At 72.0% G+C, this 110,454-nt stretch carries 109 protein-coding genes and 4 pseudogenes (1 of these 113 running past the window's edge); 61 read left to right on the top strand and 52 right to left on the bottom strand.

The features are described from left to right. The 4 genes from dacB to ACZ4O3_RS25725 all read right to left on the bottom strand — a co-directional run. Positions 1 to 379, bottom strand: the beginning of a protein-coding gene (gene dacB, locus ACZ4O3_RS25740; RefSeq protein ID WP_467724448.1) for a D-alanyl-D-alanine carboxypeptidase/D-alanyl-D-alanine endopeptidase. It extends 929 nt beyond the left edge of the window; only the first 379 of its 1,308 coding nucleotides appear in the window; it begins with the start codon at positions 377 to 379; its stop codon lies off the left edge, out of view. Positions 380 to 521: 142 nt separating this feature from the next. Then, positions 522 to 1,382 carry a TIGR03621 family F420-dependent LLM class oxidoreductase gene (locus ACZ4O3_RS25735; protein WP_467724446.1) on the bottom strand — a complete coding sequence of 287 codons (861 nt, stop codon included), beginning with the start codon at positions 1,380 to 1,382 and terminating at the stop codon, positions 522 to 524. Between the two features lie 29 nt (positions 1,383 to 1,411). Further along, a complete protein-coding gene (locus tag ACZ4O3_RS25730) occupies positions 1,412 to 3,979 on the bottom strand; it encodes an ABC transporter permease (protein WP_467724444.1) in 2,568 nt (855 codons plus the stop codon). Positions 3,980 to 3,983: 4 nt separating this feature from the next. Next, positions 3,984 to 4,826, bottom strand: coding sequence for an ABC transporter ATP-binding protein (locus tag ACZ4O3_RS25725; RefSeq protein WP_467724442.1), 843 nt, complete (start codon positions 4,824 to 4,826; stop codon positions 3,984 to 3,986). Between the two features lie 127 nt (positions 4,827 to 4,953). On the opposite strand from ACZ4O3_RS25725, the gene ACZ4O3_RS25720 reads away from it, so the two are divergent. Together ACZ4O3_RS25720 and ACZ4O3_RS25715 are read left to right on the top strand one after the other, a co-directional pair. Continuing rightward, positions 4,954 to 5,205, top strand: a complete 252-nt coding sequence (locus ACZ4O3_RS25720) for a toxin-antitoxin system HicB family antitoxin (protein ID WP_362729170.1) — start codon at positions 4,954 to 4,956, stop codon at positions 5,203 to 5,205. A 4-nt stretch (positions 5,206 to 5,209) separates the two neighbouring features. Beyond that, complete coding sequence (locus tag ACZ4O3_RS25715; RefSeq protein ID WP_362729168.1) at positions 5,210 to 5,584, top strand: fic family toxin-antitoxin system, toxin component; 375 nt, start codon at positions 5,210 to 5,212, stop codon at positions 5,582 to 5,584. Positions 5,585 to 5,596: 12 nt separating this feature from the next. On the opposite strand, the gene ACZ4O3_RS25710 is transcribed toward ACZ4O3_RS25715, so the two are convergent. Continuing rightward, complete coding sequence (locus tag ACZ4O3_RS25710) at positions 5,597 to 6,280, bottom strand: class I SAM-dependent methyltransferase (protein WP_362729166.1); 684 nt, start codon at positions 6,278 to 6,280, stop codon at positions 5,597 to 5,599. Positions 6,281 to 6,356: 76 nt separating this feature from the next. Beyond that, positions 6,357 to 7,043, bottom strand: coding sequence for an esterase/lipase family protein (locus tag ACZ4O3_RS25705; protein ID WP_467724439.1), 687 nt, complete (start codon positions 7,041 to 7,043; stop codon positions 6,357 to 6,359). 116 nt (positions 7,044 to 7,159) lie between these two features. Here ACZ4O3_RS25705 and ACZ4O3_RS25700 point away from each other — a divergent pair, with 116 nt between their 5' ends. After that, the gene (locus ACZ4O3_RS25700; RefSeq protein WP_467724437.1) at positions 7,160 to 9,349 is read left to right on the top strand and encodes a helix-turn-helix transcriptional regulator; all 2,190 of its coding nucleotides are present in this window, start codon (positions 7,160 to 7,162) and stop codon (positions 9,347 to 9,349) included. A 40-nt stretch (positions 9,350 to 9,389) separates the two neighbouring features. Here ACZ4O3_RS25700 and bioD read toward each other — a convergent pair whose 3' ends face one another. From bioD to bioB, 3 genes are read right to left on the bottom strand one after another with little or no spacing between them, the layout of a single operon-like run. Next, positions 9,390 to 10,106, bottom strand: coding sequence for a dethiobiotin synthase (bioD, locus tag ACZ4O3_RS25695; protein WP_467724436.1), 717 nt, complete (start codon positions 10,104 to 10,106; stop codon positions 9,390 to 9,392). 2 nt (positions 10,107 to 10,108) lie between these two features. After that, positions 10,109 to 11,389 carry an adenosylmethionine--8-amino-7-oxononanoate transaminase gene (locus ACZ4O3_RS25690; RefSeq protein WP_467724434.1) on the bottom strand — a complete coding sequence of 427 codons (1,281 nt, stop codon included), beginning with the start codon at positions 11,387 to 11,389 and terminating at the stop codon, positions 10,109 to 10,111. Beyond that, positions 11,382 to 12,569, bottom strand: coding sequence for a biotin synthase BioB (bioB, locus tag ACZ4O3_RS25685; protein ID WP_467724432.1), 1,188 nt, complete (start codon positions 12,567 to 12,569; stop codon positions 11,382 to 11,384). Before bioB ends, ACZ4O3_RS25690 begins: the two co-directional genes overlap by 8 nt. 147 nt (positions 12,570 to 12,716) lie before the next feature. Here bioB and ACZ4O3_RS25680 point away from each other — a divergent pair, with 147 nt between their 5' ends. Next, a complete protein-coding gene (locus ACZ4O3_RS25680; RefSeq protein ID WP_467724430.1) occupies positions 12,717 to 13,844 on the top strand; it encodes an 8-amino-7-oxononanoate synthase in 1,128 nt (375 codons plus the stop codon). A gap of 59 nt (positions 13,845 to 13,903) precedes the next feature. On the opposite strand, the gene ACZ4O3_RS25675 is transcribed toward ACZ4O3_RS25680, so the two are convergent. Both ACZ4O3_RS25675 and ACZ4O3_RS25670 read right to left on the bottom strand, forming a co-directional pair. Continuing rightward, the gene (locus tag ACZ4O3_RS25675) at positions 13,904 to 14,131 is read right to left on the bottom strand and encodes a DUF397 domain-containing protein (protein WP_362723070.1); all 228 of its coding nucleotides are present in this window, start codon (positions 14,129 to 14,131) and stop codon (positions 13,904 to 13,906) included. A 9-nt stretch (positions 14,132 to 14,140) separates the two neighbouring features. Continuing rightward, complete coding sequence (locus tag ACZ4O3_RS25670; RefSeq protein ID WP_362723068.1) at positions 14,141 to 15,001, bottom strand: helix-turn-helix domain-containing protein; 861 nt, start codon at positions 14,999 to 15,001, stop codon at positions 14,141 to 14,143. Between the two features lie 214 nt (positions 15,002 to 15,215). Here ACZ4O3_RS25670 and ACZ4O3_RS25665 point away from each other — a divergent pair, with 214 nt between their 5' ends. Beyond that, positions 15,216 to 15,674: an ATP-binding protein gene (locus tag ACZ4O3_RS25665; RefSeq protein ID WP_362723066.1), complete on the top strand. Its 459-nt coding sequence runs from the start codon at positions 15,216 to 15,218 to the stop codon at positions 15,672 to 15,674. A gap of 43 nt (positions 15,675 to 15,717) precedes the next feature. Here ACZ4O3_RS25665 and ACZ4O3_RS25660 read toward each other — a convergent pair whose 3' ends face one another. From ACZ4O3_RS25660 to ACZ4O3_RS25650, 3 genes are all read right to left on the bottom strand, one after another. Beyond that, complete coding sequence (locus ACZ4O3_RS25660) at positions 15,718 to 16,191, bottom strand: C40 family peptidase (protein WP_362723063.1); 474 nt, start codon at positions 16,189 to 16,191, stop codon at positions 15,718 to 15,720. Between the two features lie 548 nt (positions 16,192 to 16,739). Then, positions 16,740 to 17,048 carry a hypothetical protein gene (locus tag ACZ4O3_RS25655; RefSeq protein WP_384997628.1) on the bottom strand — a complete coding sequence of 103 codons (309 nt, stop codon included), beginning with the start codon at positions 17,046 to 17,048 and terminating at the stop codon, positions 16,740 to 16,742. Positions 17,049 to 17,055: 7 nt separating this feature from the next. Further along, on the bottom strand, positions 17,056 to 17,691 hold the full coding sequence (locus ACZ4O3_RS25650; protein ID WP_362723058.1) for an ATP-dependent Clp protease proteolytic subunit: 636 nt from the start codon (positions 17,689 to 17,691) through the stop codon (positions 17,056 to 17,058). A 151-nt stretch (positions 17,692 to 17,842) separates the two neighbouring features. Here ACZ4O3_RS25650 and ACZ4O3_RS25645 point away from each other — a divergent pair, with 151 nt between their 5' ends. The 8 genes from ACZ4O3_RS25645 to ACZ4O3_RS25610 all read left to right on the top strand — a co-directional run bounded on the left by ACZ4O3_RS25645 (position 17,843) and on the right by ACZ4O3_RS25610 (position 24,754). Continuing rightward, on the top strand, positions 17,843 to 18,121 hold the full coding sequence (locus tag ACZ4O3_RS25645) for a type II toxin-antitoxin system Phd/YefM family antitoxin (protein ID WP_362723055.1): 279 nt from the start codon (positions 17,843 to 17,845) through the stop codon (positions 18,119 to 18,121). Between the two features lie 374 nt (positions 18,122 to 18,495). Next, complete coding sequence (locus tag ACZ4O3_RS25640) at positions 18,496 to 18,798, top strand: urease subunit gamma (RefSeq protein ID WP_362723052.1); 303 nt, start codon at positions 18,496 to 18,498, stop codon at positions 18,796 to 18,798. A gap of 10 nt (positions 18,799 to 18,808) precedes the next feature. Next, on the top strand, positions 18,809 to 19,120 hold the full coding sequence (locus tag ACZ4O3_RS25635) for an urease subunit beta (protein WP_362723049.1): 312 nt from the start codon (positions 18,809 to 18,811) through the stop codon (positions 19,118 to 19,120). Further along, a complete protein-coding gene (locus tag ACZ4O3_RS25630; RefSeq protein WP_362723046.1) occupies positions 19,113 to 20,834 on the top strand; it encodes an urease subunit alpha in 1,722 nt (573 codons plus the stop codon). The genes ACZ4O3_RS25635 and ACZ4O3_RS25630 overlap by 8 nt, the downstream gene beginning before the upstream one ends. Positions 20,835 to 20,849: 15 nt before the next feature. After that, a complete protein-coding gene (locus ACZ4O3_RS25625; RefSeq protein WP_467724427.1) occupies positions 20,850 to 21,527 on the top strand; it encodes an urease accessory protein UreF in 678 nt (225 codons plus the stop codon). A gap of 56 nt (positions 21,528 to 21,583) precedes the next feature. Continuing rightward, a complete protein-coding gene (gene ureG / locus ACZ4O3_RS25620) occupies positions 21,584 to 22,264 on the top strand; it encodes an urease accessory protein UreG (protein ID WP_362733223.1) in 681 nt (226 codons plus the stop codon). Beyond that, positions 22,261 to 23,022: an urease accessory protein UreD gene (locus ACZ4O3_RS25615; RefSeq protein WP_467724545.1), complete on the top strand. Its 762-nt coding sequence runs from the start codon at positions 22,261 to 22,263 to the stop codon at positions 23,020 to 23,022. The genes ureG and ACZ4O3_RS25615 overlap by 4 nt, the downstream gene beginning before the upstream one ends. A 130-nt stretch (positions 23,023 to 23,152) precedes the next feature. Next, positions 23,153 to 24,754 carry an alpha/beta hydrolase gene (locus ACZ4O3_RS25610; RefSeq protein ID WP_467724425.1) on the top strand — a complete coding sequence of 534 codons (1,602 nt, stop codon included), beginning with the start codon at positions 23,153 to 23,155 and terminating at the stop codon, positions 24,752 to 24,754. Positions 24,755 to 24,816: 62 nt separating this feature from the next. Here ACZ4O3_RS25610 and ACZ4O3_RS25605 read toward each other — a convergent pair whose 3' ends face one another. Continuing rightward, entirely contained in the window at positions 24,817 to 25,542 is a 726-nt protein-coding gene (locus ACZ4O3_RS25605; RefSeq protein ID WP_362730677.1) for a lysophospholipid acyltransferase family protein, read from the bottom strand. Between the two features lie 151 nt (positions 25,543 to 25,693). On the opposite strand from ACZ4O3_RS25605, the gene ACZ4O3_RS25600 reads away from it, so the two are divergent. After that, positions 25,694 to 26,095: a DUF6153 family protein gene (locus tag ACZ4O3_RS25600; protein WP_467724423.1), complete on the top strand. Its 402-nt coding sequence runs from the start codon at positions 25,694 to 25,696 to the stop codon at positions 26,093 to 26,095. Between the two features lie 82 nt (positions 26,096 to 26,177). Continuing rightward, a complete protein-coding gene (locus ACZ4O3_RS25595) occupies positions 26,178 to 26,777 on the top strand; it encodes a DUF305 domain-containing protein (protein ID WP_467724422.1) in 600 nt (199 codons plus the stop codon). A gap of 43 nt (positions 26,778 to 26,820) precedes the next feature. Here ACZ4O3_RS25595 and rocD read toward each other — a convergent pair whose 3' ends face one another. The 3 genes from rocD to ACZ4O3_RS25580 are packed head-to-tail and all read right to left on the bottom strand — an operon-like array spanning position 26,821 to position 29,521. After that, positions 26,821 to 28,041: an ornithine--oxo-acid transaminase gene (gene rocD / locus ACZ4O3_RS25590; RefSeq protein WP_467724421.1), complete on the bottom strand. Its 1,221-nt coding sequence runs from the start codon at positions 28,039 to 28,041 to the stop codon at positions 26,821 to 26,823. A 19-nt stretch (positions 28,042 to 28,060) separates the two neighbouring features. Continuing rightward, a complete protein-coding gene (ddaH, locus tag ACZ4O3_RS25585; RefSeq protein ID WP_467724543.1) occupies positions 28,061 to 28,972 on the bottom strand; it encodes a dimethylargininase in 912 nt (303 codons plus the stop codon). Positions 28,973 to 29,014: 42 nt separating this feature from the next. Further along, positions 29,015 to 29,521 (bottom strand): Lrp/AsnC family transcriptional regulator, encoded by a 507-nt coding sequence (locus tag ACZ4O3_RS25580; protein WP_351933319.1) that lies wholly within the window; start codon positions 29,519 to 29,521, stop codon positions 29,015 to 29,017. Between the two features lie 120 nt (positions 29,522 to 29,641). Here ACZ4O3_RS25580 and ACZ4O3_RS25575 point away from each other — a divergent pair, with 120 nt between their 5' ends. The 4 genes from ACZ4O3_RS25575 to ACZ4O3_RS25560 are packed head-to-tail and all read left to right on the top strand — an operon-like array spanning position 29,642 to position 33,699. Beyond that, a complete protein-coding gene (locus ACZ4O3_RS25575; RefSeq protein ID WP_362726099.1) occupies positions 29,642 to 30,391 on the top strand; it encodes a LytR/AlgR family response regulator transcription factor in 750 nt (249 codons plus the stop codon). Positions 30,392 to 30,393: 2 nt separating this feature from the next. Continuing rightward, on the top strand, positions 30,394 to 30,762 hold the full coding sequence (locus tag ACZ4O3_RS25570; protein ID WP_362726096.1) for a hypothetical protein: 369 nt from the start codon (positions 30,394 to 30,396) through the stop codon (positions 30,760 to 30,762). A gap of 22 nt (positions 30,763 to 30,784) precedes the next feature. Then, positions 30,785 to 32,497, top strand: a complete 1,713-nt coding sequence (locus ACZ4O3_RS25565; protein WP_362726094.1) for a sodium/solute symporter — start codon at positions 30,785 to 30,787, stop codon at positions 32,495 to 32,497. Next, complete coding sequence (locus tag ACZ4O3_RS25560; RefSeq protein ID WP_384992156.1) at positions 32,494 to 33,699, top strand: sensor histidine kinase; 1,206 nt, start codon at positions 32,494 to 32,496, stop codon at positions 33,697 to 33,699. Before ACZ4O3_RS25565 ends, ACZ4O3_RS25560 begins: the two co-directional genes overlap by 4 nt. Before the next feature lie 12 nt (positions 33,700 to 33,711). On the opposite strand, the gene ACZ4O3_RS25555 is transcribed toward ACZ4O3_RS25560, so the two are convergent. The 5 genes from ACZ4O3_RS25555 to ACZ4O3_RS25535 form a co-directional block, all read right to left on the bottom strand. Next, on the bottom strand, positions 33,712 to 33,891 hold the full coding sequence (locus ACZ4O3_RS25555) for a hypothetical protein (RefSeq protein WP_362715958.1): 180 nt from the start codon (positions 33,889 to 33,891) through the stop codon (positions 33,712 to 33,714). A gap of 92 nt (positions 33,892 to 33,983) precedes the next feature. Further along, positions 33,984 to 34,934, bottom strand: a complete 951-nt coding sequence (locus ACZ4O3_RS25550; protein ID WP_362715961.1) for a cytochrome c oxidase assembly protein — start codon at positions 34,932 to 34,934, stop codon at positions 33,984 to 33,986. Between the two features lie 164 nt (positions 34,935 to 35,098). Beyond that, complete coding sequence (locus ACZ4O3_RS25545; protein WP_362715963.1) at positions 35,099 to 36,124, bottom strand: 6-phosphofructokinase; 1,026 nt, start codon at positions 36,122 to 36,124, stop codon at positions 35,099 to 35,101. Between the two features lie 180 nt (positions 36,125 to 36,304). Further along, positions 36,305 to 37,033, bottom strand: coding sequence for a type 1 glutamine amidotransferase (locus ACZ4O3_RS25540; RefSeq protein ID WP_362715965.1), 729 nt, complete (start codon positions 37,031 to 37,033; stop codon positions 36,305 to 36,307). A 23-nt stretch (positions 37,034 to 37,056) separates the two neighbouring features. Further along, positions 37,057 to 38,295 (bottom strand): MurT ligase domain-containing protein, encoded by a 1,239-nt coding sequence (locus tag ACZ4O3_RS25535; protein WP_351499380.1) that lies wholly within the window; start codon positions 38,293 to 38,295, stop codon positions 37,057 to 37,059. A 150-nt stretch (positions 38,296 to 38,445) separates the two neighbouring features. Between ACZ4O3_RS25535 and def the strand changes: the two genes are divergently transcribed. Continuing rightward, positions 38,446 to 38,985 carry a peptide deformylase gene (def, locus tag ACZ4O3_RS25530; protein WP_362715969.1) on the top strand — a complete coding sequence of 180 codons (540 nt, stop codon included), beginning with the start codon at positions 38,446 to 38,448 and terminating at the stop codon, positions 38,983 to 38,985. A gap of 53 nt (positions 38,986 to 39,038) precedes the next feature. On the opposite strand, the gene ACZ4O3_RS25525 is transcribed toward def, so the two are convergent. Continuing rightward, on the bottom strand, positions 39,039 to 39,683 hold the full coding sequence (locus ACZ4O3_RS25525; protein ID WP_362715972.1) for a TetR/AcrR family transcriptional regulator: 645 nt from the start codon (positions 39,681 to 39,683) through the stop codon (positions 39,039 to 39,041). Between the two features lie 172 nt (positions 39,684 to 39,855). On the opposite strand from ACZ4O3_RS25525, the gene ACZ4O3_RS25520 reads away from it, so the two are divergent. After that, positions 39,856 to 41,082: an acyl-CoA dehydrogenase family protein gene (locus tag ACZ4O3_RS25520; RefSeq protein WP_362715975.1), complete on the top strand. Its 1,227-nt coding sequence runs from the start codon at positions 39,856 to 39,858 to the stop codon at positions 41,080 to 41,082. Positions 41,083 to 41,109: 27 nt separating this feature from the next. Here ACZ4O3_RS25520 and ACZ4O3_RS25515 read toward each other — a convergent pair whose 3' ends face one another. The 8 genes from ACZ4O3_RS25515 to ACZ4O3_RS25480 form a co-directional block, all read right to left on the bottom strand. Beyond that, positions 41,110 to 41,631 carry a cupin domain-containing protein gene (locus tag ACZ4O3_RS25515; RefSeq protein WP_362715977.1) on the bottom strand — a complete coding sequence of 174 codons (522 nt, stop codon included), beginning with the start codon at positions 41,629 to 41,631 and terminating at the stop codon, positions 41,110 to 41,112. Between the two features lie 7 nt (positions 41,632 to 41,638). Continuing rightward, on the bottom strand, positions 41,639 to 42,889 hold the full coding sequence (locus ACZ4O3_RS25510; protein WP_467724541.1) for a cytochrome P450: 1,251 nt from the start codon (positions 42,887 to 42,889) through the stop codon (positions 41,639 to 41,641). A 5-nt stretch (positions 42,890 to 42,894) separates the two neighbouring features. Then, positions 42,895 to 43,959 (bottom strand): type III polyketide synthase, encoded by a 1,065-nt coding sequence (locus ACZ4O3_RS25505; RefSeq protein ID WP_362715980.1) that lies wholly within the window; start codon positions 43,957 to 43,959, stop codon positions 42,895 to 42,897. 505 nt (positions 43,960 to 44,464) lie between these two features. Further along, a complete protein-coding gene (locus tag ACZ4O3_RS25500) occupies positions 44,465 to 44,701 on the bottom strand; it encodes a DUF6213 family protein (RefSeq protein ID WP_362715983.1) in 237 nt (78 codons plus the stop codon). 24 nt (positions 44,702 to 44,725) lie between these two features. After that, on the bottom strand, positions 44,726 to 46,111 hold the full coding sequence (locus ACZ4O3_RS25495; protein ID WP_362715985.1) for an NADP-dependent succinic semialdehyde dehydrogenase: 1,386 nt from the start codon (positions 46,109 to 46,111) through the stop codon (positions 44,726 to 44,728). Positions 46,112 to 46,186: 75 nt separating this feature from the next. Further along, positions 46,187 to 46,654: an NUDIX hydrolase gene (locus ACZ4O3_RS25490; RefSeq protein ID WP_467724418.1), complete on the bottom strand. Its 468-nt coding sequence runs from the start codon at positions 46,652 to 46,654 to the stop codon at positions 46,187 to 46,189. Continuing rightward, positions 46,651 to 48,189: an ATP-dependent DNA ligase gene (locus ACZ4O3_RS25485; RefSeq protein WP_467724417.1), complete on the bottom strand. Its 1,539-nt coding sequence runs from the start codon at positions 48,187 to 48,189 to the stop codon at positions 46,651 to 46,653. Before ACZ4O3_RS25485 ends, ACZ4O3_RS25490 begins: the two co-directional genes overlap by 4 nt. Before the next feature lie 29 nt (positions 48,190 to 48,218). Continuing rightward, on the bottom strand, positions 48,219 to 49,148 hold the full coding sequence (locus ACZ4O3_RS25480; protein WP_467724415.1) for an NAD(P)/FAD-dependent oxidoreductase: 930 nt from the start codon (positions 49,146 to 49,148) through the stop codon (positions 48,219 to 48,221). Between the two features lie 77 nt (positions 49,149 to 49,225). Between ACZ4O3_RS25480 and ACZ4O3_RS25475 the strand changes: the two genes are divergently transcribed. The 6 genes from ACZ4O3_RS25475 (at position 49,226) to ACZ4O3_RS25450 (ending at position 54,472) form a co-directional block, all read left to right on the top strand. Continuing rightward, on the top strand, positions 49,226 to 49,801 hold the full coding sequence (locus ACZ4O3_RS25475; protein WP_384992130.1) for a helix-turn-helix domain-containing protein: 576 nt from the start codon (positions 49,226 to 49,228) through the stop codon (positions 49,799 to 49,801). 91 nt (positions 49,802 to 49,892) lie between these two features. After that, positions 49,893 to 50,861 (top strand): NADPH:quinone oxidoreductase family protein, encoded by a 969-nt coding sequence (locus ACZ4O3_RS25470; RefSeq protein WP_384992127.1) that lies wholly within the window; start codon positions 49,893 to 49,895, stop codon positions 50,859 to 50,861. Next, the gene (locus ACZ4O3_RS25465) at positions 50,858 to 52,039 is read left to right on the top strand and encodes an acyl-CoA dehydrogenase family protein (protein ID WP_467724413.1); all 1,182 of its coding nucleotides are present in this window, start codon (positions 50,858 to 50,860) and stop codon (positions 52,037 to 52,039) included. Before ACZ4O3_RS25470 ends, ACZ4O3_RS25465 begins: the two co-directional genes overlap by 4 nt. Further along, complete coding sequence (locus ACZ4O3_RS25460) at positions 52,036 to 53,127, top strand: acyl-CoA dehydrogenase family protein (protein ID WP_467724412.1); 1,092 nt, start codon at positions 52,036 to 52,038, stop codon at positions 53,125 to 53,127. Before ACZ4O3_RS25465 ends, ACZ4O3_RS25460 begins: the two co-directional genes overlap by 4 nt. 184 nt (positions 53,128 to 53,311) lie before the next feature. Then, on the top strand, positions 53,312 to 54,175 hold the full coding sequence (locus tag ACZ4O3_RS25455) for a phosphatidylinositol-specific phospholipase C/glycerophosphodiester phosphodiesterase family protein (protein WP_467724410.1): 864 nt from the start codon (positions 53,312 to 53,314) through the stop codon (positions 54,173 to 54,175). A gap of 102 nt (positions 54,176 to 54,277) precedes the next feature. Then, positions 54,278 to 54,472, top strand: coding sequence for a hypothetical protein (locus ACZ4O3_RS25450; protein ID WP_362733110.1), 195 nt, complete (start codon positions 54,278 to 54,280; stop codon positions 54,470 to 54,472). 85 nt (positions 54,473 to 54,557) lie between these two features. Here ACZ4O3_RS25450 and ACZ4O3_RS25445 read toward each other — a convergent pair whose 3' ends face one another. From ACZ4O3_RS25445 to ACZ4O3_RS25435, 3 genes are all read right to left on the bottom strand, one after another. Next, positions 54,558 to 55,730: a phosphodiester glycosidase family protein gene (locus ACZ4O3_RS25445; RefSeq protein WP_467724408.1), complete on the bottom strand. Its 1,173-nt coding sequence runs from the start codon at positions 55,728 to 55,730 to the stop codon at positions 54,558 to 54,560. 143 nt (positions 55,731 to 55,873) lie between these two features. Next, positions 55,874 to 56,239, bottom strand: a complete 366-nt coding sequence (locus ACZ4O3_RS25440; protein ID WP_362732696.1) for a DUF779 domain-containing protein — start codon at positions 56,237 to 56,239, stop codon at positions 55,874 to 55,876. A gap of 186 nt (positions 56,240 to 56,425) precedes the next feature. After that, positions 56,426 to 56,791, bottom strand: a complete 366-nt coding sequence (locus ACZ4O3_RS25435; RefSeq protein WP_467724552.1) for a hypothetical protein — start codon at positions 56,789 to 56,791, stop codon at positions 56,426 to 56,428. Positions 56,792 to 57,121: 330 nt separating this feature from the next. Between ACZ4O3_RS25435 and ACZ4O3_RS25430 the strand changes: the two genes are divergently transcribed. After that, a complete protein-coding gene (locus ACZ4O3_RS25430; RefSeq protein WP_467724407.1) occupies positions 57,122 to 58,453 on the top strand; it encodes an enolase C-terminal domain-like protein in 1,332 nt (443 codons plus the stop codon). Positions 58,454 to 58,535: 82 nt separating this feature from the next. Here ACZ4O3_RS25430 and ACZ4O3_RS25425 read toward each other — a convergent pair whose 3' ends face one another. Beyond that, positions 58,536 to 60,125, bottom strand: coding sequence for an MFS transporter (locus tag ACZ4O3_RS25425; RefSeq protein WP_467724405.1), 1,590 nt, complete (start codon positions 60,123 to 60,125; stop codon positions 58,536 to 58,538). A gap of 190 nt (positions 60,126 to 60,315) precedes the next feature. Here ACZ4O3_RS25425 and ACZ4O3_RS25420 point away from each other — a divergent pair, with 190 nt between their 5' ends. The 3 genes from ACZ4O3_RS25420 (at position 60,316) to ACZ4O3_RS25410 (ending at position 62,032) form a co-directional block, all read left to right on the top strand. Beyond that, positions 60,316 to 61,305, top strand: a complete 990-nt coding sequence (locus tag ACZ4O3_RS25420; protein ID WP_467724404.1) for an Lrp/AsnC family transcriptional regulator — start codon at positions 60,316 to 60,318, stop codon at positions 61,303 to 61,305. Positions 61,306 to 61,355: 50 nt separating this feature from the next. Beyond that, positions 61,356 to 61,808, top strand: coding sequence for a MarR family winged helix-turn-helix transcriptional regulator (locus tag ACZ4O3_RS25415; RefSeq protein ID WP_362732199.1), 453 nt, complete (start codon positions 61,356 to 61,358; stop codon positions 61,806 to 61,808). A gap of 101 nt (positions 61,809 to 61,909) precedes the next feature. Next, a complete protein-coding gene (locus ACZ4O3_RS25410; RefSeq protein WP_467724403.1) occupies positions 61,910 to 62,032 on the top strand; it encodes a hypothetical protein in 123 nt (40 codons plus the stop codon). Between the two features lie 6 nt (positions 62,033 to 62,038). On the opposite strand, the gene ACZ4O3_RS25405 is transcribed toward ACZ4O3_RS25410, so the two are convergent. The 3 genes from ACZ4O3_RS25405 to ACZ4O3_RS25395 all read right to left on the bottom strand — a co-directional run bounded on the left by ACZ4O3_RS25405 (position 62,039) and on the right by ACZ4O3_RS25395 (position 65,510). Continuing rightward, positions 62,039 to 62,662 carry a DedA family protein gene (locus tag ACZ4O3_RS25405; RefSeq protein ID WP_467724540.1) on the bottom strand — a complete coding sequence of 208 codons (624 nt, stop codon included), beginning with the start codon at positions 62,660 to 62,662 and terminating at the stop codon, positions 62,039 to 62,041. 91 nt (positions 62,663 to 62,753) lie between these two features. Then, complete coding sequence (locus ACZ4O3_RS25400; RefSeq protein ID WP_467724401.1) at positions 62,754 to 63,860, bottom strand: NAD(P)/FAD-dependent oxidoreductase; 1,107 nt, start codon at positions 63,858 to 63,860, stop codon at positions 62,754 to 62,756. 153 nt (positions 63,861 to 64,013) lie between these two features. Continuing rightward, the gene (locus tag ACZ4O3_RS25395) at positions 64,014 to 65,510 is read right to left on the bottom strand and encodes a glutamate decarboxylase (RefSeq protein WP_467724400.1); all 1,497 of its coding nucleotides are present in this window, start codon (positions 65,508 to 65,510) and stop codon (positions 64,014 to 64,016) included. Positions 65,511 to 65,709: 199 nt separating this feature from the next. Between ACZ4O3_RS25395 and ACZ4O3_RS25390 the strand changes: the two genes are divergently transcribed. The 25 genes and pseudogenes from ACZ4O3_RS25390 to ACZ4O3_RS25270 all read left to right on the top strand — a co-directional run bounded on the left by ACZ4O3_RS25390 (position 65,710) and on the right by ACZ4O3_RS25270 (position 98,853). Then, a complete protein-coding gene (locus tag ACZ4O3_RS25390) occupies positions 65,710 to 66,621 on the top strand; it encodes an MMPL family transporter (protein ID WP_467724398.1) in 912 nt (303 codons plus the stop codon). 328 nt (positions 66,622 to 66,949) lie between these two features. Further along, positions 66,950 to 67,921, top strand: coding sequence for a D-2-hydroxyacid dehydrogenase family protein (locus ACZ4O3_RS25385; protein ID WP_467724538.1), 972 nt, complete (start codon positions 66,950 to 66,952; stop codon positions 67,919 to 67,921). Further along, positions 67,918 to 68,736, top strand: a pseudogene (locus ACZ4O3_RS25380) (phosphotransferase). Before ACZ4O3_RS25385 ends, ACZ4O3_RS25380 begins: the two are co-directional and overlap by 4 nt. A gap of 249 nt (positions 68,737 to 68,985) precedes the next feature. Continuing rightward, the gene (locus tag ACZ4O3_RS25375; protein WP_467724397.1) at positions 68,986 to 70,503 is read left to right on the top strand and encodes an FG-GAP and VCBS repeat-containing protein; all 1,518 of its coding nucleotides are present in this window, start codon (positions 68,986 to 68,988) and stop codon (positions 70,501 to 70,503) included. An 815-nt stretch (positions 70,504 to 71,318) separates the two neighbouring features. Next, positions 71,319 to 72,797: a sugar transferase gene (locus ACZ4O3_RS25370; RefSeq protein ID WP_467724396.1), complete on the top strand. Its 1,479-nt coding sequence runs from the start codon at positions 71,319 to 71,321 to the stop codon at positions 72,795 to 72,797. A gap of 73 nt (positions 72,798 to 72,870) precedes the next feature. After that, positions 72,871 to 74,196 (top strand): nucleotide sugar dehydrogenase, encoded by a 1,326-nt coding sequence (locus ACZ4O3_RS25365; RefSeq protein ID WP_467724394.1) that lies wholly within the window; start codon positions 72,871 to 72,873, stop codon positions 74,194 to 74,196. Then, entirely contained in the window at positions 74,186 to 75,451 is a 1,266-nt protein-coding gene (locus ACZ4O3_RS25360) for a glycosyltransferase family 4 protein (RefSeq protein WP_467724392.1), read from the top strand. Before ACZ4O3_RS25365 ends, ACZ4O3_RS25360 begins: the two co-directional genes overlap by 11 nt. Further along, the gene (locus ACZ4O3_RS25355) at positions 75,448 to 76,818 is read left to right on the top strand and encodes a Wzz/FepE/Etk N-terminal domain-containing protein (protein ID WP_467724390.1); all 1,371 of its coding nucleotides are present in this window, start codon (positions 75,448 to 75,450) and stop codon (positions 76,816 to 76,818) included. The genes ACZ4O3_RS25360 and ACZ4O3_RS25355 overlap by 4 nt, the downstream gene beginning before the upstream one ends. Beyond that, positions 76,815 to 78,368, top strand: a complete 1,554-nt coding sequence (locus ACZ4O3_RS25350) for a Wzz/FepE/Etk N-terminal domain-containing protein (protein ID WP_467724388.1) — start codon at positions 76,815 to 76,817, stop codon at positions 78,366 to 78,368. Before ACZ4O3_RS25355 ends, ACZ4O3_RS25350 begins: the two co-directional genes overlap by 4 nt. A gap of 3 nt (positions 78,369 to 78,371) precedes the next feature. Beyond that, positions 78,372 to 80,306, top strand: a complete 1,935-nt coding sequence (asnB, locus tag ACZ4O3_RS25345) for an asparagine synthase (glutamine-hydrolyzing) (RefSeq protein WP_467724386.1) — start codon at positions 78,372 to 78,374, stop codon at positions 80,304 to 80,306. 16 nt (positions 80,307 to 80,322) lie between these two features. After that, positions 80,323 to 82,518 (top strand): bi-domain-containing oxidoreductase, encoded by a 2,196-nt coding sequence (locus ACZ4O3_RS25340; RefSeq protein WP_467724385.1) that lies wholly within the window; start codon positions 80,323 to 80,325, stop codon positions 82,516 to 82,518. After that, a complete protein-coding gene (locus tag ACZ4O3_RS25335; RefSeq protein ID WP_467724383.1) occupies positions 82,515 to 84,485 on the top strand; it encodes an alginate lyase family protein in 1,971 nt (656 codons plus the stop codon). Before ACZ4O3_RS25340 ends, ACZ4O3_RS25335 begins: the two co-directional genes overlap by 4 nt. 8 nt (positions 84,486 to 84,493) lie before the next feature. Further along, positions 84,494 to 86,029 (top strand): right-handed parallel beta-helix repeat-containing protein, encoded by a 1,536-nt coding sequence (locus tag ACZ4O3_RS25330; RefSeq protein WP_467724381.1) that lies wholly within the window; start codon positions 84,494 to 84,496, stop codon positions 86,027 to 86,029. Position 86,030: 1 nt separating this feature from the next. Beyond that, positions 86,031 to 87,275 carry an O-antigen ligase domain-containing protein gene (locus ACZ4O3_RS25325; protein ID WP_362730490.1) on the top strand — a complete coding sequence of 415 codons (1,245 nt, stop codon included), beginning with the start codon at positions 86,031 to 86,033 and terminating at the stop codon, positions 87,273 to 87,275. A gap of 2 nt (positions 87,276 to 87,277) precedes the next feature. After that, a complete protein-coding gene (locus ACZ4O3_RS25320) occupies positions 87,278 to 88,519 on the top strand; it encodes a glycosyltransferase (RefSeq protein ID WP_467724379.1) in 1,242 nt (413 codons plus the stop codon). After that, positions 88,516 to 89,751: a methyltransferase domain-containing protein gene (locus tag ACZ4O3_RS25315; RefSeq protein WP_467724378.1), complete on the top strand. Its 1,236-nt coding sequence runs from the start codon at positions 88,516 to 88,518 to the stop codon at positions 89,749 to 89,751. Before ACZ4O3_RS25320 ends, ACZ4O3_RS25315 begins: the two co-directional genes overlap by 4 nt. Further along, the gene (locus ACZ4O3_RS25310; protein ID WP_362726456.1) at positions 89,748 to 90,542 is read left to right on the top strand and encodes a sugar phosphate nucleotidyltransferase; all 795 of its coding nucleotides are present in this window, start codon (positions 89,748 to 89,750) and stop codon (positions 90,540 to 90,542) included. Before ACZ4O3_RS25315 ends, ACZ4O3_RS25310 begins: the two co-directional genes overlap by 4 nt. Further along, positions 90,539 to 91,186, top strand: a complete 648-nt coding sequence (locus tag ACZ4O3_RS25305) for a PIG-L deacetylase family protein (protein ID WP_467724376.1) — start codon at positions 90,539 to 90,541, stop codon at positions 91,184 to 91,186. Before ACZ4O3_RS25310 ends, ACZ4O3_RS25305 begins: the two co-directional genes overlap by 4 nt. Positions 91,187 to 91,189: 3 nt before the next feature. Beyond that, a complete protein-coding gene (locus tag ACZ4O3_RS25300) occupies positions 91,190 to 92,215 on the top strand; it encodes an NAD-dependent epimerase/dehydratase family protein (protein ID WP_362726459.1) in 1,026 nt (341 codons plus the stop codon). 17 nt (positions 92,216 to 92,232) lie between these two features. Further along, positions 92,233 to 93,486, top strand: coding sequence for a DUF4910 domain-containing protein (locus ACZ4O3_RS25295; protein WP_467724537.1), 1,254 nt, complete (start codon positions 92,233 to 92,235; stop codon positions 93,484 to 93,486). Next, positions 93,483 to 94,790 (top strand): hypothetical protein, encoded by a 1,308-nt coding sequence (locus ACZ4O3_RS25290; protein WP_467724374.1) that lies wholly within the window; start codon positions 93,483 to 93,485, stop codon positions 94,788 to 94,790. The genes ACZ4O3_RS25295 and ACZ4O3_RS25290 overlap by 4 nt, the downstream gene beginning before the upstream one ends. Beyond that, the gene (locus tag ACZ4O3_RS25285; RefSeq protein ID WP_467724372.1) at positions 94,787 to 95,734 is read left to right on the top strand and encodes a glycosyltransferase family 2 protein; all 948 of its coding nucleotides are present in this window, start codon (positions 94,787 to 94,789) and stop codon (positions 95,732 to 95,734) included. The genes ACZ4O3_RS25290 and ACZ4O3_RS25285 overlap by 4 nt, the downstream gene beginning before the upstream one ends. Further along, on the top strand, positions 95,731 to 96,963 hold the full coding sequence (locus ACZ4O3_RS25280) for a polysaccharide pyruvyl transferase family protein (protein WP_467724370.1): 1,233 nt from the start codon (positions 95,731 to 95,733) through the stop codon (positions 96,961 to 96,963). Before ACZ4O3_RS25285 ends, ACZ4O3_RS25280 begins: the two co-directional genes overlap by 4 nt. Further along, positions 96,960 to 97,511, top strand: coding sequence for a dTDP-4-dehydrorhamnose 3,5-epimerase (rfbC, locus tag ACZ4O3_RS25275; protein WP_362724295.1), 552 nt, complete (start codon positions 96,960 to 96,962; stop codon positions 97,509 to 97,511). The genes ACZ4O3_RS25280 and rfbC overlap by 4 nt, the downstream gene beginning before the upstream one ends. Positions 97,512 to 97,518: 7 nt before the next feature. Then, on the top strand, positions 97,519 to 98,853 hold the full coding sequence (locus ACZ4O3_RS25270) for a glutamate-1-semialdehyde 2,1-aminomutase (protein WP_362724292.1): 1,335 nt from the start codon (positions 97,519 to 97,521) through the stop codon (positions 98,851 to 98,853). A gap of 7 nt (positions 98,854 to 98,860) precedes the next feature. Here ACZ4O3_RS25270 and ACZ4O3_RS25265 read toward each other — a convergent pair whose 3' ends face one another. Together ACZ4O3_RS25265 and ACZ4O3_RS25260 are read right to left on the bottom strand one after the other, a co-directional pair. Then, positions 98,861 to 99,580, bottom strand: coding sequence for a phosphatase PAP2 family protein (locus tag ACZ4O3_RS25265; RefSeq protein WP_467724368.1), 720 nt, complete (start codon positions 99,578 to 99,580; stop codon positions 98,861 to 98,863). 344 nt (positions 99,581 to 99,924) lie between these two features. Further along, complete coding sequence (locus tag ACZ4O3_RS25260) at positions 99,925 to 100,119, bottom strand: hypothetical protein (RefSeq protein ID WP_467724367.1); 195 nt, start codon at positions 100,117 to 100,119, stop codon at positions 99,925 to 99,927. A 44-nt stretch (positions 100,120 to 100,163) separates the two neighbouring features. On the opposite strand from ACZ4O3_RS25260, the gene ACZ4O3_RS25255 reads away from it, so the two are divergent. From ACZ4O3_RS25255 to ACZ4O3_RS25245, 3 genes are all read left to right on the top strand, one after another. Next, the gene (locus ACZ4O3_RS25255; RefSeq protein ID WP_362724283.1) at positions 100,164 to 100,502 is read left to right on the top strand and encodes an ArsR/SmtB family transcription factor; all 339 of its coding nucleotides are present in this window, start codon (positions 100,164 to 100,166) and stop codon (positions 100,500 to 100,502) included. 101 nt (positions 100,503 to 100,603) lie between these two features. Further along, complete coding sequence (locus tag ACZ4O3_RS25250) at positions 100,604 to 100,753, top strand: hypothetical protein (protein ID WP_467724365.1); 150 nt, start codon at positions 100,604 to 100,606, stop codon at positions 100,751 to 100,753. Positions 100,754 to 100,785: 32 nt separating this feature from the next. Further along, positions 100,786 to 100,971: a DUF6126 family protein gene (locus ACZ4O3_RS25245; RefSeq protein ID WP_362724277.1), complete on the top strand. Its 186-nt coding sequence runs from the start codon at positions 100,786 to 100,788 to the stop codon at positions 100,969 to 100,971. A 68-nt stretch (positions 100,972 to 101,039) separates the two neighbouring features. On the opposite strand, the gene ACZ4O3_RS25240 is transcribed toward ACZ4O3_RS25245, so the two are convergent. Both ACZ4O3_RS25240 and ACZ4O3_RS25235 read right to left on the bottom strand, forming a co-directional pair. Beyond that, complete coding sequence (locus ACZ4O3_RS25240; protein ID WP_467724363.1) at positions 101,040 to 101,465, bottom strand: NADH-quinone oxidoreductase subunit B family protein; 426 nt, start codon at positions 101,463 to 101,465, stop codon at positions 101,040 to 101,042. Between the two features lie 277 nt (positions 101,466 to 101,742). Next, positions 101,743 to 102,093 carry an ArsR/SmtB family transcription factor gene (locus tag ACZ4O3_RS25235; RefSeq protein ID WP_384992034.1) on the bottom strand — a complete coding sequence of 117 codons (351 nt, stop codon included), beginning with the start codon at positions 102,091 to 102,093 and terminating at the stop codon, positions 101,743 to 101,745. Positions 102,094 to 102,744: 651 nt separating this feature from the next. On the opposite strand from ACZ4O3_RS25235, the gene ACZ4O3_RS25230 reads away from it, so the two are divergent. Next, entirely contained in the window at positions 102,745 to 102,927 is a 183-nt protein-coding gene (locus ACZ4O3_RS25230; protein ID WP_467724361.1) for a hypothetical protein, read from the top strand. A 354-nt stretch (positions 102,928 to 103,281) separates the two neighbouring features. Here the strand turns inward: ACZ4O3_RS25230 and ACZ4O3_RS25225 are convergent. The 6 genes and pseudogenes from ACZ4O3_RS25225 to ACZ4O3_RS25200 form a co-directional block, all read right to left on the bottom strand. Beyond that, positions 103,282 to 103,654: pseudogene (locus ACZ4O3_RS25225) on the bottom strand (STAS domain-containing protein); the annotation flags it as partial. Between the two features lie 50 nt (positions 103,655 to 103,704). Further along, the gene (locus ACZ4O3_RS25220) at positions 103,705 to 104,136 is read right to left on the bottom strand and encodes an ATP-binding protein (RefSeq protein WP_362714856.1); all 432 of its coding nucleotides are present in this window, start codon (positions 104,134 to 104,136) and stop codon (positions 103,705 to 103,707) included. Further along, positions 104,136 to 104,543 (bottom strand): pyridoxamine 5'-phosphate oxidase family protein, encoded by a 408-nt coding sequence (locus ACZ4O3_RS25215; RefSeq protein ID WP_362714853.1) that lies wholly within the window; start codon positions 104,541 to 104,543, stop codon positions 104,136 to 104,138. The genes ACZ4O3_RS25220 and ACZ4O3_RS25215 overlap by 1 nt, the downstream gene beginning before the upstream one ends. After that, positions 104,540 to 106,273, bottom strand: coding sequence for a SulP family inorganic anion transporter (locus tag ACZ4O3_RS25210; RefSeq protein WP_467724360.1), 1,734 nt, complete (start codon positions 106,271 to 106,273; stop codon positions 104,540 to 104,542). The genes ACZ4O3_RS25215 and ACZ4O3_RS25210 overlap by 4 nt, the downstream gene beginning before the upstream one ends. Further along, positions 106,270 to 106,611, bottom strand: a complete 342-nt coding sequence (locus tag ACZ4O3_RS25205; protein WP_362714847.1) for an ArsR/SmtB family transcription factor — start codon at positions 106,609 to 106,611, stop codon at positions 106,270 to 106,272. Before ACZ4O3_RS25205 ends, ACZ4O3_RS25210 begins: the two co-directional genes overlap by 4 nt. 154 nt (positions 106,612 to 106,765) lie before the next feature. Beyond that, positions 106,766 to 106,855 (bottom strand): annotated as a pseudogene (locus ACZ4O3_RS25200) (PhnA domain-containing protein); the annotation flags it as partial. A 548-nt stretch (positions 106,856 to 107,403) separates the two neighbouring features. Here ACZ4O3_RS25200 and ACZ4O3_RS25195 point away from each other — a divergent pair. After that, positions 107,404 to 107,616 (top strand): annotated as a pseudogene (locus ACZ4O3_RS25195) (IS5 family transposase); the annotation flags it as partial. Here the strand turns inward: ACZ4O3_RS25195 and ACZ4O3_RS25190 are convergent. The 3 genes from ACZ4O3_RS25190 to ACZ4O3_RS25180 form a co-directional block, all read right to left on the bottom strand. Further along, positions 107,573 to 108,028 (bottom strand): hypothetical protein, encoded by a 456-nt coding sequence (locus tag ACZ4O3_RS25190; protein ID WP_362714841.1) that lies wholly within the window; start codon positions 108,026 to 108,028, stop codon positions 107,573 to 107,575. The pseudogene ACZ4O3_RS25195 and the gene ACZ4O3_RS25190 overlap by 44 nt on opposite strands. Before the next feature lie 356 nt (positions 108,029 to 108,384). Then, entirely contained in the window at positions 108,385 to 109,365 is a 981-nt protein-coding gene (locus ACZ4O3_RS25185) for an NADP-dependent oxidoreductase (RefSeq protein WP_362714838.1), read from the bottom strand. Between the two features lie 48 nt (positions 109,366 to 109,413). Further along, positions 109,414 to 110,016, bottom strand: coding sequence for a nuclear transport factor 2 family protein (locus ACZ4O3_RS25180; protein WP_362714835.1), 603 nt, complete (start codon positions 110,014 to 110,016; stop codon positions 109,414 to 109,416). Positions 110,017 to 110,454: the final 438 nt, after the last annotated feature.

Here is a 110,454-nt window from a genome sequence, read left to right as displayed (position 1 = left end):
CGACCTTGGTGGTGAAACGGTGGTCTGGGCCGAGAACCGTCAGCGCGGCGGTCGAGGTGGCCAGTTTGGTGTTGGACGCGGGCATCAGCGCGGTGGTCGCGTCATGACCCCACACGAGGCCGCCGGAGTCCGCGTCGATCACGACACCGCTCAGCGTGCTGCCCAGGCGGGTGTCCTGGACACGGGTGCTGAGACGGTCCGCGATCGACTGCTCGGCGGGGTCGAGGGGGGCGGGCGCCGCGAAGGCGGACGTGCCGAACAGGATCGTCCCGGCGACGGGAGCGGTCACCGCGATGACGGCGGCACGGCGGAGCGCCGGACCGAGCGTTCTGCCCCTGTGGAGGCGGACGCCCGCGCGGCCGGCGGAGGAGTTCGACATGGAGGACTCGGTCCAGGTGTGTGAGTGGGGGACGTGCCGGAGATCCAGTGAATCTTGAAAGGGAAAGCAACAGCCGCAACGGAGATTACCCATGGGCACGTTGTGCAGTGGGGAAGCCTGGCCGGATGGCGACGCCGGACCGTCAGCGGTCGCCCGCGAGCCCGGCCAGCACCGGCGCGAAGGCCTCCATGTACGGCTCCAGGACGGTCAGATAGGAGAACCCGTACCGCTCGCGCAGCCCCCGCACCCGCCCGGTGACCTCCTCCAGTGTGCCGACGAGGACCGTGGGCAGGGCGAGGGCCCGGGCCAGGCTCAGTTCGGGCCGCCGCTCCAGGAGCGGGCCGAGCGCGGACCGGGGGTCGTCGGTGACCGCGACGATCTGGATGAGCAGGTTCCGTTCGGCTGGTTCACCGCGTCCCGACGCCAACTCCGCGTAGCGGGAGACCCGTTCGTCGAGGTCCCGTGCCGTGACCGGCTCCAGACGGCCCTCCGTGCTGCCCGGCGTCAGACGGGCCCCGGCGAAGGCCGCGATGTCCGCGTGCTCGGCGGCCAGCCGCAGCATCCGGTCGCCGTTGCCGCCGATCAGCAGCGGCACCCGGGGACCGTCCGCCTTGAGCAGCTCCTCGACCGTGCTCCGCAGCTGGTCCACCCGCTCGCGCGGCGAGCCGAACGGCAGCCCGGCCCTCTCGTGCTCCGCCTGCACGTAGCCGGTGCCGAGCCCGACTTCGAGACGGCCGCCGGTCAGCGCGGCGGTCGTCGCGACCTCGCGGGCGAGCAGCACGGGGTTCCAGAAGCCCGCGTTGAGGACGAAGGTGCCGAGACCGAGCCGTTCGGTCGCCCCGGCCGCCGCGACCAGCGCCGGGAAGGGCGCGGGCATGCCCAGATGGTCGGGGACGAGGAGCACGTCGTAGCCGAGCTCCTCGGCGCGCCGGCACTTCGTACGCCACTCGGCGGCCGACGCGGGCGTGAGCAGGCTGACCCCGAAGCGGAACGGGCGCGGCACGAACTCTCCTCAACGGTCGATGACTTGAGTCACTCGTGCGCGATGGCCGCCAGCACGTTCATGCGCGAGGCACGCAGCGCCGGCAACAGCGCCGCCACGATGCCCACGACCGCCGAGCCGACCACCACGGCGACGATCGTGCCCCACGGGACCGCCAGCGCCTTCATGCCCTGGAGCGCCAGCACCTGCTGGGTGCACACGCCCCACACCAGGCCGAGCGCGAGCCCCAGCACCGCGCCGAACACCGCGATGACCACCGACTCCAGCCGGATCATCCGGCGCAGCTGCCGCCGGCCCAGCCCGATCGCGCGCAGCAGGCCGATCTCCCGGGTGCGCTCCACGACCGACAGGGCGAGGGTGTTGACCACGCCGAGCACGGCGATCACGATCGCGAGGCCCAGCAGCGCGTAGACGAGGTACAGCAGCACCGAGATCTGGTCGTGCACCAGCTTCTTGTAGTCGGCCTGGTCGCGGACCTGGACCTGCGGGAACGGCGCGAGGGTCTTCTCCAGGTTCGCGCGGAGCCGGTCCACGCTCGTACCGGAGGCGTGGTTGACGTACAACGACGAGTCCTGCCCGCCGGGGAGGTACTTCTCCACGGTGGCGATGCCGAAGAACAGCCCGCCCTGGGTGCCGAAGGCGCTGCCGCTGTCCTGGTCGGTGAGGGCGCCCACCGTCATCTCGGCGCGCTTGCCGCCCTGGAACTCGACCGGGAGAACGCTGCCGAGGCGCACCTTGTGGTCCGCGGCGAAGGCGGCGTCCATGCCGATGCTGCCGTCGGCCAGTGCGGCGGCGGTGTCGCCGCCCTTGTAGGCGACATGCGCGACCTCGTCGACCCGCGGGTCGTACCCGGCGGCGGTCGTGGTGACCCGCTTGCCGTCCGGCAGCCGCACCGCCACCGGCGCGAAGCGCTGCCGTACCACCAGTCCGACGCCCTCGGTGCCGCGCACCTTGTCGGTGACTTCCTCGGTGAACGGCAGGAAGTTGCCGTTCTGGACGATGAAGTCGGCGCCCAGCGTCCTGTCGATCTGCTGGTCGAAGGACTTGGACATGGAGGCGCTGGCCACGGACATCCCGCCGACCAGGGCCAGTCCCACCATGAGCGCGGCGGCGGTGGCGCCGGTACGGCGCGGGTTGCGCAGGGCGTTGCGCTGGCTCATCCGGCCGACCGAGCCGAAGAGGGCGGGGAAGGCCGCGCCCAGGACGCGGATCACCGGGCGTACCAGGAGCGGGCCCGAGACGACCGTGGCGAGCAGGGTCAGCACCACCCCGAGGCCGAGCAGCGAGGCGGCCGGGGCGGTCTTCGTGGCCGTCGCGCAGCCGACGAGGGCCGCCGCCCCGAGCGCCCCGACGACCGCGCCCACGAGCGCCCGCGTCCGCAACGGCTTGCCCACCCCGGCGATCTCGGCGTCCGCGAGCGCCGCCATCGGCGACACGGTGGCCGCGCGCCGGGCGGGCAGATAGGCGGCGACGAAGGTGACACCGACGCCCACGACGTACGCGGCGACGGGGGTGCCCCAGCCGATGACCATCTCGGTGGTCCTGAGGTTCATCCCGAACGCGCCCATCAGCTTGATCAGCCCGAGCGCCAGGCCGATACCGGCGGCCAGTCCCAGTGTCGAACCGACCAGCCCGAGCAGCACCGCCTCGGTGAGCACGGACCGCCGTACCTGACGGCGGTCGGCGCCCAGCGCGCGCAGCAGGCCCAGCTCGCGGGTGCGCTGGGCGATCAGCATGGAGAAGGTGTTCACGATCAGGAAGACGCCCACGAGGGTGGCGATACCGGCGAAGCCGAGCATCACGTACTTGATGACGTCGAGGAAGCCGCCCAGGTCAGCGGCGGAGGACTTCGCCTGTTCGTCGGCGGTCTTCAGGTCGTAGGTGCCGGTACCGATCGCCTCGCCGATCCGGTGCTTCAGCACGGCGTCGGTGACGCCCGGCGCCGCGTCCACCGAGATGCTGGTGGCCCGGTCGGCGGTGCCGAGCAGTTCCTTCGCGGCCACCGACGGGTCGAGGAAGACCAGGGCCGCGCCGGGGTTGGTGGTGGTGAAGGTGGCGATGCCGACGATCTCGACCTCGAAGGTGCCGGGCTGGGCCTGCACGGTGAGGGTGTCGCCGATGCGCACGTGTTTCTTGTCGGCGGTGTCCGCGTCGAGCAGTGCCTGGCCCGCGCCCCGCGGCGCGTGCCCCGAGGTGAGTTTCACGGGGCTGCGGTGGGTGAGGTACCAGTCGGTGGCGATCGTCGGGGCGCCGGTGGTCGGGCCGACCGACTCGTTGTGGCTGTCGACCACCACGACGTTCTGCACGGACACGTCCGCATGGCTGTCCGCGACCCCGTCGACCTCGGCGACCCGCTCCCTCAGCGCGGCCGGCACGGTCTGTACGGCACCGGTCGGCACCGACGACCTGAGGTCCTCCCTGGGCTCCACCGTCACGTCGGCGGAGGTGGAGGCGAACAGCCGGTCGAAGGTGCGGGTGACGGTGTCGGAGAAGATCAGGCTGCCCGCGACGAACGCCACGGACAGGACGATGGCCAGCGCGGACAGCAGCAGCCGTCCCTTGTGGGCCAGAAAACTCCGCAGGGTTGCCTTGAGCACGGGGTCAGCCCTCCTCGGGCCCCGCGGACCCGCTCTCCACGTCGGAACCGGGGGGCCCGGCGGCTCCGGCGGGCTCGGCGGGGCCGCCGGCTCCGGGGAAGAGGCGCATCCGTTCCAGTACGGCGTCGGCCGTCGGCCCTTCCATCCGGTCCACCAGCCGCCCGTCCGCGAGGAAGAGCACCAGGTCGGAGTGGGCGGCGGCACCGGGGTCATGGGTCACCATGACCACCGTCTGCCCCAACTGGTCGACCGCGTCCCGCAGGAAGCCCAGCACCTCCAGACCGGCCCGCGAGTCCAGGTTGCCGGTGGGCTCGTCGGCGAATATCAGCTCCGGCCGGGAGGCCAGCGCCCGCGCGCAGGCCACCCGCTGCTGCTGTCCGCCGGACAGCTGCGCCGGCCGGTGCTTCAGCCGGTCCCGCAGCCCGAGCGTGTCGATGACCTGGTCCAGCCACTTCCCGTCGGGCTTCTTGCCCGCGATGTCCATGGGCAGGGTGATGTTCTCGGCCGCGTTCAGTGTCGGGATCAGGTTGAACGACTGGAACATGAACCCGATCCGGTCCCGGCGCAGGCGCGTCAGCTCGCGCTCCCGCAGCCCCGTTATCTCGGTGGTGCCGAGCCAGACCTGACCGGCCGACACGGTGTCAAGTCCGGCCAGACAGTGCATCAACGTGGACTTGCCCGAACCCGACGGGCCCATGACGGCGGTGAAGCGGCCGCGATCGATGTCCACGTCCACCGAGTCGAGTGCCAGCACGGCCGTCTCACCCGCGCCGTACGCCTTGGTCAGCCCCCGTGCCCGGGCTGCTGTCCCCTCGGCGGCGGGTGCCTTCGCAGCAGGTGTGGCCAAGACTGCCTCCTCGCTCGCGCGGGTTCGTCGGCGCCGAGCGTAGTGTGAGCCGTCGCACAGGTGGTATCCCTTTTCGATTCCGATGCGCGCTTGCCGCTGCTAGCACAACCGCGCTAGCGTCGTACGTATGGCGAAGACCCAGCTGAACGTGCGCGTGGACGAGGGCACCGCCAGAGCGGCCCGCGAACGCGCCCTCGCGCGCGGCATGAGCGTCAACCGCTACATAGAGGAACTGGTCATGCAGGACACGGGTGAAGCGGGCCGTACGTTCGTCGAGGCCGCCGCCGACTTCATGAAGCAGTACGAGTCCGTCTTCGCGGAGGAATTCGGCGAAGCGCAGGGTCCCGACACGTCTGACAAGAGCGAAGGCCGTCACTGATCCCTTGAGCGACCTGACCATCGACCTCGCCTGGCTCCTCATGCTCGCCGAACAGAAGACCCCGGGTGACCCGCAGGTCACCGACTGGGGCGCGCTGATCGCGGCCGTCGCCAGGCATCAGGCCGAGATATTCGACGTCCCCGTCTACGACACCCCGCAGGCCCGTGCCGCCGCCCTGCTGCAACTCCTCATCCACGTCCCGGCCCTCGAGCGTTCGAACGCCCTCTTCGCGTCCTCGGTCGCCTACGCCTACCTGGTGGCCAGCGGCCTGAAGGTCGTCACCTCGCCGGAACAGGTCCGTGATCTGGCCCGTTTGGTGAAGGCCGGCGAGGCGAGCGTGTCCGACATCGCGGAGGAACTGCGCCGCTGGAGTCTGTGAACCGGGTTCCGCTCAGGACTGAGGGGGCTTGCGAGCGACGCCCAGCACGCAGGAGGAGGACGGCAACCGCAGGCCGTTCTCCGGCACCGACATCCGCCGGTACGGGCCCAGTTCGAACCCGGCCGCGCGCAGCTCCGCGACCGGCTCCCGGGACAGATGGCAGCCGCCGCTCAGCAGCGGCCACACCGTCCGGTCCAGCGCCCGCTGGGTGAACAGCATCGCCGGACCACCGCCCCGGCCGTGCTCGAAGAACCGGAGCTCACCGCCCGGCCGCAGCACCCGCCGGACCTCCGCGAGCGCCCGCCGCACGTCCCGCACACTGCACAGCACCAGGGAGAGCACCGCCGCGTCGTACGCCTCGCTCTTCACCGGCAGCGCCTCCGCCGCGCCCGGCACCACGTCCACCGGGACCTCCGCACGGACCGCGGCCTCAGCCGCCAACTGCCGCAGCGTGCGCTCCGGTTCGATCGCGACGACCTCCGCGACGGAGGCCGGATAGCGGTCGAAGTTCAGGCCGTTGCCCGCACCGATCTCGATCACGCGCCCGGACAGCCCGGACAGCAGCCGCTCCCTGATGGCGGCCATCCCGAGCCTGGTCTCGGCGCTCACGCTGACGCGGGCGTAGCAGCGGGCGAACAACGGGTGGTGGACGGGGTCCCGCACCGGATTCCCGGTGGCGGTGGACATCAGCCGCATGACGATACCTCCCGACGGGAGCAGTTCTACGGTGATTGTCCCCCGCGAGGGCCCGTCGCACCCCCCCGCCGCCGGGTCAGGCGATGAAGTCCCGCACCTGCTGGTAGACGCCGTGGTCGTCGTTCATGTCGGTGTGCGAGACGCAGCCGACCCCGACGGTGGTCGCCCCGCTCAGCAGCGCCGAGGAGTCCGGGTCGATCGCCGAGTCGCAGTTCGACCAGTACGCCGCGTAGGAGACGCTGCCGGGCGTCTCGTCACCGGAGTTGAGGGAGGTGAGGAAGGAACTGCCGGTCGTCATCTCCTTGCAGGAGGTGTACAGCCACCCGCACAGCGAGGCGACGCTCGTCCCGTGGTTCACCCCGGCGACCGACACGAAGTCGTCCACAAACGAGGTCCCGCCGAGGTTCTTGAGGTAGTAGCGGCTGTTCAGCGCGCCCATGGAGTGGACCACCAGGTCCACCTTCGAGGCGCCGGTCCGCGACAGCACGGTCTGGATGTAGCTCGACAGCTGCGAAGCGGTGGTGACGTTCGACTTCGTCCAGTCGTAGGACCACGCGTACAGCTGGGAGGACGCGTAGCCGTCCGCCTCGAAGTCCGCGATCCAGTCGTCCCAGCTGCTGGAGTCGCTGCTGAGGCCGTGTACGAAGACGACCGGGTCGTGGCTCGCCGCCTGCGCGGGAGTGGTGGCCAGGGGGAGTGACAGAAGGAGCGAACCGGCTGTCGCCGTCAGAGCGGTTGCGATGCGACGCGTGGCGCGTTGCATGATGCCTCCTGAAACGGGTGGGGTTGTTCAGGAGTGTCGGGACGGGTCTACGCGCGCCGCATCGGCGAAGTCGCCAGTCTTTACGAGTCAACTAACTCGCCAGTAACGTCTTTCGTGTGGTGATACCGGTGAATCCCCCACCTCTTGACCGCACTTCGCCACCGCAGACCACCGACGCGGTGCCGTGCCCGGCATCGGCGCTCCCCGAGGGCGTACGCGCCCGGGTGCGACGGGTCGTATACGAGGACCAGCGCGCCGTGGCCGAACTCGTGCCGCGCCTCACCCAACGGCAGACGGCGGGACTCGACCCGTTGCCGGCCGAACCGGCCGAACTCGCCCCGCGGTTGCTCCATGGGCTGCGCCGGGAGATCCGCGCGCTGCCCGACGACACCCGTCGGCTACTGCTCCTGGCCGCGGCCGACCAGTACCCGGTCGCCACCCACGCCTTCCTGCGCGCGGTCACGGCCGGCCGGCTCGACACCCGTCCGCTGGAGGCCGCCGAGACCGCCGGAGTCGCCCACGCCGGTGCCGGCGGGGTGTTCTTCCGGGACGCCTGGACCCGGATCGCCGCCTACGGGACCGCCTCGCCCGCCGACCCGCGCGCGGCCCACCAGCTCCTCGCCCGGGTGCTGGGCGGCAAGGGCGAGACGACCCGCCGCTCCTGGCACCGGGGCGCCGCCGCGCTCGGCCCCAGCGCCCGGCTCGCGGCGGAGCTCCGGGTCGCCGCCGACCGGGCGCGCGCCGAGGGCAGACCCGCGCTCGCCCGGGCCCTCGCCGAACGCGCCGCCGACCTCTGCCCGGACCCGGTGGCGGAGGCCCGGCTGCTCGCCCGGGCCGCCGCCGACGCCTGGCGCTGCGGAGAGCCCGACCGGGCGAGACGGCTCGCCGCCCGTACCGCCGACTCCGCCCTCGACGGGGTCCTCGCCCTCCGGGCCGGCAACGCGGCGGAGGCCTTCGACGCCCTGCTCACCGCCGCCGGCGGGCAGGAACGTTCCGCCGACTCCGCCGACTCCGCCGTACTCCTCGCCCTCGCCACCGAGGCCGCCGTCTACACCGGCGACCTCAGACGCTGCCGGGAGGCCCATGACCTCGCCAGGTGGCTGGGCGTCTCCCCGCCGGGCATCCTCGCCGCACTCGCCGCCGCCGTGGAGGGCCGCTACGACGACGCCCGGATCCTCCTCACGGGCACCGCGGGCCGCTGCGGGCCGGGCGGTGACCCCAGCCTGCTGATCCACTCCGGCATGGCCGCGCTGATGCTCGGCGACCACACCCGCGCCGCCACCGCCACCCTCCGGGCGGCCGCCTCGGCCCGTGCCCTCGGTACCCCGGCGACGGCCGCACAGGCCATGGAGTTCCGGGCCTACGCCGACTTCTGGAGCGGCCGCAACCGGGCCGCCGAGGCCGCCGTCCAGGAGGCCCTGGGCCAGGCCCACGCCACCGGGCGGGACAACGGTGCCTGTCACCTCCGGGCCGCCCTCGCCATGTTCGCCGCCGTCCGCGGCGACGAGGAGGCCTGCCGCGAGCGCTCCGCCGCCGTGCGCGCGCACGCCCTGGCACACGGGCTCGGTCTGCCCGCCGCCCTCGCGCAGTGGGCGCTCGCCTTCCTCGACCTGGCGGCCGGCCGCTTCCCCGCTGCCGCCGCCCGGCTGCGCGCCCTCGCCGGATTCGGCCCCGGACACGGCCACCGGGCCATCCGGCACCTGGCCACCCCGCACTACGTCGAGGCCGCGGTCCGTACCGGAGACACCAGGGTCGCCCGTGCCGCACACGCCGACTACCACCGTTGGGCGACCGCCGTCCGCAGCGCCGACGACCTCGCGCTGAGCGCCCGCTGCCGGGCGCTGCTCGCCCCTGGCGCCGAGACCGTCCAGCACTACCGTGCCGCACTCGACCTGCACGCCCGGGGCATCCGTGACTTCGAACGTGCCCGTACCGAGCTGCTGTTCGCCGGGGCGCTGCGCCGGCTGCGGCAGCGCCCCGAGGCCCGGGACCGGCTGCACAGCGCGCTGGCCGCCTTCGAGTCCTTCGGCGCCACCCATTGCGCGGCCCAGGCCCGTGCGGAGCTCCGGGCGCTGGGAACGGCGTCGACACCGTCCGGCGCCGGTTCTCCGGACCCGGCCGCCGTCCTGACCGCCCAGCAGCTGACGGTCGCCCGGATGGCCGCCGAGGGGGCCACCAACCGGGAGATAGCCGACCGGCTCAACCTGAGTCCGCGCACCATCGACCACCACCTGCGCGGAGTCTTCGCCCGGCTGGACATCCGCTCGCGCATCGAACTGGTACGGCTGCTCGGCGAGCCGGCCTAGGGCCGTCGGCCGGGTGCGGCTGCGCGGCCCGTCACGCGTACTAGCGCGCTTCCCGTTGCCGGAACGCCTCCGCGTCCCAGTTGCCGTCCAGCCGCGCCGACAGCCAGCCCGGCGCCGCCGCACGGAAGTCGGCGGGCGTCAGCGCCCCGGCCCCGGCGGGCAGCGCACCGAGCAGCGGTGCCCCGGCCACCTCCGGAAGATCGGCGACGTTGCAACGCGACGCCAGATCCGGGGACCCGGGCCAGCTGCCGATCACCACACCCAGCAACTCCAGCTCACGTGCCCGCAGTTCACGTGCCGTCAGCTCAGTGGTGTTGAGGGTGCCGAGCCCGGCCGACGCCACCACCAGCACCGGCGCGTTCAGCAGCCGTGCCGCGTCCGCCAGCGTGCCGCCCGCCGCGTCGAACCGTACGAGCAGCCCGCCCGCCCCCTCGACCAGCACCAGTTCGTGCTCGGTGGCCAGCTTGGCGGCGGCCTCCGCCACCTCGTGCGGACGCACCGGAGCCGTCCCGGCCCGCCGGGCCGCCGTCCCGGGCGCCAACGGCTCCGGAAAACGGGCGAGTTCGGCCGTCGTCACCGGGCCGGCGAGCCGCCCGACCTCGTCGGCGTCCCCGCGCTCGTCCGGTCGTACCCCGGTCTGCGCGGCCTTCAGGACTGCGACCGTGCGGCCCGCCGTGAGCGCCGCGGCGGCGACGGCGGCCGTGGTGACCGTCTTGCCGACCTCGGTGCCCGTCCCGGTGATGATCAGGATCGGCATGTTCATCCCTCCCGCGCGGCGGCGCACACCGCGCGCGCGATCCGTGCCACGTCCGCGTCGCCGGTGACGTACGGGGGCATCGTGTAGACCAGATCGCGGAACGGCCGCAGCCAGACGCCCTCGCGTACGGCGGCCGCCGTGGCGGCCTTCATGTCCACCTCGTGGTCCAGCTGGACCACCCCGATGGCGCCGAGGACCCGGACGTCCCGCACGCCGGGGATCTCCCGGGCCGGCGCCAGCCCGTCCCGCAGGCCCGCCTCGATCCGCTTGACCTCCGCCCGCCAGTCCTGGGCCAGCAGCAGCCCGAGCGAGGCGCAGGCCACGGCGGCGGCCAGCGGATTGCCCATGAACGTCGGGCCGTGGGCCAGCACCGGCACCTCGCCCCGCGAGATGCCCTGGGCCACCCGGGGCGTGCACAGGGTCGCCGCCATCGTCAGGTAGCCGCCGGTCAGTGCCTTGCCCACGCACATCACATCGGGCGTGACGGCCGCGTGGTCCGCCGCGAACAGCGCGCCCGTACGGCCGAAACCGGTCGCGATCTCGTCGAACACCAGCAGCACGTCGTGCGCGTCGCAGGCTTCGCGCAGCACCCGCAGATAACCGGGGGAGTGGAACCGCATCCCGCCCGCGCCCTGCACCACCGGCTCCACGATCACCGCGGCCAGTTCGTGCGCGTGCCGCTCGATCAGCGACCGCAGACGGTCGGCGTACGACTCGTCGTACTCGGCCGGAGGCGCGTCCGCGAAGACCTGGAGGGGCAGCATCCCGGACCACAGCTCGTGCATCCCGCCCTCGGGGTCGCACACCGACATCGGCTGCCAGGTGTCGCCGTGGTAGCCGCCCCGCCAGGTCAGCAGGCGCTGTTTCGCGGGGCGGCCGAGAGAGCGCCAGTACTGCAGGCACATCTTGACCGCGACCTCGACCGACACGGAGCCGGAGTCGGCGAGGAAGACATGCTCCAGTCCGTTCGGCGACATGTCGACAAGGAGCTTCGCCAGGCGTACCGCGGGCTCGTGGGTGAGCCCGCCGAACATCACGTGGCTCATCCGGCCGAGCTGGCCGCGCGCGGCCTCGTTGAGCACCGGGTGGTTGTAGCCGTGGATCGCCGACCACCAGGACGACATGCCGTCGACCAACTCGCCCGAGCCGTCCGCGAGCCGCAGCCGGACCCCGCTCGCCGACTCCACGACGAGCGGTTCGGCCCGGCCCGGCATCGGTCCGTACGGATGCCAGACGTGCCGCCGGTCCAGCTCCAGCAGCTCGGGGACGCTCAGGTCAGGCATTGGGCGCGAGATCCGTTCCGGCGCCCCGGCGGCGGACGGCGACGAGGTCGGTGCGCGGCTCGTTGGCCTGCGCGGTGTCCTCGTGGGAGCCGCAGACGCCCGATCCGCACCCGGCCTCGGCATGCGACCCGCACCCGGCCTCCGCGTGCGACCCGCAGCCGCCGGCCGCGACCTGCGAGCGGTGCTGCGGCAGCGTCACCTCGTCGGCGCCCTCGACCACGAACCCGGCGTCCGCGATCATCTCCAGATCGGCCTGGCCGGCCTGGCCCTCGGTGGTGAGGTAGTCGCCGAGGAAGATCGAGTTCGCGAGGTGCAGCGCGAGCGGCTGCATGGTGCGCAGGTGGACCTCGCGGCCGCCCGCGATACGGACCTCGACGTCCGGGCAGACGAACCGCACCATCGCCAGGATCCGCAGACAGCGCTGCGGGGTCAGGTTCCACTCCTTGGCCAGCGGGGTGCCCTCGACCGGGATCAGGAAGTTGACCGGCACCGAGTCGGGGTCCAGCTCGCGGAGCGAGAAGACCACGTCGACCAGGTCCTCGTCGCTCTCGCCCATACCGGCGATGAGACCGGAGCAGGCCGACAGACCTGCCGCGTGCGCCTTGTTGACGGTGTCCACCCGATCGGCGTACGTGTGCGTGGTCGTGATGTCCCCGTACGTCCCCTCGGACGTGTTGAGGTTGTGGTTGTAGGCGTCCGCGCCCGCCTCGCGCAGCCGCTCGGCCTGGCCGTCGGAGAGCAGACCGAGACAGGCGCACACCTCGACGCCCTCGTTCTGCTCCTTGATCGCCTTGATGGTGCCGGCCACCCGGTCGACGTCCCGGTCGGTCGGGCCGCGCCCGCTCGCCACCAGGCAGACCCGCTTGGCGCCCCCGGCCAGACCGGCGGCGGCCGCCTTGGAGGCCTCGTCGGGTTTCAGCCAGCTGTACTTGAGGATCCCGGTCGAGGAGCCGAGGCGCTGCGAGCAGTAGGAGCAGTCCTCCGGGCACAGGCCCGACTTGAGGTTGACCAGGTAGTTGAGTTTCACGCGCCGGCCGAACCACTGCCGGCGCACCTTGCCGGCCGCGGCCACCACGTCGAGCACGTCGTCGTCGGAGGTCGCCAGCACGGCGAGCGCTTCCTCGCGGGTCGGCAGCTCGCGCCGAAGCCCCTTGTCCACCAGCGTGTTCAGCAGGTCCATGAAAGCCGATCCTGTACTACGGGGCCGCTCCTGGCCAAGGAGAGTTTGCACAACCCTGTCAGTTCGACGTGTGGGTATTGCCACACAGTGGGTGGCTGGTCGTCCCGCTAGGGTCTGTCCACTGCCTACAAATTCACCGGAGGAGCCATGGCGTTCGGCTGGATCGAGGAACAGGCGGAACTCCGCCGCCGCGCCGGACTGGTACGGACCCTGCGCCCCCGCCCCGCCGACTCGCCGCTGCTGGATCTGGCGAGCAACGACTACCTGGGCCTCGCCCACCACCCCGAGGTGACCGAGGGCGCGGCCGGGGCGGCCCGGACCTGGGGCGGCGGCTCCACCGGCTCCCGGCTGGTGACCGGCACCACCGAGCTGCACACCGAGCTGGAGCGCGAGCTGGCCGAATTCTGCGGGTTCGAGGCGGCCCTGGTCTTCTCCTCCGGCTACGCCGCCAACCTCGCCGCCGTCACCACCCTCGGTCCGCACGGCTCCCTGATCGTCTCCGACGCCCTCAACCATGCCTCGCTGATCGACGGCTGCCGGCTGGCCCGGGGCACCACCCAGGTCGTCGGGCACGCCGCCCCGGACGCCGTGCGCAAGGCGCTCGGGACGCACGAGGGGCCCGCGGTCGTCGTCTGCGACACGGTGTTCTCGGTGGACGGCGACGCGGCACCGCTGGCCGGCCTGGCCGAAGCGTGCCGGGAGCACGGCGCCGGTCTGCTCGTGGACGACGCGCACGGGCTCGGGGTGCTCGGGGACGGCGGCCGGGGCGCGCCGCACGCGGCCGGGCTCTCCGGCGCCGACGACGTGGTGGTCACCGTGACCCTGTCCAAGTCACTGGGCAGCCAGGGCGGGGCCGTGCTCGGCCCGGCCCGGGTGATCGACCATCTGGTGAACGCGGCCCGGACCTTCATCTTCGACACCGGCCTGGCCCCCGCGGCGGCGGGAGCGGCCCTGGCGGCGCTGCGGCTGCTGCGCCGCGAGCCCGAACGCGCGGAGCGGGCCCGTGCGGTGGCCGCCGAACTGCACGCACGGCTGATCGCCGCGGGTCTGGAAGCGGTGCGTCCGGACGCCGCGGTGGTCTCCGTGCGGGCCCCGTCCCCGGAGGGGGCCGTGCGGTGGGCGGCCGACTGCCGTACGGCAGGCCTGGCCGTGGGCTGCTTCCGTCCGCCGTCCGTGCCGGACGGCATCTCACGGCTCAGGCTGACCGCCCGGGCAGACCTCTCCGGGGCCGAGATCGAACGCGCTGTACAGGTGATCGGTCAGACACGGCCATGAGTCGGCGTGACACGGTCGGATCCTGACCGAATACGGATATGGACTCGGTTACGGACTGATCAGCAGGTGAGCGTCGACACGAAACCCGCCCAGCTCTCGGGGGAGAAGAGCAGCGCGGGTCCGGCCGGATCCTTGGAGTCGCGCACGGCGAGCAGTCCGGCCAGCCGGCCGGAGCGCGGCCGTGCCGTCTCCACGCAGTTGTTCGCTCCGGTGCTGTAGCTGCTGCGCAGCCACCGCAATCCGTGCAGATCAGCACTTGAAGGTACGTTCCGAGGCAGTGCAGTCATGGTGCCTCCTTACGCGCCGTCACCTATCCCGGCGATGTAATCCAGCGAATCCTCGGGCGAAAGGGCGTGGATCTGAAGGGTGTTGAAGGCCTCCGCGTAGGTCTGGAGGTCTTCTTTCCGTTCGAGGTAGAGGCTACTCGTCAACTGGTCGAGAACAACTACGTCCAGATCAGAAGTGCTCGGAAATGAGAAGATTACGAAAGGCCCGGTGATGCCGATATGGGCTCCGGCCGAGAACGGCAGCACCTGGAGCCGTACCTGGGGCAACCGGGCCGCCTCCAGCAGCCGCTCCAGCTGCCGCGCCATCACGCCCGGGCCGCCGACCTCCCGGCGCAGCACCGCCTCGTCAAGGACCGCGCTCAGCTCCAGCGGCGGATGGTTGCGCAGCACGTCCTGCCTGGCCAGCCGCACTTTCACCAGGGCGTCCAGCGCCTCGTCGTCGAGCCCGTCGACGGCCGCCCGGGTCACGGCACGCGCGTACTCGGGGGTCTGCAGCAGCCCCGGTACGACCGAGGTCTCCAGCGTGCGCATCGCACGCGCCTGCGACTCCAGGCTGATGAAATCGCGGTAGGTGGGCGGCAGTACGCCACGATAGGCGTGCCACCAGTGGTGTCGCCCAGCGGTGTCCTCCGCCCCCGCCAACACCAGCAGCAACTCGCGCAGTTGCCCCTCGACCACGCCGTACGCGTCGAGGAGTGACCGCACATCGGCCGGTTTCACACCGCTGGCGCCGGTCTCGATCCGGCTCACTTTCGACTGATGCCAGCCCACCAGACGGGCGGCCTCACCGCTCGTGAGCCCGGCGCCGGTGCGCAGAGTGCGCAGTTCGGAGCCCAGTTTCCGACGGCGCACCGCGGGACCGTTCTGCATGGGCTACTCCTTACTCCTTCCGGGCCGCCCAAATACACTCTGGGGTCGCAGAGTTCACCGCATCGAGCGACAGATATATGCATATCTTGGTGGATCGCTCCCCCGGCCACCCTGGTAATGGCAGTCTGGCGAAGAAGCACCAGTCCGGGACCGTACTCGAACCATCCGCACCGTGTGTCGGACTCCGGTCCCGTGGGAAAGGGACGACGTCGCCATGGCAGACCACCTGGAAGCATCCATCACTCTGCCGAGCGATCCCGCCTCGGTCTCCACGGCCCGCTCCTACGCGCTGGGCACCCTCGCCGAATGGGGGCTGCCACCGGAGACGGAGACCGCGGACACCATCCGCCTCATCGTCTCCGAACTCGCCACCAACGCGGTGCAGCACACCTTCGGCCAGTCGCCCACCTTCACGGTGGACCTCGTCCTCGACCGTGACGAACAGCTGCGCATCGGCGTCACGGACAGCCATCCGCGCTTCCCCAAGAGACTCCCGGCCGCGGTGCAGCAGGACAATGGGCGCGGCATGGTCATCATCCGCTGGCTCACCGCGGAGTGCGGCGGCAAGCTCCGGGTGCGCCCCACCCGGGAGGGCGGCAAGACCGTCTTCATCGAACTGCCCTGGGCGGTCCGGGCCGGCACGGTCACCGCAGCCGGCCGGCAGGAACCGTAGCCCCGAGTTCCCGCCGGCCTGCTGAGGGGTGCCGCTGTGCGGGTCAGCTGACCCGGCCGTACCAGACGCTCCGCGTCCAGATCTTCTGGAGCTTCACCACGTCCCCGGTCTTCGGGGCGTGCCAGATCCGTCCCTTCCCGGCATAGATGCCGACGTGGTAGACGCTGGAACCCGAGTGGAAGAAGACCAGGTCACCGGCCTTGCGTTTGCCGGCCGAGATGTGACGGGTCCTGTTGTACTGCTGGGCCGCCGTTCGCGGGAGCTTCTTGCCCGCCTTCTTGAACGAGTACAGCGTGAGCCCTGAGCAGTCGAACCGGTTCGGTCCGGTGGCACCCCACCTGTAGGGCGCGCCCTTCTTCGAGGCCGCGACCTGAAGTGCCTTCGTCCCCATCGTGGCGGCCGAGGCGTCGGAGGCGACACCGGGGATCACGATGGAGCCGCCCACGGCGGCGATGGTGAGCGCCGAGGCCGTGCCGGCCCGCGCCATCAGCGACGGGACACGATTGAGCGCAGTCATGCGCAACCCTTCGTCAGCCGCCTGTGAAGGATGACCTGTCGGATTCGGGCTGGCGAAGTTGCCCGGCCGCGTTGCCACGGCTTCACCCCAAGGGCTGCGCGGTCCGGTCGTGGTGCGACCGTGCCGGCGACCCGTCGTGCTCGGGTCCTCCACTCCTGCCGATCCACTTCCGTCGACCGGTCATCCGGGCGGCGGCAGGACTCGGCGTCCGCACGGATCGCCCCGCCGCGGTGGCGGGGGCTTGTCGTCAGACAGGGATCCTCACTCACGCGTGTCCGAAAATCCCAACGGAATCGGGGATTTGTGGGGTTACTCACCACCCACCCGTTCGGGTGGACAGGGTTGTGTTCGATTAGTCGTCAACTGCCCTGCGTAGCCCCGGACCTGCACCGGAACCCCTCGCGGGCCCCTTCGTGCGCGCATCTTGAGCGGCCCCCGCCGTCAGGTAAAACCACGCCACACTCCGCCGAACGGCCGTAACCCCACTGGGTCGTTTCAACTCCGGTCCCATCGACCGGTGGACGCCTCGCCCCGGACGTCGGCGGGCGTCACCGTACGCAGTCGGGCGGGAGTGCGACGCGCGCGGTCCGGCGCTCGCCGTCGAGCACCCGCAACGCCCGTGCCAGCGTGTCGCCGTGCAGTTCCGTCTCGCCCCGCCGGTGCATCAGCGCGAGGGCGTCGCGCAGCTCGGCCGCCGCGCGCACCAGCGCCTGCGCGGCGCGCAGCCCACGATAGGTGTCCTCGTTCTGCGCCGGGTTGATCCGGCCCAGCAGGTCGACCACGTCCAGGTAACGGTCGACCAACTCGCCCTCGGCGCGGGTCAGCGCGGGCAGCGGCGGCAGCTCCGGTGGCAGCATCGGGCACTCACCCCGCGTCCGGCAGGTCGAGGGTGCTCCTGCGGCTTTGCACGATCCGGTCCACCAGCCCGTACGCCAGCGCCGCCCGCGCGTCCAGCACCAGGTCCCGCTCCAGGTCCTGGTGGACCTGGGCCGCCGTCCGCCCGGTGTGCCGGACGAGCATCTCCTCGAGCAGCCCGCGGGTCCTGTCCAACTCCGCCGCCCGGATGACCAGATCACTCGGCTGGCCCTGTACCGGCTCCGGCAGCGACGGCTGCTGGAGCACGACCCGCGCACCCGGCAGCACGGAGCGCTTGCCCGGGGTGCCCGCCGCGAGCAGCACCGCGGCCGACGCCCCGGCCTGCCCGAGGCAGATCGTCTCCACGTCGCAGGTGACGTACCGGACCGTGTCGTAGATCGCGGCCATCGCGCTGAACGAGCCGCCCGGAGAGTTGATGTACAGCGAGATGTCCCGCTCCGGCGCCGCGTGCTCCAGGTACATGAACTGGGCCGCCACATCGTTGGCCGAGGTCTCGTCGACGGGCGTGCCGAGGAAGACGATCCGTTCCTCCAGCAGCTTCGAGTACGGATCCAGGGTGCGCTGCCCGGCGCCGGTGCGTTCGGTGAACTCGGGCAGGACGTAGCGGGCGGACGGTCGGGTCATGACGTACCCCTCCTCGCGGCTGAGCTGACTCAGTGGCCGAACTCTCAGTAAGAAACGTACAGGACGTACAGAACCCTGGAGGGGTGTCGTGCGGCGATTCCGCTGTCGCCGAACAAGATGTGATGTCCGGGGTGCCCCGTAAGCTGGGGGCATGGCCTACGAGATTCCGGTGACGCAAGCCAGGGCTGAGCTCGCCGACCTGATCAACCGAGTGGTGTACGGCGGTGAGCGCGTCGTCGTGACCCGGCACGGCAAGCCGCTGGTCGCCCTCGTCTCCGCAGCCGACCTCGAACGCCTCGAAGAGCTGTCGGAAGCCGCCGAGGACCAGGTGGTGAGCGCGGTCTCCACGGTCCGCGAGAGCGCCGCCGTACGCCCGGAGCGCGGCCGCTTCGGCATCACGGCCGAACACCGGGGCGTCGCGGGCTCCTGAGCGCCTGTCACGACATCGGCCCTTCTCCGGAGCCCGCGGAGGAGGGCCGACGCACGTGCCCGGGGCGGTGACCGGGGCGGTGCCGGCCGTGCCCGTCGGCGCGGTGTTCACCCGGACGGCCCCCAGGGCGGCGACGAGAGGTGACAGGACTCGTTCGGCGGCGCCGGTGGCGTGCGCCGTGGGCCGGGCCGCACCTCCATGCGCCGGTCATCAGACGATCAAGGTCCGGTTAACGTCGTCGAAACTCCGGCAAACTAGCCTGCCGATCCACGCCACCAGGGGTTTTCGTATCCGGATCGGGTCCGCCCGATCTGTCGCGGTGGCTGCGGCAACCGGACCCCGCACGGTCCGGAGCGAGGACTGTGAGGTGGGACGTGCAACTGACCCCGCACGAGCAAGAGAGGCTGCTGATCCACGTGGCGGCCGACGTGGCCGAGAAGCGCCGGGCCCGCGGACTGCGGCTGAACCACCCGGAGGCGACCGCCCTCATCACGTCGCACATCCTCGAAGGCGCCCGTGACGGCCGCACCGTCGCGGAACTCATGGCATCCGGGCGCAAGCTCCTCACCAGGGACGACGTCATGGAAGGCATCCCCGAGATGATCCACGACGTGCAGGTCGAGGCGACCTTCCCGGACGGCACGAAGCTCGTCACCGTCCACGACCCGATCGTCTGAGGGGCCACCGATGATCCCCGGAGAGTTCCTCTTCGCCGACGGGCCCATCGTGTACAACGAGGGCCGCGACGTCACCCGGATGACCGTCCTCAACGCCGCCGACCGGCCCGTCCAGGTCGGCTCCCACTACCACTTCGCCGAGGCCAACCCCGGACTGGAGTTCGACCGGGACGCCGCGCGCGGACGGCGGCTGAACGTCGCCGCCGGCACCGCCGTCCGCTTCGAGCCGGGCATTCCCGTCGACGTCGAACTCGTCCCGCTCACCGGGGCCCGGGTCGTCCCCGGGCTGCGCGGGGAGACCGGAGGTGCCCTCGATGCCTGAGATCTCCCGCGCTGCCTACGCCGACCTGTTCGGACCGACGGCCGGCGACCGGATCCGGCTCGCCGACACCGACCTGATCGTGGAGATCGAGGAGGACCGCTCGGGCGGCCCCGGGCGCGCCGGGGACGAGGCCGTCTTCGGCGGCGGCAAGGTCATCCGCGAATCCATGGGCCAGTCGCGCGCCACGCGCGCGGAGGGCACCCCCGACACGATCGTCACCGGCGCGGTGATCATCGACCACTGGGGCGTCGTGAAGGCCGACGTCGGGATCCGCGACGGCCGGATCACCGGCATCGGCAAGGCGGGCAACCCCGACACCATGGACGGGGTCCACCCGGAGCTGGTGATCGGGCCCGAGACCGAGGTCATCGCCGGCAACGGGCGGATCCTGACCGCCGGCGGCGTCGACGCGCACGTCCACTTCATCTGCCCGCAGATCGCCGACGAGGCACTGGCGGCGGGGATCACCACACTGGTCGGCGGCGGTACGGGACCGGCCGAGGGCTCCAAGGCCACCACCGTGACCCCGGGCCCGTGGCACCTCGCCCGGATGCTGGAGGCGATGGAGCAGTACCCGCTCAACATCGGCCTGCTCGGCAAGGGCAACACCGTCTCGCACGAGGCGATGGTCTCCCAGATCCGGGGCGGTGCACTGGGACTGAAACTGCACGAGGACTGGGGCTCCACCCCCGCGGTCATCGACGCGGCCCTCACCGTCGCCGACCGCACCGGCATCCAGGTGGCCATCCACACGGACACGCTGAACGAGGCGGGGTTCGTCGGTGACACCCTCGCGGCGATCGGCGGGCGCGGGATCCACGCGTACCACACCGAGGGCGCCGGGGGCGGGCACGCGCCGGACATCATGACGGTCGTCTCCGAGCCGCACGTGCTGCCGAGTTCGACGAACCCGACCCGGCCCTACACCGTGAACACCGCCGAGGAACACCTCGACATGCTGATGGTGTGCCACCACCTGAACCCGGCGGTCCCGGAGGACCTGGCCTTCGCCGAGTCCCGGATCAGGCCGTCGACCATCGGGGCCGAGGACGTCCTGCACGACCTGGGCGCGATCTCCATCATCTCCTCCGACGCACAGGCCATGGGGCGGGTGGGCGAGGTGATACTGCGGACCTGGCAGACCGCCCACGTGATGAAGCGGCGGCGCGGCGCGCTGCCGGGCGACGGACGCGCCGACAACCACCGGGTACGGCGCTATGTCGCCAAGTACACGATCAACCCGGCCCTCGCCCAGGGGCTCGCCCGCGAGATCGGGTCCGTCGAGAGCGGCAAGCTCGCCGACCTCGTGCTGTGGGAGCCCGCGTTCTTCGGGGTCAAGCCGCATCTCGTGCTCAAGGGCGGCCAGATCGCCTATGCGCAGATGGGCGACGCCAACGCGTCGATCCCCACTCCCCAGCCGATCCTGCCGCGCCCCATGTTCGGGGCGATCGGGCGGGCACCGGCGGCCAACTCCTTCAACTTCGTCGCTCCGCTCGCCGTCGAGGACGGGCTGCCGGAGCGGTTGCAGCTCGGGAAGCGGTTCGTCGCCATCGAGTCCACCCGTGGGGTGACCAAGGCGGACATGCGGGAGAACGACGCGCGTCCCAGGGTGCGGGTCGACCCCGACAGCTTCGCCGTGTACATCGACGGGGAGCTGGTCGAGGCGGCACCGGCCGCCGAACTGCCCATGGCCCAGCGCTACTTCCTGTTCTGAGAGCCGGTGTCTGTGATGTCTCGGGCAGCGTTGCTGGTCCTGGCCGACGGCCGCTTTCCCGCCGGAGGGCATGCGCACTCCGGCGGGGCGGAGGCGGCCGTCAAGGCCGGCCGGATCACCGGGGCGGCGAGTCTGGAGGAGTTCTGCCGGGGGCGCCTGCACACGGCGGGACTGGTGGCGGGCGCGCTCGCCGGGGCCGCCGTACTCGGCTTCGACGTAAGGGAGTTGGACGCGGCGGCGGACGCACGGACGCCGTCGCCCGCGCTCAGGAACACGGCTCGAAGGCTCGGGCGGCAGCTGTTGCGGACCGCTCGAGCCGCCTGGCCGGCCGTCGAACTGGATTCCCTGGCACGGGAGTTCCCCAAGGGAGCCCATCAGCCGGTGGTGCTGGGGGTGGTGGCCAGGGCCGCGGGGCTCGCGGCCGAGGACGCGGCCTACTGCTCCGCGTACGAGTGCGTGAGCGGGCCGGCCACGGCGGTGGTGCGGTTGCTGAGTCTGGACCCCTTCGAGGCGACGGGGGTGCTGGCCCGGCTGGCCCCCGAGGTGGACCGGGTGGTGGACCGGGCGGCGGAGGCGGCGCGCAGCGCGGCCGCGGGCGGCGGGGTGGACGAGCTGCCCGCGGGCTCCGCCCCGTTGCTGGAGATCGGCGCGCAGTGGCATGCGGGGTGGGCGGTGCGGTTGTTCGCGTCGTAGAGCCGCAGGTCGAAGGACAGGCCGTCGCAGGGCCACGTATTCACAGGGAGTCGCACATGCATCTCGACCACGATCACCACCACGGCCCCGCCGCCGTCAGCGCCGACGCCCGCCGTCCGGACGGATCACGGCGTGCCCTGCGCATCGGCCTCGGCGGCCCCGTCGGGTCCGGCAAGACCGCCACCGTCGCCGCCCTCTGCAGGGCCCTGCGCGACGAGCTGTCCCTCGCCGTCGTCACCAACGACATCTACACGCGTGAGGACGCCGAGTTCCTGCTGCGGGAGGCCGTGCTGCCGCCCGAACGGATCACCGCCGTCGAGACGGGAGCCTGTCCGCACACCGCGATCCGGGACGACATCTCGGCCAACCTCGAAGCCGTGGAGGACCTGGAGGACGAGGTCGGACCACTGGACCTGATCCTCGTCGAGTCGGGCGGCGACAACCTCACGGCCACCTTCTCCAAGGGGCTCGTGGACGCGCAGATCTTCGTGATCGACGTGGCCGGGGGCGACGACATCCCGCGCAAGGGCGGCCCCGGTGTCACCACGGCCGACCTGCTCATCGTCAACAAGACCGACCTGGCGCCCTACGTGGGGTCGGACCTCGCGCGGATGGCCGCCGACGCGAAGGCACAGCGCGCCGAACTGCCTGTCGTCCTGCAGTCGTTGCGCGGCGAGACCGGGGTCGCGGACGTGGCCGCGTGGGTGCGGGAGCGGCTGCGCGCGTGGACGGCATGACCGTCACGGGGGTGCGCGCCGGCGCGCGTGTCGTCGCCCGGGGCGACGGCAGGGGCGGCACCTCGCTTCCCGTCCTGGAGGGAAGGGGGCCGCTCGCCCTGCGACGGACCCGGGGAAGCGGAGCCGAGGCCCACGTGATGGTCGTCGGGGCGATGAGCGGGCCGCTCGGCGGGGACCGGTTCGCGATCGAGGCCCGGGTGGAGGACGGGGCCCGGCTCCGGGTGGGCTCGGCCGCGGCGACCATCGCGCTGCCGGGGCAGCGCAAGGGCGAGGCCCGCTACGACGTTCGTCTCGATGTCGCCGACGGCGGCGAACTGCACTGGCTGCCCGAGCAGTTGATCTCCGCCAACGGAAGTGACCTGCACGTCTCCACCCGCGTCGAGGTCGGACCTGCCGGGCGCCTGGTGCTGCGGGAGGAGCAGGTGCTCGGGCGGGTGAGGGAGGATCCGGGGCGCCTCACCAGCCGGCTCACGGTCCGCGTCGCCGGCCGGGCGCTCCTCGACCAGGAGCTGGCCTGCGGGCCCGGGGCGCCCGGTGGCTGGGACGGCCCCGCCGTGCTGGCGGGGCATCGCGCGGTGGGCCAACTTGTCGTCGTAAGGCCAGAGTTCGCGCGGGAGCCGGTGGCGGCGCGGATGCTGGGGGAGTGCGCGGCGCTCACTCCGCTGGCCGGCCCCGCCGTGCTCGTGAGCGCGGTGGCGGGCGATGCGCTGCTGCTCAGGCGGGTCCTGGACGAGGCGTTGGGCCACCTCGGTGGCTGATCCGCTCAGCGGGACGTGATCGTCCGGTTATCGGATTGGTAAAGACGGCTCTCACACCCTGTTCTCAGGAGGTTCACAGCCGGAAGGATCCCCCCTGACCATTCGTAACCACGTACGGGGAGGGGCCCACTTGAGGGACAACTTCAGATCGAGGAGCCGGGTACTCGCGTTCGGCACGGCTGGAGCGCTCGTCACCGCGAGCCTGATCACCGGTGCGCTCGCGGCCCCCGCGTCCGGCGCCGAGGCCCGGCACGGCCAGGACCGCGAACAGCGGGGCGCGGCCGTCGCCGCCGCCCATGCCGCCAAGGCCGGGATCGACTGGGCCGACTGCCCCGCCGACTGGGCCCTGACCAAGCCCGTCCAGTGCGGCTGGGTCAGTGTGCCGCTCGACTACGCGAAGCCCTACGGCAAGCAGCTCAAGCTCGCCGTCGACCGAATAGGCAGCACGGGGACGAAGGCGGAGCGCCAGGGCGCGCTCGTCTACAACCCCGGGGGCCCTGGCGGTTCGGGAATGCGCTTCCCGCTGCGGGTCACCACCAAGAACCCGCTGTGGGTCAACACCTCGAAGGCGTACGACTTCGTGGGCTTCGACCCGCGCGGCGTCGGTCACTCGGCACCCATCTCCTGCGAGGACCCGCAGGAGTTCGTGAAGGCGCCCAAGGCCGACCCGGTACCGGACACCGAGGCGGACAAGACCGCGCAGCGCAAGCTGGCCGAGGAGTACGCGAAGGGCTGTGCCGAGCGCACCGGCCGGGCGATGCTCCAGCAGATGACCACCGCCAACACCGCCCGTGACCTGGACGTCATCCGGGCCGCGCTCGGCGAGAAGAAGCTCAACTACCTCGGTGTCTCCTACGGCACCTACCTCGGCGCCGTGTACGGGACGCTGTTCCCGGGGCACGTGCGCCGGATGATCGTCGACAGCGTCGTCGGCCCGTCGCGGGAGAACATCTGGTACCAGGCCAACCTGGGCCAGGACGTCGCCTTCGAGGGCCGCTGGAAGGACTGGGAGGACTGGGTCGCCGCCCACGACTCCGCCTTTCACCTGGGGACCACTCGCGCGGCCGTCCAGGCCAAGTGGCTCCAGCTGCGCGCCACCGCCAAGAAGAACCCGATCGGCGGGGTCGTCGGACCCAACGAGCTGATCGGCTTCTTCCAGAGCGCGCCGTACTACGACTCCTCCTGGGTGCCGGTCGCCACGGTGTTCTCCAAGTACGTCGCCGGTGACACCCAGGCACTGGTCGACGCGGCCGCCCCGGACCTCTCCGACACCGCGGGCAACATCTCGGCGGAGAACGGCAACGCCGTCTACACCGCCGTCGAGTGCACCGACGCGCAGTGGCCCACCAGTTGGCGGAAGTGGGACCGCGACAACACCGAGCTCAACAAGCAGTACCCCTTCATGACCTGGGCCAACGCCTGGCTCAACCTCCCCTGCGCCACCTGGCCGGTCAAGCAGCGGACCCCGGTGCACGTCACCACCCACAAGGGCCTGCCGCCGGTGCTGATCGTGCAGTCCACCCGGGACGCCGCCACTCCCTACCCGGGCGCCGTCGACCTGCACAAGCGCTTCAGGGGCTCCCGCCTCATCACCGAGCAGGGGGCCGGCTCGCACGGTGTGACCGGCCTGGTCAACCCGTGCATCAACAGCCGTGTCGACAGCTACCTGCTCACCGGCAGGCTGGACCGCGCGGACGTCACCTGCGCGCCGCACGCCACACCGCAGCCGTAACCCGTCCGCGGCGGTGCCGAGGGGCGGCGGGAACACTCCCGCCGCCCCTTCGCCGTACGAGGTCAACTCAACGGCGCCCGTGGGAACTTGCGCTCCTTGGCGCCCTTCGCCGCGGCCCCTCCGGCCTTGACCACCGCCGCGTACTCGTCGACGTACTCCTGCTCGGAGAGGGTCAGGACGGCGTACATGATCTCGTCGGTGATCGCGCGCAGGACGGCCTTCTCGTTCTCCATCCCGGCGTAGCGGGAGAATTCGAGGGGCTTGCCGAAACGGATCACCACGGGGTGGATGTTCGGGATGACCTTGCCGGGCGGCTGCGCCTCGAAGGTGCCGATCATCGCGCAGGGGATCACCGGGACACCGGCCCGCAGCGCCATCACGGCCACGCCGACCTTGCCCTTGTAGAGCCGGCCGTCGTGCGAGCGGGTGCCCTCCGGGTAGATGCCGAGCAGTTCGCCCCGGCCCAGCACCCCGAGTCCCTCCCGGATCGCGGCCTGGCCGGCCTCCTTGCCGGAGCGGTCCACCGGGATCTGCCCGGCGCTGCGGAAGAAGAACGCGGTCAGCCGGCCCCGCACGCCCGGCCCCGTGAAGTACTCGGCCTTGGCGAGGAAGGTGATCCGCCGCTTGAGGACCGCCGGCATCAGGAAGTGGTCGGCGAAGGAGAGATGGTTGCCCGCGACGATGGCCGGCCCCGACGCGGGGACATGTTCCAGACCTTCGATCCGGGGCCGGAACACCAGCCGCAGCAGGGGCCCGAGTAGCACGTACTTGAGCAGGTAGTAGAACATGGTTCGCCCTTCGCTCCAACAGGTCGTACCCAAGCCGAAGTCTGCCGGGCCCGGTATGAATAGCACAGTCGTCGGGTGGTGCCGGTCCCGTGACCGGTCGGGTGACGTGTCCGTCCCGGCCCCGGTTCGGGCCGCGCGTAGGATGATCCCGATGCGTCCCACCGAGCAGCCCGCCCCGCTCCCGCCGCACCGGCGGTGGCGAGCGCTGCTCGTGCTGGGCCTCCTGGCCGGGCTGCTCGCCATGCACGCGCTGGCACCCGGCGGCGGCATGGGGCCCGGTCGCGACCACCGCGGTCATGAGCGGGTCATGGAGACAGCCGCGACGGCCACCGCCTGTGACGGCTGCTCCGGGGACGACGGCGGTCACACACACCACGCGGACGCGACCTGCGCCTCGGGCGCGGTGAACGGCGGACCGACGCTGCCGGCGCCGGTCCCGGACCCGGCGCCCTGCCCCACGGTCACCCGTTCGGCCGACTCCCGCCCGGTCACGCCGCCGGACGGCGCCCGCGCACCCCCTGATCTGGCCGAACTCCAGCTGCTGCGGATCTAGAGGCACCCGAGCCGGCCGTGCGCGCACCGCGCCGCGGTCGTGTTCCCGCGTGCCCTTTCCCACCCACCGCAGGAGTTCGAGCATGACCACCACCCGTACCCGTTCCCGCGCCGTGTTCAGCGTGCTGACCGCGCTCGCCGCCCTCGCCCTCACCGCGTGCGGCGGCGACGGCCCCGCTCACCGCGACGCGGCGGCGCACGGCGGAGCCGCCGACGGCGCGCACAACGCGCAGGACGTGACCTTCGCGCAGCGCATGATCCCCCATCACCGGCAGGCCCTGGAGATGGCGGAACTCGCTGCCGGCCGGGCCTCCTCGGCGCGGGTCAAGGACCTCGCCGTCCGGATCGAGAAGGCCCAGGATCCGGAGATCAGGATCATGTCCGGCTGGCTGAAGGCCTGGGGCGAGGACGTGCCCATGGCCGGCATGGACCACAGCGGTCACGCCGGCACGACCGGAATGATGGACGACGCGGACATGACCGCGCTGAAGAGGGCCGAAGGGAGGGACTTCGACACGAAGTTCCTGACCATGATGGCCGAACACCACCGGGGCGCCGTCCGGATGGCCGCCACCGAGCGGTCCGCCGGCGCGTACGGACCGGCCACCGCTCTGGCCGGTGCCGTCGTCACCGGCCAGAACGCCGAGATCAAGGAGATGAACCACCTCCTCGGCAAGGGCTGACCAGGAGGGGTGCGGCCGCGCCCGACGGCGCGGCCGCACCGGCTCAGGCCGCCAGTACCTTCTCCAACGCCCCCAGCGCCGAGCGCAGTTCCTCCGCGGTGACGGTGAGCGGCGGGGCCAGCCGGATCGTCGAGCCGTGCGTGTCCTTGACGAGGACGCCCTCGCGCATCAGGCGTTCGCTGATCTCGCGCCCGGTGCCGATCGCCGGGTCCACGTCGACGCCCGCCCACAGTCCGCGGGAGCGGAACCCGACCACGCCCCGGCCGGTCAGCTCCGTCAGACCCTCCCGCAGCACCACGCCCAGCTCGGCCGCGCGGCGCTGGAACTCGCCGCCCTCCAGCAGCTCGACCACGGCCGTGCCGACCGCGGCGGCGAGCGGGTTGCCGCCGAACGTCGAGCCGTGCTCGCCCGGCCGCAGCACACTCATCACCTCGCGCCGGGCCACCACCGCCGACACCGGCACGATCCCGCCGCCCAGCGCCTTGCCGAGCAGTACGACGTCCGGGACGACGCCCTCGTGGTCGACGGCGAGGGTACGGCCGGTGCGGCCGAGGCCGGACTGGATCTCGTCGGCCACGAACAGGCAGCCCGCCCGCCGGGTCAGTTCGCGGACCCCGGCCAGATAGCCGTCGTCGGGGATCACGACCCCCGCCTCGCCCTGGATCGGCTCGATCAGCACGGCGGCCGTCGTCTCGTCGACCGCCGCCTCCAGCGCGGCCAGGTCGTTGTACGGCACGATCCGGAAGCCCGGCGTGAACGGGCCGAAGCCCGCGCGGGCGGTCTCGTCGGTGGAGAAGCTGACGATCGTCGTCGTACGGCCGTGGAAGTTGTCCGCCGCCACGACGATCGTGGCCCGGTCGGCCGGGACGCCCTTCACGTCGTAGGCCCACTTGCGGGCCACCTTGATGCCGCTCTCCACCGCCTCGGCGCCGGTGTTCATCGGCAGCACCATGTCCATGCCGGTCAGCGCGGCCAGCCGCTCCGCGAACCCGGCGAGCCGGTCGTTGTGGAAGGCCCGGGAGGTGAGGGTCAGGCGGTCCAGCTGGCGGTGGGCGGCCTCGATCAGAGCCGGGTGGCGGTGGCCGAAGTTGAGCGCCGAGTAGCCGGCCAGCATGTCGAGGTAGCGGCGCCCCTCGACGTCCTCCACCCAGGCGCCCTCGGCGCGGGCGACGACCACGGGCAGCGGGTGGTAGTTGTGCGCGAGGACCGGCTCCTCGGCCTCGATCAGCTCGGCGGAGGTACGGGTGTGCGCGGGTGCGGTCATCGATGACTCTCCTCGGACCTCAGCGGATTTCCTGGGTGCAGCACTTGATGCCGCCGCCTGCCTTGTGGAACTCGGACAGGTCGACGGGGACCGGTTCGTAGCCGTGGTCGGCGAGCCGGGAGGCCAGCACCTCGGCCTGCGGCGCGATGAAGACCCGGTGGCCGTCGGAGACGGAGTTCAGCCCCCAGGCCATGGCGTCGTCGCGGGTGGCGAGGACCGCGTCCGGGTAGAGCCGGCCGAGCACCTCGCGGCTGCCGCTGGAGAAGGCCTCGGGGTAGTAGCAGACGTTCTCGTCGTCCAGGACGAACAGCGCGGTGTCCAGGTGGTAGAAGTACGGGTCCACCAGGGTCAGGCTGATCACCGGGTGGCCGAAGAACTCCTGCGCCTCGCGGTGCGCCTCCCGGGTGGTGCGAAAGCCCGTGCCGGCGAGCAGGTAGCGGCCCGTCCAGACCAGGTCGCCCTCACCCTCCACCACCGAGCCGGGACGGTACACGTCATAGCCGGCGGTCTTGAACCAGAGGTCGTAGTGGGAGGACTCGGGGCGCCGCTCGGGCGCGTGGAACAGCGAGCCGAAGACCCGGCCGCCGACGACGACCGCGGAGTTCGCGGCGAAGACCATGTCGGGCAGGCCGGGGACCGGCTCCAGGTGGTCGACCGTGTGGCCGTGGGCGCGGTAGGCGCTGATGAGCGCGGTCCACTGCTCATGGGCGAGGTCGACGTCGACCCTGGTGTCGGGGTTCATCCAGGGATTGATCGCGTACTGCACGGCGAAGTGTCTGGGTTCGCAGACGAGAAAGCGCCGGACGCGCGGCACACGGGTTTCGGCCACAGAGGTGTTCCTCCGCTTTCCTGCGGTGTCGACGAGGGTTGCAACCAAGGTAGAAAGCGTCGGATACGGTGGACAAGCAATGGATGTTGCGTGTCTGCGCAGGAATGCTGCGTCTTCGATCATACGAACGCAGCATCGGTGCGTTTACCCGGGTCCGCCCCCGGGCGCCTGGGGTGCCGCGTGGGTCGCGCCGGCCTCCGGGCTCTCCGGGAGCAGGTGCGACAGCACCATCACACTGATCGTCTTCCGGATGAACGGCTCCACCCGGATGCGTTCCAGCACCTCCTCGAAGTGGTCCACGTCCCGGGCGCGGACGTGCAGCAGGGCGTCCGCTCCGCCGGTCACCGTCATGGCCGCGGTGATCTCCGGATGGTTGCGGACCACCTCGGCGAGCCGCCGGGGCGGGGCCGCGCCCTCGCAGTACACCTCGACGTACGCCTCCGTCCGCCAGCCGAGGGCCGAAGGGGTGACGGTGGCCGTGAACCCGGTGATCACACCGGTCTCGCGCAGCCGGTCGACCCGCCGCTTCACGGCCGTCGCGGAGAGTCCGACGGCCGCGCCGATCTCGGCGAAACTGGTCCGCGCGTTCGCCATCAGCGCGGTGGTGATCTTCCGGTCGAGATCGTCGAAGGGGGCGGTGCCGCTGTTCATGTCCGCACTGTATCCACGGCACGGAGCACTTCAGGAGCGCCACCTCCGGTGGTCCCCGGGACGCGGACGGCCACGTCCGGTACATGTCCAGCGCCCCGGTCCGCCGCCTACACTCCGTTCATGCTGCGCGCCCTCGCCGTCGACGACGAACGCCCCTCGCTGGAGGAGCTCCTCTATCTGCTGAACGCCGATCCGCGCATCGGCAGCGTCGAGGGCGCCGGGGACGCCACCGAGGCGCTGCGCCGCATCACCCGCGCCCTGGAGTCCGGGCCCCACGGCCCCGAGGCCGTCGACGTCGTCTTCCTGGACGTGCAGATGCCCGGCCTGGACGGCCTGGAGATGGCCAGGCTGCTCACCGGCTTCGCCCGGCCCCCGCTGGTCGTGTTCGTCACCGCCCACGAGGACTTCGCGGTGCGGGCCTTCGACCTCAAGGCGGTCGACTACGTCCTGAAGCCGGTACGGAAGGAACGCCTGGCGGAGGCGGTACGCCGGGTCGCCGAACTGCGCGGAGCCGCACCGCACATACCCGTGCACGAACCCGACCCGGACCAGCTTCCGGTCGAACTCGGCGGTGTCACACGGTTCGTGGCAGTCGACGACATCACCCACGTCGAGGCCCAGGGCGACTACGCCCGCCTGCACACCGAACGCGGCAGCCACCTGGTGCGCATCCCGCTCTCCACCCTGGAGGACCGCTGGCGCTCCCGCGGCTTCGTCCGCATCCACCGCCGTCACCTGGTCGCCCTGCGCCACATCGGCGAACTCCGCCTGGACGCGGGCACGGTGAGCGTGCTGGTCGGCGGCGAGGAACTCCAGGTCAGCCGCCGCCACGCCCGCGAGCTGCGGGACCTGCTGATGAGGAGGGTCTGACGGTGCCCACCGACCCCGCCGAGCGCCGGGTCACCGTCACCGGCCCGCCCCGTCGCAGCCGCCGGGCCCGCCGTGGCTCCGACTACTGTCGCGCGCGCACCGAGATCGACGAACAGACCACCCTCGGCCACACCTACGTCCGCTCCCTCATGCGCTCCCAACTGCGCGTCGCCGTGGTCGTGTTCACGGTCCTCGTGCTGCTCGTCGGCCCGCTTCCGCTGGTCTTCGCGGCCGCGCCGCAGACCCGCCGCCTGGAGTGGCTGGTGCTCGGCTTCTGCCTGTACGCCCCGTTGATCCTGCTGGCCCGCTGGTACGTGCGCCGCGCCGAACGCAACGAGGAGGACTTCGTCCGCCTCGTCGAGGACCGATGAACTCCCGTCCCGAAGAGGCCGGATGAACTCCGGTTACGCCGTCCCGGCCGTCGCCCTCGTGGTCGTCGCGACCGTCCTGGTCGGCGCCTTCGGCCTGCGCATATCCCGGACCACATCCGACTTCTACGTCGCCTCCCGCACCGTCGGCCCCCGCCTCAACGCGGCCGCGATCAGCGGCGAGTACCTCTCCGCGGCTTCCTTCCTGGGCATCGCCGGACTCGTCCTGGTACAGGGCCCGGACATGCTCTGGTACCCGGTCGGCTACACCGCCGGCTATCTGGTCCTGCTGCTCTTCGTCGCCGCCCCGCTGCGCCGCTCCGGCGCCTACACCCTCCCGGACTTCGCCGAGGCCCGGCTCGCCTCGCAGCCGGTACGACGGCTGGCCGGGGCGTTCGTCGTCGGCGTCGGCTGGCTCTATCTGCTGCCCCAGCTCCAGGGCGCCGGACTGACGCTGACGGTACTCACCGGCGCCCCGGACGCGCTGGGCGGCCTGATCGTCGCCGTGGTCGTGGTGGCCACCGTCGCCGCCGGCGGCATGCGCAGCATCACCTTCGTGCAGGCCTTCCAATACTGGCTGAAACTCACCGCCCTGCTGGTCCCCGCGCTCTTCCTCGTCCTCGCCTGGCAGGGCGCCGGCGCCCCCACGCACGCCTTCGACGAACCCGCCGCCTTCCGCGACCAGCGCACCGTCGCCGTCCAGGACACGCTCGACCTCAAGCTCGACGGCCCCCTCACGGTCACCGTGACGGGCAAGGTCGACGGCCGCCCGCACCGGGACGCGAGGGTCACCCTCCCCGAGGGCACCCACCACATCACCGCCGGCACCCGCCTGACCTTCGCCAAGGGCACCCGGGTGCCCGCCACCGACCGCGGCACCAACGGAGGCATGTCCACCTCGCTCGCCGAGAGCCGCGAGGAACGCCCGCTGTACGCCACGTACGGGCTGATCCTCGCCACCTTCCTCGGCACCATGGGGCTGCCGCACGTCGTCGTCCGCTTCTACACCAGCCCGCACGGCGTCGCCGCCCGCCGCACCACCGTCGCCGTGCTCGCCCTGATCGGCCTCTTCTACCTGCTGCCGCCCGTGTACGGCGCCCTCGGCCGGCTCTACACCCCCGAGCTCACCCTCAACGGCAACGCGGACGCGGCCGTCCTGCTGCTGCCCGACCGGATCATCGGCGGCCTCGGCGGGGATCTCCTCGGCGCCCTGGTCGCCGGCGGCGCCTTCGCCGCGTTCCTGTCCACCGCCTCCGGACTGACCATGGCGGTCGCCGGCGTCCTCACCCAGGACGTCCTCCCGGCGCGCGGCGTACGGCACTTCCGGCTCGGGACCGTGCTGGCCATGGCCGTACCGCTCGCGGCCAGCGTGATCGTCGGCGGGCTGCCGGCCGCGGACGCCGTGGGGCTCGCCTTCGCGGTGTCCGCCTCCTCCTTCTGCCCGCTGCTGGTCCTCGGCATCTGGTGGCGGCGGCTGACCCCGCCCGGCGCGGCCGCCGGGATGCTGGTGGGGGGCGGCTCGGCGTTCTGCGCGGTGGCCGCGACCATGGCGGACTTCCCGGGCGCCGGGAACCTGCACGCCCTGCTCGCCTGGCCCGCCCTCTGGTCGGTGCCGCTGGGCTTCCTCACCATGATCCTGGTCTCCCTGGCGACGCCGGGCCGCGTCCCGGCGGGCACGGCCGCGATCCTGGCCCGCTTCCACCTCCCCGAGGAACTGCGCGCGGAGGTGAAGGCGTGACCGGGTTCCTGGCCGGCCTCCTGGTGGCCGTCCTCCCGCTGCTGGCCGCCGGCTTCTGGCTGGGCCGGCGCACCGCACGCCCCGAGAGCCTCGGCGGCCTCGGCACCCCCGTCGAACACGCCACCTTCGAGACCCTGCACACCGCCTCCCTCGCCGCGCCCCCGCTGCGCGCGGGCCTGACCGAGGAGACCGCCCGCCGTTCGGCCCGCCGGCTGCGCACCCTGCTCGGCACCGACGCCCTCTGCCTCACCGACCACGAGAACCTGCTGGTCTGGGACGGGGTCGGCGGCCACCACCGCACCGAGATCATGGAGCGTCTCGCCGGACCGCTGGAGTCCGGCCGCGGCGAGGCCTTCCGCCTGCACTGCGAGCAGCCCGACTGCCCGGTCCGGTGGGCGGTGGTCGCGCCCCTCACCGTCGACGACCGCGTCCACGGCACCCTGGTCGCCTGCGCCCCGCGCGAGTCCGCCGTGCTGGTCCGCGCGGCCGGCGAGGTCGCCCGCTGGGTCAGCGTCCAGCTGGAACTGGCCGACCTGGACCGCTCCCGCACCCGGCTCATCGAGGCGGAGATCCGCGCCCTGCGCGCCCAGATATCCCCGCACTTCATCTTCAACTCACTCGCGGTGATCGCCTCGTTCGTGCGCACCGACCCCGAGCGGGCCCGTGAGCTCCTCCTGGAGTTCGCCGACTTCACCCGCTACTCGTTCCGCAGGCACGGCGACTTCACCACCCTCGCCGACGAACTGCACGCCATCGACCACTACCTGGCGCTGGTCCGGGCCCGCTTCGGCGACCGCCTCACCGTCACCCTCCAGATCGCCCCCGAGGTGTTGCCGGTGACCCTTCCCTTCCTCTGCCTGCAGCCCCTCGTCGAGAACGCCGTCAAGCACGGCCTGGAGGGCAAGACCGGCACCTGCCACATCCAGATCACCGCCCAGGACGAGGGCGCCGAGGCGCTGGTCGTCATCGAGGACGACGGCAGCGGCATGGACCCGGGACTGCTGCGCCGCATCCTCGCGGGCGAGACCAGCCCGTCCGGCGGCATCGGCCTGTCCAACGTCGACGACCGGCTCCGCCAGGTGTACGGCGACGACCACGGCCTCGTCATCGAGACCGCCCCCGGCGCCGGCATGAGGATCACCGCCCGGCTGCCCAAGTACCAGCCCGGCGTGCATCCGGCGGCGCGCCTCACCCCCGAGTGACCGCTCGGCCCGTCAGCCGCTCTGGGTGACCACCATCGCGAGCGTCAGCAGCCCGAGCACCACCCACCCGAACCAGAGCCAGCCGTTGCTGCCCAGCGCCACCGTGTAGGCCGTGACGACCACGAGCCCGCTCACGGTCAGGACCCCCATCGCCTTGGTGGAACCGTTCGAGCCGTTCGCAGAACCGGGCATCGCGACACCCTCCTCGTGGTCCGACTCCCTCCATGGTGCCCCGGTTCCGCTCCGGGCGGGACGGGGCGGCTGAGAACAGTGCGCGCGGCGGCTCAGGTCTTGCGCGTGTTGAGCGAGGCCAGATACGCGTTGTAGGCCTCCAGCTCCTTGTCGCCGTCCCGGTCCGCGGCGCGGTCGGTGCGCCGTGCCTGCCGCTGCTCGGAGCCGTACCACTGGAACAGCAGGGCGATCAGCACCAGCACGGAGGGGACCTCGCTGAAGGCCCAGGCGATACCGCCGGCCGCGGTCTGGTCGGAGAGCGCGTCGATACCGAGCGAGGCGGGCGGGTTCTTGAAGGTCTCGACCATCGGCTCCGACGCCATCATCAGCGCGATACCGAAGAAGGCGTGGAACGGCATGCCCGCGAAGAGTTCCAGCATCCGCATCAGATATCCCGGCCGGTGCGGTCCCGGGTCGACGCCGATGATCGGCCAGAAGAAGACGACGCCGACGGCCAGGAAGTGCACCATCATCGCGACGTGCCCGGCCTTCGACCCCATCAGGAAGTCGAACAGCGGGGTGAAGTAGAGCGCGTAGAGGCTCGCGATGAACAGCGGGATCGTGAAGGCGGGATGGGTGATGATCCGCATGTACCGGCTGTGCAGCAGGGCCAGCAGCAGCTCACGCGGTCCCTTCCGCCCCTTCCCGGCGACGGGCAGCGCGCGCAGCGCCAGGGTCACCGGCGCGCCCAGCAGGATCAGGATGGGCGAGAGCATGCTGACGACCATGTGCTGCACCATGTGCACGCTGAACATGACCATCCCGTAGTCGTTCAGCCCGGTGCACATCACCAGCATGATGGTGAGCACGCCGACGACGAACGACACCGTACGACCGGCGGACCACGCGTCCCCGCGCCGCCGAAGCCGCACCACACCCCACCCGTACAGGGCGAGCCCCGCGACACAGGCCACGAGGAAGAAGGGATCCGCCGACCACTCCAGCCCCCGCCCCAGCGTGAACGGCGGCAAGTCCATGGTCATGCCGTGCCCGCTGTGATCCATCCGGCGGCTCCTGATTCGTGGGGGGTTGTGCGTTTCTGCCGCCCCAAGACTAGAACCGGCCGCGGGCACCGCTACGACCGGGGGCACCACAGCGACCCGTCAGGGGTGCGGGGAACTGCGCGACCTGCCACAACTCACCCGCACCCGGCACGCGGCCGTGAGCCCTACAGCACCGTCTCCGCCTCGTCGTACCGCTCCACGGGAACCGTCTTCAGCGTCTCCACCGCCTCGGCGAGCGGCACCATCTCGATGTCCGTCCCCCGCAGCGCGGTCATGTGACCGAACTCCCCGCGATGCACGGCCTCCACCGCATGCCACCCGAACCGCGTCGCCAGCACCCGGTCGTACGCCGTCGGCGTGCCACCCCGCTGCACATGCCCGAGGATGACCGGCCGCGCCTCCTTGCCGAGCCGCTGCTCCAGCTCGACGGAGAGCTGCCGGGCGATCCCGGCGAACCGCTCGTGGCCGTAGATGTCCTTGCCGCCCTCGTCGAAGGCCATCGTGCCCGCCTTCGGCTTGGCACCCTCCGCCGCCACCACGATCGCGAACCGCTTCCCGGCCTCGAACCGCTCGCCGACCCGGCGGGCCAGCTCCTCGATGTCGAAGGGGCGCTCCGGTACGACGATGGCGTGGGCGCCGGCCGCCATGCCGGAGTGCAGGGCGATCCAGCCGGTGTGCCGGCCCATGACCTCGACGACGAGGACCCGCTGGTGGGACTCGGCGGTGGTCTTCAGCCGGTCGAGTGCCTCGGTGGCCACACCCACGGCCGTGTCGAAGCCGAAGGTGACGTCGGTGACGGCGATGTCGTTGTCGATGGTCTTCGGCACGCCGACGATCGGCAGACCCGCGTCGGACATCAGCCGGGCCGCCTTCAGCGTGCCCTCTCCGCCGATCGGGATGATCGCGTCGAGGCCCAGCTCGGCGACATGGCCCCTGGCCCGCTCCACGCCGTCCCGCAGGTGCGAGGGCTGGACGCGTGAGGAGCCGAGGATCGTGCCGCCGCGGGCCAGGATGCCGCCCACCGCGTCCAGATCGAGCTTGAGATAGTCGCATTCCAGGAGGCCCTTCCAGCCGTCCCGGAAGCCGATGACCTCGTCGCCGTGGTCGGCGACGGCGCGGTGCACGACGGACCGGATGACGGCGTTCAGGCCGGGGCAGTCGCCGCCGGACGTGAGGACACCAATGCGCATAGCCCGAAACAACCTTCTTCACGTGGGCCGGAGACCGGACCACGCTGTCCGGCTGACATCGCCGTCACCCTACCGGCGGGAGGGGGTCCCGCCGTACCGGGCGTCCGCCTGCTGGACGCGCCCGCACATGTGAGCGGACACCCTGTCAGGCGGGCCCGGAATCCACCTCTGCGGTACAGCTCAGGCGGGCTGCTCGGCGGCCGCGATGCGCTCGTTGCGGAGCGCCTCGTACCACCGGTCGTCGATCGGCGGCAGCGCGTTCACGTCGAGTGCCAGCTTCAGCAGCAGGTCGGCGATGAGAGGGTTGCGGGCGAGTACCGGCCCGTGCATGTACGTGCCGAAGACGGTGTCGTTGTACGCGCCCTCGGTGCCGTCCCCGGTGCCGTTGCCCTTGCCCAGCCTGACCCGGGCGAGCGGGCGGGCGGTGGGACCGAGCTGGGTGACGCCCTGGTGGTTCTCGAAGCCGGTCAGCGGGGGCAGGCCGAGCCGCGGGTCGATGTCGCCGAGGACGTCCCCCACGCACCGCTCCCCGGTGCCGCGCACGGTCGTCACGTCGAGCAGGCCGAGGCCCGGCTCGCGCTGGCCCAGGTCGTTGACGAACTCGTGCCCGAGGATCTGGTAGCCGGCGCACACCGAGAACACGATCGCGCCGTTCTCCACGGCCCGGTACAGGTGCCCGTCGCGGCGCAGCCGCTCGGCGGCGAGCCGCTGCGGACGGTCCTCACCGCCGCCGATCAGGTAGATGTCGCCGGAGGTCGGGATCGGCTGGTCGCTGCGCACGTCGAGGCGGGCCACGTCGAGACCGCGCTGCCGGGCCCGGCGCTCCACGACAAGCGCGTTGCCCTGGTCGCCGTAGGTACTGAGCAGATCCGGGTAGATCCACACCAGCCGCAGTTGGTTGTCGCTCATCAATGATCGTCCTTCGGGGTCAGTCAGTTGCCGACGCGGCGGCGCAGATCCTGGAACGCGGTGTAGTTCGCGATGACCTCGATCCGGCCCGGCGGGCACATCTGCACGGCCTGGTCGAGGGAGTCGCAGACCTGGAAGTGCTGGTTCGCGACCTCCAGCCGCACCGCGAGGTCGAGCTTGCGGTCGCCGAGCACGAAGATCGGGTGGCCGGTGAGACGGGTGTAGTCGACGTCCCACAGCCAGGAGGTGTCGGTGCCGTCCGCGCCGCGTGCGTTCACGGAGAGGATCACCGGGGCCGGCGGCGGGTCGATCAGCGAGAAGGTCTCCAGCCAGCCGGCCGGGTTCTTCGCGAGGAGCAGCCGCAGGTCACGTCCCTGGAACTGCACGACGTCGTACCGTCCCGCGACGGCCTGTACCTGGTACATGCGCTCCAGGGCGACCTGCGGCGGCACCCCGAAGACGGCGGCGACGGCGGCCGAGGAGGCGGCGTTGGCCTTGTTGGCGCGTCCCGGCAGCTGGAGGTGGATCGGCCAGGCGGACCCGTGCGGGTCGAGGACGTGGTCCCCGGACAGCACCCAGCTGGGGGTCGGCCGCCGGAACCCGCACTCACCGCAGAACCAGTCGTCGCCCGGGCGCTGCATCACACCGCCGCAGGACGGGCAGGACCAGGCGTCGTCCTTCCACATCTGCCCGGCGGCGACCCAGACCACGTTGGGGGAGGAGGACGCGGCCCACACCACCAGCGGGTCGTCGCAGTTCGCCACGATGACGGCCTTCGAGCCGGCCAGGCCCTCCCGCCAGTTCTCGGCGAGCATCCGGGTCTCGGCGGCCCGGTCGAGCTGGTCGCGGGAGAGGTTCAGCAGCGCGATGCACTTCGGGTCGGTGTCCCGGGCCACCCCGGCGAGGTACTTCTCGTCGACCTCGATGACACCGAACTTGGAGTCGGAGCCGCCGGCCAGCGCCGAGGTGATGCCGGCGGGCATGTTGGCGCCGAGCGCGTTGGAGACGACCGGCCCCGCGGCCTTGAGCGCCTCGGCGATGAGCCGGGTGGTCGTCGTCTTGCCGTTGGTCGCCGAGACGAGCGTGACGTCCAGGTTCTGGGCGAGCCGGGCGAGAAGGTCGGGGTCGAGTTTGAGTGCGACCCGGCCGCCGATCACGGATCCGCTGCCGCGTCCCGCGGCACGGGACGCCGCCGCGACCGCTTTGCCGGCGGTCACGGCGATCTTGGCCCGCGGCGTGAGCGGGTCCGAGTTGCCTGCCATCAGTTCTCGATCCTCCTTGACTACGCGCCGCGCATCAGCCATCCGGCAGCGTGGTGTGCACCTCAGCCTATCGAGATCTATTCGCACACCCGAATTCCGGCCCTCGCCTGCGCGGCGGGCGGGGGCTGATCGAACCGTACCCTTGCGGCCATGCGACAAGGTTCCATTCCGGGCGCCCGCGGGCGGGTCCGGCCCCTCACCCTGCTCGGCGACCCCGTCCTGCGCACCCGCTGCGCGGAGGTCACCGATTTTGGTCCCGAACTCTCTCGTCTGGTGGAGGACTTGTTCGCGACGATGTACGCGTCGCAGGGCGTGGGCCTGGCGGCGAACCAGGTCGGTCAGCCGCTGCGGGTGTTCGTCTTCGACTGCCCCGACGACGAGGACGTGCGGCATCTGGGCCATGTGGTGAACCCCCGCCTGGTGGCGACCGACGGTGTGACGATCCGCGGCCCGGAGGGCTGCCTGTCCCTGCCGGGCCTGGAGGCGGGGACGGAACGCTACGACCACGCGGTGGTGGAGGGCCGTACGGCGGCGGGGGAGCCGGTCACGATCCACGGCACGGGCTTCTTCGCGCGCTGCCTCCAGCACGAGACGGACCACCTGGAGGGCCGCGTGTACGCCGACCACGTGACGGGCTGGCGCAAGCGCAGACTCGTGCGACAGGTGGCCAGGTCTCCTTGGCGCCGGTGAGCGGACGCATCCGGCGGGCGGCGCGACGGGCCCGCACCGGGAAACCGGACCCCTCAGAACCCCGGACCGCCCACTTTGTCCCCGGCGGCCGCCAGCCGGCCCCACAGGAGGTCCGCCAGACCCTTCACCAATTCCGCACGAGTGCAGGGCCGTTCCCCCAGCCACCAGTCCCCGGCCGCGTGCATCATCCCGACGATGCCGTGCCCCCAGACCCGTGCCAGCTGCTGACTCCCGGGCCCGAGATCCAGCCGGTCCTCGATGACCTGGGCCAGCTCCTCACCCATCCGGCGCAACAGCGGAGCCGAATGTTTCCCCACGTCGAACCCCTGGTCGGACCCGGTGCTGCCCTCCGCGGGATGCATCAGGAACCGGTAGACCTGGGGCCGTGCCTCGATCGCCGCGAGGTAGGTGTCCAAGGTCGCCTCGACCCGCTCACGGCGCTCCGCGGGTGCGTCCAGCGCGGCCCGCAGGGAGTTCAGCAAGGCGTCCGTGTGCCGCTTGGCGAGGGCCGCGTAGAGGCCGCCCTTGTCGCCGAAGTGGCGATAGAGGATGGGTTTGGTGATGCCGGCCTCCGCCGCGATCGCGTTCATCGAGGCCTGCGGGCCGTCGCGCAGCACCACCCGGTCGGCGGCCTCCAACAGCTCCCGCCGTCGGCGGTCGGCGGATCGCTGCTGTTCCGTCCGCTGTGTGGTGTCCATGTGCTCTCCCCACCCCGTGCTGTTTCCGTGACGCCTGCGCAAACTAACACCTGACAGCCGACCCATCTCGAACTGGCTGCCGAGGTGACCTCGGGAGTTGACTTTTCCTACCGACGAGTAACAGACTTCGGTTACCGCTAGTAACACATTATGCGCTGCCGCTGGAGGGGTCATGGCCGAGTTCACCATGGAGCTCAACGACGAACAGAAGGAGGTCCGGGACTGGCTGCACGGCTTCGCCGCCGACGTCATCCGCCCCGCGGCCGCCGAATGGGACGAGCGTGAGGAGACTCCCTGGCCAGTCATCCAGGAGGCCGCCAAGGTGGGCATCTACTCCCTGGACTTCTACGCCCAGCAGTACTTCGACACCACCGGCCTCGGCATCCCGATGGCCATGGAGGAGCTGTTCTGGGGCGACGCGGGCATCGCGCTGTCCATCGTGGGCACGGGCCTGGCCGCCGTCGGTGTCCTCGCCAACGGTACCGAGGAGCAGATCGGCACCTGGATCCCGCAGATGTACGGCGACGCCAACGACGTCAAGGTCGCCGCGTTCTGCTCCTCCGAGCCCGACGCCGGCTCCGACGTGGCCTCCATGCGCACCCGGGCCGTGTACGACGAGGCCAAGGACGAGTGGGTGATCAACGGCACGAAGACCTGGGCGACCAACGGCGGTATCGCCAACGTCCATGTCGTCGTCGCGGTCGTCGACCCGGACCTCGGGTCCAAGGGCCACGCGTCCTTCATCATCCCGCCGGGGACGCCGGGGCTCAGCCAGGGCCAGAAGTTCAAGAAGCACGGGATCCGTGCCTCGCACACCGCCGAGGTGGTCCTGGACGACGCCCGGGTGCCGGGCTCCTGCCTGCTCGGCGGCAAGGAGAAGCTCGACGAGCGCCTGGCCCGTGCCCGGGAGCGGGCCAGGGCGGGCGGCGAGCGGGTCAAGAACGCGGCGATGGCGACGTTCGAGGCCTCGCGCCCCGCCGTCGGCGCGATGGCCGTCGGTACGGCACGCGCCGCGTACGAGGTCGCGCTCGACTACGCCAAGACCCGTGAGCAGTTCGGGCGGCCGATCATCGACAACCAGGGTGTCGCCTTCCAGCTCGCGGACATGCGTACGTCGATCGACGCGGCCCGGCTGCTGGTGTGGCGTGCGTCGTGGATGGCGGTGAACGGCAAGCCGTTCACCGCCGCCGAGGGCTCGATGTCGAAACTGTTCGCCAGCGAGACCGCGAAGAAGGTCACCGCCCAGGCGATCCAGATCCTGGGCGGCAACGGGTACACGCGGGAGTACCCGGTGGAGCGGATGCACCGCGACGCGGCGATCTACACGATCTTCGAAGGCACGAGTGAGGTGCAGCGGCTGGTGATCGCCCGTACCTTGTCCGGGATGCCGATCCGGTAGCGCGGCGCCCCTGACGGGGCGCTCGGCTCACCGGTGCTTCAAAGGTGTCAGCTGCTCGATGTCGTAGCGCTTGCGGAGCTGCCCGATCGCCTCGTGGTCCGGTGGACCGCCGCTGCCGAGGATCTCCAGGAGTTCCTCGAAGTAGAGCTCGTGGTCGGGCGGCGGGGACGACTGGAAGAACATCCGCGCCGGGGTGTCCGTCGGGTTGGCGAAGGCGTGCGGACAGCCGGGGGGTACGGCGATCAGCGTGCCCGGGGTCGCCCGCACCACCCGGGTGCCCGAAGTCGACTCCCACTTCTGCCAGTTGTCGGGAGTGCGGATGCGCGGCTCGAAGGCGAGAACGTCCAGCTCGCCTTCGAGGACGTAGAACAGCTCCTCGCTGCGGGTGTGCACATGGGCGCCCACGTCGAAGCCCGGCGGGACCTCCACCTCGAAGGTGGAGGCCGCCATCGAGTGCGTGCCCGTCACCTTGAAGGTGACGCGCTGGGCCGGCGTGTGGACCACGCGTCCGTGTCCCGGCGGTACGAGGAGTCCCTCGGTGGTCGTCATGGGCCACTCACCACCTCACCGGTAGTGACTCGGGTCCCCGGATCAACGCGCCCTTCCGGAAGGGAACCTGGTCCGCGGGCACGGCGAGCCGCAGCCCGGGGAGCCGGTCGACCAGTGCGTCGACCAGGAGTTCCTCCTCCAGCCTGCCGAGCTGGCCGCCGGGGCAGTAGTGCGGGCCGAACCCGAAGGACACATGCGGGTTGGGAGTGCGGGCGAAGTCGATCGTCTCGGGGTCCGGGAAGACGTCCGGGTCCCGGTTGGCGGCCAGGTAGCTGAGGTAGACCGCGTCTCCCGCACGGATCCGCACGCCTCTGATCTCCACGTCCTCCAGGGCGATCCGGGACAGCCCGACCGCGCTGCGGTGCGGGATCCAGCGCAGCATCTCGTCGATCGCCCGGGGGCGGACCGCCGGATCGGTGCGCAGCCGGTCCAGGAGGTCGGGGCGGGTCAGCAGCAGGTAGAACATCTGCCCGCTGTTGTTGGTGACCGCCTCGCCGCCGATCTGGAGGAGGACGGCGAGACCGACGGCCTCCGCCAGGGTGACCTCGCGGCGGCCCACGGCCGCGCCCAGCAGCGAGACCACGTCCTCGCCCGTGCTGCTGTCGCGCAGGGCGATGAGGTCGGCGAAGTAGGCGCCCATCTCGCGCTTGGCCTTCTCGCTGACCTCCTTGCCGTGACTGGAGGACAGGATCAGCTGGGTCCAGATGTGCAAGGTGTGCCGGTCGGCGGCCGGAACGCCCATCACCTCGCAGATCACCGCGATGGGGAAGGGGCTCAGGACCGTCGCCGTGAGATCGGCGGGCGGGCCGTCCTGGACGAGTTCGTCGACGAGCTCGTCCAGCATGCGGCGGGCCTTGTCCCGGACCCGCTCCACGCCCTTGGAGGTGAGCGCGGAGGCCACCGAGCGGCGCAGCCGCGTGTGGTCGGGCGGGTCCAGGAAACCGACCGCCCCACGGTCCGGGATGAAGTGCGGGGCGAGCCTGGTGACCTGCCGCTCCATCACCGCCTCACGGCTGAACCGGAGGTCGTTGGCCACCATCCGTACGTCGTCGTACCGGGTGACCAGCCAGGCCCAGCCCTCGCCGTTGGGCAGCTGGATCCGGGTGACCGGGCCCTCCCGCATCAGCTCGGCCAGGGTGGGGTCGAAGTCCACTCCCGCCAGGTCCGGCACCTCCCAGTGCCGGACCGGGCAGGCGGCCGCGCCGGAGGGCCGGTCCGCGGCCTCGTCGGCGGGGCCGAGCGGTTCGGTGAGCGCCATCGCGGTCAAGCCGCCTCTTCGCCCGCACGCCGCCAGCGGCCCAGCGACATCTCCGCGGTGATGCCGGGACCGAATCCGGCCAGCAGGCCGCGTGCCTGGTGCTCGGCGCCGCCCTCCTCGAACATCCGGCGCAGTGCGTCCAGGACGACAGCGCTCGCGATGTTGCCGTACTCGGTGAGCGTGGACCGGCTGAACCGGAACGCGTGCGGATCGACCTTGAGGAACTTGCTCAGGTCGTCCAGGATGCGGGGCCCGCCCGCGTGGACTATGTAGAAGTCCAGGTCGGATGCGTTCCAGCCGTGCAGCCCCGCCAGGTCCTGGAGGGCCGGCGCGAGCGGCTCCATGGTCGCCGGGACCCGCTTGTCCAGCAGGAAGTGGAATCCGGTGGCCCGGACGTCGTACATGATCCACTCTTCGGTCTTGGGGATCAGGTACGAGCCGTTGCGTTCGAGCTCGACGCCGGTACCGCCCTTGCCGCGGACCACGGCGGCGGCGATGCCGTCACCGAAGAGGCCGTTGGAGAGCAGCGAGCCGACGCCGAGGTCGGTCGGCTGGTAGCACAGCGAGCAGAACTCACAGGCCACGATGAGCGCGTTGGCGTTCGGGTACGCCGAGCAGAAGTCGTGCGCCCGGTTGATAGCCGCTCCGCCGGCCGCGCAGCCGAGCTGCGCGATGGGGATCTGGCGGGTGGTGGAGTCGAAGTCCATCTCGTTGATCAGCCACGCCGTGAGCGAGGGCATCATGAAGCCCGTGCACGAGACGTAGATGATCACGTCGATGTCGCGGGTGAGCAGCTCTGCGTCGTCCAGCGCTCGTTGGATGACTGCGGGGACCCGGGCCTTGGCCTCGACCTCGTAGAGCTTGTTGCGCTCCTCGAAGCCGGGGTGCTTGAGGGTTTCCTCGATCGGCTGCACGATGTGCCGGGTGCGAACGCCCGTGTTCTCGATCAGTCTCAGCGCCAGTGGCAGCTGCGGGTGGTTCTCATGGTGGGAGCGCGCCAGTTCCAGCGTCTCCTCCATCGTGATCACGTACTCCGGGACCGACACTGAGGGTTTGCACAAAGTCGCCATGAACCGTGCCTGCTTTCAGCCTTCCGGCGGGTTTGGGCCCGACCGGTCAGAGAGGTGGTTCACCTCAGGAGGTGGTTCCCTCACGATCACCCGTGAGGGCGACGATCTCGCGCCGGACTACTCCGAACCGGTGACCCCGTGTCAGGGACGGATCGGCGCAGAGGCGTCCCGGTCAGGAGGACGCGGCGCCGGACACGATCGCGAAAATTCCGAGAACGGCCAGGTCAGAGCTCTTCCCCGAGGCGAACACCGATCCAGGGCCCCGCAGGTGGCCAGTGGCCGGGCGAGTCGGGAGAAACGCGCCGCACACGCTCCGGAAAACACCGGGTGATCCCGCCCGCCGACGTGCGTTCCTGCATCTGGCGCAGTGCGCCGTCCGGGGCGCGGCGCAGCGTACGAGGAGAAGTCCTTGACGTCGTCGGCCGCACTCACGCGCAGGGGCGCGGGGCGGTGCCGATGCCGCCGCGCGGGCGCGACGGGCCCCCGTTCACCCGCAGCCGCCGAACTACCCCTGCTGCCCGCTGCTGTGGGCGATACACGCCACGTCGATCCGGTCCGCGAGCTTCGCCAGCTCAATGGTCAGCGCGGCCACCGTGTCCTCGTCCAGCCCGCTCTCCCCGGCCTCCACCAGGCGTACCCACCGCCCACCCATGGTCCGCAACAACTTACTCACGTCGGCGGCGGTCACCTGCAAGTTTCCGCGGTCGTCGACGATCAGAGGCAGAGTCACTTCCCGGTTCACACCCGGATCGTAGCCGCGCAACCGTCACGCACCGTGCCAAACGGTGGTGATGTTGCAGAACTCCCGGATTCCGTGCCCGGACAGCTCACGTCCGTAGCCGGACCGCTTCACACCGCCGAACGGGAACGCCGGGTGGGAGACGGTCATGCCGTTGACGAACACGCCACCTGCCTCCAGATCCCGCACGAACCGGTCCACCTCCGCCTCGTCCCGCGTCCACACGTTCGAACTCAGCCCGAAAGGAGAGTCGTTGGCGATGAGAACAGCCTCGTCCAGGTCTCCGGCCCGGTAGAGCGTGGCCACCGGCCCGAACGCCTCCTCGCGGTGGATGCGCATGTCGCGGTGGATCCCGGCGAGCACGGTCGGCGGGTAGAACCAGCCGGGCCCCTGAGGCCGCTGTCCGCCGCACAGCACCCGCGCACCCGACCGCTTCGCGTCCTCGACGAGTTCCTCCAGGTCGGCCCGTCCCTGCTCGCTCGACAGCGGCCCGACGTCCGTCCCCTCGTCCATAGGGTCGCCCGTCCGCAGCGCCGCCATGGCCGCCACGAACCGCTCGGCGAAGGCGTCGTAGACGTCGGTGTGCACGATGAACCGCTTCGCGGCGATGCACGACTGCCCGTTGTTCTGCACCCGCGCGGTCACCGCGGTCCTCGCGGCGCGGTCGACGTCCGCCGACGGCATCACCACGAAGGGGTCGCTGCCGCCCAGTTCCAGCACCGTCTTCTTGATCATCTCGCCGGCGGTGGCGGCGACCGCGCGGCCCGCGGGCTCGCTGCCGGTGAGCGTGGCCGCCCGCACCCGCTCGTCACGCAGGAGGTCGTCGACCGCCCCGGAGCCGATCAGCAGGGTCTGGAAGCAGCCCTCGGGGAAGCCCGCCCGGTGGAAGAGATCCTCCAGGTACAAGGCGGTCTGCGGCACGTTCGAGGCGTGCTTGAGCAGGCCGACGTTGCCCGCCATCAGGGCCGGCGCGGCGAACCGGACGACCTGCCAGAGCGGGAAGTTCCACGGCATCACGGCCAGCACCGGCCCGATGGGGCGGTAGCGCACCCGCACCCGGGTCGCGCCCGAGTCCTTCACGTCCGCCTCCGCCGGCTCCTCGTCGGCCAGCAGCTCCTGCGCGTGGTCGGCGTACCAGCGCATCGCCTTCGCGCACTTCCCGGCCTCCGCGCGGGCCTGCGCCAGCGGCTTGCCCATCTCGGTGGTCATCGTGCGGGCGATGTCGTCCTGGTCCGCGTCCAGCAGGTCGGCGGCCCGGTGCAGCAGCCGGGCGCGTTCGGCGAAGGAGCTCGTCCGGTAGGTGCGGAACGTCGCCTCGGCGAGTTCGAGCCGGCGCTCGAGTTCGTCCTCGTCCATGGCCTCGAACGTTTCGAGCGTCTCGCCGGTCGCCGGGTTCACCGTCGCGATGGGCATGGCTGACCTCCCTGGGAGCGGGTTTGCTTCGACCTTCGCGCGCGGCCCCGGGGACCGCAACGCGTGCGCCGCTGTTCAGTCCGTGTGCTCCGCCAGCCGGTCGAGAAACGCGGCCTGTGCCTTGACGATCACCTCACGGGCCCGGTCGGGAGAGAGCCAGGCCACCCGGTCCAGCTCCGGGAACTCCTGGATCCGGCCCGAGCGCGGCGGCCACTCCATCGTGAAGGTGCCGGGAACCGCCGCGGCCGGATCCAGGTCCGCCTCGATCGCCCACACCGTCACGATCTTGCCGTTGCTCTGCCGGACCTCGCCGAGGGCGACCGCCTCGCCGTCCGGCGCCGGCAGGCCCAGCTCCTCCTGGAACTCACGGCGGGCTGCCGCCCAGGCGGTCTCGCCGGGCTCGTACTCGCCCTTGGGGACGCTCCACGCGCCCGCGTCCTTCTTCGCGAAAAAGGGGCCGCCCATATGGCCGAGCAGTACCTCGAGGCCCTGGCCGGTACGGCGGAACAGCAGCAGTCCGGCGCTTCGCTTCGGCTCCGTCAACGCCGTACCTCCGGATGGGCGGCCAGCAGGGTCTCCACCGTATCGGCCTCCCGTGGCTGTTTGTCCTCGCGGTAGCGGACCACCCGGGCGAACCGCAGGGTGACGCCGGCCGGGTAGCGGGAGGACCTCTGCAGGCCGTCGTAGGCGATCTCGACGACGAGTTCCGGGCGTACGGTCACCACCCGGCCGTCGTCCGAGACCTCCAGTTCCTTCAGCCGGGCGGTCTGCCACCTGAGCATCGCGTCGGTCATGCCCTTGAAGGTCTTGCCCAGCATGGCGAAGCCGCCGTCCGTGGTGCGGGCGCCGAGGTGGAGGTTGGAGAGCCTGCCGGTGCGCCGGCCGTGCCCCCACTCGGCGGCCAGGACGACCAGGTCGAGGGTGTGCACCGGCTTGACCTTCAGCCAGGAGGCACCGCGCCGGCCCGCGCTGTAGGGGGCGTCCAGCCCCTTGACGACCACGCCCTCGTGGCCGCGTTCCAGGGTGGCGGCGAGGAACTCCTCGGCGGCCGCCATGTCCTCGGGACCGGCCACCAGGGCCCGGCGGACCCGCATCGGCTCGGGGACCAGCCGGGCCAGTTCCGCGTGCCGTTCGGCGAAGGGCAGGTCGAGGAGGTCGTGGCCGCCGACCGAGAGCGCGTCGAAGAAGACGGGGGAGACCGGTACCTCCCGCGCCGCCTTCGCCACGTCCGTCCGGGATCCGACCCGGCCCGCCGTCTCCTGGAAGGAGCGGGGGCGGCCGTCGGCGCCGAAGGAGATCACCTCGCCGTCCAGGATGAACCGGTCGCCCGTCAACTCCAGCGTGGCGGCCGTGACTTCGGGGAGCCGGTCGGTGATGTCGTCCAGGGTGCGGGTGTGGATCCGTACCGTCCCGCCGTCCCGGTGGACCTGGACCCGGATGCCGTCGAGCTTCTCCTCGACCGCGCAGGCGCCCAGCTTGCCGACCGCCTCGGCGACCGAGGCGGCGCTGTGCGCCAGCATCGGAAGCACCGGGCGGCCGACGGTGAGCCGGAACCGGGCGAGGGCCGGCGGGCCGTCCGCGAGCAGGGCCTCGGCCACCTTCTGGAGGGACCCGGCGAGCATCACCGCCCGGCGCACGTCGGCCGCGTCCGCGCCGGTCGCCTGCGCGAGTCCCTCCACGGCCACCGCGTCCAGGGCGCCCTGCCGTACCTCGCCGGTGATCAGCCCCAGCAGGAAGCGCTGCTCCTCGGCGGTCGCCGCGCCCATCAACTCGCCCACGATCCGGGAGCGTTCGGCCTGGGAACCGGGCCCGGCGACCTTGCCCAGCCCGGTCAGCCGGGCGTCGACCTCGAGGACCGTGAGGGACGGCTCGGGGGCCGGCGGCACCGGGCGGCTCAGCACCTTCCAGCCGACGCCGAGACGGCCCTGGGGGAGACGGCCGGCCAGATACGGGATGACGACCGGCACGTCGTCCGGGGCCGTCTCCCGGAAGAGGCCGGCGAGCAGTGCGGTCTTGCGGGAGCGGGCCGCGGTGGCGGCGACCTCCCGGGACACTTCGGCGAGCCGGCTCAGCAGCATGCAGCCATGGTGCAACGGGTGTGCCCGGACTACACCCGCACGTCGGCGTCCAGGTCCGCGAAGAGCAGCTCGCCGTTGATCGCCGCACCGGCGCGGTAGCCCCGGCTGGCCGCGTTGACCACCTGCTCGGCGAAGCCGCTCGCGTTGCCGGCCGCCCACAGCCCGGGCACGGTCGTCCGGCCCTGTTCGTCGATGACCGGCCAGGCGCCGAAGGGGGTCTGCGCCAGCTGCGCGCCCAGCCCGACCAGCAGGCCGGTGCGGGGGACCGGGCGAGGGGCGACGAACAGCGCCTGCCGTTCGTGCACGGTGCCGTCCCCGAGCCGCACCCCCGTCAGCCGGTCGTCCTCGACACACAGCCCCGTCACCTCGCCGGACACCACCCGCACCCCCGCCGCGGCCAGCCGCCGCCGGTCGTCCTCGGACAGTTCCGCCTCCTCGACCAGGTGGAGGAAGAGGGTCACGTCCTGGGACCACTGGGTGACCATCAGCGCCTGGTGCACGCTCGTCGGGGTGGTGGCCAGGACACCGAAGGCCTGGTCGCGGACCTCCCAGCCGTGGCAGTACGGGCAGTGCAGGACATCCCGGCCGAACCGCTCGGCCACCCCGGGCACGGGCGGCAGCTCGTCCCTCAGTCCGGAGGCGACCACCAGCTGCCGGGCCCGGACCTGCCGGCCGCTCGCCAGCGACACCGTGAAGTCACCGTCCCTGGCCGCGCTCACCGCCCGGTCCCGCACCAGGTCGACGCCGTAGCGAGCGATCTCCTCGCGGCCGGCGGCCAGGAACTCCCCGGGCGGCATGCCGTCCCGGGACAGGAAGCCCTGCATGTGGGCGGCGGGGGCGTTGCGCGGTTCGCCCGCGTCGACGACCAGGGTGCGGCGCCGGGCCCGGCCGAGGACCAGTGCGGCGGAGAGCCCGGCCGCACCGCCTCCGACGACGACCACTTCGTACGTATCGGTCATGGTGACCACCTCCGCCGGCGACGGTCGCGCACCGGGGACGGATTGACAAACGGCTTTGCCGAAACTGCAATACGACCATGACGACGGACGACGTTCTCGCCGGGGTGGGCCCCCGGCTGCGCCGGCTCCGCAAGGAGCGTGAGGTCACCCTCGCCGCTCTCTCGGAGACCACCGGCATCTCGGTCAGCACCCTCTCCCGGCTGGAGGCGGGGCTGCGCAAGCCCAGCCTGGAGCTGCTGCTGCCGATCGCACAGGCCCACCAGGTGCCCCTGGACGAACTGGTCGGCGCACCGCCGGTGGGGGACCCCCGGGTGCGCGCCAAGCCGATGGAGCGGCACGGCCGGACCTTCTGGCCGCTGACCCGGCAGCCCGGCGGCCTGCAGGCCTTCAAGGTGGTCGAACCGAAGCGGAAGGACGAACCCGAGCCGCGCACCCACGAGGGTTACGAGTGGTTGTACGTGCTGTCCGGCAAGCTGCGGCTGGTGCTCGGCGAGCACGACGTCGTGCTGGCGCCGGGGGAGGCGGCCGAGTTCGACACCCGGGTGCCGCACTGGTTCGGGTCGACGGGGGAGGGGCCGGTGGAGTTCCTCAGCCTGTTCGGGCCGCAGGGGGAGCGGATGCACGTACGGGCACGGCCGAGAACGGCGACGTGACGGGTCCGCTGGGCCGCCGGCTGTTCCCTCGGTGGCAAGCGACCGCTTAGTATGCGAGTGACCCCGACGAAGCAGTCTGTGGAGGCACCGCATGCAGGCATGGCAAGTGCACGAGAACGGCGAGCCGAGCGAGGTGATGCGGCTGACGGAGGTGGAGCGGCCCACCCCCGGCGACGGCCAGGTCCTGCTCAAGGTGCGTGCGGCCAACATCAACTTCCCCGATGTGCTGATGTGCCGGGGCCAGTACCAGGTGCGCCCGCCGCTGCCGTTCACACCCGGCGTGGAGATCTGCGGCGAGACCGAGGACGGACGCCGGGTGATCGCCAACCCCGTGCTGCCGTACGGCGGCTTCGCCGAGTACGCGGTCGCGGACGCCGCCGCCCTGCTGCCCGCGCCGGACGCGCTGGACGACGCCGAGACCGCCGCCCTGCACATCGGGTACCAGACGGGCTGGTTCGGCCTGCACCGCCGGGCCGGACTCCAGGCCGGCGAGACGCTGCTCGTGCACGCCGCCGCCGGCGGGGTCGGCAGCGCGGCCGTACAGCTCGGCAAGGCCGCCGGTGCGACCGTGATCGGCGTGGTCGGCGGTGCCGGCAAGGCAGCCGTCGCCCGCGAGCTGGGCTGTGACGTCGTCATCGACCGGCGTGCCGAGGACGTGGTGGGCGCCGTGAAGGAGGCCACCGGCGGCCGGGGCGCCGACGTGATCTACGACCCGGTCGGCGGCGAGGCGTACACCCAGTCGGCCAAGACCGTCGCCTTCGAGGGCCGGATCGTGGTCGTCGGCTTCGCGAGCGGCACCATCCCGAGCCCGGCGCTCAACCACGCCCTGGTGAAGAACTACTCGATCCTGGGCCTGCACTGGGGGCTGTACGCCACCAAGAACCCCAAGCTGATCCTGCACTGTCACGAGCGGCTCACCGAACTGGCCGCGAGCGGTGCCATCAAGCCGCTGGTCAGCGAGCGGGTGCCGCTGTCCGAGGCCGCGGGGGCCGTGCAGCGGCTCGGCGACGGTGTCACCACCGGCCGGGTCACCGTCGTACCGAAGGGGGCCGGGGCATGACCGACGCCGCCGAACTCACCCGCCGCACAGCCGAGTTGCTGGCCGCCCACCCGCCCGCCACCACCGACAGGCTGGATTTCCTCAAGGCCCGCTTCGACGCCGGACTCGCCTGGGTGCACTACCCGCAGGGCCTCGGCGGTCTGGGCGCCCCGCGCTCCCTCCAGGCCGTCGTGGACGCCGCGCTGGAGGCCGCCGGCGCCCCCGACAACGACGCGCGCCGCAACGGCATCGGACTCGGCATGGCCGCGCCGACCGTCCTCAAGTACGGCACGGAGGAGCAGAAGCAGCGCTACCTGCGACCGCTGTGGACCGGCGAGGAGGTCTGGTGCCAGCTGTTCAGCGAGCCGGGCGCCGGCTCCGACCTGGCCGCGCTCGGCACCCGCGCGGTGCGGGAGGGTGACCTGTGGGTCGTCAACGGGCAGAAGGTGTGGACCTCCGGAGCGCACAACTCCCGCTGGGCCATCCTCATCGCCCGCACCGATCCGGACGTGCCCAAGCACGCCGGAATCACCTACTTCATCTGCGACATGACCGACCCGGGCGTCGACGTCCGGCCGCTGCGGCAGATCACCGGTGAGGCCGAGTTCAACGAGGTGTTCCTCACCGATGTCCGCATCCCCGACACCCGTCGTCTCGGCGGGACCGGCGACGGCTGGCGGGTCGCGCAGACCACGCTGAACAACGAGCGCGTCGCCATCGGCGGCATGCGGCTGCCCCGCGAGGGCGGCATGATCGGCCCGGTCGTGAAGACCTGGCGCGAACGCCCCGAGCTGCGCACCCACGACCTGCACCAGCGGTTGCTGAAACTGTGGGTCGAGACCGAGGTCGCCCGGCTCACCGCGGAGCGGCTGCGCCAGCAGCTGGTCGCCGGACAGCCCGGCCCCGAGGGCGCCGGAATGAAGCTCGCCTTCGCCCGCCTCAACCAGGAGATCAGTGGCCTGGAGGTCGAACTCCGCGCCGAGGAAGGCCTGTTGTACGACGACTGGACCATGCGCCGGCCCGAACTGGTGGACTTCGTCGGCCGGGACGCCGGCTACCGCTACCTGCGCGCCAAGGGCAACAGTATCGAGGGCGGGACCAGCGAGGTCCTGCTGAACATCGTCGCGGAGCGCGTCCTGGGCCTGCCGTCCGAGCCGCGCACCGACAAGGACGTCGCGTGGAAGGACCTCGCCCGATGACGACACCCCACACCCAGCCCGACCTGCTGTACTCGGAGGAGGAAGAGGCGCTGCGGGCCGCGGTGCGCGACCTGCTGGCCGACCACTGCGACGCGGCGGGCGTCATCGCCCGCACCGAGTCGGACGCACCGCACGACCTGGCCGCCTGGAAAGCCCTCACCGAGGGTATGGGGCTCGCCGGGCTGCTGGTGCCGGAGAAGCAGGGTGGCCAGGGTGCATCCGCCCGCGAGGCCGCCGTCGTCCTGGAGGAGTTGGGGCGGGCTGTGGCTCCCGTTCCGTATCTGACCAGTGCCGTGGTGGCGACCGAGGCGCTGCTCGCCTGCGGAGACGAGGAACTGCTCGGGAAGCTGGCGTCGGGGCGGACGATCGGCGTGCTGGCGGTGGGGCTGCATGTCGCACCGGACTCCGGCTTCAGGACCGTACGCGTCCAAGCGGGCCGTCTGCACGGCGAGTTGACCGGGATCGCGGACGCGGTCGCCGCGGACGTGCTGCTGGTGCCGGGGGACGACGGCGGGCTGTACGCGGTCGAGGCGGCCGCGGCACGGATCGCTCCGCAGGTCGCCTTCGACCTGACCCGGCCGCTCGCCACCGTCACCCTCGACGGCGCCGCCGGCCGCCGGGTGGGCGATGCCGGACCCGCCGTCCGGCGCGCCCTGCGGGCCGGGGCCGGTCTGCTGGCCTCCGAGCAGTTCGGAGTCGCCGAATGGTCGTTGACCGAGACCGTGCGGTACCTCAAGGAGCGCAAGCAGTTCAACCGGCCGGTGGGCGGGTTCCAGGCGCTCAAGCACCGGCTGGCGCAGCTGTGGCTGGAGGTGGTCAACCTCCGGGCCGCCGCGCGGGGGGCCGCCGACGCGCTGGCCTCCGGTGAGGACGCCGACGTGCTGGTGGCGGTGGCGCAGGCCTATGCGGGGCCGGTCGCCGTGCACGCCGCCGAGGAGGCGCTGCAGTTGCACGCGGGCATCGGGATGACCTGGGAACATCCGGTCCACCTGTACCTGAAGCGGGCCAAGGCGGATGCGACCGCCTTCGGTACGGCGGGGGCGCACCGGGAAGCCCTGGCAGCACTGGTCGATCTTCAGGTGCCGTGAGTTCCGGTCGCCGACGGCGGGCGCGAGGGGGCTGGTCGCGCGGTTCCCCGCGCCCCCGGCGGGGCGCCTGAAGTGAACCGCGGACGGCGGTCCAGCCAACTTCGCGCACGTACAGGGCAGTCGGGCTCTGTCTGAACGCATACTCCCTTGGGTCCCGCAAGGCCCTACAAGGGAGGCAGAGCACATGGCCCTCACCACCCGTCGCAGAGCCCTCACCACCCTCGGTGCCGCCCTCGCCGGAGCCGTCGCGCTGCCCGGCGCGCAGGCCTGGGCGGGCGGCGGCCACCGCGGACGCCGTCCGCTGTGGCGTGCCCACGCCCACAACGACTACGAGCACACCCACCCGCTCTTCGACGCCCTCGGTCATCGCTTCGGCAGCGTCGAGGCCGACATCTTCCTCGTCGGTGACCAGTTGCTCGTCGGTCACACCGAGGACGACCTGGACCCGAGCCGTACGCTGGAGTCCCTCTACCTCGACCCGCTGGCCCGGATCGTGAAGGCGAACCACGGGTCCGTGTACCGGGGCAGGCGGGAGCCGGTACAGCTGCTCATCGACATCAAGACCGAGGGATCGTCGACGTACCTCGAACTCGACCGGCATCTGCGGCGCTACCCGCACCTGTTCACGACGTACGCCCACGGCCGGGTCGTTCCCGGTGCCGTCACCAACGTCGTCTCCGGTGACCGCGCCGCGCGTTCGCCGATGGAGGCACAGACCGTGCGCCGGGCCTTCTACGACGGCCGGCTCACCGACCTCGGCACCCCGGCGCCCGCCTCCTTCGTCCCGCTGATCAGCGACAACTGGACCCTCAACTTCACCTGGCTCGGCGAGGGCGACTTCCCGCGGGCCGAGCGGCAGAAGCTGCGGGCCGTCATCGGCGAGGCGCACGCCAACCGTCAGAAAGTCCGGTTCTGGGCCACTCCGGACGTGGCCGGACCGGCGCGCGACGCACTCTGGAGTGAACTGCTCGCCGCCGGCGCCGACTACTTCAACACCGACGACCTGGCCGGCCTGGAAGCCTTCCTGGACAGCCACCGGCCGTCGTAACACCACCCGATCGGGGGACGTGTCGACGGCACGGGCCTCCCCTCCGCTGCGCCACACTTGCGGCCGAACGCCCCGAAACGGGCGTGGCGGAGGAGGTTCGCGATGGCCGTTTCCATCTCTGTGGTGCTGCTGCTCCTGTTGCTGGCCGTGCTCTTCATGCGCCAGGGCGGGTTGAAGATCTCGCACGCTCTGGTCTGCATGCTGCTCGGGTTCTACCTGGCCAGCACCAGCATGGCGCCCACCATCAGCAGCGGGCTCACCGCGACAGCCGACCTGGTGAGCACCCTGCGCCCCTGAGCCCGGGTCCCTGAGCCCGGTCCCTGAGCCGGCGGCCGGGTGCCGCCGGCTCGGCGGGTGCCACGGGGTGGCGCGGGGTGACGGGTCAGGGTTTCGAGAAGACCCCGATCCCGTTGGCCACCGCGCGTTCCGGGCTGTCGGTCGGGTGGTTGAGCACGCTCACCGCGCTGTCACCCGGGGTGCGGGCCACCAGCGTCGTGGAGCCGCCGCCGTCCAGGCTGAACGCGTCGACCGCACCCAACGCGCGCATCTCGTCGGCCACTTCGGCAATGGTCATGCCGCTGCGATAGGCCACCGCCCCGTCCAGCGCGAGCAGCAGGAGTCGGTGTCCGCCGCTCGTGTAACCCGCGGCGGTGCGGACGGCCGTGGTGGTGTCGTCGAGCCCGGCCGCGGGCACGCCGCCGCGCAGCACCGGATAGCCGCCGACCGCGAAGCGGTACGGGACCCTGGAGGCGGACGCCACCATCTGCTTGCGCAGCGTGACCCGTTCACCCAAGGTGAGTTCGCGCAGTCTGTCCGCGCCGGCCTCCCGGCCCAGCAGGACGGTCGTGCCCGGCGCGATCGTGCCGCTGCCCGGGGTGGCGGCGGTGGCGACGACCTTGCCACCGCGGATCCGCACCTCGTAGGTGTCCGTGCTGCATCCGGCCGCCCGGCTGGTGTCCGAGCCGCAGGTGGCGCGCTTGCGGGACGCCGGTCCCCAGGCGGCGGTGTAGGCGCCGACGGAGTCCTGTGCCAGCGCGTACTGGTTGAGCCCGCGCAGCGCGAGGCTCCCGTCGCGGGTGCGGACGCTGCCGACCAGTCTCAGCCGGTCCAGCCGGGCCCTGCGGTCCACGCCGACGCCGAGCACGTCGGTGGTGTCGGCGCCCGGCGGCAGCGACGGGCCGAACCGCTGGGCCGTCGGCACCGCCGCCTTCAGCACCCGGCCGTGGGCGATCGCCGGTCCGACGCTCGCGCCGGTCACGTCGACGCCCGGATGCTGGGTCTCGGAGATGTTGAAGAAGTCGCCGTTCACGCCCGCGACCGCGCCCGCCGCGTCGGCCATCGTGGACACCCGCGACCGGGCGGCCACCGAGCCCGCGGTGAGGAGGTCCACCCGGACGTGCGGATCGGTCAGGTCGACGGTCAGCAGATGGGCGTGGACCGTGCCCCTGTGCGCCGGGACGTCGAACTCCCGGTAGGTGACCCCGGACGCGAGCTGTCCGGCGCCCGGCACGGCTCCGGCCGGTGAAGCCCCCGCGAGGGCAGCACCGGCCAGCACGCCGGACGACGTGAGAATCGTGAACAGAGTTCGGGTCGTCGCTGCAAATCGTGTCCGACGATGCGTCACCGCACCCCCTGATGTCTCGTCAAGTGCCTCAGGACTCAGGGAAGTGCAGCAGACGGGAATGACCGGCGGGGCTGCTAGACGTCGACTACGCGAGAACGGGTGAGAAAACGCACCCCCTCGGGTGCCTCCAGTGAGAAACCGCTCCCCCGACCGGGTACCACGTCCACGATCAGCCGGGTGTGGCTCCACGCCTCGTACTGGCTGCGGGACATCCAGAACGTGACCGGCTCCTCGACGCCGTCCACCGCCAGCTCGGCCAGCAGTACGTCCGAGCCGCCGGTACGGAACTCCCCGTCGGGGTAGCACATCGGCGCGCTGCCGTCGCAGCAGCCGCCGGACTGGTGGAACATCAACGGGCCGTGCTCGGCGCGCAGCCGGCGCACCAGCTCGGCGGCCTGCGGGGTGAGCTCGACGCGCGGAGGCGCTGTCTGGTCGTCCATGGTCACCCTCCTGGGGCCGGGTGTCGGGTCCCCTCAGTCTCACCCCTTGTCACCGGCCGGTCCAGAAGCGGTCGTTGACTGCTCGCCGCGCAGTGCGGTGGCCGTGCGGACCCGGGCCGCCCAGCCCGCCGGGAGCAGCGCGCCGAGGACGGCGGTCGCCGCACCGCCCAGGCGAGGAGGAGCAGTTCATGGCGTCCGGTGGACGTCCAGCACCACCTCGGGCAGGGGCAGCCCGGCGCTGTCGCCCATGGCGGGCATGACCGCGCGGTGCACGGCGAGACCCGGCGGGACCCCCGGCGCCCCGCCCGCCAGCCCCGGCAGCACGACCGGGACGAGCACCAGCGTCACCGTCTGCAGAGGTGCCGTCCCGAGCGCCTTGTGGACGCCGGGGTCCCGGATGCGCTCATGGGTCTCGAGCACGACCCCGCCCAGTACCCCGAGTCCGGCCACCGCCAGCAGGATCAGGGTGAGCGCCCCCGTCAGGGTGTCGATCACGGCCGCGCCGTCGCTGCCGTTGACCGTCCTGGCGTCGGTGGCGCCGAGCGGTGCCACCCGCCGGAGACCATGGTGAACCCGCCCCAGGACGCTTCGCCCTCGTAGGCGAACACCGGTGCGCCGTCCGTCATCCCGGCGACCTCGGTCTCGGTCGTGACGCTGCCAGGCCGGCGGCGTCCGGTGCCCTTCCGTGGCGCATGCCTGCCGGGTGCCTGCCGCCGCCGACGTCCGGGCCCGGTCGGCGGTCTCGGCGGCGGACAGTGGCGCGGCCGTCCGTCCGGGGTGCGGCCGGTGTGCGCTCCCGCGCCCCCATTGACCTGGGAGCGTCTGCATCCTTAATCTCTGTCTCCATATGTAGATGCCGTGTCTGTGTAAGGACGTTCCCCCATGAGCCAGCCCGTCGTCACCCGCTTCTCCGTGTATCCGGTGGCAGGCCGGGACTCCATGCTGCTCAACCTCTCCGGCGCCCATGCCCCGTACTTCACCCGCAACGTCCTGGTCGTCGAGGACTCCGAGGGGCGGACGGGGCTGGGCGAGGTGCCCGGCGGGGAGGCGATCACCCGGACCCTGCGGGACGCGGAGCCCCTGGTCGTCGGCTCACGGCTGGGTGACCACAAGCGGGTGCTGAGGGCTGTCGGCGAGGCCTTCGGCGGCCGGGACTCGGCCGGCCGCGGCGAGCAGACCTTCGACCTGCGGACCACCGTGCACGCCGTCACCGCCGTCGAGTCCGCCCTCCTCGACCTGCTCGGTCAGCACCTGGAAGTGCCCGTCGCCGCCCTGCTCGGCGACGGCAGACAACGCGACTCGGTGCGCGTCCTCGGCTACCTCTTCTACGTCGGCGACCCCGACCGCACCGACCTGGACTACCTCCGCGAACCCGACGCCGACGTCGCCTGGTACCGCATCCGCCGCGAGGAGGCACTGACCCCGGAGTCGATCGTCCGGCAGGCGGAGGCGGCCTACGACCACTACGGCTTCCGGGACTTCAAGCTCAAGGGCGGGGTCCTGCCCGGCGCCGAGGAGGTCAAGGCCGTACGGGCGCTCAAGGAACGCTTCCCCGGGGCCCGGATCACCCTCGACCCCAACGGCGCCTGGTCGCTGCGGGAAGCCGTCGAACTGTGCCGGCCGCTGCTCGGCACCCTGGCCTACGCCGAGGACCCCTGCGGAGCCGAGGGCGGCTACTCCGGGCGCGAGATCCTCGCCGAGTTCCGCCGGGCCACCGGCCTGCCCACCGCGACCAACATGATCGCCACCGACTGGCGGCAGCTCACCCACGCCCTGGCGCTGCAGTCGGTCTCCATCCCGCTCGCCGACCCGCACTTCTGGACCCTGAGCGGCTCGGTGCGGGTGGCGCAGCTCTGCCACGACGCGGGGCTGACCTGGGGGTGCCACTCCAACAACCACTTCGACATCTCGCTGGCCATGATGGCGCACTGCGGAGCCGCGGCCCCCGGCGACTACAACGCCCTGGACACGCACTGGATCTGGCAGGAGGGCCGGGAGCGCCTCACCGTCGCACCGCCGAGGATCGTCGACGGCGAGGTCGCCGTCACCGACGCCCCCGGCCTCGGCATCCGGCTCGACCCGGACCGGCTGCTCGCGGCCCACGCCCTCCACGAGGAACTCGGCCTCGGCGCGGGCCGCGACGACGCGACCGGGATGCGTTACCTGGTGGACGGCTGGACCTTCGACGCCAAGCGGCCCAGCCTGGTGCGCTAGCCAAGCGCGGGCCGCCGCTCCGACCGGCCCGACCGGCACGCCGGAGCGTGCGAGGACGAGTCCGGTCGGGACCGGCTCCCCGTCAGGCTCCCCGTACGGCCGACGCCTTCTCGCCGGCGGTGTCTCCCGCCCGGAGCGCCGGCCGCTGCCGCGGGGTACGCAGCAGGACCACCGCGACCAGGGCGGCCAGCAGGCTGAGGCTCCCCGCCGTGATCAGGCACAGCCGCATCCCGTCCAGGAAGGAATCGCTCAGCGCCCCCACCACCTGCCCGGTCTGTCCTCCCAGGTCCAGATGGGCGACCGCGCCGAGGCCGTCCGCCTGCGCGACCGGGACGACACGGTCCCGCGTGGCGCCGGTGACCCCCGCGTCGGTGAGGTGGCCGGGCAGCGCGCCGACCGCCCGGGTGGTGAGCAGCGCGCCCAGGACGGCCGGGCCGAGGGCGCCGCCGACCTGCCGGAAGGCGTTGTTTCCCGCGGCGGCCATGCCGGCCAGGTGGTGCGGCACGGAGGCCACCGCGGTCGCTGTCATGGGGGTCACGACCAGCCCCATCCCCAGGCCCAGCAGGGCGAGCCGCCAGGCGGCCGAGGCGAAGGAGGTGTCGGCGGCCAGCCCGGTCAGCGCGAACTGGGCGGCGGCGACGAGCAGCAGACCGCCGGTGATCATCCAGCGCGCGGAGATCCGGTGCATCAGCCGCCCCGCCGGTCCGCCCACCAGCAGGGACACCCCGGTGACCATCAGCAGCCGCCAGCAGGCGTCCAGGGTGTCCAGCCGCTGCACCATGCCGAAGTAGAGGCTGAGCACGAAGAAGAACCCGATCAGCGCCAGGAAGCTGATCATCGCCACCAGCGTGGTGGCGGTGAAGGCGGGGCTGCGGAACAGGCTGAGGTCCAGCATCGGGCTGTCGCTGCGCCGTTCCGCGAGGACGAAGGCGACACCGGCGGCCACCGCGGCGAACAGCGCCACCATCACCTTGGCGTCGGTGAACGAGTCCGCGCCGCTCTCGATCACGCCGTAGGCCAGGGCGGTGATCGCGAGCGTGGCGGTGAGCTGGCCGGGCCAGTCCAGCCGGCGGCCGTGCGGAGCCCGGGAGTCGGTCAGCCCTCCGGCCGCGACGACGACGGCGATCAGCGCGACCGGAACGGCCGGCAGGTAGATCCAGCGCCACGAGAAGTGCGCGACGACCACTCCGGCGATCACCGGTCCGATCGCCAGGGCGGCCATCAGGCAGGTCGCCCATATGCCGATGTACTTACCGCGCTCCCGGTGGTCGGGCACCACGTGACTGATCAGTGCCAGCGTGGTCGGCAGCAGCGCGGCCGCGCCGACACCGGCCAGCGCCTGCCCGGCCCAGACGACCTCGATGGAGTGCGCGCACAGGGCGGTGACCGCGCCCGCCGCCGAGAAGAGCAGCCCGGCCTGGAAGACCTTCTTGCGTCCGTGGACGTCCCCGAAGACGCCCGCGGTCAGGATGAACGCGGCCATCGGCAGCACGAACGCGTCCTGCACCCAGGACAGCTGGGCCGTCGACGCGTTCAGCGCCCCCTGCAGGGCCGGCAGGCTCACGGCGACGGTGGTGACAGGAAGATAGGCGACGAAGACGCCCAGGCAGGCCATGACGATCGTGGCCGCCCGCCGCTCGACCGGCTCGCTCGCCGGTGTCGTGACGTTCACGGAGATACTCCTTCGCGGCGCACCGCACCGCGCTAGCGGCCCCCGGCGAACCCGGCGGCCTGTGTCGAACGGGCGTCCGGGGGGAAACCCGCCGCCACAGCATCCGGTTCTGCCCGCGATACCGCCAACCACCCCACGCTCAGGCGGAACAATCCTCCAGATCGCGGCTCGCTCGTGGCACACTTCCATCATGCTCGACGTCGTGGACAGGAAGATCCTCCGTGCTCTGCAGTGCGCGCCCAGGCTGTCCTTCCGCCGGATCGGTGAGGTGGCGGGCGTCTCCGAGCAGACCGCCGCCCGCCGCTACCAGGCGCTGCGCCGCAGCGGCGCGCTCCGGGTGGTCGGACTGGTCAACCGGCGGGTGTACGGCGCCGCGGAGTGGGTCGCCCGCATCCGCTGCCGCCCCGACCGGGTCGCCCCGCTCGCCGAGGCACTCGCCCGCCGCCCCGACATCTCCTGGGCCCATCTGGCCTCGGGTGGCACGGAGATCATCTGTGTCATCCGCGCGCCGCTCGACATGCCCCGCGAGGACGTGCTGCTCCGGCAACTGCCGAGGTCCGCCTCCGTCCTGGACGTCAGCGTCGACCTGATCATCCACAACTACGACACCCCGGACGCCTCCGGCTGGACCGGCTACGGCGACAACCTCGACCCCGAGCAGGTCCGGCAGCTGACCTCGCAGCGGCCGGCGCTCACCCCCGGGCCCCCGCTCCCGCCCGCCGAGGAGGACGCCCCGTTGCTGGAGGCCCTGGCCCAGGACGGCCGTACCACCCACACCCGGCTCGCCGAACTCACCGGCTGGTCCCTTTCCCGGGTGGCCCGGCGGCTGGAGGCGCTGGAGAGCGCCAGGACCCTCGAATACGAGGTGGAGCTGCTCCCGGAACGGCTCGGTCACCGGCTGCAGGCCATCCTGTGGCTGCGGGTGGCGCCCGCCCGCATCGAGCGGGTCGGCGCGGAGGCCGCCCGGTACGACGAGGTCCCCTTCGTCGGCGCCATCAGCGGGGAGCACAACCTGATGGTCACCGTGATCGCCCGCGATCCCGAGGACTTCTACCGGTTCCTGACCACCCGGATCGCCGCCACCCCGGGCATCGACGGCTACGGCGTCAGCATCAGCGTCCACCACCTCAAGAAGGCGGCCTCCCTCATCTCCCGGGGCCGGCTGGTGCCCCCTTCCTGACGTGGTCCGCAAGATTGAAACTCCTTGCTTGAGCACGCTATTGTGAGGTGATGAGTGACGAGGCGCCGCTGACCGCCCACGAAGAGCTCCTCTGGCGCGCCCTGATGCGCGTGATCGTCGCGCTGCCGCGCTCGCTGGACGACGATCTGCTGCGGTCCACGGGGCTCACGCTCACCGAGTACGTCGTCCTGATGAACCTCTCCGAGGCCGACAACCAGGAGCTCCGGATGACGGACCTCGCCTCGGCCACCGCCCTGTCGGCGAGCCGCATCACCCGTGTCGTGGACGCGCTGCAGAACCGCGGCCAGGTCGTCAAGCGCCGCTACGAGGGCGACGCCCGCGGCAATGTCGCGACCCTCACCCCGGAGGGGCTCAAGCGTCTCCAGGCCGCCTACCCGGTGCATCTGGCGAGCGCCCGCAAGCGGGTCCTGGATCTCCTCGACGGCAGATCGGTGCCGGCCATGGCCCGGCAGTTCGAAGCGGTGGTGGAGAAGCTCGCCTGACCCCGGCCCCGGTCGGCAGTGGCCGTCGCCTCGTCAGCAGGGGCCGGCACCCGGACGAACACCGCACCGTCGTCCTGGAACTGACCGGACGCGGGACCGCCGTGGTCGACGCGGCCCGGCCGGAGATCGACCGCTTCACCACCGAGCTGCGCGCCCTGCTCGGCGCCGACCGCTTCGGCGGCACCGCCGGGGCCCTGCACAGCCTGGCCCACTGGGAAGCCTGAGCCGGGTCACCGGTCACCCCGCGTCCGGCGCGCCTCGGCCACCGCGGGCAGCAGGGACACCACGACGACCACCCCGATCAGCGGCAGCAGGTAGCGGTCGATGTGCGAGACCGACGACCCCAGGGCGAACCCGGCGAGGACGAAGGTCTGCGACCAGAGCACCCCGCCGACGGTCTGCCAGAGGGTGAAGGGCCACACCGGCACCCCGAGCGCCCCGGCCGCCGGATGCAGCACGGACCGCAGCAGGGGCACGAAGCGGCCGATCACCAGTGCCTTGCCGTACCCGTACCGGGACAGCAGCCGCTCCGCCCGGGCCGCGCCGGCCTTCACCCGTGCACTGGAGGTGCGGGCCAGCAGCGGGCGCCCGCCGTGCCGCCCGATCAGATAACCGACCTGGCCGCCCGCCACCGCCCCGACGGCCGCACAGACCAGCACCTGCCACAGCTCCAGCCGGGGAGCGCGGTCCGCGTTCGCCGCGCACAGCACACCGGCCGGGAAGAGCAGGGTGTCACCCGGCAGGAAGAAGCCGACGACCAGCAGACCCGACTCGGCGAAGATCACCACCAGCACGGCGAGCGCGCCGAAGGCGGCGAGCAACGAGGCACTGTCCGTCGGATTGACGGCGATCACCGTCGTCACCTCCCCGTCCCTTACGCCGGTCGCTTCCCTCAAGTGTCACGTGCCGGCCGCCGGTGCGCTGGCCCGTGACACCCGGGTGCGGTCAGGTCGAGGGGTAGCCGAGCTGGCGCCTCATGTACGGGGTCATGAGCGTCTTCGCCTTGGCCATGGCGGTGGCCCGGGTGCCGAGGACCGCGCTCTCGCCGAGCGGCACGGGCAGCACGGTCACCCCGTCGGCCGGGCCGAAGGGCACGATCAGCGGGGTGCGGCGGACGGCCCGGTAGGCGCGCGACTTCTTGCTGTGCCGCCCCGAACTACGCAGGTAGGAAAGGATGTTGTGGGCCGCGACCTCGGCCTGGGCGAGCGCGGCGGGGGTGACCTTGAGCTCGCTGACGTCGTTCACGTCACCGACCGCGAACACGTCCGGGTGGCCCTCGATGCGGAGCGTCCGGTCGACCCTGACGTGTCCGGTCTCGTTCAGCCAGTCGCCGTGCCCGGCCAGACGCAGCCAGAGCGTGTTGGGCGTGGTGCCGGTCGCCCAGAAGGAGAGATCGGCGGCGAGGACCTCGCCGTAGGCGTCGCGGTAGGTGCCGAATTGGGAACCGGGCGCCATGAAGGAGTCCAGCCGGACCGTCACGTCGTGGGCGGTCAGCCAGGTCCTGGCCCTGCGGCCGGCCCGGGCGCTGCCCGTGGAGTGCAGCAGTTCCTGCCCGGAGTGTGCGAGGGTGACCCGTGCGTCCGGCCGGGCCAGCCGGATCTCGGCGCTCAGTTCGACACCGGAGGGGCCGCCGCCGACGACCAGGATGTGGTCGGCGGCGGCGATGTTGTGCTGGTGCTCGGCGAATGCCTTCGCGGCCTCGTCGGGGCTGGAGCCGACGAAGCGGGCCGGTTCGGGGTAGTCCGCGCCGGTGGCGACGACCAGCACGTCGTACGGCACCCGGTCGCCCGTAGCGAGGGTGACCTGGCGCTCGACGGTGTCGACGCGGACCGCCTTGCCCACCACCACACGGCCGTTGGCCAGCAGCCTGTCGTACGGGATGAAGGGGGCGCCCGTCCACTCCGGGCGTACCCCCGCCCGCAGGGAGGCGATGCGGTGGAAGAAGACCTCCTTGCGGTCCACGAGCGTGACATGTGCCGCCGTGTCGAGCTTTTTCGCCAGTCGTATCCCTGCGTAACCGCCGCCGATCACCACTACGTTGCCGTCCCGCACAGTGATTCTCCTGAGCCAGGTGGGGGGAATGGCGGCGAGCGTAACATTTGAAACATCAAGCGCAGGGCGGGTTCTGTGAGAGTGCTGTAAAGACGCCTGCGGCCCGTGCGGTTGGGCTATCCGGCGCCGTCCGGCCGGCCCGCGGAGCCGCCGTCAGGGGGCGGCCGGCGCGCTCAGCGCAGGTGGGGACGTCGGCCGGCTGTCGTGCAGCCGGCGGGTGACCTCGGTCAGGTCGGCGATGAACATGGCCGCGAGTTCGGCCGTGAACCCGGTGCGTACGACGAGACGCAGCACGGAGACGTCCTGGCAGGGCGCGGGGAAGGTGTACGCCGGCAGGTGCCAGCCGCGGGCGCGCATCGCCTGCGAGACGTCGAAGACCGTCAGGCCCTCGGTGCCGGGCGCCACGCGGAAGGCGAAGGCGGGCAGTTCGGAGCCGTCGGTGACCAGCGTGTAGGGCGCGATGGCCTGGATGCGGGCGGCCAGGGCGCGGGCCGTCGCGCGGTTCTGGGCCGCGAGGTTGCGCAGTCCCTCGAAGCCGTACCGCAGGAAACTGTAGTACTGCGCGACGACATGCGCGCCCGGACGGGAGAAGTTGAGGGTGAAGCTGGGGGAGCAGCCGCCGAGGTAGTCGACCTCGAAGACCAGGTCGTCGGGGAGTGCCTCGGCGTTGCGCCACAGCGCCCAGCCGAGGCCCGGGAAGACGTGCCCGTACTTGTGCCCGGAGGTGTTGATGGAGGCGACGCGTTCGAGCTGGAAGTCCCAGAGCAGCCCGGGGTCGAGGAAGGGGGCCACCATGGCGCCGGACGCGCCGTCCACGTGGACGGGGATGTCGGTGCCGGTGGCGGCCTGGTATCCGTCCAGGGCCAGGCAGATGTCGGAGACGGGCTCGTAGGAGCCGTCGAAGGTGGACCCGAGGACCGTGACGACACCGATCGTGTTGTCGTCGCAGTAGGCGGTGAGCGTGTCCGGCGTGAGGTGGTACCGGCCCGGTTCCATCGGGACGTAACGCGGCTCCACCTCGAAGTAGTTGGCGAACTTCTTCCAGCACACCTGGACGTTCGCGCCCATCACGATGTTCGGGCGCGCGGTGTCCTTGCCCTGGGCCCGCCGGCGGTCCTGCCAGCGGCGCTTGAGCGCCAGGCCGCCGAGCATGGACGCCTCGCTCGAGCCGGTGGTGGAGCACCCGCGGACCTGCTCCGGGAACGGCGCGTGCCAGAGCCGGGCGAGCATCCGTACGCAGCGCTCCTCCATGGCGGTGATCTGCGGGTACTCCGCGCGGTCCGCGAGGTTCTTCTCCGCGGTCTCCGCCATCAACTGCCGTGCCTGCGGTTCCATCCACGTGGTCACGAAGGTCGCGAGGTTGAGCCGCGCGTTGCCGTCGAGCATGAGCTCGTCGCGCACCCGGCGGCCGACCAGGTCGGGCGAGGACGCGTTCGCGGGCAACTCGTCCACCGGCAGGAGCAGATGGTCGGCGGGCGGCAGCGGGAGGTCGGGCTGGGGGAGCGGGGGGTCGACGGGCGGGTGCGGTTGGCCGACGGGCTGGAGCGGGTGGTCGGCGGACGGACGGGTGGTCGCGGGTTCCGGTTCCGGGTCGGTCTCGGGTCCGGACTCCGGTGCGACGGTCAGGGTGTCGAACTCGGGTGCGGTCATGACGTCGGTATGCGGGATGGGCATGAGTGCCTCGATGCCTTTCTGGTCCGTACGGCCCCGTGCACTCCGAAGCTAGATCGCTTTTCGGTCCGGCATCGGTGTCGATTACACCGATCCAGTGATCGATTTGCGGACTGATGAACTGGATTTTCCCATCCACATACTGGCCGGGCCGGCGGCGTGCCCCTGGAGGTCCGGCGTGGCCGACCGCACCTCCACCGTGAAGTCGCTGAGCAGGAGCCTGGCCGGTGACCGCGGAGTGGCCGTCGTCGCGCCGCCGGTCACCAACGCCGACGCGAGCCTCGCCGTCGTCGCCGTGGTCCCCGGAACCGGTCCCGACGCCCAGGCGACCACCGACCTGGTGCACCGGCTGCGCGCGAACGCGCCGACCGTCGGCAAGGAGGGCGGCACCCTCTACATCGCGGGTACGACGGCCGCCGCGATCGACGTCGCGGGCAAACCGTCCGCCGCGCTGCCGCTTTTTGTCGCCATCACCGTGATCCTGGCACTGCTCCTGCTGACCATCGCCTTCCGGTCCCTGCTGGTCCCCGTCAAGGCCGCCCTCGGTTTCCTGCTGTCGGTCGCCGCCTCCCTGGGCGCCACCGTGTGGGTCTTCCAGGAGGGCCACCTCAACGGCGCCCTCGGCATCCCCTCGGCCGGCCCGGTCACCAGCTTCCTGCCGGTCCTGCTCATAGGCGTGCTCTTCGGGCTGGCCATGGACTACGAGGTCTTCCTGGTCAGCCGCATGCGGGAGCACCACGAGCACACCGGTGACGCGGCCGAGGCGGTCACCCAGGGCGTGGCCCGCAGCGGCCGGGTGGTGAGTGCCGCCGCCCTCATCATGGTCGCGGTATTCGGCGGGTCCGTCTTCAACCACGCCCCGATCATCAAGTCCATCGGGTTCGCCCTGGCGTTCGACGTGCTGGTCGACGCGTTCGTGGTCGGCATGACGCTCGTCCCGGCGGTGATGGCCCTGCTCGGCGGCCGTGCCTGGGGCCTGCCCGGCTGGCTGGACCGCGTCACGCCCGACGTGGACATCGAGGGGGCGAAGCTGCCGCGACCCGCGCCGGCGGAGCCGGAGCGCAAGGAGCACGAGGTGGCCGCGGGCTGATCCGCACCGGGGGGCGCGGCCCGCTCCGGACTCCGGCCAGCGCTGGGGGTGGTCCCGCGCACCGCGCGCGGTCATTGCTCCGCTCGGTGCCGGGGCCTCGGTGAACGGGCCGTTCAGCACCGCGAGTCGACGAGGGTGACCGCGCGGACCCGGCCCGGTCCGCCCGTGGGCGGTGGGTACCCTGATCGCCGCGCAGGTCATCGCCTTCGGCACGCTCTCCGGTGGAGCCGCCGACGCCGTCCGGACGTTCGGCCCCGCCGTGCTCGCGGGCGGCACTCCTCGCCCGGCGGTGCGCCCGCTCGCCCCGCACGAAAGGCAGAACGTCCGCATGACCCTTCGCTGTGCCGTACTGGACGACTACCAGGGCGCCGCTCTCGCCCTGGCGGACTGGAGCCCCCTCGACGGCCGTGCCGAGGTACGGACGGTCCGCGAGCACATCGCCGACCGGGACAGGCTCGTCGCCGAACTCGCGGACTGCGAGATCGTCGTGATCATGCGCGAGCGCACCCCGTTCGACGCCGGCCTGCTGGAGCGGCTGCCCCGGCTGCGGCTGCTGGTGACGACCGGTATGCGCAATGCCTCCGTCGACCTGGCGGCCGCGGCGGCCCGTGGCGTGACGGTCTGCGGTACGGCCAGCAGCCCCACCCCGCCCGTCGAACTGACCTGGGCCCTGCTCCTCGGCCTGGCCCGGAACGTCACGGCCGAGAACCGGTCCCTGCGCGCGGGCGGCCCCTGGCAGTCCACCGTGGGTCAGGATCTCCACGGCCGGACCCTGGGCCTGCTCGGACTCGGCAAGATCGGCACGCGGGTCGCCCGGATCGCCACCGCCTTCGGCATGGAGGTCCTCGCCTGGAGCGAGAACCTCACGGCCGAGCGTGCCGACGACGCGGGCGCGCGACTCGCCCCGAGCAAGGAGGACTTGCTCGGCCGCAGCGACTTCGTCTCCGTCCACCTGGTGCTGTCGGGGCGGACGCGCGGTCTGCTCGGCGAGCGGGAACTGCGTGCCATGCGGCCGCACGCCTACCTGGTCAACACCTCCCGCGCCGGGATCGTCGACGGGCCGGCGCTGCTGCGCGCCCTGCGCGAGAGGTGGATCGCGGGGGCGGGGCTGGACGTCTTCGAGACCGAGCCGCTCCCCGCCGACGACCCCCTGCGCTCCCTGCCGAACGTGCTCGCCACACCGCACCTGGGTTACGTCAGCGAGCGCAACTACCGCACCTTCTACACCCAGGCGGTGGAGGACATCACCGCCTTCCTCGCCGGTGCCCCCGTCCGACAGCTGACGCACGGCGCCGTATGACCGGACCCGAGACCGAGAACACCGCGGAGCCGGTCCACGACCTGCTGCGGGACCAGCATCCGGACCTCGCGGGGCCGGCCGTCCGCGAGGTGGCGGGCGGGTGGGACAACCGGATGTGGCGCCTCGGGGACGAGCCGGCCGTGCGCATGCCGCGGACGGAACAGCCCCCGGACCTCCAGCGCGAGGACTGCCGGTGGCTGCCCCCGCCGCTGCGGCCCTGCCGCGTCCGGTCCCGGACCCGGTACGGACCGGTGAACCGTCCGCGCGCCTCCCGATGCCCTGGACCGTCATGACGTGGGTTCCGGGCGAGCCACTGGACCGCAGCTCGCTCCGCCGCGGCGACCACGCGTCCGGCACCCTGGCGGACTTCCTCCGGGCGCTCCACGTGGCGGCCCCCGCCGCCGCGCCGACCGGCGAGGACCGCGGCGACCCCCAACAGGTGTCCGGACGGCTTCGACCACTTCTGTGGGGGCCCGCCGATCCGGGTGCACGGCGACCTGCATCCGGCGAACGTGGTCGTCCCGGACGGGACGCTCTCGGGCGTGATCGACTTCGGTGCCCTGTTCGCCGGTGATCCGGCGTGGGACCTCGCGGCCGCGCGGGTGGTCCTTCCCGCGGGCGCCGCCGCCGGGTTCTTCGAGGTGTACGCGCACGCGAACGAGGCGACTGTCCGGCTCGCCCGCGGGCCGGCCGCCATGAAAAGCCTGTTCCTCATGATCATGGGCCGCAACGGCGACCGGGCCCGGCCCGGTGGCAGGCCGACGTGGGACCCGCCGGCCGGGGCGGCGCCCGACCGTGTGCTCCGGAGCCGGTAGCCATCCCCGCCGGGCCGTGGTCCCGCGCGGATCCGGTGTCACGTTCGCCCGGCACGAATGCGAACATCCGCTTCCGTCCCCGGTGGGCGCGGGTCGGGTGAGGCTTCGGTTCCGGATCCTCGGGCACGACAGGGCACAACCCTTGGGCTCGCTCTCCGGTCCAACAGCGCGGCGGCGGGGAACGGACCCCCGCCCTACCTCCGCGACTCCCTCCCCGACCGGCCGTGCCGAGATCCCAGGAGCCAGGAAGTGCGCAGTACGCGCTCCACCACGCGAACGTCCAGAGCCCTACGCGGCCGACCGGGCCTGCTGTCCGGGCCGGCCGCGGCAACCGTGCTGCTGACCGTCGGCGCCACGATCACCGTGACCGCCGCCCCGGCGCCCGCCGCTCCCGCGGCCGTGGAGGCGGCCCACGACGACTTCAACGGCGACGGCTACCCCGATGCCGTGATCTCCGCCCCCGGCGGCACCGTCAGCGCGCGGAAGGGCGCCGGCTATGTCGCCGTGCTGTACGGGTCCGCGAGCGGCCTGTCCACCTCCCGCCGGGCGACGTTCAGCCTGAGCACCCCCGGCATACCGGGTCTCGCCCAGACCGGCGACGGCTTCGGACAGACCACCACCTCCGGAGACCTGGACGGCGACGGCTACGCCGATCTCGTCGTCGGCATGCCCGGCAGGGACACCGGGACCACGGCCGACGCGGGAGCGGCGGTCGTCCTGTGGGGCTCCGCGAACGGGCTGCGGGCCGCCGGCGCTCTCCTGCTGCAGGACGGCGCGCCGACGGCACGCGGACACGTCGGACTGGGCCTGGCCACCGGCCGTTTCCACGGCTCCCGCACCGAACTCGCCCTCCTGAGCGGCAAGTCCCTGCGGACCTACGACTTCGAGGCCGGCGCCGACGGCACCCGCATCTTCCAGGCCACCCCCATGGACTGGAAGTGGGCGGAGGACTTCACCCCCACCGGGCTCACCTCCGGTGACTACGACAGGAGCGGCTCCGACGACGTCGTCCTGCTCGGCACCCTCACCGTCTACGAAACGGTCAATCCCGTCGAGACGTTCGGTGCTGCCAGCTACCTGCCCGGTGGTCCCGACGGGCTGACGTACGGCCACGGGCTGCGCGGCGGCCCGGTCGGCGCCTCCGGCGACATCGACCACGACGGCTACCCGGACGTGGTCTTCGGTTCCCCGGCCGACACCGACGACCTCAACGAGGTCCTGGTCGACGGCGGCACCCTCGACGTCTTCCTCGGCGGCCCCGGCGGCCTGGGCGGTCCGGACGCCGACCAGCACTTCGACCAGACGACCATCGGCGCCTCCGGCGACGACAGGGTGGGTGACCGTTTCGGCGGTGCCGTCACCGTGGCGGACGTGAACGGCGACGGCTACGCCGACGCCGCGATCGGCGCTCCCGGCAACGACATCAACAGCCTCACCGACCCGGGCACGGCCTGGGTGATGCGCGGTACCGGCAACGGACTCACCCCACGTGGCCTCGTCAGTTACAGCCAGAGCACGCCGTCCGTCCCCGGGGACAACGAGGACGGCGACCGGTTCGGCGCGGCCCTCCGGCTCATCGACGCCGACAAGGACGGCAGGGCCGAGCTGATCGCCTCCGCCCCTGGCGAGGACACCGACGACGGCGCCGCCTGGGTCTTTCCCGGCACGGGCAACGACCCCTCCGGCAGCGGATCCTGGTCCTTCAACGGCGGCAGCCTGAGCGCCCCCGTGCCCGACGCCCGCTTCGGCGAGACCCTGGCCCCGTAGCGGCGGCGGCCCCCCCCCGCACGTGCGACGAGGTGGCCTCCCGTGCCGCGTTCCCGGGAGGCCACCTCCTCCGCGTCGCCACCGCGGAATCCGAAGAGTTGCTTCCGCGTAACAGTGAAGATCCGTTCCCCCGGGCCGGCCGACCGACCGCCTCTACGGCCGCCACCTTGTGCTCACAGGTCGAGAATGCGCCGAACAGGGCCTGATTGCGACGTAGTTGGGTAGTGTCCGGATGCCTCGGAACAGCCGGTGCCGACGGCCCGGGGGACTCGCGTCTTGCGAGGTCACCCGGCAGATCATCGCTCACAGGAACACCCGTGTACCGCCGCCCGCCCGCTGACCAGCCTTCAAATCTTGAGCACAAATTCCACACGGCCCTCTCTTCAGACGGCCCTTGATGGTCTAGATTGACCGTGCTTCGCATGCTGGGACACGAGGCGACAAATGATGATCTATGGGTCGGTCGGTGCTGACGACCCGTGCCAGCGTCTCCGGCGCCGGCCGTGGGGGTGATCAACTCCTGTTGCTGCGATGGGCTTTGGGTGAGGGGAGCACCCGAGGCGGCGGCGTATCCCGTGCCCTTGGAGAGCCTGGCCGACCAGGCGAGTCCGCTGCGCCATGAGCGGGTTGTTCAAGCAGCGCCGAAGTAGCCGGGATGTCATGCGCGGGAGGCGGGGGCCTCCTGCGAGAGGAACAGCGCGGCGCGGGGAGCCGGGGGGCCTCCCGGGACGGACGCGTGCGGGAGGCGGGGGCCTCCCGGGGGGAGGAACCGTGTCAGGGCACCATGTCGAACCACTGGGGACCGGGGGGTTTCTGTGCGGCAGGGGGGACTAGTCGGCTCTTTTTCGCCGGCGCGTGAGCGTCTGGCGGACGGGGCGATCAGCCGGCCGGCGATCGAGTGGGAGCAGCGGTACCGACGTACCGTGATCATCAGCGACACCGTGGCCACCGCCTTCGTGGTGGCGGGGATCGGTGAATTCTTCGGGGCCCGGGACGCGGCCAACTGGCATGAGAAATGGGGGATTCTCGCCTTCGGCACCGAGCTGCTGGTGCTGGCGGCGCTCGTGGTGGGCCGGTCGTGGGCGCCGGCGGTGCTCGGCCAGGGCGCCGAGGAGTTCCGCCGGCTTGGACGTTCACTGTTCGCGGCGACCGTCATCCTGGCGCTCGGCGGGATCGCCCTCACCTCGCGCAACATCAAGCTCTGGATCTTCGTCGCGATCCCCGCGATCGGGCTCGTGACCATGACCGCGCGGTACGTGCTCCGCCTGTTCCTGCACAGACGGCGCAAGGACGGCCGGTGCCTGAGACCGGTGCTCGCCGCGGGCAGCCCGGACACCGTGCGCGACCTGATCAACCGAACCCGCAAGTACCCGCACATCGGCTGGCGGGTGGAGGCGGTGTGCACGACGGACGGGCGCGGGATGGACGGGGACGAACTCGACGGAGTGCCGGTCGTCGGCCGGATGACGGACGTCGCCAAGCACGTGCGCCACGACGGCTACCGGGTCGTCGCGGTGACACCGGACCCGCACTGGACCCCGGACCGCTTGCAGCGACTGGCATGGAACCTCGAAGGCAGCGACGCCGAGATGGTCGTGGCCCCGGTGCTGATGGAGGTGGCCGGTCCGCGGCTGCACGTCGACGCGGTGCTCGGGATCCCGCTGCTGCGGGTCAGCCTGCCGACCTTCACCGGCGGCCGCCGGGCGATCAAGGAGGTCGTCGACCGGGTGGGTTCGGCGGTCCTGCTGATGCTGTTCGCGCCGCTGATGGCGTTCGTCGCACTGCTCGTGCTGGCGGACAGCCGGGGCGGGGCCTTCTACCGCCAGCGCAGGGTCGGCAAGGACGGCCGGGAGTTCACGATCCTCAAGTTCCGCACCATGGTCACCGGGGCCCACGGGGCCCGTGCCCAGCTCGCCGACCGCAACGAGGGCTCGGGGCTGCTGTTCAAGGTCCGCCGGGACCCGCGGGTGACCCGGGTGGGAGCCGTGCTGCGACGGTACTCGTTAGACGAACTCCCGCAGCTGTTCAACGTCCTCACCGGAGCGATGTCGCTCGTCGGCCCACGGCCCCCGCTGCCGGAGGAGTGCGCCGCGTACGACCCGGACATCCGGCGGAGGCTGCTGGTCAAGCCCGGGCTCACCGGCCTGTGGCAGATCAGCGGACGCAGCGACCTGCCGTGGGAGGAGGCGGTCCGCCTCGACCTGCGGTACGTGGAGGACTGGTCGCTCGCCCTCGACACGGTGATCTTGTGGAAGACCATGCGTGCGGTCCTCCACGGGCAGGGGGCCTACTGATGCGCGGGGAGCGCCGTCCGGCCGGCACGCGGAACGCAGGCCACAAGGGTCTGCCTGGGGGGAGAGACGGGTCATGAGAGTCAGTGTTTTCGGGCTCGGCTACGTGGGCTGCGTGTCAGCCGCGTGCCTGGCCGGCATGGGCCACGAGGTCATCGGGGTGGACGTGAACCAGGTGAAGGTCGACCTGGTCAACGACGGCAAGGCCCCCGTGGTGGAGGAGCGTATCGGCGAGCTCCTCGCCGAGGTCGTGGGGACCGGAGCGCTGCGCGCCACCGGCGACGTCCGCGAGGCGGTCCTGGGCAGCGAGGTGTCGCTGGTCTGCGTGGGCACGCCGTCGGAGCCCAACGGCAGCCTGTGCACCACGTACTTGGAGCGGGTCGCCGAGCAGATCGGCGCCGCGCTGGCCGAGGAGATCGAGCAGGGGCGCCGGCACACCGTGGTGTTCCGCAGCACCATGCTCCCGGGCACCTGCCTGAACCTGCTGGTGCCGATCCTGGAGAAGAACACCGGCGGCACGGCCGGCGTGGACTTCGGGGTCGCGGTCAACCCGGAGTTCCTGCGCGAGGGCACGAGCGTGCGGGACTTCCTGGACCCGCCCAAGACCGTCGTCGGCGAGTTCGACCCGGCCAGCGGCGACGCGGTGCTGGCGCTGTACGACGGCCTGCCCGGCGAGGTGTTCCGGGTGCCGGTCCCGACGGCCGAGGCGATCAAGTACGCGGACAACGCCTTCCACGGCCTCAAGATCGGCTTCGCGAACGAGCTGGGCGCGGTGTGCCAGGCGCTCGGCGTGGACTCGCACCAGGTGATGGACGTGTTCCTGGCCGACCGCAAGCTGAACATCAGCCCCGCCTACCTGCGGCCCGGCTTCGCCTTCGGCGGCTCCTGCCTGCCCAAGGACCTGCGCAGCCTGGTCCACGCGGCCCAGCGGGCCGACGTCTCGGTACCCATCCTCGCCCACGTCCTGACCTCCAACTCCGACCACCTCCAGCGCGCGGTGGACCTGGTGGAGCGCACCGGCAAACGCCGGGTGGGGCTGTTCGGGCTGTCCTTCAAACCCGGCACCGACGACCTCCGCGAGAGCCCGCTCGTCGAACTGGCCGAGAGACTCTTCGGCAAGGGCTACGACATCAAGATCTACGACGCCAACGTGAGCCTCTCCCGGCTGCTCGGCGCGAACCGCGAGTACATCGAGAGCCGGCTGCCGCACCTCGCGCAGCTGCTCGCGGACTCCGTCGACGAGGTGCTCGAACACGCCGAGGTGTGCCTGGTCGGGACCAGGGACCCGGCCGTGCTGTCGGCGCTGCCCCATGGCGAAGGACCGGTGATCGTCGACCTCATCCGCCTTCCCGACGCCGAGACGCGCCGGACCGAACCGGGGTACGTGGGCCTTGCTTGGTAACACAACCGGCGGCGCCGGCTCCGGCCGGCGCGCGCTGATCCTGGTGGAGAACCTGTCGGTGCCGTTCGACCGGCGGGTGTGGCAGGAGTGCACGACGCTGCGCGACGCGGGCTGGACGGTGGACGTCATCTGCCCGCAGGGGGCCAAGCGCGACACCGAACCGGAGACGGAGATCGACGGGGTGCGGATCCACCGCTACCCGTTGCGCGCGGCCACCGGGGGGCCGGCCGGCTACCTGAAGGAGTACGGATCGGCGCTCTGGCACACGGCACGGCTGGCCCGCAAGGTCGGTCCGGTCGACGTGGTCCACGCGTGCAACCCGCCCGACCTGCTGTTCCTGCCGGCCCTGTGGCTGAAGCGGCGCGGCGCCCGGTTCGTCTTCGACCAGCACGACCTGGTGCCCGAGCTGTACCTCTCCCGGTTCGACCGCGGTGAGGACCTGCTCTACCGCGCCGTGTGCGCGCTGGAACGGCGGACCTACCGGGCCGCGGACATCGTGCTCGCCACGAACGAGAGCTACCGCGACGTCGCCGTGCGCCGTGGCGGCCGACGGCCGGAGGACGTCTTCGTGGTGCGCAGCGCGCCCGCCGTCGACCGCTTCCAACCGGTGCCGCCAGAGGTGGAGTTGAAGCGCGGCAAGCCTCATCTGCTGTGCTATCTCGGTGTCATGGGCCCGCAGGACGGCGTCGACTACGCCCTACGGGCCCTCGCGGAGCTCCGCGACCGGCTCGGACGGACCGACTGGCACGCGGTGTTCGTCGGTTCCGGCGACGCCTTCGACGCGATGGTGGAGCTGTCGGGGCGGCTCGGACTCGGGGAGCAGGTGCAGTTCACCGGGCGGATTCCGGACGCCGAACTGGTGCGCTACCTGTCCACCGCGGACGTCTGTCTTTCCCCCGACCCGCGCAACCCGCTCAACGACGTGTCGACCATGAACAAGGTCCTCGAGTACATGGCGATGGGCCGGCCGATCGTCTCCTTCGACCTGAAGGAGGCACGCGTCTCCGCCGGTGAGGCCGCCGTGTACGCGCCTGACGACGACGAGGCCGAGTTCGCCCGGCTCATCGCGCTGCTCCTGGACGACCCGGACCGGCGGGCGCGGATGGGCAAGATCGGCCAGGAGCGGGTCAGCGGGCCGCTCTCCTGGCAGAACTCACAGGCGTCGCTGCTCGCCGCCTACGCCGCTGCCTGCCGTGACCGCACTCCGGTGGCGGCGGGCGATCAGGTCCGCACAGGGAAGAGGCAAGGCAGTTGAGCGAGGACACGATACGTCTGGTCACCATCGGACGGATATTCCGACGGCGCTGGCGGCTTCTCGCCGTCCTCGCCGTCGTGGGCGGGCTCGTCGGGTACGGCGCTTCGGTGGTGTTCCCGCCGCGGTACACGACCTCGGCGTCGGTCCTGCTGCCGGGGCAGTGGGAGGAACGTGAACTGCTGACCCAGGTCGACATCGCGACCAGTTCGACGGTGGTCGGCCGCGCGGCCTCGACGCTCGGCTGGCAGGACGTCAGCGCCGCCGAACTGCGCGATCACGTGACCGCCACGGCCGCCGACGGGAACATCATCAGGATCTCGGGTACGGCCGATACCCCGAAGCGTGCGCAGCAGCTCTCCGACCAGGTCGCCCAGCAGTTCGTCAAGTTCGCCTCGCGGATCGCGGGCGGCGGCACGGACTCCGCGACGGCCACGGAGGCCGCGGCGCTGCGGAAGCAGGTCGAGGACACCAACCGCCGCATCACCGCCCTGGCCAACGCGGCCGACCCGGGACAGACCGTGGAGAGCGTGCAGGCCCGCACCGAGCTCGAGAAACTGAGCACCTCGCTGGAGGAGGCCATGACGAAACTGGACGAGGCCGACCCGGCGACCGACAAGGCCGGCATGGTCGTCATGGGGCAGGCGGCCCGGCCCACCAGCGAGGCGCCGCCGACCAGGATGCAGCTCACCGTCGCGGGAGCGCTGCTGTTCCTGCTGCTCGCGGTCATCGGCCATCTCATCGCCGCACGGATGAACCGCCGGCTGCGCACCGAACCCGAGATCGCCGCGGCGCTGGGCTCGGCGCTGCTGGGCACCGTCGACGTGCCCGACGCACGGCGCGGCGAGCACCGGACCGACGGCGGCGGCCGGCCGCGCCGGCTCCGCAGGCTCCTCGGCGTCGACGCCCGGTGGGACCTGCCCACCCCGCGCAGATCCGAGGACGAGGCCGGCCGGCGGATCCGCTACCGGCGGGTGTGCGCTCGCCTCCGGGACGAACTGCCCTCCCCCCGGCGGCTGCTGGTCGTCGTACCGGGCGGCGACGAGATCGCCCGCCGGGCCGCGCGGCAGCTTGCCGCCGAGGCCAAGAGCGATCCGCAGCTGCGGGTGGTGGAGGTCTCGGTGGACCGGCCGATCGTGCCGGACCGCGACACCGAGTCCGGGGCCCTGGTCGTCCTCAGCCCGGGAAGCTGGACCACCGAGGAACTCGCCGGAATCGCCGAGGCGTGCGTGGACGGCAGCCACGAACTCGTCGGCATCGTCGTCGCCGACACGGTCCGCGCCCGGGAGACCCGGCCGGCCGGACCCCCTCCGGACGACGCCACTCTGGCGCTCGCGGTCCCCGGCCGCGCGACGGGAGGTCCGGCATGACGACGAGCACGACCGCGGAGTCGCCGGCGGCCACTCCGCTCCTCGATCTGCAGGCACTGGTGGTGGCGGTACGCCGACGCCGCCGCCTGTGGTCCGCCACGGCGCTCCTCGGCCTGCTGGCCGGCGCCGGACTGGCGGTCCTGGTGCCGCCGTCGCCGACCGCGGTGACCACCGTGCTGGTCGCGCACGCCGAGGACCAGCCCAACGACACCGGAACGCTGATCCGCACCGACGTGCAGCTGCTGCAGACCACGAAGATCGCCGACAAGGCCCTGCGGTCCCTCAAGTCACCGGAGAAACCGGAGGACTTCATGGCGGACTACCGGGGGACCGGCCTGACCAACAACCTGCTGCAGATCACCGTCACGGGCGACAGCGACGCCCAGGCGGTGGCCCGCGCCAAGGCGCTCGCCGACGCGTTCGTCGCGGACCACGTGCAGCGCATGAAGGACACTGCGCAGGCCGAGGCCCAGGCCCTGCTCGACCAGCGTGACCGCATGCGGGACGAACTGGCCCAGGTCAACGAGGAGATCGGAGGCCAGTCGGCGGACAGCGACCCGAAGGCGTCGGCGAGCCTCGAATCGCTCTTCGCCCGCCGCGCCGAACTCAACTCCCGCATCGCCGACTTCGACGAACGCGCCGCGGACGCGCGGACCGGAACACCGCAGGTCGTCGCCGGCACGGAGATCGTGGACCTCCCGCGCGCGCTGCGGCACTCGCTGCCCAAGGCCGTCGTCACCGACGCCGCGATCGGGCTCGTCCTCGGGCTCGTCCTCGGGCTCGCGCTGGCCGCGATCGGCGTGGTGGTGGCGGACCGCCCGGTGCTGCGCCGGGACATCGCGGCGAACCTGGGAGCCTCGGTCATCGCCGAACTGCCCCGCCGCTCGGGCAGACCGTGGCGGCGCCGCCGCATCCGGCTCACCCGGGAACGGCTCACCGCCTCCCTGGCCCGCACCGCGCGCGGCTCCACGGAACCGGTGTCGCTGCTGGAGCTGGGCTGTGCGCGCCGCACGAGCGTGATCGCCCTGGACCTCGCCAGGGCCATGGCGGCGGAGGGACCGGTGACCGTCATCGACGCTCTGCCCCGTCCGTACCTGGCGGGCCGCCGCCCGAAACCGGGAGACCCGACCGTGGTCGGCGGCGAGCGCGCCGCGACCGTGCCGCCCCAGGAGCGCCGCATCGGCGTCGGCTCGGTGGCGCCCGGAACGGCGTGGACCGACCTGCAGTACCTCGGCACCCAGACCGTGCTCGTGGTGCGGGCCGGACACGGCAGCGCCGCATGGCTGCACACAGTGGCGCGCCAGCTCGCCGAGCAGCGCATCCCGGTGATCGGCGTGGTGCTGATCGACCCGGACCCGCGGGACCGGACCGACGGCACCCTGTGGGACGGGCTGCACACCGCGCTGCGCGGCCGGAGCGAGTGGCCGGCCCGGCAGACGGGCGGGGGTACCTCGCACGCCGTTCAGGCAGTGGGGGAGGGCCAGCGGCGGGCGGAGCGGCGGCCGGTGTGGGCTGCCCGGGGCCCGGAGAACGACCAGGAGGTGCGGTAGGACATGTGTGGCATCGCGGGCACCTACCGCTGGCCGGACGGAAAGGCGGTCACCGACCGGCTCACCGACACCCTCGCCCACCGCGGCCCGGACGGGGCGGGCCGGTACAGCCACCCCGTGGGCGACGGCGAAGTGCACCTCGGGCACCGCCGGCTGGCCATCATCGACCTGTCCGACACCGGCGCCCAGCCGATGGTCTCCGACGGCCTCGTCCTGACGTACAACGGTGAGCTGTACAACGCCCCCGAGCTGCGTGCCGAACTGGCCGCCGGCGGGGTGCGCTTCCGCGGCACCTCCGACACCGAGGTGCTCCTGGAGGCCTGGCGGCGCTGGGGCACCGACTGCCTGCCCCGGCTGCGCGGCATGTTCGCGTTCGGCGTCTTCGACGAGCGCACCGGCGAACTGGTCCTCGCCCGCGACCAGCTCGGCATCAAGCCGCTGTTCCTGCTGCGGCGCGGCCGGGGCCTGGTGTTCGCCTCCGAGCTCAAGGCGCTCGCCGTCGCGACCGGCCGGTCGCTGGAGGTGGACCACGCGGCGCTGGTGGCCTCGCTGCTCTACTACTGGGTGCCGGACTCCCGGTGCGCGTTCCGCGAGGCGGAGAAGCTGCCGCCGGGGAGCTGGCTGAGGTGCCGGCCCGACGGCCGGGTGGAGCGCGGCCGGTTCTGGGACCTGAAGGACGTCGCCGCCGAGGGCCAGGAGCGGATCCGCGGCGGCGAACAGCCGGACCTGGCCGCCGTCGTCGAGGACTCGACCCGGCGTCACCTGCTCTCCGACGTCCCCGTGGCGACCTTCCTCTCCGGTGGCCTCGACTCCAGCTGGCTGACCGCGCTGGCGGCCCGCCACCAGCCGGGGATCTCCGCCTACACGATCGGATTCCGCGCCGAGGACGCCAGGTTCGAGGCGATGCCCGACGACCTGCGCTACGCCCGGCAGGTCGCCGAGCGGTTCGGCGTCGACCTGCACGAGATCGAGATCGCGCCGAACGTCCTCGACCTGCTGCCGCGGATGACGTACCACCTGGACGAGCCGATCGGCGACCCCGCCGCGATCAACACGTACCTGATCTGCTCGGCCGCGCGGGAGGCCGGGGTGAAGGTGATGCTCTCGGGGATGGGCGCGGACGAACTGTTCGCCGGCTACCGCAAGCACCTGGCCAACCTGATGGCGCTGCGGTACCAGCGCGTCCCGCGGCTCCTGCGGCGCGGGGTGTCCGGGGCCGTGGACCGGCTTCCGGTCGCGACGAGCCGCCGGGGGTACCGGTCGGTGCGCTTCGCGAAGCGGTTCCTCTCCTTCGCCGGTCTGCCGGAGGAGACCGCCTTCAGGCGCAGCTACACCATGTACGACCAGGACGAGTTGCTCGCCCTCCTCGATCCGGACCTGGCCGGGACGGTCGAGGACGTCCTGACCGAGCACGCGGACGTCTACCAGGACAACGACCTCGACGACTTCGTCAACCGGATGTGCCTCACCGACGCCAGGATGTTCCTGCCGGGACTGAACCTCACGTACACGGACCGCTCCAGCATGGCCGCCTCGACCGAGGTCCGGGTGCCGTACGTGGACGTCGAGGTGGTCAGGGCGGCGTTCGCCGTGCCCGGTGACCGCAAGATCGTCGGACGGCAGGGCAAGGCCGCCCTCAAGGAGGCGGCCACCTCGATCCTGCCCCGGGAGATCGTCTACCGGCCCAAGGGCCTCTTCAGCGCCCCGCTGCGGGCCTGGATGAGCCGGGACCTGGCACCGCTGGTGCGCGAGGTGGTCAACGACGGCGAGCTCGTCCGGTCCGGATTCCTGCGCCGCGACGCACTGGCGCGGCTCGTCGCCGAGGACGCCGCCGGGCAGCGGGACTACTCCAAGCATCTGTGGCACGTACTGACCCTCGAGTACTGGTATCGCGACGCGACCTCCGGGTCCGGCCAGAGCACTCGGTTGACGGCTTAGGAATCAGGGGACTTCGGTGAAGCAGGTCGTACAGAACTACAAGAGCGGCGAGCTGGCGGTGCTCGACGTTCCGGTGCCGGGGTGCAAGCCGGGTGGTGTGCTGGTCCGCAGCGCCTACTCGCTGATCTCCACCGGCACCGAGCTCATGAAGGTGTCCGAGGCCGGCATGTCGATGCTGGGCAAGGCCCGTTCCCGCCCCGACCAGGTGGCCAAGGTCATGCAGAGCGTGGCCACCAACGGGTTGCCCGCCACCTACCGCAAGGTGATGGGCAAGCTGGACTCCTACACGCCGCTCGGCTACTCGCTGTGCGGGGTGGTCGAGCAGGTCGGCACCGGCGTCGACGACGTGAAGGTGGGCGACCTCGTGGCCTGCGCCGGCAACGAGCACGCGCTGCACGCCGAGCTGAACTGGGTCCCGAGGAACCTCTACACGCCGGTGCCGGACGGGCTCGCGCCACGCCACGCCGCCTTCGGCACCGTCGGGGCGATCGCGATGCAGGGCGTCCGCCAGGGCGAGCCGCAGCTCGGCGAGGTGGCCCTGGTCATCGGCCTCGGCCTGATCGGGCAGCTGGTGGTCCAGCTCCTGACCGCCGCCGGGGTCCGCGTCGTCGGCGCCGACCCCGACCCGACGCGCTGCGAACTCGCCGAACGCCTGGGCGCCGCGGCCTGCGGCGACCCCGCGTCCGCGGCCGTGGAGGCCGCCGTCGCCGAACTCACCGACGGACACGGCGTGGACCAGGTGTATCTGGCCGCGGGCGGCGGCAGCAACCAGCCCGTCGAGCTGGCCGCCCGGCTCTGCCGGGACCGCGGCCGGGTCGTCGACATCGGCAAGTGCCGCCTGGACCTGCCGTGGAACGCGTACTACGAGAAGGAACTCGACGTCCGGTTCTCGCGCAGCTACGGTCCCGGGCGCTACGACCCGGAGTACGAACTGGAGGGACGCGACTACCCGATCGGCTACGTGCGCTGGACCGAGCGCCGCAACCTCGCGTGCTTCCTCGACCTGGTCGCCCGCGGCAGCGTCGACGTGGAGCCCCTGGTCTCGCACGTCGCCGACTTCGACGACGCGGTCGAGACGTACCGGCGTCTGAAGGACGGCGAACTGAAGGCCGTGGCCGTGCTGTTCCGCTACCCCGGACAGGCGGCGGAAGCGAAGGAAGGGGAGGCGCAGGTCCCGTCGGTGGCCGTACCCGCGGTGCGCCGCGGCGGGGGAGCGGCCACCCCGGCCCGGGCCGCCACCGCGCCGGTACGCCTCGCGTTCGTGGGCGCGGGGAACTACGCGACGTCGATGCTGCTGCCGCACCTGGCCCAGCGCGACGGCGTCGAGCTGTCGACCGTCGTCACCACCACGGCGCTCTCCGCGGCCAACGCACAGCGCAAGTTCGGCTTCGCCCAGGCGACCACCGACCTCGACGCCGTGCTCGGCGACAAGTCCGTCGACGCGGTGTTCGTGGTCACCCGGCACAGCTCGCACGCCGAACTGACCCGCAAGGCGCTGCTGGCCGGCAAGACCGTGTTCGTCGAGAAGCCCCTGGCTCTGACCGAGGACGAACTGGCCGGCGTGCTCGCGGCGGTGGAGGAGTCCGGCAACGACCGGCTGCAGGTCGGCTTCAACCGCCGCTTCGCGCCGCTGCTTCAGCAGGCCAGAGACCGGTTCGGCGTCCGCACCGGTCCGGCGAACCTCCGCTACCTGGTCAACGCCGGCCGGCTCCAGCACGGCAGCTGGTACCTCCAACAGGGCACCGAGGGCTCGCGGTTCGCCGGCGAGGGCGGCCACTTCATCGACACGGCGAGCTGGCTGCTGGAGGCCGACCCGGTCTCCGTCTACGCGGTGGCCACGTCCGGCAACGACGACCTGCAGGTCGTGCTGCGCTACCCGGACGGGTCCACGGCCACCATCAGCTACGTCACCACCGGTGCGCCCGGCTTCCCCAAGGAGACGCTGGACCTGGTCGCGGACGGCAAGGTGCTGCGGCTGGACGACTTCGTCCGGGCCTCGGTCTACGGCCGCAAGCGCTGGGTAAGTTCACGGCTGCCCAAGGCCCGGGACAAGGGCCAGAACGCCGAGCTGGCCGCGTTCATCAAGGCCGTGCGCACCGGTGGGCCGATGCCGGTGCCGGTCGAGTCGCTGGTCGCGACCACGGCGGCCACCCTCGCCGTGCAGGCCGGCCTGGCCGGCGGTGCGCCGGTGACGTTGGCGAGGACGCGATGACCGTGACCTCGGGGAGCGCGGGCTGGTACCTGCGCCGGCTGTCCCGGATGGGGCCGCGGGAGGTCGCGGGCCGGGCCGGTGACGCGGTGCGCAGACGGCGGTGGCGGTCCGACCGGCCGAAGGGCCCGGCCGTGACCGGCGCCCGGTTCACCGCTGTGCTGCCCGCCGGGACCCTCGCCGCGGTGCCACCGGAAGCCGCGAAACGTCTCGTCGCCGAGGCGGACCGGCTGATGTACGGGCACGTCGAGTATTTCGGGGTGGTCCGCGACGACCTCGTCGACCCGGACTGGTGGCGCGACCCGAAGACCGGGCGCCGGGCGCCGGGGGGTTACGCCTTCGACGTGCCCTACCGGAACGAGGACGCGGTCGGGGACATCAAGCAGATCTGGGAGCTGTCCCGGCACCAGTACCTCACCGTGCTCGCCGCCGCCTACGCGGTCACCGGGAACGAGCGGTACGCCGAGCGGGTGGCCGAACATCTGCGGTCGTGGTGGGCGGCCAACCCGCCGCTGCGGGGCGTGCACTGGATCAGCGGCATCGAGCTGGGCATCCGGCTGCTGTCCTGGGTGTGGATCCGCCGGCTGCTCGACGACTGGCCGGGCGCGGCCGGGCTGTTCGAGGACAACCCGGTGGCGCTCGACCAGATCTGGCACCACCAGCGCTGGCTGGCCGCCTTCCCGAGCCGGGGGTCGTCGGCCAACAACCACGTCATCGCCGAGGCCGCTGGGCAGCTCGCGGCGGCGTGCGCGTTCGGCTGGTTCCCGTCCTCGGGGCGCTGGCGCGGTGACGCGCTGCGGTCGCTGGAGCGGCACCTGCGCGGCAACACCTTCGCCTCCGGCCTCAACCGCGAGCTGGCCACCGAGTACCACGGGCTCGTGCTGGAACTGGGCCTGGCCGCGGTGGCCGAGGCCGACGCCGCGGGTGTAGCGGTCCCGCCGTCCGTCCGTCTGGTGCTGCTGCGGATGACCGACGCGCTCGCGGCCGTCGTGGACAGCCGGCTGCGGCCGCCGCGCCAGGGGGACGCGGACGACGGGTACGGCCTGGTCGTGGACGGCGCGGGCACCGACCGCTGGGGCTCCCTGCTGGCCACCGGCGACGCCGTCTTCGGACGGCTCGAATGGTGGCCGGAGGTGCCCGGCACCGATGTGCGCACCCCGCTGCTGTCCGCGCTGGTCCGGCCGTACCCGAAGGGCGCCGCCGCACCGGCCGTGTCCCGGCCGGCCGGCCGGCCGGACCACTTCGCCGACGCGGGGCTCACCATCCTGCGCGGTCCGGGAGAGATCTGGTGCCGCTGCGACGGTGGTCCGCACGGCTTCCTGTCCATCGCCGCGCACGCCCACGCGGACGCGCTCGCCGTGGAGGTCCGGCACGACGGCGTCGACGTGCTCGCCGACCCGGGGACGTTCTGTTACCACGGGCAGCCCGCGTGGCGGCAGTACTTCCGGTCCACCCTCGGCCACAACACGCTGCGGCTGGACGGCGCCGACCAGTCCGTCTCCGGCGGCCCGTTCCTGTGGACCCGGCATGCCCGCACCCGCGTCCTGACCGCGGACCCGTCCGGCGACGGCGTCGCCCGCTGGTCGGCCGAGCACGACGGGTACCAGGGCTCCGTGCACCGCCGGCGGGTGGAGCTGACGGCCGCGAGCCGGGAGCTCACGGTGGTCGACGAGGTGCGCGGCCCGCGCCGGGCGGTGGAGCTGGCGTTCCACCTCGGCCCGGCGATCGCCGCGGACCTGGTGGGGAACCGGGCGGTGCTCACCTGGATCCGGGACGGCGAGGGGCGGTCCGCGGTGCTGGACCTGCCCGGAGAGCTGTCCTGGCGGGCGCACCGCGGCGAGACCGGCCCGCCGCTGGGCTGGTACTCCGCGGGATTCGGGCGCAAGGAACCCACCACGACGCTGATCGGCACCGGCACCACCGCCGACGGCGTCATGGGGTTCACCACTGTCCTCAGGTTCGGCCGCTAGGGGGGCACGTGGGGAACAAGAGGCGGCACTGGGCGCCGGGGGCGGCACTGCTGGCGCTGGCCCTGCTGACGGCGACCGGCTGTGAGAGCACGCCGGACGCCCCGGCGGCGGAGCCGACCGCCGCGCCGTCCACGTCCGCGGCCCGGTCCGTGGCCCGGGCGTGCGCCAACCCCGGGGCCGGGCCGGCGAAGGCCCCGGCGGGCGCGGTGCCGGTCGACCCGGCGGTCGTCGGCGACCTGGCGTCGAAGACCAGGAACAGCCCGCCGGACACCACCTTCTGGCTCCGGCCGGGCAAGCACCGGCTGGACCCGGACCGGTACGCCCAGGTCGTGCCCAAGAAGGGGGACCGCTATCTCGGTGCGCCGGGCGCGGTGCTCGACGGCGGGAGGAAGAACCAGTACGCGTTCGCGGGTACCGCCCGCGACGTCACCATCCGCTATCTGACGGTGCAGCACTTCGTCGCGCCGCAGAACGAGGGCGTGGTCAACCACGACTCGGCCGACGGGTGGGTGATCGAGCACGCGACGATCCAGAACAACTCGGGGGCGGCGCTGATGGCCGGTGCCCGCCAGCGCGTCGTCGCCAACTGCCTGCGCGACAACGGGCAGTACGGACTGAACGCGTACAAGGGCGGTGGCGGTATCAGCGACCTGGTGGTCGAGGACAACGAGATCGTGGGCAACAACACCGACGACTGGGAGCGGCGGCAGGAGGGCTGCGGCTGCACCGGGGGCGTCAAGTTCTGGGCCGTCGACGGCGCGGACGTGCGCGGCAACTGGGTGCACGACAACCACGGAGCGGGGTTGTGGGCGGACACCGACAACAACGACTTCGTCATCGAGAACAACGTGCTCGATGCCAACGCCGGTCCCGCGCTGATCTACGAGACCAGCTACAACGCGATCATCCGGAACAACACGATCCGGCGGAACAACCGGGTCGAGGGCCGCAGGTACGCCGACCGGGGCGACACCTTCCCGTACGCGACCGTCTACCTGTCCGAGTCCGGCGGTGAACCGCGGATCCGGGCCCGCACCGACAAGATCGAGATCTACCGGAACGTGCTGGAGAACAACTGGTCGGGGATCACCCTGTGGGAGAACGCCGACCGCTTCTGCAACAGTCCGGCCAACACCTCGTCCGGTGACTGCACGCTGCTGGTGAAGGACACCGGCCGCTGCGTGAAGCCGGCGATCGACAAAGCGCCGCTCTACGCCGACTGCCGGTGGAAGACCCAGCGCGTGGACATCCACGACAACCGCTTCGTGCTCGACAAGTCCGTGGTCGAGTGCACGGAGATGTGCGACCGCATGGCGGTGCTGTCCAACTACGGAACCTACCCGGACTGGTCGCCGTACAAGGGCGAGAAGGTGGCTGAGGCGATCACCCACGAACAGGACAACCGCTGGCACGACAACGTCTACCTCGGACCGTGGAAGTTCGTCGCCTACGACCCGAGCCGGGTGCTCGACTTCGACGAGTGGCAGGGCATGGACTACCGGCAGGACGCGGGCAGCACCCTCGACATCCGGGCCGGTGGTTGAGATGGACACCAGGTCCGGCATCGCACCGGGCCCCGCCGGCGGCCCGAGGCTCGTCGGGGTCGTCTGGGGGCTGCTGGTCCTCAACACGCTCGGCTCCGCCGGGGCGAAGACCATCGTCCCGCTGCCCCGTTCCCTCATCCAGATGGTCACCATGGGCGCCCTGGTCGCCGCGTTCGGGCTGGCGCTCGCGGTCAACCTCCGTCTCCGCGTCCGCCCCAGCGCCTACCTGCTGCTGCTCACCCTGTTGCTGGTGACGAGCGTGATCTCCAGCGCGAACCTGGAGTCCGGGTTCGGCGCGCTGTTCCGCTGTGCCCGGCTGGCTCTGTTCATCGGCACCCTGTGGCTGCTCAGCCGCTGGTGGGACGGCAGCCTGACGTTCGTCCGACACCACATCAGGGCGTACTTCGCGGTGCTCGGATCGGTCGCCGCCGGCCTGCTCGTCTCACCGGGCGCGGCTCTGCCCGACCTCTACGGCGGACGCCTGGTGGGCGCGTTGTGGCCGCTGACCCCACCGCAGATCGGGCAGTACGCGGCGGTGATCATCGGGCTCACCGTACTGCTCGTCCTCGGCCGCAGGACCGACCGGACCAGCGCCGTGGTGGTGATCGTGCCGTCCTTCGTGCTGCTCGCCCTGACCCATACCCGGACGGCCACGCTCGGCCTGTTCATCGGACTGGCCCTGGCGATCGGCTCGCTCGTCCTCACCAGCGCCGCCGCCCGCCGTTTCTTCACCTGGGCGGTGCTGTGCGCCGTGGTGGCCGTGGCGGGGTTCGCCTCCGCACTGCAGACGTGGTTCCTGCGCGGACAGAGCAAGGAGAACTTCTCCAGCCTCACCGGACGGGCCAAGGTCTGGGACGCTCTCCTGTCCGCACCGCGGTCCACCTCGGAGAAGTTCTTGGGCGTGGGCCTGGGCGACAAGTCCTACGGCGGGCTGCCGATCGACAACAGCTGGCTGGCCGTCTACAACGAGCAGGGTCTGATCGGCGTCACCCTGGTCGCGGTGATCATCATCGTGCTGGGCGGCGTCGCGCTGCTGCGGCCGCCGTCGCTGCAGCGGGCCTGCGCGATCTTCCTGATCAGCTACTGCGCGGTCGCCTCGTACACCGAGGCCGGACTCGGCGACGCCTCGCCGTATCTGCTGCATCTCGCCCTGGCCGCCTCGCTGCTGGCGGCACCCGCCGTGGCGGCTTCCCCCTCGCCGCCCGGAGTACCCCGCCGACTCGCCCAGGGAACGGAGGCGACCTGAGCATGCACGTTCTCGTGGTGCACAACCGCTACGGCTCGGCGCAGCCGAGCGGAGAGAACAAGGTCGTCGACCAGGAGGTGGAGCTGCTGCGCGCGGCCGGCCACCGGGTCGAGGTCTTCGAGCGGCGCAGCGACGACATCGCCGACCGGTCCCTCCTCGGCAAGGCCGCGGTGCCGCTCCTGGTGCCGTGGAACCCGGCGGTCCGCACCGAACTCGCCGCCCTGCTGCGCACCGAGCCGCCGGACGTGGTGCACGTCCACAACGTCTTCCCGCTCCTGTCGCCCGCGGTCCTCGCCGCGTGCGCCGACGCCGGTGTGCCCGCCGTCGCCACGCTGCACAACTACACCCAGGTCTGTCCGCCCGGCACGCTCCAGCGGGCCGGCCGGCCGTGCACCGAGTGCGTCGGCTCCGCGCCGCTGCCCGCCGTCCGGCACGGCTGCTACCGCGGCTCCCGCCTCGCGACGGTGCCGCTCGCGGTCAGCCTGTCGGTCAACCGGCGCCGGTGGTGGTCCGGCGTGGAGCGGTTCCTCTGCATCTCCGCGGCGCAGCGCGATGTCCTGGTCCGGTCCGGGATGCCGGCCGAGCGGCTGACGGTGAAGCACAACTTCGTGTCCGATCCGGGCAGTTGCCGGGAAGCCGAGGGTGAGCACGTGCTCTACCTCGGCCGGCTCGCGGAGGCCAAGGGCGTCCGGCTGCTCATGACCGCGTGGGACGAGATCGCGGCGGTCGGCGGGGTGGGCGTGCCGCTCGTGATCGCCGGCGCCGGGCCGCTGGAGCGCGAGGTGACCGCCTGGGCCGCGGGCCGGGACGACGTGCGCTGCGTCGGCCTGCTGGACACCGCGGAGTGCCGCAAGTTCATCGCACGGTCGGTCGCCGTGACGGCTCCCTCGACCTGGCTGGAGGCGTTCGGGCTGGTGGTCGTGGAGGCGATGGCGGCCGGGGTGCCGGCCGTCGCCGCCGGCCACGGCGCCTTCGTCGAACTCGTCGAGGACGGCGTCACCGGGCTGCTGCACCGGCCGGGCGAGCCCGCCTCGCTCGCGTCCTGCATACGCCGGGTCGCGGCCGACCCGGACCGCAACCGGGCGATGGGCCAGGCGGCCCGCCGCCGCTACGAGCAGGGATTCAGCCCGGCCGTCGGCCTGGAGCGCCTGCTGGAGGAGTACCGCACCGCGATCGCGGAGCGGTCGGCACAGGCTCGCGGCGGGGACACCCGCGCGAGCAGGGGGGATGGGGACAGCACATGACACGATGCCGACTCTGCGGCTCGGAAGCGATGGCGAGCGTCGTCGACCTGGGGGCGACACCGCCGTGCGAGAGCTTCCTCGCCGCGGACCAACTGGACGATCCGGAGCCCGCGTACCCGCTGCACCTGCGGGTCTGCACCGACTGCTGGCTCGCGCAGATCCCGCCGCTGATCACACCGGAGGAGACCTTCAAGGAGTACGCCTACTTCTCCTCGTACTCGACGTCCTGGGTGGAGCACGCGCGCACCTTCGTCGCCGGCGCCGCGGAGCGGCTGGCGCTCGGCCCCGACTCCTTCGTGGTCGAGGTGGCGAGCAACGACGGATACCTGCTGAAGCACGTGGTGGACCGGGGGATCCGCTGCCTCGGCATCGAGCCGTCGGTGAACGTCGGCGCCGCGGCACGGGAGACGGGCGTGCCCACACTCACCGAGTTCCTCTCCCCGGAGACCGGCGCCGCCGTCCGCGCCGAACACGGCCCGGCGGACCTGGTCGTGGCCAACAACGTGTACGCGCACATCCCCGACGTGGTCGGTTTCACCCAGGGGCTGCGCGCCCTGGTCGCCGACGACGGCTGGGTCTCCGTCGAGGTGCAGCACCTGCTGACCCTGATCGAGGAGAACCAGTACGACACCATCTACCACGAGCACTTCCAGTACTACACGGTCGCGTCCGCGATCCGGGCGCTGGCGAGCGGCGGCCTCACCCTCGTGGACGTCGAGCTGCTGCCCACGCACGGCGGCTCCATCCGGCTGTGGGCCCGGCCGGCCGAGGCGGCCGCCGAGCCGAGCCGGCGGGTGGCCGACGTACTGGACCGGGAGAAGGCCGCCGGGCTGCAGGAGCTGTCCGGGTACACCGAGTTCTCCGCCCGGGTGGCCAAGGTGCGCCGGGACCTGCTGAGATTCCTCATCGAGGCCGCCGAGCGCGGTGAGAGGGTCGTCGGCTACGGCGCCCCGGGCAAGGGCAACACCCTGCTCAACCACTGCGGCATCCGCCCCGACCTGCTCGCCTACACCGTCGACCGCAACCCCTACAAGCACGGCAGGTTCACCCCGGGGACCCGCGTGCCGATCCTGTCGCCCGAGCGCATAGCCGCCGACAAGCCGGACTACGTCCTCGTCCTCCCGTGGAACCTGCGGGCCGAACTGGTCGAGCAGCTGTCCTTCGTGCACGAGTGGGGCGGACGGCTGGTCTTTCCCATCCCGGAACTGAGCGTCGTCGAGGTGAAGTCATGAAGGTCGTCCTGTTCTGCGGCGGTTACGGGATGCGGATGCGCAACGGCGCCTCCGACGACGTGCCCAAACCGATGGCGATGGTCGGCCCGCGCCCGCTGATCTGGCACGTCATGCGCTACTACGCGTACTTCGGGCACACGGAGTTCATCCTGTGCCTCGGCTACGGGGCCCACCACATCAAGGACTTCTTCCTCAACTACGAGGAGACGACGTCCAACGACTTCGTCCTGCGCGGCGGGCGCACCGAGCTGCTCTCCACCGACATCGCCGACTGGACGATCACGTTCGTGCAGACCGGCATCGAGTCCCCCATCGGGGAGCGGCTGCGCCGGGTGCGGGAGCACCTGGACGGCGACGAGATGTTCCTCGCCAACTACGCCGACGTGCTCACCGACGCCCCGCTGCCGGAGATGATCGACAAGTTCGCCGCGCGCGACGCCGGGGCATCCATGATGGTGGTCCCGCCTCAGTCGTCCTTCCACTGTGTGGAGCTGGGCGAGGACGGCCTGGTGGGAGGCATCACCGCGGTGAGCGAACTGCCGCTGTGGGAGAACGGCGGTTACTTCGTGCTCCGCCAGGAGATCTTCGACCACATACCGGAGAACGGCGACCTGGTCGCCGACGGATGCGCCCAACTGGCCAAGCAGGGGCGGCTGGTGGCGCACCAGCACCGCGGCTTCTGGAAGCCGACCGACACGGTGAAGGAGCGGGCCGCGCTCGACGAGGCCTACACCCGGGGCGACCGTCCGTGGGCCGTGTGGGAACGGGACCGTGCCGGGGTGGGAGCGTGATCCGGCTCGGGGCCGGGCCCCTGGACCGGATCGTCGCGGTGGGCGCGCACTGCGACGACATCGCCATCGGCGCCGGCGGCACACTGCTGACGCTGTGTCAGGCGCGGCCGGGCATCCGTGTCGACGCGCTGGTGCTCACCGGCGGCGGCAGCGGGCGCGAGCAGGAGGAGCAGGCGGCGCTCGCCGCCTTCTGCCCGGGCGCCGACCTGCGGCTGACCGTGCACAAGCTGCCGGACGGCCGGTTCCCGGCGCACTGGGAGGAGGCCAAGTCCGCGGTCGAGGAACTGCGCGAGCGGACCGACCCGGACCTGGTCCTCGCACCGCGCACCGACGACGCCCACCAGGACCACCGCGGCCTGGCGCAGCTCATGACCACCGCGTTCCGTGACCACCTCGTACTCGGCTACGAGATCGTCAAGTGGGACGGCGACCTCGGCCGGCCGGCCGCCTACCAGCCGCTGGAGGCGGAGACCGCAGAGCAGAAGGTACGGCTGCTGCAGGAGCACTACCCCTCGCAGCGGCACCGGCCCTGGTACGACCGGGAGGCCTTCCTGGGCCTCGCCCGGATCCGCGGCATCGAATGCCACGCGCGCTACGCCGAGGCGTTCGCCGTCGCCAAACTCACGCTCAACCTGGGGGGTTGAACCTTGCGCGTACTACTGACCGGACACCAGGGCTATCTGGGCACCGTGATGGCCCCGGTCCTCGAGGCCGCCGGCCACGAGGTCGTCGGCCTCGACGCCGGCCTGTTCGCCGACTGCGTGCTGGGCCCGCGGCCCGCCGACCCGCCGGGGCAGCGGGTGGACCTGCGCGACGTCACCGCCGACCACGTGGCCGGGGTGGACGCCGTGATCCACCTGGCCGCGCTCTCCAACGACCCGCTCGGCTCGCTGGCCCCGGAGCTCACCTACGACATCAACCACCACGCGTCCGTGCACCTTGCCCGGCTGGCCCGCGACGCCGGAGTGCAGCGTTTCCTGTACGCGTCGACCTGCTCCGTCTACGGCGCCGCCGGCGGTGACGGCCTGGTGGCCGAGGACGCCCCCCTGCGCCCGGTGACACCGTACGCGGAGTCCAAGGTGCGGGTGGAGGACGACCTGCACGAACTCGCCGACGGCGACTTCACCCCGGTGTACATGCGCAACGCCACCGCCTTCGGCTTCTCGCCCCGGCTGCGCGCCGACATCGTGCTCAACAACCTCGTGGGCCACGCGCTCCTCTCCGGTGAGGTCCTCGTGCTCTCCGACGGCACGCCCTGGCGGCCGCTGGTGCACGCCGCCGACATCGCCCGGGCCTTCACGGCCGCGCTGACCGCGCCGCGCCGGGCGGTGCACGACCGGGCGTTCAACATCGGCAGCGAGGTCAACAACGTCACGGTCGCCGAGATCGCCGAACAGGTCGCCGAGGCGGTGTCCGGCGCGAAGGTGGTGATCACCGGGGAGAACGGGGCCGATCCGCGGTCCTACCGGGTGGACTTCGCCCGGTTCCGCGCCGCGGTCCCCGGCTTCGACTGCGAGTGGACGGTGAAGCAGGGAGCGCTCGAACTCGCCGACGCCTACCGGAAGTTCGGGCTGACCCGGGAGGACTTCGAGCAGCGCTTCACCCGGCTGGCCGTACTGCGTGCGGCATCCGAGGCGGGCAGCGTCGACGACACCCTGCGGCGGCGCCGGTGACCGACGTGAGCGAGGAGATGTACGGGCTGGTGGAGCGGATGTACCCGCTCTGCCGGAGCATCACCGGCGACGGTGTGCGCGCCACCCTGGACATCGTCGGCGAGTACATCCCGCTGCAGGTGCACGAGGTGCCGACCGGTACGCAGGTGCTCGACTGGACAGTGCCGCAGGAGTGGAACATCCGGGACGCGTACGTCGCCGACACCACGGGCCGCAGGGTCGTCGACTTCGCCGCGTCCAGCCTGCACGTACTCGGCTACAGCGTGCCGGTGTCGGCGACCATGCCCCTCGCCGAGCTGCGCGGACACCTGCACACCCTGCCCGAGCACCCGTCCTGGGTGCCGTACCGCACCAGCTACTACAAGCCGGACTGGGGGTTCTGCCTGGCCCAGGAGACCCTGGACGCGCTGCCGGACGGCGAGTACGAGGTGCGCATCGACTCCACCCTGGCCGACGGCCACCTCACCTACGCCGAGTACGTGGTCCCCGGGCAGGTCGCCGACGAGGTGATCGTCTCCTGCCACGTCTGCCACCCGTCGCTGGCCAACGACAACCTGGCCGGCATCGCGGTGGCGACGTTCCTGGCCCGGGCGCTGGCCGAGCAACCGACCTACTACACCTACCGGTTCCTGTTCGCGCCCGGCACCATCGGGGCGATCACCTGGCTGGCCCGCAACGCGGAACGGGTGGACCGGGTCAAGCACGGCCTGGTCCTCGCCTGTGCCGGGGACCCGGGCCGGTTGACGTACAAGCGGAGCAGGCGCGGCGACGCGGAGATCGACCGGGTGCTCCGGCATGTGCTGACCGCATCCGAACGCCCGCACCGCATCACCGAGTTCACTCCCTACGGCTACGACGAGAGGCAGTTCTGCTCGCCCGGCTTCAACCTGGGCGTCGGCTCGCTCACCCGGACGCCGTACGCCGGCTACCCCGAGTACCACACCTCGGCGGACAACCTGGAGTTCGTCTCCCCGGCGGCGATGGCGGACACCCTGGCGGTGTGCCGGGAGGCGTTCGCCGTCCTCGACCGCAACCGGCGGTACGTCAACCTCAGCCCCTGCGGCGAACCGCAGCTCGGCCGGCGCGGGCTGTACGACGCGGTCGGCGGCCGCAGCGACACCAAGCAGGCCCAGATGGCCATGCTCTGGGTGCTCAGCCTCTCCGACGGCGAGCACAGTCTGCTGGACGTCGCCGAGCGGTCCGGGCTGCCGTTCGACACCGTCGCCGCCGCGGCCGATGCCCTGCGCGGCGCCGACCTGGTCAAGGAATGACGCCCATGACCACCCAGGGGGAGAATCCGCGTACGACGGCGCCACCGGCCGGGTCCGCCAAGCGGGCCCTGGTCGGCCGGCTGTCCTGGGGACTGGCCGACCAGGCCGCCTCCAGCATCAGCAACTTCGCGGTGGGCATCTACGTGGCCCGCTCGCTCGGCGTGACCGCGTTCGGCGTGTTCAGCCTGGCCTGGGTGACCTACGGCGTGGTGCTCAACGTCTCCCGAGGCCTCGCCACCGACCCGCTCGTGGTGCGCTTCAGCGGCGTGCCGGAGGTGTCCTGGCGCGGGGCGACGTCCCGTTCGACGGGCACCGCGCTCGGCGTCGGCTCGGTCCTCGGCGTGCTGTGCCTGGCGGCCGGGCTCGGCCTCGGCGGCCGGGTGGGACCCGCCTTCGCGGCCCTCGGACTCATGCTGCCGGGGCTGCTGCTCCAGGACGCCTGGCGGTTCTCGTTCTTCGCCGCCGGCACCGGGCGGAAGGCGTTCGTCAACGACGTCGTGTGGGGCATCGCGCTGGTCCCGGCCATGGTGGTGGCGGCCCACGTGGACACCGTGGCCGCCTTCGTGCTCGCCTGGGGGGCGTCCGCCACGGTGGCCGCCGGGTACGGCTGCCTCCAGTCCGGCATCCGGCCCCGGACGACCGAGGCGCGCGGCTGGCTGCGCGAACAGCGCGACCTCGGCTACCGGTACCTGGTCGAGAACGTCAGCCTCAGCGGCGCCAGCCAGGTACGGGCGTACGGGCTCGGCGTGATCGTCGGGGTCGGGGCGGTGGGCGCGGTACGCGGCGCCGAACTCCTGCTCGGCCCGTTCCTCGCCGTACTCATGGGGCTCTCGCTGGTCACCGTCCCGGAAGCGGCACGGGTGCTGCGGCGGGACCCGCACCAACTGGGCAGGTTCTGTCTGCTGCTGGGCGGCGGGCAGGCCGCCGGAGCGCTGCTCTGGGGCTCGGCGCTGCTGCTGATGCCGGGCCGGCTCGGTGAACTGGCGCTCGGCGACGTCTGGCACTCCTCCTCGCACCTCATCGTGCAGATCACCCTCAGTGTCGCGGGAGCCGGCCTCGGCACCGGCGCGGCGGCCGGACTGCGCGCACTCGGCGCGGCCCGGCGCAGCCTGCGCTGCCAGCTGTTCGCCTCCGCCTGCTACGTCGGCGGCGGGCTCGGCGGAGCGGCCGTCGCCGGCACGGCCGGCTCGGCCTGGGGCGTAGCCGCCGCGACCCTCAGCGGCTCGGCCGTGTGGTGGCTGCAACTGCGCTCCGCGCTGCGCGAGCACCACCGCGAACCCATTCCCGAAGTGAGGACCTCATGACCGCCCGACCCAGGCTGAGCATCGGCCTGCCCGTGTACAACGGCGAGGAGTACCTGGCCGAGTCCCTCGACGCCCTGCTGGGCCAGACCTACGAGGACTTCGAACTGGTCGTCTCCGACAACGCCTCGAGCGACGGGACCCAGGACATCTGCCGCAAGTACGCCGCGCAGGACTCCCGCATCCGCTACCTGCGGCTGCCCCGCAACATCGGTGCCACGCCGAACCACAACCACGTGCTGGCCGAGTCCCGCGGTGAGCTGTTCAAGTGGGCCTCGCACGACGACCTGTACGGCCGTGACCTGCTGCGGCGCTGCGTGGAGGCGCTGGACGAGCGGCCGGACGTGATCCTCGCGCACACCGGCCAGGCGGTCATCGACGGCGACGGCCAGGTGACGGTCCCCTACGACTACACGCTGGCCACCGACTCGCCGCACGCGCCGGAGCGCTTCCGCAGCCTGCTGTTCGAGCCGGGCGGCGACGACTTCTACGGGGTGATGCGGACCGACACGCTGCGCCGGGTGAAACCGATGGACAGCTACCACCACGCGGACCGCACGTACGTCGCCGAGATCACCCTGCACGGGCCCTTCCACCAGGTGCCGGAGCTGCTGTACTTCCGCCGCGACCACCCCACCCGCGCCGAGCGGGCCAACCCCTCCAAGCGCTCCCGGTGCGTCAACCTGGACCCGCGCCGGGCCGGCCCGCTGCACCCGACGCCCCGGCTGCTCGCCGAGTACGTCTGGGGGTTCGCCTCGGCGATCCGGCGGGCGCCCCTGTCCCCGGCCGACCGGCGCGCCTGCTTCCGGCACCTGGGCGAGTGGCTGACCAGCCGGGTCCGGCCGGGCGCCGGCGAGCGGGTCGAGGACCGCGCGCCCGTCGACCCGGCCCTGCTCACGGTCTCCGTCGACGCGCTCGTCGCCGGCCGTGAGGGGAGGCAGGCATGACGTCCGGGACCCGAGCGCCGGTGCGCGTCGGGCTGTTCGGGCTGCTCGGCTCCGGCAACCTCGGCAACGACGGGTCGCTGGAGGCCGTCCTCGCCTATCTCCGCGCCGAGCACCCGGACGCGGACGTGGACGCGCTGTGCGGCGGGCCCGAAGCCGTCACGGCCCGGTTCGGGATCCCCGCCACGCGGCTGCACTGGAACCGCGCGGAGTACCGGACCGCGTCCCGTGCGGGCTCGATCGCGGCGAAGGGGCTCGGCAAACTCGTCGACGTCTTCCGCACCGCCGCCTGGGTACGGCGGCACGAGGTGGTGATCGTGCCGGGCATGGGCGTCCTGGAGGCCACCCTGCCGTTGCGCCCGTGGGGCTTCCCTTACTCGCTGTTCCTGCTGTGTGCGAGCGGCCGGCTGCTGGGCACCCGGGTCGCGCTGGTCAGTGTCGGCGCCGCCTGGATCGGCAACCGGCCCACCCGGGCCCTGGTGCGCTGGTCGGCACGGCTGGCCGCCTACCGGTCGTACCGGGACGCCCAGTCCAGGGACGCGATGCGGGCGATGGGCGTGGACACCGCACGCGACGAGGTCTACCCCGACCTCGCGTTCTCCCTCCCGGCACCACGGGCGAGCGCGCCCACCGGCACGCCGGGCCCCGTCTGCCTCGGCGTCATGGACTTCCACGGCGGCAACGACGACCGCGCCCGGGCCGGGGAGATCCACCGGCGTTACCTCGACGGGACGATCCGGTTCGTCCGTGTGCTGGTCGAGGAGGGCAGGCCGGTCCGGCTGCTCACCGGCGACCGGTGCGACGCCCCGGTGGTCGCCGCGATCCTCGACGCGGTGGACTCGCCGCTGGTCACCGCCGCCGATCCGGTCTCACTGGCGGACCTGATGGAGGAGATGGCGGCCGCCGACACCGTGGTGGCGGTCCGCTACCACAACCTGATCTGCGCACTGAAGACCGGTACCCCCGTGCTCGCACTCAGCTATGCGGCCAAGAGCGACGCGCTCATGGCCGGGATGGGTCTCGGCGCGTACTGCCATCCGGCGCGCGAGGTCGACGCCGACCGGCTGCTCGAACAGTTCCGGGCGCTGGAGAAGCACTCGGCCGAGCTGCGGCGGACCCTCGCCGAGCGGAACCAGGCCGCCGCACAGCAACTCGCCCAGCAGTTCACCGCCTTGACCACGACCCTGATCCGGCCGAACGACCACGCCCACGCCCCACGGAAGGCTTCATGAAAGCGACCGAAGTCCCGGAGATCGCCGGCGCGTTCCTGTTCGAGCCGACGCCGTACGCCGACGAACGCGGCTTCTTCTGCCGCACCTTCGACGCCGAGGTGGTCCGCTCGGTGGGCCTGGACCCGGACGCCTTCGTCCAGGACAGCGTCTCCCGCTCGGTCCGCGGCGTGCTGCGGGGCCTGCACCTGCGCTCCGGCGCGGGCGAGGCCAAGCTGGTGCGGTGCTCGTACGGGCAGATCTTCGACGTCGTCGTGGACCTGCGGCGTGACTCGCCGACGTACCTGGGCCGGGCCTGCTTCGAGCTGTCCGGCGAGACGCAGAAGACCGTGTACATCCCGGCGGGCTGCGCGCACGGCTTCCAGGCTCTTACCGAAATCGCGGACACCTCTTACCGTATTGACCGTCAGCACGATCCGGCCGAGGACGTGACGATCGCCTTCGACGACCCGGAACTCGCCATTCCGTGGCCACTCCCGGTCACCTCGATGTCTCGACGGGACCGGGAGGCGCCGAGCCTCGCCGAAGTCCAGAAGCACCAAGAAAGATGAGGTCGGCGTGCACACCCAAGACACCGAGGGGTTCCTCCTGTCCCGCTCGCGGCAGGCCAACGAGCGGCTGCACGCCCTGATCCCAGGAGGCGCGCACACCTACGCCAAGGGCGACGACCAGTACCCCGAGGACCTGGCCCCGGTCATCAGCCACGGCAGGGGTGCCCACGTGTGGGACGTCGACGGCAACCGCTACATCGAGTACGGGTCCGGCCTGCGGTCGGTCAGCCTCGGCCATGCCCATCCGCGCGTGCTGGAGGCGGTGCGGCGCGAACTCGACCGCGGCAGCAACTTCGTCCGGCCGTCGATCGTCGAGGTCGAGGCCGCGGAACGCTTCCTGGCCACGGTGCCGACCGCCGAGATGGTGAAGTTCGCGAAGAACGGCTCCGACGCCACGACCGCCGCGGTCCGCCTCGCCCGCGCCGTCACCGGACGGCAGCGGGTGGCCCTCTGCGGCGACCATCCGTTCTTCTCCGTGGACGACTGGTTCATCGGTACCACCCCGATGTCCGCCGGGATCCCGCCGGCGACCACCGAACTCACCCTGTCCTTCCCCTACGGAGACCTCGCCGCCACGGAGGAGTTGCTCACCCGGTACCAGGACGAGGTCGCGTGCCTGATCCTCGAACCCGCCTCGCACACCGAGCCGCCGCCCGGTTACCTCGCCGGCCTGCGTGAGCTGGCCGACCGGCACGGCTGCCTGCTGGTCTTCGACGAGATGATCACCGGCTTCCGCTGGTCCGAGGCGGGTGCCCAGGGCCTGTACGGCGTCGTCCCCGACCTCTCCACGTTCGGCAAGGCGCTGGGCAACGGGTTCGCCGTGTCCGCGCTGGCCGGGCGCCGTGACCTGATGGAGCGGGGCGGACTGCGCGACTCGGGAGACCGGGTGTTCCTGCTGTCCACCACGCACGGTGCGGAAACGCACTCCCTGGCAGCCGCGATGGCGGTGCAGACCGTCTACGTCGAGGAGGGCGTCACCGCCCGGCTGCACGCGCTCGGTGAGCGGTTGGCCGCCGGTGTCCGCGACGCCGCGGCCGCCATGGGCGTCGGCGACCACGTCGTCGTCCGGGGCCGGGCCAGCAACCTGGTCTTCGCCACCCTCGACCAGGACCTGCAGCCGTCGCAGCCGTACCGCACCCTGTTCCTGCGCAGGCTGCTCGCGGGCGGGGTGCTCGCCCCGTCGTTCGTGGTGAGCAGCGCACTGGACGACACGGACATCGACCGCACCGTCGACGTGGTGGCCGAGGCCTGTGCGGAGTACCGGAAGGCACTGGACGCGGCCGACCCCACCCCCTGGCTGGGCGGCCGCGCGGTGAAGCCCGTCTTCCGCCGCCTGGCGTGACGTGACGTCAGCGGCGCCGCCGGGCTGGGCCGGTCGTGCGCGCGGCCGTCCGGTCGGCCGTCAGGTCGACCAGCCACGCGGTCGCCGGTACCACCGCCAGCGCGGTGCACCAGCCGCCGAGGGCGTCGCTCGGGTAGTGGGCACCCAGGGAGACCTCCGCCCAGCCCATGACGGCACCGGCGACCAGCGTCGCGGCGAGCACGAGTGAGGCGCCCGCCGCCCTGCCGAGACCGAGCCGGCCGGTCGCGAGCAGCGCCGCCATCAGGGCGAGGGCGGTGAGGAAGGCGGTGTGCCCGCTCGGGTAGGACAGGTTGCCGGGGCCGTGGATGGTGCGCCCCACCAGGTGCTTGAGGAGCGTGGTCGTCCCCACCGTCGTGCCGGCGCCGGCCACGACGAGCAGCGCGGCGCGGGGACGCCGAAGCAGCAGACAGCCCACCACCCCGGCCCCGATCACCAGCACCGATCCCGCGGGTTCCCCCAGGAAGTCCAGGGCCAGGGCGACGTGGCGCCACGGCCCCCGCACGCTGTCCGCCGTCGGCGGGACGATCCACCGGTCCAGCCGGCCGGGTTCGCCGTGACCGGCGTACCGGAACCCGAGGGCGACGACCACCAGGGTGGCGAGCGCCGCGACGGGCGCGAGCCACGCGTGCAGTGACGGGGGCAGCACCGCGCGCGCCACGGGCCGGGCCGGGCCGACGTCCAGGTACGCTCCTGCCCGGCGATCCAACGTGAGCCCCCCGTTGCGTGTCCGCCCCCGGCTTCCGCTTGTCACCCTAACCGTTGGCCGGTGGTCGGGGCGGTCCAGGAGGCCGCCGGGGCAGCGGACTTGCAGCTAGGCTCCAGAAGAACCCGAGGCTTGGCTGCGTGGCTCGGCGTGCTCGGGAGCTGGCCGACGAGCTGGGCCGGGACTCGCTGCGGCGAGGCGACGTGCTTGCTTTCGTCCGCCAGTGCGCCTGCGGGGCCGAAGTGCGCGAGTCCTGCCTCTGTGGACAGCTGGCGACGTCTGAGCCTCAGAGCGCCCTCGCGGGAGGCTACGGCCGTGGTTCGCGCAGTCTATAATTGAAGAGTTCTTCAATTGGTCAGTTGCTCTGACTCGCAGATGATCACGGCGTGGAGGTCGGGGTGGGAACAGTCGTTGAGGCGCTGCTGGCGCGGGTGCGGGCGGCCCGGGCTGCTCTGGCGGCCGCCCGGGAGGCCGAAGACCCCTACGCCGTCGCGGTGGCGCAGGACGAGCTGGATGACGCGGTGAGGTTTGCCCGCAGGCATGGGCTCGATGTTGAGGCGACAGAGCCGGACGAGGGGTGATCGGGATGCCGGTTCCGCTGTACGAGGCGAAGGCGGAGTTCTTCCGGATGCTCGGGCATCCGGTGCGGATCAGGGTGCTGGAGCTGCTGCAGGACGGGCCGAAGCCGGTGCGCGACCTGCTGTCTGCCATCGAGGTCGAGCCGTCGAATCTGTCGCAGCAGCTGGCGGTGCTGCGCCGCTCCGGGATCGTCACCGCAACCCGTGACGGCTCCACCGTCATGTACGAGCTGGCGGGTGGGGACGTGGCCGACTTGCTGGCCGCGGCGCGCCGGATCCTGTCCGTGCTGCTGGCGGGCCGGCAGGAGCTGCTGGAAGAGCTGCGTTCCACGGACGCAGCCCGGTGAAGGGCGGGCACCCGTTCCGTCCGTGGCGCAGACGCCGGCCCGCGGTGGCGACGGCGGCGACAGCGTGTCTGCCGTCGCCCGTGCGGCCGGCCGATGAGGCGGTGGCCGGTGGATTCGGTGAGGTGGGCATCGCGCCGGGTTCCGCGTTCGCCGACGCCGAGCCGTTCCTGCCCGGCCTCGAACCGGCCATCGACCATCACGGCGGCAAAGTGGTCCTCGGCAGGTTCCGCATGCCGTCACAGGCCAGGTGAACGTGGAGATCGCAGGACAGGGAGACGACATCGTGAGTGAGGGAGCCGAGGCGGCCGAGCAGCCGGCGAACACGACGCGCAAAGGTAAGGACAAGGACCGCGAGTGGCGGATCGAGCGCGGGGTCGCGATCCGGGCGGGCTTCTACATCTTCGGCACCCATCTGTTCGCCGGGTTCGTGTGGCTGCTCTTCTACCTCGGCGAGCACGCGCACAAGTAACCACGTCGCCGGGGTTCAGGGCGCTCCAGAGAAATGCGTCCTCGCCCCGTGCCCGGGGCCGAACGGCCCTATGCCACCACTCGGGCATCGGTGAAGCTGCGGATCGGCCCAGTCGGCGGACGGCCGCTCCTCTCCCGCGGCGGCTGCCCGTACGCCTCCTTCGCGGCGGATCGCCCTGGGCCGGCTTGAAGATTTCTTCCATGGGCTGGTTGCTGTGAGCGGCGTGGATGGGGGAGAAGGGGCTGCCGAAGGTGACTGCTGTTGAACTCCCCGCAGCCGATCGCGCAGTCGCCGACCGCGACCACCAGCCGCGGCTCGGGCATCGCGGCAACCGTACGGCGCAGCGGCTCGGCCATGTTCCGACCAGTCACCAGCGCCGCGTCGGCGTGCCGGGGCGAGGCCAACAGGCGAGCGCCGCAGCTCTCGGCGTCGTAGACCGGGTTGAAGGCGCCGGCGATCTCGATCTCGCAGCCGTTGCAGGAGCCCGCATCCACGCACCGCACCTGCACCGAGCCGCCGAACTCCCTGGCCGCGGGCAGTTGTCCACCCTCTGGTCCGGGCGGGGCGGGCTCCGTCGCTGGTGAGGACTCGCTTCCACAGGTGGCCAACGGGCTCTCCCGAAGCCAGAGTCACGTCACTTTTGCTGCTCTTTGCCACGTTTGCGTCGTCTTGTCGGTACTCGACGGCCGAGATCCGCGGGATGAAGGCGGCCCCCTCCCGGTACAGAGCGCTGTCAGCTCTCGGCAGGCGGCCGCCGTTCGAGGGCCGTCGTCACGACGGCGGTTTCCCCTGCGTCCGGGCGGCCTGCAGGTCGGCGAGCAGTTCGGCCTGGCCGGCGAGCACGCCGGAGAGGATGGTGCGGGCGACCCTGAGCAGTTCGGCGACCTGCGGGCTGGTCAGCGAGTAGTACACGGTCGAGCCCTCCTTGCGGGTCACCACCAGATTCGCCCGGCGCAGCACGGCGAGCTGCTGCGACAGATGCGCGGCCTCGATCCCCACCTCGGGCAGCATCTCCGCCACCGCGTGCTCGCGCTCGCTCAGCAGCTCCAGCACCCGGATGCGCGCCGGGTGGCCGAGCGTCTTGAAGAATTCGGCCTTCAGTTGGTACAGCGGGGTAGTCATCGTGCCGCCTCCTTCCCGGCAGTGCGGCACGGCCGTACCGGCCGGTCCTCGGTGCATCGCATCCACCCACTCGTCACACACATACGGCCCATCCTCGCCTGTGGCAGGTGGCCGCGCCGAAAGCGCGTACGAGAACCCCCCTGCCCGAATTCAGCGGTGACGACCTCGACAATTGCCAAGATTAGCAAGTCCGTACGGCATGTGAGGGAGGCCTGCGTGCCGCCTCAAGTGCCGGCCCACCGCCGTCGGCCCGGACGGCCGGTGCCCGCGGTGCGGGCACACCCGCATGACGAGGCTCTCCTTCGGTGGCCGGACCACCAGGTCCGCGTCGGACGGCGACCGACGCTGACCCGCAGGGGCGCGAGTCGTGGGTGACTGGGGTGTCCAGTCCGGCTGCGGGGTCCGGTTCGAGTGGGGGCCTTCCGGCGCGGGACGCCTCGCGGGAGAGGCAGCCTGTGGGGTCGTCGTGGACGTGCTGTCCTTCACCACGGCGATGAGCATCGCCGTCGAGCAGGACATCGGGGTTCTGCCGTTCTGGCTGCCGGACGGCCCCGCCACCGCGCCCGAGCGGGCCGCGGCGGAGAAGGCGGCAGCCGTCTGCGCGCGGCAGTTCGGCGCGCGGCTGGCCGTCGCCCGCAATGCCGTCACACAATGGACAGTCCCTGGTCCCTCTCTCCGGCCCACCTGCGCCGTGCCCCGTTCGTGGCGCGCCTGGTGCCGCCGTCCCCGAACGGCGCGGCCATCGCGGCCGCCGCACCAGCAGGTGTGCGGGTGGCCGCCGCCCGCCTGCACAACATCACCGCGGTGGGCACCTGGCTCACAACCCGCGGCTAGGGCACGCCCGAGCATCCGGTGGCCGTGATCGCCGCGGGCGAGCAACGGCCGGACGGGAGCCTGCGTCCCGCGCCGGAGGACCTTCTGGGCTCCTGCGCCCTCATCTGCGACCTGTACGCCCTGGGCCACTATCGGCGGAGTGCGCCGCCGCGAAAGCGGCCTACGAGGGCACCGCGGACCTCACTCGCGCCATCGCCGCATGCACCTCCGGCCGTCAGTTGGCTGCGGCGGGCTTCGCCGAGGACCTGGCCATCGCCACGGCAGAGGACATCAGCGCTCTCGTACCGGTACGGGATCCCGACGGAGCCTTCGCCGCCGGCTGAACTGCGGCGTCACTCCCGCGCCGTCCCCGCCCGGCCATCCTGTCGGCCGCCCCTCGTGGCGGCCTGCCGTGCGGTGTGCGGCGAGCGCGCCGGCCAGGTCGGCGTGCACGGAGGTGGGCGGACGGCCCCCGTCGGGGACGAGGGACCCGTCGACGGGGATCGCGGCCAGCTCCGGGCCGCGGCCCGCTTCGGCAAGACGGCGGGCGGCCCCGCTGATCGGCCAGCTGCCCCTCGGCCGGCCAGCTGCGCAGACCGGTCAGGTCGACGATGACCGGACCGCTCCCGCGTCCCACCACCCAGCCAACCGCACCGGCGAAGCGGTGGACGGTGTCCGGCCCCAGGCAACCGGAGACGGACAGGACGCCGAGGTCCTGCTCGACGGTGTAGCGCCACTCGATGGTCATGGTCGTCAGCTTCCCTGCGCGGTCGGCCCGTCGGTTCACAGGAGGCGGGCTCAGAGCGGGAGGGTGATCCAGATGCTCTTGCCCTTGCCGTCGGCGTCACCCCGGACGACCGCAGTGCCGCCCAGGCCGAGGACCAGCTCCATGACGGTGGCCAGACCACTCGGCCCGCCGCCGGTGCTGGTGACCGACGCGTACAGCGACGGCTGGTAGGGGTGGCGGTCGTGCACCGCGAATGCCAGACAGTCCGCGCCGGCCGCGTAGACGACGGTCACCTGCGGGGAGAGCACCGCGGCGTGCCGGACACTGTTGGTGACCAGCTCGCTGAGGATCAGCAGGGCCGGCCCGACGCTGGGATGGCGCAGGTCGATGCCCCACTCGGCCAGGGCCTGCTCGGCGGTCTGACGGGCGGTGCGGACCGCGCAGGGCATCGCGGGCAGCGTCAGCACATGCCGGTGGGGCAGGGCCTCGAGCCGGATGCTCATCACGGCTCCGCACGGGCGAGGCGGAATCCGCTCACCGTCTTGGGGCGCAGGCGCAGCAGGGTGTCGTGCGGGCCGTGGGACCAGCCCGTCAGCGTGCGCTGGTAGTGGGCGGCCTCGTCGGGATCGGTGATCACGCCGACCGGTCCGGCGACGGTGATGCTCCAGCCGGTGCCGGTCGCCGCGCGGACCTCATCCACGTGGTACGTCGCGGTGGCGGGGATCGCGGCGGCCGGGGCCGGCGTGCGTACCACCAGTAGGCCGTACTCCCACGTGTGCCGGCCGGGCCGCAGGACGGCCACCCCCCGCTGCGGGTACACCAGCCGCCCCAGCGCGCTGCCCTCCAGCAGCCACAGGGCCTCGGCACCGGAGACCTCGACCATGCGCAGCGACGCGGACGGAGTGCTCATCCGACGGTTTCCCCTGTTTCCTCGCTGGTGGACCGGGCCGTCCGGACGGGGCGGGCCGGCATGACTCCGGCGCACTCCAGATGGGCGCGGGCGCCCTGGATCGCCTCGGGCGTGGTGGCGTACTCGCGCCCTTCCAGGCGCAGCAGGTCCAGCGCGCCGACCGAGTCCAGGACCTGGCGCTGGCCGGCACGTATCCCGGAGGTCATGACGACGATGCCGCGCCGGTTGAGTTTCTCGACCGCATCCTTGAGGACGAGGGCTCCGGTGGCGTCGATGGTGGTCACCCGGGACATGCGCAGGATGACGACGCGTACGTCGGCGACCTCGGCCAGCTCCAGGAGAAAGCGGTGGGCGGCGCCGAAGAACAGCGGGCCGTCGATGCGGTAGGCGACGATGTGCTCGGCGAGCAGCGCGTGCTCCTCGGCGCTGTGGTCGCCGCGGTCGAGGGGGATCTGGTCCAGGCGGGCCTGCTTGGCCACGGCACGCAGGGCGAGGGCGCCGGCGACGACCAGGCCGATGATCACGGCGTACACGAGATCCAGGGCCAGGGTCGCGACTGCGGTGAGAACGAGGATCAGAGCGTCGGAGCGGGTGGCCTTCACCGTCGCCTTGAGCGCGCCGACCTCGACCATGCGGATCGCGGTGGCCAGCAGCACGCCCGCGAGAGCGGCGAGGGGGATCCTGGAGACGAGGGGCGCGGCCGCGAAGACGATCACCGCGAGAACCGCGGCGTGGACGAGGGCGGCCAGTCGGGAACTTGCGCCGGTACGGACGTTGACCGCGGTGCGGGCGATCGCTCCGGTCGCTGGGACACCGCCGAACAGCGGGGCGGCGATGTTGGCCAGGCCCTGACCGAACAGCTCCCGGTCCGGGTCGTGTTTCTGGCCGACCGTCATGCCGTCGGCCACCGAGGCCGACAGCAGCGACTCCAGAGCGGCCAGCGCCGCCACCGCGACGGCGGGAGCGAGCAGGGAGCCGAGAGCGCCCGGGTCCAGGAAGGAGAAGGACGGCGCGGGCAGGCCGGACGGCAGGTCACCGATCGGCTTAGCCGCGTCCAGGCCGGCGACCTGCGCCACGGCGGTGGCCGCGATCACCGCGAGAATGGAGAAGGGGATCGTGGGCCGCCAGCGGGCCCCGGCCAGCATGACGGCGGCAACGGCCAGGGCGAAGGCGACGGCGGTCCAGTTCGGATCCTTCGCGAACTCCTCCAGTGCGCGCCAGGTCACCACGAGGACGCGGTCGCCCTCGGGCGTGGGCACCCCGAGCGCGTTGGGGACCTGCTGCAGACCGATCACGCAGGCGATGCCGAGGGTGAACCCCTCGACCACGGGCGCGGGCACGTACTGCATGTACTTGCCGGCCTTGAGCAGGGCGAGCGCGACGAGTATCACGCCCGCCATCAGCCCCACCGTGAGCACCCCGGTCGGACCGTGTGCGGCGACGATCGGTACCAGCACCACCGTCATCGCGCCCGTCGGCCCGGACACCTGCAGATTCGAGCCGCCGAACACGGCGGCGAGCGCGCCGGCGACGACCGCGGTCGCCAGTCCCGCCTCGGCGCCGAGCCCGGAAGAGACGCCGAAACCGAGCGCGAGCGGCAGCGCGACGATCGCCACGGTCAGGCCCGCGAGCAGGTCCCGGCGCGGGTCGCGGCCCATCTCCGTCAGATCGCCACGGCCAGGCAGCAGCGCGGCGATCCGGCCATGGACCCGGGTGAGGACGGACGTCATCGCGCGGCGACCTCGACTTCCCGCAGCTCGGCCAGCAGTTCGTTCTGCCCGGCCAGCATCTCGGTGAGGATCCGTCGCGCGGCCTTCAGCAGGTCGGCGACGTCCCCGCCGGCCAGCTCGTAGACGACCGTCGAGCCCTCCCGCGTCGCGGTGACGATGCCCGAGCGGCGCAGCACCGCCAGCTGCTGCGACAGGCTGGAGGGCTCCACCTCGATCGCGGCCAGCAGTCTGCGTACCGGCATCGGTCCGTCCTGCAGCAGCTCCAGCACCCGGATCCGTACTGGATGCCCGAGCATCCGGAAGAACTCGGCCTTGGCGTGGTTCAGCGGAACGGACACGACACCTCGACTTCCCCGACAGCGCCCCACCCGGGGCCAGGCGACGGCTGTTCAAGTGGGTACCTGCGGACACAGTAAACACAGCATCTAATCAATTGCGAAATTTTGCAATTCAGCATCAGCTGCGCACGCTGAGGAATCCTCCGGGGCGAGGTCAGCCCGTCCTGACCACGCTCGACTTCAGCTGCATCGCACCGAAACCGTCGATCTTGCAGGCGATGTCATGGCCGTCGACCCCGTCGACGGCCGGATGCCCGGAGGCCGAATCCGTGCTCGCTGCCCGGGGTGCCCATCAGCACCTCCGTACTCTGGACGACGGTCGTGTACGCGGCGGATGCCGACAGATTTCGGACCTGCGCCGCGTGGTGGGACCAGTGTGTGTCGCCCGGAGGAGGGTTCGTCGTTCGGTGACATCAGGGGAGCCGAAGGCGCGGAGGCAGCGCGTGAGGTACGTGGGCAGGTGCAGGGGGATTCGCACCTCACGAAACCCGTGTGTTCGTCCGTCACCGGAATATCACCCCGACAGCTCCAGTAGACATCGCCGCAGGACGTCGTCTGCCGGCAGGCGACGCGCAAGCGCCCGGGTGGTCCGGTCCCGGGCGCCCTGGACGGCGATCAGGTTTTCGGGCAGGGCATGGCATCGCGCACCAGTTACTGCGCCAAAGGTTCGATTTCTGTCGCATCCATGCAGGTCATGGTGTATGGAGTCGGTGTGACCGAGTGCTTCAGTCGGCGGTTGGAACCGGCGGCTGTGCCCTCGTCGAGTACTGCCTGGCCACGCCCGCGCCGGTCCTGACGATCGTCAAACGCAGCGACGACCAGAAGGGGTTCGTGGTGCTGCCCAAGCGGTGGATCGTCGAGCGCCTCTTCGCCCACCTGATGCAAAGTCGCCGCCTGGTCCGTGACTTCGAGCGGTCCATCTCCAGCGCCGAGGCGATGATCTACTGGTCGATGATCCAGCTCATGACGCGCCGTCCGGCCCGGCCACGCCCTGCGCGAGCGTGAAGCGGCCCAGCACCGGCTCGACTGCCCAGCCGCAGGCCACCAGGCGTTTCGCCTTCGACCGCAGCGCCTCCACCCACACCGGCACGAGGTCCATGCCGAACCCAGCCGCCAGTTCCTGGCAGGTCAGCGGGCCCTGCCCGAGCCGGACCCGATCGGCGAGGGCCTGCAAAATGCGCTGGTAGCCGGCTGACAAAGCCGACCGGGCCAGTCCGTCGCGCCACACCGGAACCTGCGATTTCTGCTGCGGTGCGGCCGCCGACGACGCCGGAGCCTCGGCAGTTGCCCCGACGTCACCCGGCGCGGACAGCAGCACACCGACCCGCTGGCGGGCGATCGTCCACTCCTGCCAGTCTCGCTCGGCCGCGGCCAGCTCGGCCCCGATCCGGTCGGCCTCCTCTCGCAGCTCGTCCACCCGACGCCGAGCAACGAGCTCGCGCTGTCAAGCAGCCCCACGACCGACGGCATCCACGACCTCCACGAGAACGGTGATATGACAGGTCACCACTCCCACAGGGTCACCGCCTATGCCTGACCAGCGGAAACACAGTCCTCAGCCCAGAAAGACAACAGCGTCTCAAGGCGAGTGGGCGGGTAGGCATTCCCGTGAGGCGAACGAGCGGCCAAGAGCTGCCTTCGCTCAGCAGGCGGCCCGCCCCGGACCGCGTCGGCAAGGCGCCTGAACCACACCATGGCTCTGACACCGTCGGCCCGACAGGTCGAGCTGTCTGTTCTTGGTGGCCGCTCCCGGCCGGCCGGTCTTTGGCTCGATCACCCGTCCGCGTCCTCCTCCCGGAACCGCAGGACGAGGCGGCCGCGAACGCCCCCGGATTCGAGGAGGCGGTGGGCGTCGGAAGCCTGCTCCGGAGGAAAGGCCCCGGCGACCCGCAAGGTGAGGACGCCGTCCTCCGCCTGGGCGCGCAGGCGGTCGAGCCGGACGTGGTCGCCGAGCGAGTCGGGGACGTTGACCGGGTGCAGGCGGACGGAACGGCGACCGAGTTCGCCGGGCCGCATGGCTTTGGCGCCTTCGCCGAGCAGTACGGCGATCCCTCCGCCGGGCCGGACCGCCGGCGCGAGGGTGGCCGAGCCGAGGACGGCTGCGTCCAGGAGGCCGTGCACGCCGCCGGGGGCCGCCCGCAGGATGTGGTCGGTGACGGCATCGCCGCGGGGTATCACGGTGTCGGCGCCGAGCGCGTGCACGAGCTCCCGGTCGGCGGGTGAGGCGTCGGCGATGACGGTGAGGCCGCCGGCCTTCGCGAGCTGGACGGCGTATCCACCGACGACGCCGGCCGCGCCGATGACGGCGAGGGTCTGTCCCGGGGTCAGGGCGAGCAGGTCGAGGGCCTGCCTGGCGGTGAGGCCGTTCATGGGAAGGGTCGCGGCCTGGGCGTATGTGACGCCGGCCGGTGCACGGACGACCCAACTGGCGGGGAGGACCACGTATTCGGCGTAGCCGCCGGCGTGCTGCAAGAGCGGCATGGTCATGGCCGTCACCCGGTCACCGACGCGCAGGCCGGTCACCGACTCGGGGCCGATCTCGTCCAGTACGCCGGCCGTCTCCATGCCGGGGATGTAAGGCGGCCCCGGCGCCAGGTGGGCGATCGCTCCGTTGCGCAGGTAGCGGTCCCCCGGGTTGACGGTCGCGGCGTGGACCCGGATGCGGACCTGGCCGGGACCGGCGTGCGGCTCGGGAATCTCGAAGACCTCCAGGGCTTCCGGTCCTCCGAAGCGGGACACTCCGACGGCTTTCATGGTTCTCCTTCCTGGGGTGCGGCGGCGCCCCAGCGGTCCGGCAGCGGGTCAGTTGGTCTTCTGCGGGGCCTGGTAGGGGCCCGTGTCGGGGAGGGTGTCCATGCGGTACCGCTCCAGCACCGATCCGGTGATGTACCAACGTCCGTCGACGCGCTTGTAGGTGTCGTGGTACTGGCCGTAGCCGTGGAAACCGCCGCCTGCCTTCAGGTTGACGTAGTCCTCCATGACCCAGGTGCCGGTTGCCGTGTCCCCCTTGACCGTGATGTTCGGAAGAAGGCCCTGATGCGCGGTGGGGGCGTCGGCGATCAGGGTCTTGGTGGCCTTGACCAGTTCCGCCGGGCTGTTGAATTCCTGGCCGGTGTTGATGTGCGCGTCGGGCGTGAACAGCGCCTGGAGATCGGCCCACTGCTTGGTGTCGATGTCCTGGAAGTAACGGGCCTTCAGCTTCTCGATGTCCTGGATGTCCGCGAGGTTGCGGACGGTCGCGGCGGTGGAAGCGCTGCCGGCCTTGTCGTCGTGGGAGTGGTGCGAACTGGCCGTCGCCGTACCGGTCGCCACTCCTCCGGCCACGAGGAGGGCGGCGGCCGTCACCATGCCCGCCCGCTTGGAGAACCAGCGGTCGGAGGGAGTCCTGCTGCGGTCGGAGGTCATTGCTGTCTCTTTCTCGTGTGGCATTCAAGTGCCGCGTTCGGACGCTGACGCTCGGGTGGCGCCCGTTCGGCGGCCCCGAGGTCAATGCGGTGGAGCGTCCCGGCGTTCGCGGCTGGCCCCGTCCCTACGAGACGGGGCCAGGTCGGCAGGTTCGTAACCACAACCGTGCCGGGCAGAGCAGACTCTACGGATATTGGAACGCTCAGTCAACTTGAACGGAGCGGCGATCACCGAACGACTGCCACACATCACGGCGACGGTGACGATGCCCTCACCTTAGGAATGGCGCGTCCTCCGACGCAGAAGTGGACCTTTACGCAGACCGGACGCCATACCGCATCCCCACTTTCTGATACGCTCATTCCATAACCCTCGACGCTCTGGAGAGCGCTTATCCTCATCGGCGTCGCCCAACCGATGGTCTTCCTGGACGCGGCG

The sequence above is a fragment of the Streptomyces sp. NPDC026515 genome, from assembly GCF_055567595.1.
The sequence above is the reverse complement of the archived record's forward strand: the minus strand, read 5'-3'. Positions and strand labels throughout refer to the sequence as shown.

What these genes read in the sequence shown, in the direction of transcription:
- ACZ4O3_RS25720 (WP_362729170.1), top strand. Translation starts at nt 4,954, where the DNA reads ATGGCGAAGACCCAGCTGAACGTGCGCGTGGACGAGGGCACCGCCAGA.
- ACZ4O3_RS25710 (WP_362729166.1), bottom strand. Translation starts at nt 6,280, where the DNA reads ATGCGGCTGATGTCCACCGCCACCGGGAATCCGGTGCGGGACCCCGTC.
- ACZ4O3_RS25705 (WP_467724439.1), bottom strand. Translation starts at nt 7,043, where the DNA reads ATGCAACGCGCCACGCGTCGCATCGCAACCGCTCTGACGGCGACAGCC.
- bioD (WP_467724436.1), bottom strand. Translation starts at nt 10,106, where the DNA reads ATGCCGATCCTGATCATCACCGGGACGGGCACCGAGGTCGGCAAGACG.
- ACZ4O3_RS25690 (WP_467724434.1), bottom strand. Translation starts at nt 11,389, where the DNA reads ATGCCTGACCTGAGCGTCCCCGAGCTGCTGGAGCTGGACCGGCGGCAC.
- bioB (WP_467724432.1), bottom strand. Translation starts at nt 12,569, where the DNA reads ATGGACCTGCTGAACACGCTGGTGGACAAGGGGCTTCGGCGCGAGCTG.
- ACZ4O3_RS25680 (WP_467724430.1), top strand. Translation starts at nt 12,717, where the DNA reads ATGGCGTTCGGCTGGATCGAGGAACAGGCGGAACTCCGCCGCCGCGCC.
- ACZ4O3_RS25675 (WP_362723070.1), bottom strand. Translation starts at nt 14,131, where the DNA reads ATGACTGCACTGCCTCGGAACGTACCTTCAAGTGCTGATCTGCACGGA.
- ACZ4O3_RS25670 (WP_362723068.1), bottom strand. Translation starts at nt 15,001, where the DNA reads ATGCAGAACGGTCCCGCGGTGCGCCGTCGGAAACTGGGCTCCGAACTG.
- ACZ4O3_RS25665 (WP_362723066.1), top strand. Translation starts at nt 15,216, where the DNA reads ATGGCAGACCACCTGGAAGCATCCATCACTCTGCCGAGCGATCCCGCC.
- ACZ4O3_RS25660 (WP_362723063.1), bottom strand. Translation starts at nt 16,191, where the DNA reads ATGACTGCGCTCAATCGTGTCCCGTCGCTGATGGCGCGGGCCGGCACG.
- ACZ4O3_RS25655 (WP_384997628.1), bottom strand. Translation starts at nt 17,048, where the DNA reads ATGCTGCCACCGGAGCTGCCGCCGCTGCCCGCGCTGACCCGCGCCGAG.
- ACZ4O3_RS25650 (WP_362723058.1), bottom strand. Translation starts at nt 17,691, where the DNA reads ATGACCCGACCGTCCGCCCGCTACGTCCTGCCCGAGTTCACCGAACGC.
- ACZ4O3_RS25645 (WP_362723055.1), top strand. Translation starts at nt 17,843, where the DNA reads ATGGCCTACGAGATTCCGGTGACGCAAGCCAGGGCTGAGCTCGCCGAC.
- ACZ4O3_RS25635 (WP_362723049.1), top strand. Translation starts at nt 18,809, where the DNA reads ATGATCCCCGGAGAGTTCCTCTTCGCCGACGGGCCCATCGTGTACAAC.
- ACZ4O3_RS25630 (WP_362723046.1), top strand. Translation starts at nt 19,113, where the DNA reads ATGCCTGAGATCTCCCGCGCTGCCTACGCCGACCTGTTCGGACCGACG.
- ACZ4O3_RS25625 (WP_467724427.1), top strand. Translation starts at nt 20,850, where the DNA reads ATGTCTCGGGCAGCGTTGCTGGTCCTGGCCGACGGCCGCTTTCCCGCC.
- ureG (WP_362733223.1), top strand. Translation starts at nt 21,584, where the DNA reads ATGCATCTCGACCACGATCACCACCACGGCCCCGCCGCCGTCAGCGCC.
- ACZ4O3_RS25615 (WP_467724545.1), top strand. Translation starts at nt 22,261, where the DNA reads ATGACCGTCACGGGGGTGCGCGCCGGCGCGCGTGTCGTCGCCCGGGGC.
- ACZ4O3_RS25605 (WP_362730677.1), bottom strand. Translation starts at nt 25,542, where the DNA reads ATGTTCTACTACCTGCTCAAGTACGTGCTACTCGGGCCCCTGCTGCGG.
- ACZ4O3_RS25600 (WP_467724423.1), top strand. Translation starts at nt 25,694, where the DNA reads ATGCGTCCCACCGAGCAGCCCGCCCCGCTCCCGCCGCACCGGCGGTGG.
- ACZ4O3_RS25595 (WP_467724422.1), top strand. Translation starts at nt 26,178, where the DNA reads ATGACCACCACCCGTACCCGTTCCCGCGCCGTGTTCAGCGTGCTGACC.
- rocD (WP_467724421.1), bottom strand. Translation starts at nt 28,041, where the DNA reads ATGACCGCACCCGCGCACACCCGTACCTCCGCCGAGCTGATCGAGGCC.
- ACZ4O3_RS25580 (WP_351933319.1), bottom strand. Translation starts at nt 29,521, where the DNA reads ATGAACAGCGGCACCGCCCCCTTCGACGATCTCGACCGGAAGATCACC.
- ACZ4O3_RS25575 (WP_362726099.1), top strand. Translation starts at nt 29,642, where the DNA reads ATGCTGCGCGCCCTCGCCGTCGACGACGAACGCCCCTCGCTGGAGGAG.
- ACZ4O3_RS25565 (WP_362726094.1), top strand. Translation starts at nt 30,785, where the DNA reads ATGAACTCCGGTTACGCCGTCCCGGCCGTCGCCCTCGTGGTCGTCGCG.
- ACZ4O3_RS25555 (WP_362715958.1), bottom strand. Translation starts at nt 33,891, where the DNA reads ATGCCCGGTTCTGCGAACGGCTCGAACGGTTCCACCAAGGCGATGGGG.
- ACZ4O3_RS25550 (WP_362715961.1), bottom strand. Translation starts at nt 34,934, where the DNA reads ATGGATCACAGCGGGCACGGCATGACCATGGACTTGCCGCCGTTCACG.
- ACZ4O3_RS25545 (WP_362715963.1), bottom strand. Translation starts at nt 36,124, where the DNA reads ATGCGCATTGGTGTCCTCACGTCCGGCGGCGACTGCCCCGGCCTGAAC.
- ACZ4O3_RS25540 (WP_362715965.1), bottom strand. Translation starts at nt 37,033, where the DNA reads ATGAGCGACAACCAACTGCGGCTGGTGTGGATCTACCCGGATCTGCTC.
- ACZ4O3_RS25535 (WP_351499380.1), bottom strand. Translation starts at nt 38,295, where the DNA reads ATGGCAGGCAACTCGGACCCGCTCACGCCGCGGGCCAAGATCGCCGTG.
- def (WP_362715969.1), top strand. Translation starts at nt 38,446, where the DNA reads ATGCGACAAGGTTCCATTCCGGGCGCCCGCGGGCGGGTCCGGCCCCTC.
- ACZ4O3_RS25525 (WP_362715972.1), bottom strand. Translation starts at nt 39,683, where the DNA reads ATGGACACCACACAGCGGACGGAACAGCAGCGATCCGCCGACCGCCGA.
- ACZ4O3_RS25520 (WP_362715975.1), top strand. Translation starts at nt 39,856, where the DNA reads ATGGCCGAGTTCACCATGGAGCTCAACGACGAACAGAAGGAGGTCCGG.
- ACZ4O3_RS25515 (WP_362715977.1), bottom strand. Translation starts at nt 41,631, where the DNA reads ATGACGACCACCGAGGGACTCCTCGTACCGCCGGGACACGGACGCGTG.
- ACZ4O3_RS25510 (WP_467724541.1), bottom strand. Translation starts at nt 42,889, where the DNA reads ATGGCGCTCACCGAACCGCTCGGCCCCGCCGACGAGGCCGCGGACCGG.
- ACZ4O3_RS25505 (WP_362715980.1), bottom strand. Translation starts at nt 43,959, where the DNA reads ATGGCGACTTTGTGCAAACCCTCAGTGTCGGTCCCGGAGTACGTGATC.
- ACZ4O3_RS25495 (WP_362715985.1), bottom strand. Translation starts at nt 46,111, where the DNA reads ATGCCCATCGCGACGGTGAACCCGGCGACCGGCGAGACGCTCGAAACG.
- ACZ4O3_RS25485 (WP_467724417.1), bottom strand. Translation starts at nt 48,189, where the DNA reads ATGCTGCTGAGCCGGCTCGCCGAAGTGTCCCGGGAGGTCGCCGCCACC.
- ACZ4O3_RS25480 (WP_467724415.1), bottom strand. Translation starts at nt 49,148, where the DNA reads ATGACCGATACGTACGAAGTGGTCGTCGTCGGAGGCGGTGCGGCCGGG.
- ACZ4O3_RS25475 (WP_384992130.1), top strand. Translation starts at nt 49,226, where the DNA reads ATGACGACGGACGACGTTCTCGCCGGGGTGGGCCCCCGGCTGCGCCGG.
- ACZ4O3_RS25470 (WP_384992127.1), top strand. Translation starts at nt 49,893, where the DNA reads ATGCAGGCATGGCAAGTGCACGAGAACGGCGAGCCGAGCGAGGTGATG.
- ACZ4O3_RS25465 (WP_467724413.1), top strand. Translation starts at nt 50,858, where the DNA reads ATGACCGACGCCGCCGAACTCACCCGCCGCACAGCCGAGTTGCTGGCC.
- ACZ4O3_RS25460 (WP_467724412.1), top strand. Translation starts at nt 52,036, where the DNA reads ATGACGACACCCCACACCCAGCCCGACCTGCTGTACTCGGAGGAGGAA.
- ACZ4O3_RS25455 (WP_467724410.1), top strand. Translation starts at nt 53,312, where the DNA reads ATGGCCCTCACCACCCGTCGCAGAGCCCTCACCACCCTCGGTGCCGCC.
- ACZ4O3_RS25450 (WP_362733110.1), top strand. Translation starts at nt 54,278, where the DNA reads ATGGCCGTTTCCATCTCTGTGGTGCTGCTGCTCCTGTTGCTGGCCGTG.
- ACZ4O3_RS25440 (WP_362732696.1), bottom strand. Translation starts at nt 56,239, where the DNA reads ATGGACGACCAGACAGCGCCTCCGCGCGTCGAGCTCACCCCGCAGGCC.
- ACZ4O3_RS25430 (WP_467724407.1), top strand. Translation starts at nt 57,122, where the DNA reads ATGAGCCAGCCCGTCGTCACCCGCTTCTCCGTGTATCCGGTGGCAGGC.
- ACZ4O3_RS25420 (WP_467724404.1), top strand. Translation starts at nt 60,316, where the DNA reads ATGCTCGACGTCGTGGACAGGAAGATCCTCCGTGCTCTGCAGTGCGCG.
- ACZ4O3_RS25415 (WP_362732199.1), top strand. Translation starts at nt 61,356, where the DNA reads ATGAGTGACGAGGCGCCGCTGACCGCCCACGAAGAGCTCCTCTGGCGC.
- ACZ4O3_RS25395 (WP_467724400.1), bottom strand. Translation starts at nt 65,510, where the DNA reads ATGACCGCACCCGAGTTCGACACCCTGACCGTCGCACCGGAGTCCGGA.
- ACZ4O3_RS25385 (WP_467724538.1), top strand. Translation starts at nt 66,950, where the DNA reads ATGACCCTTCGCTGTGCCGTACTGGACGACTACCAGGGCGCCGCTCTC.
- ACZ4O3_RS25365 (WP_467724394.1), top strand. Translation starts at nt 72,871, where the DNA reads ATGAGAGTCAGTGTTTTCGGGCTCGGCTACGTGGGCTGCGTGTCAGCC.
- ACZ4O3_RS25350 (WP_467724388.1), top strand. Translation starts at nt 76,815, where the DNA reads ATGACGACGAGCACGACCGCGGAGTCGCCGGCGGCCACTCCGCTCCTC.
- asnB (WP_467724386.1), top strand. Translation starts at nt 78,372, where the DNA reads ATGTGTGGCATCGCGGGCACCTACCGCTGGCCGGACGGAAAGGCGGTC.
- ACZ4O3_RS25335 (WP_467724383.1), top strand. Translation starts at nt 82,515, where the DNA reads ATGACCGTGACCTCGGGGAGCGCGGGCTGGTACCTGCGCCGGCTGTCC.
- ACZ4O3_RS25325 (WP_362730490.1), top strand. Translation starts at nt 86,031, where the DNA reads ATGGACACCAGGTCCGGCATCGCACCGGGCCCCGCCGGCGGCCCGAGG.
- ACZ4O3_RS25320 (WP_467724379.1), top strand. Translation starts at nt 87,278, where the DNA reads ATGCACGTTCTCGTGGTGCACAACCGCTACGGCTCGGCGCAGCCGAGC.
- ACZ4O3_RS25315 (WP_467724378.1), top strand. Translation starts at nt 88,516, where the DNA reads ATGACACGATGCCGACTCTGCGGCTCGGAAGCGATGGCGAGCGTCGTC.
- ACZ4O3_RS25310 (WP_362726456.1), top strand. Translation starts at nt 89,748, where the DNA reads ATGAAGGTCGTCCTGTTCTGCGGCGGTTACGGGATGCGGATGCGCAAC.
- ACZ4O3_RS25295 (WP_467724537.1), top strand. Translation starts at nt 92,233, where the DNA reads ATGTACGGGCTGGTGGAGCGGATGTACCCGCTCTGCCGGAGCATCACC.
- ACZ4O3_RS25290 (WP_467724374.1), top strand. Translation starts at nt 93,483, where the DNA reads ATGACGCCCATGACCACCCAGGGGGAGAATCCGCGTACGACGGCGCCA.
- ACZ4O3_RS25285 (WP_467724372.1), top strand. Translation starts at nt 94,787, where the DNA reads ATGACCGCCCGACCCAGGCTGAGCATCGGCCTGCCCGTGTACAACGGC.
- ACZ4O3_RS25280 (WP_467724370.1), top strand. Translation starts at nt 95,731, where the DNA reads ATGACGTCCGGGACCCGAGCGCCGGTGCGCGTCGGGCTGTTCGGGCTG.
- rfbC (WP_362724295.1), top strand. Translation starts at nt 96,960, where the DNA reads ATGAAAGCGACCGAAGTCCCGGAGATCGCCGGCGCGTTCCTGTTCGAG.
- ACZ4O3_RS25260 (WP_467724367.1), bottom strand. Translation starts at nt 100,119, where the DNA reads ATGCCTGCGGGCAAACCTCACCGCGTCATCCAGCTCGTCCTGCGCCAC.
- ACZ4O3_RS25255 (WP_362724283.1), top strand. Translation starts at nt 100,164, where the DNA reads ATGCCGGTTCCGCTGTACGAGGCGAAGGCGGAGTTCTTCCGGATGCTC.
- ACZ4O3_RS25235 (WP_384992034.1), bottom strand. Translation starts at nt 102,093, where the DNA reads ATGACTACCCCGCTGTACCAACTGAAGGCCGAATTCTTCAAGACGCTC.
- ACZ4O3_RS25230 (WP_467724361.1), top strand. Translation starts at nt 102,745, where the DNA reads ATGGACAGTCCCTGGTCCCTCTCTCCGGCCCACCTGCGCCGTGCCCCG.
- ACZ4O3_RS25220 (WP_362714856.1), bottom strand. Translation starts at nt 104,136, where the DNA reads ATGAGCATCCGGCTCGAGGCCCTGCCCCACCGGCATGTGCTGACGCTG.
- ACZ4O3_RS25215 (WP_362714853.1), bottom strand. Translation starts at nt 104,543, where the DNA reads ATGAGCACTCCGTCCGCGTCGCTGCGCATGGTCGAGGTCTCCGGTGCC.
- ACZ4O3_RS25210 (WP_467724360.1), bottom strand. Translation starts at nt 106,273, where the DNA reads ATGACGTCCGTCCTCACCCGGGTCCATGGCCGGATCGCCGCGCTGCTG.
- ACZ4O3_RS25185 (WP_362714838.1), bottom strand. Translation starts at nt 109,365, where the DNA reads ATGAAAGCCGTCGGAGTGTCCCGCTTCGGAGGACCGGAAGCCCTGGAG.
- ACZ4O3_RS25180 (WP_362714835.1), bottom strand. Translation starts at nt 110,016, where the DNA reads ATGACCTCCGACCGCAGCAGGACTCCCTCCGACCGCTGGTTCTCCAAG.